97 protein-coding genes and 1 pseudogene (1 of these 98 running past the window's edge) are annotated in these 115343 nt (G+C 61.8%); 16 read left to right on the forward strand and 82 right to left on the reverse strand.

Annotated elements, in window-relative coordinates; translation table 11 throughout:
- Positions 1-730: 730 nt before the first annotated feature.
- The 50 genes and pseudogenes from ACYASU_RS10000 to ACYASU_RS10245 all read right to left on the reverse strand — a co-directional run bounded on the left by ACYASU_RS10000 (position 731) and on the right by ACYASU_RS10245 (position 56099).
- Positions 731-1462 carry an anti-sigma factor gene (locus ACYASU_RS10000; protein WP_463582702.1) on the reverse strand — a complete coding sequence of 244 codons (732 nt, stop codon included), beginning with the start codon at positions 1460-1462 and terminating at the stop codon, positions 731-733.
- A complete protein-coding gene (locus ACYASU_RS10005) occupies positions 1459-2022 on the reverse strand; it encodes a sigma-70 family RNA polymerase sigma factor (protein WP_463582703.1) in 564 nt (187 codons plus the stop codon). Before ACYASU_RS10005 ends, ACYASU_RS10000 begins: the two co-directional genes overlap by 4 nt.
- Before the next feature lie 111 nt (positions 2023-2133).
- Positions 2134-2676 (reverse strand): DUF3455 domain-containing protein, encoded by a 543-nt coding sequence (locus ACYASU_RS10010; protein ID WP_463582704.1) that lies wholly within the window; start codon positions 2674-2676, stop codon positions 2134-2136.
- 237 nt (positions 2677-2913) lie between these two features.
- On the reverse strand, positions 2914-3471 hold the full coding sequence (locus ACYASU_RS10015; protein WP_463582705.1) for a fasciclin domain-containing protein: 558 nt from the start codon (positions 3469-3471) through the stop codon (positions 2914-2916).
- 74 nt (positions 3472-3545) lie between these two features.
- Positions 3546-4259, reverse strand: coding sequence for an anti-sigma factor (locus tag ACYASU_RS10020; protein ID WP_463582706.1), 714 nt, complete (start codon positions 4257-4259; stop codon positions 3546-3548).
- Entirely contained in the window at positions 4256-4834 is a 579-nt protein-coding gene (locus ACYASU_RS10025) for a sigma-70 family RNA polymerase sigma factor (protein ID WP_463582707.1), read from the reverse strand. The genes ACYASU_RS10020 and ACYASU_RS10025 overlap by 4 nt, the downstream gene beginning before the upstream one ends.
- A 973-nt stretch (positions 4835-5807) precedes the next feature.
- On the reverse strand, positions 5808-6947 hold the full coding sequence (flhB, locus tag ACYASU_RS10030) for a flagellar biosynthesis protein FlhB (RefSeq protein ID WP_192174150.1): 1140 nt from the start codon (positions 6945-6947) through the stop codon (positions 5808-5810).
- 1 nt (position 6948) lies between these two features.
- Positions 6949-7734 (reverse strand): flagellar biosynthetic protein FliR, encoded by a 786-nt coding sequence (fliR, locus tag ACYASU_RS10035; RefSeq protein ID WP_065987305.1) that lies wholly within the window; start codon positions 7732-7734, stop codon positions 6949-6951.
- Positions 7735-7741: 7 nt separating this feature from the next.
- On the reverse strand, positions 7742-8011 hold the full coding sequence (gene fliQ / locus ACYASU_RS10040; RefSeq protein WP_065987304.1) for a flagellar biosynthesis protein FliQ: 270 nt from the start codon (positions 8009-8011) through the stop codon (positions 7742-7744).
- A 25-nt stretch (positions 8012-8036) separates the two neighbouring features.
- The gene (fliP, locus tag ACYASU_RS10045) at positions 8037-8780 is read right to left on the reverse strand and encodes a flagellar type III secretion system pore protein FliP (RefSeq protein ID WP_192174149.1); all 744 of its coding nucleotides are present in this window, start codon (positions 8778-8780) and stop codon (positions 8037-8039) included.
- Between the two features lie 119 nt (positions 8781-8899).
- Positions 8900-9391, reverse strand: a pseudogene (gene fliO / locus ACYASU_RS10050) (flagellar biosynthetic protein FliO); the annotation flags it as partial.
- Positions 9392-9850 (reverse strand): flagellar motor switch protein FliN, encoded by a 459-nt coding sequence (gene fliN, locus ACYASU_RS10055; protein WP_192174148.1) that lies wholly within the window; start codon positions 9848-9850, stop codon positions 9392-9394.
- Between the two features lie 61 nt (positions 9851-9911).
- Positions 9912-10880 carry a flagellar motor switch protein FliM gene (fliM, locus tag ACYASU_RS10060; protein WP_133775890.1) on the reverse strand — a complete coding sequence of 323 codons (969 nt, stop codon included), beginning with the start codon at positions 10878-10880 and terminating at the stop codon, positions 9912-9914.
- Positions 10881-10889: 9 nt separating this feature from the next.
- Entirely contained in the window at positions 10890-11396 is a 507-nt protein-coding gene (gene fliL / locus ACYASU_RS10065; RefSeq protein ID WP_192174147.1) for a flagellar basal body-associated protein FliL, read from the reverse strand.
- A gap of 259 nt (positions 11397-11655) precedes the next feature.
- Positions 11656-13083: a flagellar hook-length control protein FliK gene (locus ACYASU_RS10070; RefSeq protein ID WP_463582708.1), complete on the reverse strand. Its 1428-nt coding sequence runs from the start codon at positions 13081-13083 to the stop codon at positions 11656-11658.
- A gap of 115 nt (positions 13084-13198) precedes the next feature.
- The gene (locus tag ACYASU_RS10075) at positions 13199-13591 is read right to left on the reverse strand and encodes an Hpt domain-containing protein (protein ID WP_463582709.1); all 393 of its coding nucleotides are present in this window, start codon (positions 13589-13591) and stop codon (positions 13199-13201) included.
- Positions 13592-13620: 29 nt separating this feature from the next.
- Entirely contained in the window at positions 13621-15330 is a 1710-nt protein-coding gene (locus ACYASU_RS10080) for an ATP-binding SpoIIE family protein phosphatase (protein ID WP_463582710.1), read from the reverse strand.
- On the reverse strand, positions 15330-15632 hold the full coding sequence (locus ACYASU_RS10085; RefSeq protein WP_192174143.1) for an STAS domain-containing protein: 303 nt from the start codon (positions 15630-15632) through the stop codon (positions 15330-15332). The genes ACYASU_RS10080 and ACYASU_RS10085 overlap by 1 nt, the downstream gene beginning before the upstream one ends.
- A gap of 920 nt (positions 15633-16552) precedes the next feature.
- Positions 16553-17002, reverse strand: coding sequence for a flagellar export protein FliJ (gene fliJ, locus ACYASU_RS10090; protein ID WP_192174142.1), 450 nt, complete (start codon positions 17000-17002; stop codon positions 16553-16555).
- Between the two features lie 6 nt (positions 17003-17008).
- Positions 17009-18367, reverse strand: a complete 1359-nt coding sequence (gene fliI / locus ACYASU_RS10095; protein ID WP_192174141.1) for a flagellar protein export ATPase FliI — start codon at positions 18365-18367, stop codon at positions 17009-17011.
- Positions 18357-19172 (reverse strand): flagellar assembly protein FliH, encoded by an 816-nt coding sequence (gene fliH / locus ACYASU_RS10100; RefSeq protein ID WP_192174140.1) that lies wholly within the window; start codon positions 19170-19172, stop codon positions 18357-18359. Before fliH ends, fliI begins: the two co-directional genes overlap by 11 nt.
- 15 nt (positions 19173-19187) lie before the next feature.
- Positions 19188-20204, reverse strand: coding sequence for a flagellar motor switch protein FliG (fliG, locus tag ACYASU_RS10105; protein WP_065987292.1), 1017 nt, complete (start codon positions 20202-20204; stop codon positions 19188-19190).
- Positions 20197-21975 carry a flagellar basal-body MS-ring/collar protein FliF gene (gene fliF / locus ACYASU_RS10110; protein ID WP_192174139.1) on the reverse strand — a complete coding sequence of 593 codons (1779 nt, stop codon included), beginning with the start codon at positions 21973-21975 and terminating at the stop codon, positions 20197-20199. Before fliF ends, fliG begins: the two co-directional genes overlap by 8 nt.
- Positions 21976-21989: 14 nt before the next feature.
- Positions 21990-22319 carry a flagellar hook-basal body complex protein FliE gene (gene fliE, locus ACYASU_RS10115; protein WP_065987290.1) on the reverse strand — a complete coding sequence of 110 codons (330 nt, stop codon included), beginning with the start codon at positions 22317-22319 and terminating at the stop codon, positions 21990-21992.
- A gap of 317 nt (positions 22320-22636) precedes the next feature.
- Positions 22637-24043, reverse strand: coding sequence for a sigma-54-dependent transcriptional regulator (locus ACYASU_RS10120; RefSeq protein WP_463582711.1), 1407 nt, complete (start codon positions 24041-24043; stop codon positions 22637-22639).
- Entirely contained in the window at positions 24040-25293 is a 1254-nt protein-coding gene (locus ACYASU_RS10125) for a sensor histidine kinase (RefSeq protein ID WP_463582712.1), read from the reverse strand. The genes ACYASU_RS10120 and ACYASU_RS10125 overlap by 4 nt, the downstream gene beginning before the upstream one ends.
- 139 nt (positions 25294-25432) lie before the next feature.
- A complete protein-coding gene (fleQ, locus tag ACYASU_RS10130; protein WP_192174136.1) occupies positions 25433-26908 on the reverse strand; it encodes a transcriptional regulator FleQ in 1476 nt (491 codons plus the stop codon).
- Between the two features lie 169 nt (positions 26909-27077).
- Positions 27078-27374: a flagellar protein FliT gene (fliT, locus tag ACYASU_RS10135; protein ID WP_133775902.1), complete on the reverse strand. Its 297-nt coding sequence runs from the start codon at positions 27372-27374 to the stop codon at positions 27078-27080.
- 11 nt (positions 27375-27385) lie between these two features.
- Complete coding sequence (gene fliS, locus ACYASU_RS10140) at positions 27386-27781, reverse strand: flagellar export chaperone FliS (protein WP_122534871.1); 396 nt, start codon at positions 27779-27781, stop codon at positions 27386-27388.
- Positions 27782-27901: 120 nt separating this feature from the next.
- Positions 27902-29329 (reverse strand): flagellar filament capping protein FliD, encoded by a 1428-nt coding sequence (gene fliD / locus ACYASU_RS10145; protein ID WP_463582713.1) that lies wholly within the window; start codon positions 29327-29329, stop codon positions 27902-27904.
- Between the two features lie 78 nt (positions 29330-29407).
- Positions 29408-29797 (reverse strand): flagellar protein FlaG, encoded by a 390-nt coding sequence (locus tag ACYASU_RS10150; protein ID WP_192174241.1) that lies wholly within the window; start codon positions 29795-29797, stop codon positions 29408-29410.
- 73 nt (positions 29798-29870) lie between these two features.
- Positions 29871-30722 carry a flagellin domain-containing protein gene (locus ACYASU_RS10155; protein ID WP_192174134.1) on the reverse strand — a complete coding sequence of 284 codons (852 nt, stop codon included), beginning with the start codon at positions 30720-30722 and terminating at the stop codon, positions 29871-29873.
- A 298-nt stretch (positions 30723-31020) separates the two neighbouring features.
- Positions 31021-31872, reverse strand: coding sequence for a flagellin domain-containing protein (locus tag ACYASU_RS10160; protein ID WP_463582914.1), 852 nt, complete (start codon positions 31870-31872; stop codon positions 31021-31023).
- A gap of 287 nt (positions 31873-32159) precedes the next feature.
- Positions 32160-32408, reverse strand: a complete 249-nt coding sequence (locus ACYASU_RS10165; RefSeq protein WP_463582714.1) for a hypothetical protein — start codon at positions 32406-32408, stop codon at positions 32160-32162.
- Positions 32405-33700, reverse strand: coding sequence for a motility associated factor glycosyltransferase family protein (locus tag ACYASU_RS10170; RefSeq protein ID WP_463582715.1), 1296 nt, complete (start codon positions 33698-33700; stop codon positions 32405-32407). Before ACYASU_RS10170 ends, ACYASU_RS10165 begins: the two co-directional genes overlap by 4 nt.
- 101 nt (positions 33701-33801) lie before the next feature.
- Positions 33802-34734 carry a ketoacyl-ACP synthase III gene (locus ACYASU_RS10175; protein WP_282371604.1) on the reverse strand — a complete coding sequence of 311 codons (933 nt, stop codon included), beginning with the start codon at positions 34732-34734 and terminating at the stop codon, positions 33802-33804.
- Between the two features lie 507 nt (positions 34735-35241).
- A complete protein-coding gene (gene pseI / locus ACYASU_RS10180; RefSeq protein ID WP_463582716.1) occupies positions 35242-36294 on the reverse strand; it encodes a pseudaminic acid synthase in 1053 nt (350 codons plus the stop codon).
- Positions 36295-36364: 70 nt separating this feature from the next.
- A complete protein-coding gene (pseG, locus tag ACYASU_RS10185; protein WP_463582717.1) occupies positions 36365-37456 on the reverse strand; it encodes a UDP-2,4-diacetamido-2,4,6-trideoxy-beta-L-altropyranose hydrolase in 1092 nt (363 codons plus the stop codon).
- Complete coding sequence (gene pseF / locus ACYASU_RS10190) at positions 37453-38151, reverse strand: pseudaminic acid cytidylyltransferase (protein ID WP_463582718.1); 699 nt, start codon at positions 38149-38151, stop codon at positions 37453-37455. The genes pseG and pseF overlap by 4 nt, the downstream gene beginning before the upstream one ends.
- Before the next feature lie 30 nt (positions 38152-38181).
- Positions 38182-39360 (reverse strand): UDP-4-amino-4,6-dideoxy-N-acetyl-beta-L-altrosamine transaminase, encoded by a 1179-nt coding sequence (gene pseC / locus ACYASU_RS10195; RefSeq protein ID WP_463582719.1) that lies wholly within the window; start codon positions 39358-39360, stop codon positions 38182-38184.
- Entirely contained in the window at positions 39357-40358 is a 1002-nt protein-coding gene (gene pseB / locus ACYASU_RS10200; RefSeq protein WP_237251468.1) for a UDP-N-acetylglucosamine 4,6-dehydratase (inverting), read from the reverse strand. Before pseB ends, pseC begins: the two co-directional genes overlap by 4 nt.
- Positions 40359-40383: 25 nt before the next feature.
- The gene (locus ACYASU_RS10205; protein ID WP_463582720.1) at positions 40384-43278 is read right to left on the reverse strand and encodes a glycosyltransferase family 2 protein; all 2895 of its coding nucleotides are present in this window, start codon (positions 43276-43278) and stop codon (positions 40384-40386) included.
- Between the two features lie 652 nt (positions 43279-43930).
- A complete protein-coding gene (locus tag ACYASU_RS10210) occupies positions 43931-47506 on the reverse strand; it encodes a glycosyltransferase (protein WP_463582721.1) in 3576 nt (1191 codons plus the stop codon).
- 121 nt (positions 47507-47627) lie between these two features.
- Positions 47628-49217: a flagellar hook-associated protein 3 gene (locus tag ACYASU_RS10215; RefSeq protein ID WP_463582722.1), complete on the reverse strand. Its 1590-nt coding sequence runs from the start codon at positions 49215-49217 to the stop codon at positions 47628-47630.
- Between the two features lie 13 nt (positions 49218-49230).
- Positions 49231-51273, reverse strand: coding sequence for a flagellar hook-associated protein FlgK (flgK, locus tag ACYASU_RS10220; RefSeq protein ID WP_192172643.1), 2043 nt, complete (start codon positions 51271-51273; stop codon positions 49231-49233).
- A gap of 10 nt (positions 51274-51283) precedes the next feature.
- On the reverse strand, positions 51284-52576 hold the full coding sequence (gene flgJ / locus ACYASU_RS10225) for a flagellar assembly peptidoglycan hydrolase FlgJ (protein WP_282371627.1): 1293 nt from the start codon (positions 52574-52576) through the stop codon (positions 51284-51286).
- A gap of 12 nt (positions 52577-52588) precedes the next feature.
- Positions 52589-53698, reverse strand: coding sequence for a flagellar basal body P-ring protein FlgI (locus tag ACYASU_RS10230; protein WP_074893047.1), 1110 nt, complete (start codon positions 53696-53698; stop codon positions 52589-52591).
- A gap of 13 nt (positions 53699-53711) precedes the next feature.
- On the reverse strand, positions 53712-54425 hold the full coding sequence (gene flgH / locus ACYASU_RS10235) for a flagellar basal body L-ring protein FlgH (RefSeq protein ID WP_282371631.1): 714 nt from the start codon (positions 54423-54425) through the stop codon (positions 53712-53714).
- 97 nt (positions 54426-54522) lie between these two features.
- Positions 54523-55311 (reverse strand): flagellar basal-body rod protein FlgG, encoded by a 789-nt coding sequence (gene flgG, locus ACYASU_RS10240; RefSeq protein WP_065987266.1) that lies wholly within the window; start codon positions 55309-55311, stop codon positions 54523-54525.
- 47 nt (positions 55312-55358) lie between these two features.
- A complete protein-coding gene (locus tag ACYASU_RS10245) occupies positions 55359-56099 on the reverse strand; it encodes a flagellar basal body rod protein FlgF (protein WP_463582723.1) in 741 nt (246 codons plus the stop codon).
- Between the two features lie 271 nt (positions 56100-56370).
- Between ACYASU_RS10245 and ACYASU_RS10250 the strand changes: the two genes are divergently transcribed.
- Positions 56371-56550, forward strand: coding sequence for a hypothetical protein (locus ACYASU_RS10250; RefSeq protein ID WP_192172648.1), 180 nt, complete (start codon positions 56371-56373; stop codon positions 56548-56550).
- Between the two features lie 356 nt (positions 56551-56906).
- On the opposite strand, the gene ACYASU_RS10255 is transcribed toward ACYASU_RS10250, so the two are convergent.
- The 7 genes from ACYASU_RS10255 to ACYASU_RS10285 form a co-directional block, all read right to left on the reverse strand.
- Positions 56907-58643: a flagellar hook protein FlgE gene (locus ACYASU_RS10255; RefSeq protein ID WP_463582724.1), complete on the reverse strand. Its 1737-nt coding sequence runs from the start codon at positions 58641-58643 to the stop codon at positions 56907-56909.
- Between the two features lie 256 nt (positions 58644-58899).
- Positions 58900-60234 (reverse strand): flagellar hook protein FlgE, encoded by a 1335-nt coding sequence (gene flgE, locus ACYASU_RS10260; protein ID WP_192172650.1) that lies wholly within the window; start codon positions 60232-60234, stop codon positions 58900-58902.
- Between the two features lie 28 nt (positions 60235-60262).
- Positions 60263-60988, reverse strand: a complete 726-nt coding sequence (locus ACYASU_RS10265) for a flagellar hook assembly protein FlgD (RefSeq protein ID WP_463582725.1) — start codon at positions 60986-60988, stop codon at positions 60263-60265.
- Positions 60989-61003: 15 nt separating this feature from the next.
- Entirely contained in the window at positions 61004-61447 is a 444-nt protein-coding gene (gene flgC / locus ACYASU_RS10270) for a flagellar basal body rod protein FlgC (RefSeq protein WP_133775926.1), read from the reverse strand.
- 3 nt (positions 61448-61450) lie between these two features.
- Positions 61451-61858 (reverse strand): flagellar basal body rod protein FlgB, encoded by a 408-nt coding sequence (gene flgB / locus ACYASU_RS10275; protein ID WP_192172652.1) that lies wholly within the window; start codon positions 61856-61858, stop codon positions 61451-61453.
- Between the two features lie 1019 nt (positions 61859-62877).
- A complete protein-coding gene (gene cheR / locus ACYASU_RS10280) occupies positions 62878-63705 on the reverse strand; it encodes a protein-glutamate O-methyltransferase CheR (protein ID WP_192172653.1) in 828 nt (275 codons plus the stop codon).
- A gap of 44 nt (positions 63706-63749) precedes the next feature.
- Entirely contained in the window at positions 63750-64682 is a 933-nt protein-coding gene (locus tag ACYASU_RS10285; protein WP_463582726.1) for a chemotaxis protein CheV, read from the reverse strand.
- A 73-nt stretch (positions 64683-64755) separates the two neighbouring features.
- On the opposite strand from ACYASU_RS10285, the gene flgA reads away from it, so the two are divergent.
- The 9 genes from flgA (at position 64756) to ACYASU_RS10330 (ending at position 74711) form a co-directional block, all read left to right on the forward strand.
- A complete protein-coding gene (gene flgA, locus ACYASU_RS10290; RefSeq protein ID WP_192172655.1) occupies positions 64756-65517 on the forward strand; it encodes a flagellar basal body P-ring formation chaperone FlgA in 762 nt (253 codons plus the stop codon).
- 170 nt (positions 65518-65687) lie between these two features.
- Entirely contained in the window at positions 65688-66005 is a 318-nt protein-coding gene (gene flgM, locus ACYASU_RS10295; protein WP_192172656.1) for a flagellar biosynthesis anti-sigma factor FlgM, read from the forward strand.
- A 49-nt stretch (positions 66006-66054) separates the two neighbouring features.
- A complete protein-coding gene (locus ACYASU_RS10300; protein WP_074893095.1) occupies positions 66055-66522 on the forward strand; it encodes a flagella synthesis protein FlgN in 468 nt (155 codons plus the stop codon).
- Positions 66523-66604: 82 nt separating this feature from the next.
- A complete protein-coding gene (locus ACYASU_RS10305) occupies positions 66605-67345 on the forward strand; it encodes a flagellar brake protein (protein ID WP_192172657.1) in 741 nt (246 codons plus the stop codon).
- A gap of 327 nt (positions 67346-67672) precedes the next feature.
- Positions 67673-67927 carry a PAAR domain-containing protein gene (locus ACYASU_RS10310; RefSeq protein WP_463582727.1) on the forward strand — a complete coding sequence of 85 codons (255 nt, stop codon included), beginning with the start codon at positions 67673-67675 and terminating at the stop codon, positions 67925-67927.
- An 8-nt stretch (positions 67928-67935) separates the two neighbouring features.
- Positions 67936-68919, forward strand: coding sequence for a hypothetical protein (locus ACYASU_RS10315; RefSeq protein WP_463582728.1), 984 nt, complete (start codon positions 67936-67938; stop codon positions 68917-68919).
- On the forward strand, positions 68916-71702 hold the full coding sequence (locus ACYASU_RS10320; protein ID WP_463582729.1) for a type VI secretion system Vgr family protein: 2787 nt from the start codon (positions 68916-68918) through the stop codon (positions 71700-71702). The genes ACYASU_RS10315 and ACYASU_RS10320 overlap by 4 nt, the downstream gene beginning before the upstream one ends.
- Positions 71703-71704: 2 nt before the next feature.
- A complete protein-coding gene (locus ACYASU_RS10325; protein WP_463582730.1) occupies positions 71705-73669 on the forward strand; it encodes a phospholipase D-like domain-containing protein in 1965 nt (654 codons plus the stop codon).
- A 73-nt stretch (positions 73670-73742) separates the two neighbouring features.
- Positions 73743-74711, forward strand: a complete 969-nt coding sequence (locus ACYASU_RS10330) for an SEL1-like repeat protein (protein WP_463582731.1) — start codon at positions 73743-73745, stop codon at positions 74709-74711.
- Between the two features lie 327 nt (positions 74712-75038).
- Here the strand turns inward: ACYASU_RS10330 and ACYASU_RS10335 are convergent, their stop codons facing one another.
- A complete protein-coding gene (locus tag ACYASU_RS10335) occupies positions 75039-76511 on the reverse strand; it encodes an MFS transporter (RefSeq protein ID WP_463582732.1) in 1473 nt (490 codons plus the stop codon).
- A gap of 54 nt (positions 76512-76565) precedes the next feature.
- Positions 76566-77807: a glutamine synthetase family protein gene (locus ACYASU_RS10340; RefSeq protein ID WP_463582915.1), complete on the reverse strand. Its 1242-nt coding sequence runs from the start codon at positions 77805-77807 to the stop codon at positions 76566-76568.
- 353 nt (positions 77808-78160) lie between these two features.
- Here ACYASU_RS10340 and vioA point away from each other — a divergent pair, with 353 nt between their 5' ends.
- Together vioA and ACYASU_RS10350 are read left to right on the forward strand one after the other, a co-directional pair.
- Positions 78161-79279 carry a dTDP-4-amino-4,6-dideoxy-D-glucose aminotransferase VioA gene (vioA, locus tag ACYASU_RS10345; RefSeq protein ID WP_463582733.1) on the forward strand — a complete coding sequence of 373 codons (1119 nt, stop codon included), beginning with the start codon at positions 78161-78163 and terminating at the stop codon, positions 79277-79279.
- Between the two features lie 77 nt (positions 79280-79356).
- A complete protein-coding gene (locus ACYASU_RS10350; protein WP_463582734.1) occupies positions 79357-82890 on the forward strand; it encodes a glycosyltransferase in 3534 nt (1177 codons plus the stop codon).
- Positions 82891-82969: 79 nt separating this feature from the next.
- On the opposite strand, the gene ACYASU_RS10355 is transcribed toward ACYASU_RS10350, so the two are convergent.
- The 9 genes from ACYASU_RS10355 to ACYASU_RS10395 all read right to left on the reverse strand — a co-directional run bounded on the left by ACYASU_RS10355 (position 82970) and on the right by ACYASU_RS10395 (position 90526).
- Positions 82970-83989, reverse strand: coding sequence for a ketoacyl-ACP synthase III (locus ACYASU_RS10355; RefSeq protein WP_463582735.1), 1020 nt, complete (start codon positions 83987-83989; stop codon positions 82970-82972).
- Between the two features lie 7 nt (positions 83990-83996).
- Positions 83997-84638: an acetyltransferase gene (locus ACYASU_RS10360; protein WP_192172668.1), complete on the reverse strand. Its 642-nt coding sequence runs from the start codon at positions 84636-84638 to the stop codon at positions 83997-83999.
- Positions 84635-85396, reverse strand: coding sequence for an SDR family NAD(P)-dependent oxidoreductase (locus ACYASU_RS10365; protein ID WP_346628730.1), 762 nt, complete (start codon positions 85394-85396; stop codon positions 84635-84637). Before ACYASU_RS10365 ends, ACYASU_RS10360 begins: the two co-directional genes overlap by 4 nt.
- Entirely contained in the window at positions 85397-86500 is a 1104-nt protein-coding gene (locus ACYASU_RS10370) for a ketoacyl-ACP synthase III (protein ID WP_463582736.1), read from the reverse strand. It abuts the gene before it with no gap.
- On the reverse strand, positions 86497-87567 hold the full coding sequence (locus ACYASU_RS10375; protein ID WP_463582737.1) for a Rieske 2Fe-2S domain-containing protein: 1071 nt from the start codon (positions 87565-87567) through the stop codon (positions 86497-86499). Before ACYASU_RS10375 ends, ACYASU_RS10370 begins: the two co-directional genes overlap by 4 nt.
- A gap of 111 nt (positions 87568-87678) precedes the next feature.
- Positions 87679-87906: an acyl carrier protein gene (locus tag ACYASU_RS10380; protein WP_237254702.1), complete on the reverse strand. Its 228-nt coding sequence runs from the start codon at positions 87904-87906 to the stop codon at positions 87679-87681.
- Positions 87907-88262: 356 nt separating this feature from the next.
- On the reverse strand, positions 88263-88973 hold the full coding sequence (locus ACYASU_RS10385) for a class I SAM-dependent methyltransferase (RefSeq protein WP_463582738.1): 711 nt from the start codon (positions 88971-88973) through the stop codon (positions 88263-88265).
- A 129-nt stretch (positions 88974-89102) separates the two neighbouring features.
- Entirely contained in the window at positions 89103-89951 is an 849-nt protein-coding gene (locus ACYASU_RS10390; protein WP_463582739.1) for a phytanoyl-CoA dioxygenase family protein, read from the reverse strand.
- Entirely contained in the window at positions 89948-90526 is a 579-nt protein-coding gene (locus ACYASU_RS10395) for a class I SAM-dependent methyltransferase (protein WP_192172673.1), read from the reverse strand. The genes ACYASU_RS10390 and ACYASU_RS10395 overlap by 4 nt, the downstream gene beginning before the upstream one ends.
- A 354-nt stretch (positions 90527-90880) precedes the next feature.
- Between ACYASU_RS10395 and ACYASU_RS10400 the strand changes: the two genes are divergently transcribed.
- Positions 90881-94435 (forward strand): glycosyltransferase family 2 protein, encoded by a 3555-nt coding sequence (locus ACYASU_RS10400; RefSeq protein WP_463582740.1) that lies wholly within the window; start codon positions 90881-90883, stop codon positions 94433-94435.
- A 16-nt stretch (positions 94436-94451) separates the two neighbouring features.
- Here ACYASU_RS10400 and ACYASU_RS10405 read toward each other — a convergent pair whose 3' ends face one another.
- Positions 94452-95480, reverse strand: coding sequence for an AraC family transcriptional regulator (locus tag ACYASU_RS10405; RefSeq protein ID WP_463582741.1), 1029 nt, complete (start codon positions 95478-95480; stop codon positions 94452-94454).
- A 188-nt stretch (positions 95481-95668) separates the two neighbouring features.
- Here ACYASU_RS10405 and ACYASU_RS10410 point away from each other — a divergent pair, with 188 nt between their 5' ends.
- Positions 95669-96853 carry an acetyl-CoA C-acyltransferase family protein gene (locus ACYASU_RS10410; RefSeq protein ID WP_346628723.1) on the forward strand — a complete coding sequence of 395 codons (1185 nt, stop codon included), beginning with the start codon at positions 95669-95671 and terminating at the stop codon, positions 96851-96853.
- 12 nt (positions 96854-96865) lie between these two features.
- Positions 96866-97717 (forward strand): 3-hydroxybutyryl-CoA dehydrogenase, encoded by an 852-nt coding sequence (locus ACYASU_RS10415; RefSeq protein ID WP_463582742.1) that lies wholly within the window; start codon positions 96866-96868, stop codon positions 97715-97717.
- 172 nt (positions 97718-97889) lie between these two features.
- Here ACYASU_RS10415 and ACYASU_RS10420 read toward each other — a convergent pair whose 3' ends face one another.
- The 6 genes from ACYASU_RS10420 to gabT all read right to left on the reverse strand — a co-directional run bounded on the left by ACYASU_RS10420 (position 97890) and on the right by gabT (position 105400).
- Positions 97890-100271 carry an efflux RND transporter permease subunit gene (locus tag ACYASU_RS10420; protein WP_463582743.1) on the reverse strand — a complete coding sequence of 794 codons (2382 nt, stop codon included), beginning with the start codon at positions 100269-100271 and terminating at the stop codon, positions 97890-97892.
- A gap of 26 nt (positions 100272-100297) precedes the next feature.
- Positions 100298-101413, reverse strand: a complete 1116-nt coding sequence (locus ACYASU_RS10425) for a WD40/YVTN/BNR-like repeat-containing protein (protein WP_463582744.1) — start codon at positions 101411-101413, stop codon at positions 100298-100300.
- Positions 101414-101708: 295 nt separating this feature from the next.
- Entirely contained in the window at positions 101709-102668 is a 960-nt protein-coding gene (locus ACYASU_RS10430; protein ID WP_463582745.1) for an omptin family outer membrane protease, read from the reverse strand.
- A 174-nt stretch (positions 102669-102842) separates the two neighbouring features.
- Positions 102843-103331, reverse strand: a complete 489-nt coding sequence (locus ACYASU_RS10435) for an Lrp/AsnC family transcriptional regulator (protein WP_003174918.1) — start codon at positions 103329-103331, stop codon at positions 102843-102845.
- Positions 103332-103375: 44 nt separating this feature from the next.
- Positions 103376-104050 carry a 2-haloalkanoic acid dehalogenase gene (locus ACYASU_RS10440; RefSeq protein ID WP_346626630.1) on the reverse strand — a complete coding sequence of 225 codons (675 nt, stop codon included), beginning with the start codon at positions 104048-104050 and terminating at the stop codon, positions 103376-103378.
- A 51-nt stretch (positions 104051-104101) separates the two neighbouring features.
- Entirely contained in the window at positions 104102-105400 is a 1299-nt protein-coding gene (gene gabT, locus ACYASU_RS10445) for a 4-aminobutyrate--2-oxoglutarate transaminase (RefSeq protein WP_463582746.1), read from the reverse strand.
- A 214-nt stretch (positions 105401-105614) separates the two neighbouring features.
- Between gabT and ACYASU_RS10450 the strand changes: the two genes are divergently transcribed.
- The gene (locus ACYASU_RS10450) at positions 105615-106541 is read left to right on the forward strand and encodes a 2-hydroxyacid dehydrogenase (protein WP_463582747.1); all 927 of its coding nucleotides are present in this window, start codon (positions 105615-105617) and stop codon (positions 106539-106541) included.
- 693 nt (positions 106542-107234) lie between these two features.
- Here ACYASU_RS10450 and ACYASU_RS10455 read toward each other — a convergent pair.
- From ACYASU_RS10455 to ACYASU_RS10485, 7 genes are all read right to left on the reverse strand, one after another.
- Positions 107235-108317 (reverse strand): tartrate dehydrogenase, encoded by a 1083-nt coding sequence (locus ACYASU_RS10455; RefSeq protein WP_463582748.1) that lies wholly within the window; start codon positions 108315-108317, stop codon positions 107235-107237.
- A 20-nt stretch (positions 108318-108337) separates the two neighbouring features.
- Positions 108338-109798, reverse strand: a complete 1461-nt coding sequence (locus tag ACYASU_RS10460) for an NAD-dependent succinate-semialdehyde dehydrogenase (protein ID WP_463582749.1) — start codon at positions 109796-109798, stop codon at positions 108338-108340.
- A 117-nt stretch (positions 109799-109915) separates the two neighbouring features.
- Positions 109916-111085 (reverse strand): acetylornithine deacetylase, encoded by a 1170-nt coding sequence (gene argE / locus ACYASU_RS10465; RefSeq protein WP_463582750.1) that lies wholly within the window; start codon positions 111083-111085, stop codon positions 109916-109918.
- Entirely contained in the window at positions 111082-112236 is a 1155-nt protein-coding gene (locus tag ACYASU_RS10470; protein WP_369306748.1) for an NAD(P)/FAD-dependent oxidoreductase, read from the reverse strand. Before ACYASU_RS10470 ends, argE begins: the two co-directional genes overlap by 4 nt.
- A complete protein-coding gene (locus tag ACYASU_RS10475; RefSeq protein ID WP_463582751.1) occupies positions 112233-113624 on the reverse strand; it encodes an FAD/NAD(P)-dependent oxidoreductase in 1392 nt (463 codons plus the stop codon). Before ACYASU_RS10475 ends, ACYASU_RS10470 begins: the two co-directional genes overlap by 4 nt.
- On the reverse strand, positions 113606-113914 hold the full coding sequence (locus tag ACYASU_RS10480; protein ID WP_192172689.1) for a (2Fe-2S)-binding protein: 309 nt from the start codon (positions 113912-113914) through the stop codon (positions 113606-113608). The genes ACYASU_RS10475 and ACYASU_RS10480 overlap by 19 nt, the downstream gene beginning before the upstream one ends.
- A protein-coding gene (locus tag ACYASU_RS10485; protein ID WP_463582752.1) for an ABC transporter ATP-binding protein crosses the window boundary here: on the reverse strand, positions 113911-115343 show its 3' portion. It continues 409 nt past the right edge of the window; only the last 1433 of its 1842 coding nucleotides appear in the window; the start codon falls outside the window, past its right edge; it ends in the stop codon at positions 113911-113913. Before ACYASU_RS10485 ends, ACYASU_RS10480 begins: the two co-directional genes overlap by 4 nt.

Here is a 115343-nt window from a genome sequence, read left to right on the forward strand (position 1 = left end):
TCAATTTGCGATTCTGTACGGAGATCGATTTATCAGGCCGACCTGGTAAAAGCACGGCCTGCCTAACGGCAGGCCGCTACCAGCCCGCACACAAAAAATCTGACAGTCCCTCGTCCGACGGTTTTGCATCGCTGCGGTGGGGATCAAGATCAAGAGCGTCGGCCTAACGGCCTCAGTTTCGCCTTCGGCGAGTTACTTGGAAAAGCACCCCAAGTAACCAAAGGTGCTTGCTCCTGGCTAGGTCCCTCCTTCGTCGGGATACCCTCACTTCGACGACGCTCCGTGGGCCCGCGCCAAACGGACATCCATGTCCTGACGGCGCTCTCGCCGCATCCATGCGGCTCGACCCACTCCGCGTCGTCTGCGTTCGGCCTGCACCCAAGTCGCGTTTTGTGGTGTCTGGGCTTTTTGCGTAGGAAGATCAAAGGCAAAAGCTTCCCGGCTAAAGCCGGTCCCACTGACTGCACGCGGTGCCCTTGTAGGACCGGCTTCAGCCGGGAAGAGGCCGGTGTGACCACCACCCATTTCGCTGAATGCACGCGCTGCTTTTTGTAGGACCGGCTTCAGCCGGGAAGGCGTCAGATGTGACACCGCAAATCATCAAGGGCAAACGACGCTCATGTGGGAGTGAGCTTGCTCACGAAAGCGGCCTTCCAGACGCTAGATGATTGGCCGATCGTTCCCCCGCTCCGCGTGGGAATGCCGCCCTCGACGCTCCGCGTCTTCTGGTTCAGATCACTTTGACGGCCCGCCCGATGAATTGAATCGGGCCGGTCGGCTTGCCGGTCGGGGAGCCGTTGGGGTTTTCGAGGGTGAGTTCGAAGAGTTGGTTGGGTTGCAGCGGCGGCAGTTTGTTCACCGGTACGGAGAGGGTCTGGCCGGGTTTGACCAGGCCCAGGGACACGGGGCCCTGCCAGCCGTCGGCCTTGGTCCAGAACTGGAGGGCTTTGTCGGCGGGGACTGGGGTGGCGCCGAGCGGTATCAGCTGGATTTCTTCCGGGTTGCTAGCCTGGATGACCCAGCCAGGCACCTGGTTTTGCGGGGCAACGAGCACGACGAGGTAGGTCGTGGGGTTCACCGGGGCGGTTCGGGTCAGGAGCATCGAGCCCAGCAGCAGGGTCGCAACGAGTCCTGCGCCGGCCAGTCCGCGCCACAGGGGCAGGAGATCCCACCAGGAATGCGACGTCACGGCAGGCGTTTGTACGGGAACTCGGCGGTCGTGGCTGCCGACGCTGCGCTCGATCCGGTCCCACAGCCGTGGGCTTGGGGTGTGCGGTTCGGCGAGTTCGGTCAAGGCCAGCAGGCGCCCTTCCCATGCGTCCACCGCCGTACGCAAGTCGGCGTCCGTGGCGAGGCGGTTTTGGACATTGAGGCGTTGCTCGGCCGGCAGTGTACCTAACACGTACTCGCTGGCCAGTGCGTCCAGTTCATCGGCGCTGCCTTTCGACGGATAGCCTGTCATCCCATGCACTCCCGCAATGCCACCAGACTGCGTTTGATCCAGGCTTTAACCGTGCCCAGTGGCGCGCCGATTTTCTGCGCTATCTCCGAATGCGAAAAACCGTCTACGTACGCATGAAGAATGCAGTTGCGACGCGCCGGTTCCAGTTGTTCGAGGCACCCGTAAATACGCCCCGAGCGGGCACGGTATTCGAAGGTGTCGGCGTCGGTGGCTGCCTCCAGAGAGTCCTCGGCCAGTAACGCGCTTTCGCTCTGTTCGCTGACCTGAACGATGTGCGCGTTGTCACGCATGAAGTTCAGCGCCAGGTGCCGCGTCACGCTGAAGATCCAGCCACGGGCAGTGCCTCGCGCCGGGTCGAAGCTGCCGGCGCGGGTCCAGATTTTGAGGAAGGCGTCGTGCACGATGTCCTCGGCCAGCGCGTCGCTGCGGGCGATCCGCTTGGCGACGCCGAGCAGACGTGCGCTTTCTTGCGTGTAGAGCGCGTGCAACGCCTGCTGCTCACCTCGGGCGCAGGCCGCCAGGCAGGCTTCGTAGTCAAAACAGTCTTCAGGTAGGGACAAAATGTTCAACCGCCAACGAAAAGAAATACCCCGACCCAAAGGCCGGGGTTGCGTCGGTGCAGCGTAGATGACTTTGTACGTCGGCGACGCTGCCTGACGTGGGACGTTGGTCTACTTGGTGGCCCAGAAAATATAGTCCGCCTGATATTTCACGATTTCCTGCTTGCCCTTGGTCGCCGTCGAGCACTCCATCTTCGGCGCGACACCGCCTTTGGTCGCCACCCGCTGGATGTAACTGACGTTGCTCATCGCGCCCTTGCCTTCCGCAGGGTTGGCTTTCACCAGCTGATACGGAATGTCGCCCGTCCCGGCGGGTGCCACAGCGAGCTGCGTACCGGTGATCTTCGAACCGTCAGCGGCCTGCCACGTCGCCGGTGGCCCGAAGTAGGTGCCGACCTGCTTGCCGCTGCGATCATTCAATACCGCTTTCGGGCCGACGAATGTCCATTCGGTCTGGCCGGGGGCGTTGGGCTTGTCGCGGCATTCGTAGGTGATCTCGCCCACGCCTACCGTCTCCATGGCGATCTTGTGACCGTCCGGTACCTTCACCGCATCCGGCAACGCCATCTGCGCGAAAGCCGCCGGCGCCGTTGCCAGCAGGCAAGTGGCAGCCAATGAAACACCGAACGAACCCAGTAATTTTTTAGCGTTCATGCCATCTCTCCATTGGATAAACAGGTCAGCAGCCATCGCTACTACTTGTACTACCCGGGGGAAAGGGAACTGGATGCAGGGATTTGAAAATAAATCTGTGCGGCGAGTGGCGGGGATACGGGGAGGATGAGCAGAAGGGCGCTAAGTCGATCGACATGGCGCCCGCAGAAAGGCCAGGCCATGGAGCCGGCGGACGGAATGAGCGTCCGCCGGGTACTGCAACGATCAGGTCAGCGATTACGGCATCATCACCGAATCGACCACGTGGATGACGCCATTGGACTGCATCACATCAGCGATGCTGACCGCGCTTTTGCCGCCTTTCGCGTCCATCACCCAGAGCTTGCCGTCATGGGGCATGACGGTGAGGGATTCGCCCTGTACGGTTTTCAGCATCACCTTGCCGCCGTTCATTTTGGCGTCCGCCATCAATTGTTTGGCGGTATGGGTGCCAGCAACAACGTGGTACGTCAGAATTTTGGTCAGGTCAGCCTTGTTCTCCGGCTTGACCAGCGTTTCGACAGTGCCGGCCGGCAGCTTGGCGAATGCCTCGTTGGTGGGGGCGAAGACGGTGAACGGGCCTTTGCTGTTGAGGGTGTCTACGAGACCTGCAGCTTTGACCGCCGCCACCAGGGTCGTGTGGTCCTTGGAGTTGACGGCGTTCTCGACGATGGTCTTGGTCGGGTACATGGCGGCGCCACCGACCATGACGGTATCGGCGGCAAAGCCGGGGGATGCAGCAAGACAAAGGGCAGCGAACGAGACAGCGGCGATGCGTTTGGCGAGGGTCAACATGGTAGTTCTCCCGGATTCTTAGGTCCTTCGGATGAAGGTGGGAGATATACGAAGCGGGCGCCGGAACGGATGCATCAGAGTGAGGATATTTTTCCCTGGGCGACGACCGGTCCGGTCGGCAGCCCGCTCGGTGACCCGTTCAACGGCTCAAGGGTGATCGCGAGCACTGCGCCGCTGGCGAGCAGGTCAGCCAGTGGCGGCGCTACGCTCAATGTCGCGGGGGTATTGGCCGGCAGCAGGCCCAGCGACCGAGGCTTGCCATCGGCAGCGATTACCCACGCCTCGGCACTTTTACCCGGCCAGTCTGCGCGGCCCGTGTTGACGAACAGGACGCTTCGCCGGTCAGGGTTGATCGTCGCGGCAAACAGCGTATTGCCATCGCTCTGTTCGAGACGCGCCAACAAGGCCGGCCCCGGCGTCGGTCCAGGAACAGGTTGTTGAAGCGTCAGCACCGACGCCAGCAACCCGGAAGCCAGCGCCGCCGTTGTCCAGCGCCAGACCCCTAGGCTGTTCCACCAGCCTGACACCCGTGACGGCGAATGACTGGCACCCGCAAACAACCGCTGCTCAATCCTGCCCCAGGTGCCCGCGGGAGGACTGGACGCGGGCAATTGACCGAGCCACTCGGCGAACTGCTCCTGCCATTGCGCCAGCGCGCGTTGATGGCGAGGCTCCAGCGCAATCATCGCCTCCACCCGCTCACGCTCTTCGCGGCTGAGCACGCCCAGCACGTACTCGGCGATCAGCAGGTCCGGGGTCTCGTCGGGCGGCACGGGATGCTCGTTCATAGGCCGAGGCACAAGCGCAGTCGAAGCAGCCCGCGGCGAATCCAGCTTTTCATCGTCCCTAGCGCAATACCGTGGCGCTCGGCCAGTTCGGCGTAGGAGCAACCCTCGAAGAACGCCACGCGGATATAGCGTTGCTGCGCGTCTTCCAGGGTTTCAAGGCAGCGGTCCAGCTGACTGCCCTGCTGCTCGCGCTCGAGGGCGTCCGGGATGGGGTCGTCCTGGGTGGGTAATTCGGGGATGGTTTCGAGGGGATCGTGACGGCGATGGGCCCTGCGCCGGTCAATCGCCTTGTGGCGGGCCATGGTCGAGAGCCAGGTGATGGCGCTGGCCCGTTGCGGATCGAATCGAGAGGCCTTCAGCCACGCCATGATGTACACCTCCTGCAGCACCTCTTCCGCCTCGGCCCGATTGCCGGAATAGTGCAGGCAAATACCGAACAGCCTGGACGACGTCGCGTGATACATCGCTTCGAACGCCAACCGATTGCCTGTGGCGCAAGCCAGCAACAGGACATTCAACGCTTCGGCGCTGGACTGAGCGTCAGACAGTGGCGCTGCATTCGATCGAATGGTCAAGTGGCGAGGCCTTGAAAGGGACTGAGGTCACTCTAGACGCTTTCGGTTTGCGCTGTCATCAAGCTGACGTCGGCCCTCCGTACGAAGATCAAGAGCGTCTGCCTGGGGGCAGACCGTTTCGCCTTCGGCGAGTTACTTGGAAAAGCACCCCAAGTAACCAAGGGTGCCTGCTCCTGGTTGGGCCCTTCCTTCGTCAGGGTGCCCTCACTCCGACGACGCTCCGTGGGCCCGCGCCGAACGGACATCCATGTCCTGACGGCGCTCTCGCGGCATCCATGCCGCTCGACCCACTCCGCGTCGTCTGCGTTCGGCCTGCACCCAAGTCGCGTTTTGTGGTGTCTGGACTTGCTTCGTAGGAAAGATCAAAAGCAAGGCAAGGCAGATCAAGAGCAGATCGAGGGCAGATCGAGGGCAGATCAGTCGCCAAGGACTTGTGGGAGTGAGCTTGCTCACGAAGGGGTTGGTACATCCACCGAATTTCTGGTGTTTCAAATGCAGCATTCGCGAGCAAGCTCGCTCCCACAGGGAGGGCGTCTGGTCCGCAAAATCGCCAGCGCCCCGACCGGCCCCTTCCCGGCTAAAGCCGGTCCCACTAAAAAGCAGAGCGTGCAATCAGCGGGAGTGGCGATGACTGTAGGACCGGCTTCAGCCGGGAAGCTTGTGATGTGCTTTTGATCTTCATACACAAAAGGTTCAGTCACCGCCAATGGCGACTTGGGTGCAGGCTGAACGGAGGTCTCGCGGAGTGGGCCGAGCCGCATGGATGCGGCGAGAGCTGCCCCCCGCCATGGATGGCGGATGGCAGCGGGCCCACGGAGCGAGACCGGAGTGAAGGAACCCTGACGAAGGAAGGGCCCAACCAGGAGCAAGCACCCTTGGTTACTTGGGGTGCTTTTCCAAGTAACTCGCCGAAGGCGAAACAGTCTGCCCCCAGGCAGACGCTGTTGATCTTGATCTCAACAATCTAGAAGCCCTACGAATCACGCCTCAAATCCGGCGGAATCGGCAGATTATCCCTCAGCGGATCAGGCCGCTTGCCACGCCCCGCCCGATATTGCCGAATCTGATACACATACGCCAACACCTGCGCCACCGCCAGATACAACCCCGCCGGAATCTCCTGATCCAACTCCGTGCTGTAATAAATCGACCGCGCCAACGCCGGCGACTGCAACAACAAAATCTCATGCTGCGCCGCAATCTCCCGAATCTTCAGCGCCATGAAATCACTGCCCTTGGCCAACAGAATCGGCGCCCCGCCCCGCTCCGCGTCATACTTCAACGCCACCGCATAATGCGTCGGGTTCGTGATAATCACATCCGCCTCCGGAATCGCCGCCATCATCCGCCGTTGCGACATCTCCCGCTGCAACTGACGAATCCGCTGCTTGACCTCCGGCCGACCCTCACTGTCCTTGTGCTCATCACGCACCTCCTGCTTGGTCATCAGCAACTTCTTGTGCGACTCCCACAACTGCACCGGCACATCGATCGCCGCGATGATCAAAAGGCCCAGTGCCATCCACAGCGTGCTCCAGCCGACCAACTGCAAACTGTGCACCACCGCCATTTCCAGCGGCTCATGGGCGATGGACACCAGGTCGCCCTTGTCCTTCATCAGCACCACCAGCGCCACCGCCAGCACAATCAAAAACTTCGCCAGCGACTTCAGCAGCTCGATCAGCGCCTTGGGCGAGAACATCCGCTTGATCCCGGCGGCCGGGTTCATGCGGCTGAACTTGGGCGCCAGGGAGCCTGCGGCAAACAGCCAGCCGCCGAGGGAAATGGGACCGACGAACGCCGCCACGGTCAACGCCAGCAGGATCGGCTGCACCGACAGCAACGCCGCCTTGCCCGAGGCCATCAGCATGATCGCCATGCTGCGCTCATCGAGAATCGCCTCGCGGGTGATGGTGAAATTGTCGCGCATCAACTGCATCATCATTTCCGCCATGGAGCCGCCAAACGCCAGCAGCCCCGCAGCGCCCACGATCATCACCACGACCGTATTAAGCTCCTTGGAGCGGGCAATCTCGCCCTTCTCCCGGGCGTCGCGTTTGCGTTTGTCCGTGGGGTCTTCTGTCTTGTCCTGACCACTCTCGCTTTCGGCCATGTCAGCGCGCCTTGACCAGGTCTCTGAGCAACTGCAGGGCGTCGACCGCCAGCGGTTGGTATTGATTGAGAATGTCGCCGAGGGTGATCCACAGAATCACCATCCCCAGCACCAGCGTCAGCGGAAAACCGATGGAAAAGATATTCAGCTGTGGCGCCGCGCGGGTCATCACGCCCATGGCGATGTTCACCACCAGCAGCGCAGCGATGGCCGGCAGCACCAGCACCAGTGCCGCGCCAAGCACCCAGCCCAGACGCATCACCAGCAGCCAGATGTCCGAGGTACTGATGCCCTGCCCCACCGGCAAGGTGGTGAAGCTCTCGATGAGGATTTCGAACACCACGAGGTGAGCATTCATGGCCAGGAACAGCAGGGTCACCAGCATGGTGAGAAACTGCCCGATGGTCGCCACCGACACGCCGTTGACCGGGTCGACCATGGACGCGAAGCCCATGCCCATCTGAATCCCGATGATCTGTCCGGCGATCACGAAGGCCTGGAAAAACAGCTGCAACGACAGGCCCATGCCGGCGCCGATGAGGATTTGTTGCGCGATCAGCAGCAGCCCGCTGAGGTCCAGAGCATGGACGGCGGGCATGGGCGGCAGGCTAGGCGCGACGACCACCGTGATCGCCAGCGCGAAATACAGCCGCACCCGCTTGGGGACCAGCGTGGTGCCGATGATCGGCATGGTCATGAGCAGCGCGCCGATGCGGAACAGCGGCAGCATGAACGCCGCCACCCATGTGCTGATCTGGGTGTCGGTCAACGCCAGCACAGGTTCCATCGAGGGGTCAGCCGATCACTTGGGGAATGCTGGTGTACAGATTGGTGATGTACTCCATGAAGGTGCGCACCATCCACGGGCCGACCACGATCAGCGTGACCAGCATGACCAGCAGGCGCGGCAGGAAGCTCAGGGTCTGTTCGTTGATCTGCGTGGCGGCCTGGAACATCGAGACGATCAGGCCGACGATCAGGCTCGGCACCACCAGAATGGCGACCATGGTCGTGGTCAGCCACAGCGCTTCGCGAAACAGGTCGACGGCTACTTCCGGGGTCATGCTGCGCACTCCACGTCAAACAGGTTCATACACCACCAAAACTGCCGGCCAGTGTGCCGATGATCAGCGCCCAGCCATCCACCAGCACGAACAGCATGATTTTGAACGGCAGGGAAATGATCAACGGCGACAGCATCATCATGCCCATGGCCATCAGGATGCTCGCTACCACCAGATCGATGATCAGGAAGGGGATGAAAATCATGAAGCCGATCTGGAACGCCGTTTTCAGTTCGGAGGTCACGAACGCCGGCACCAGAATCGTCAGCGGCGCCGCATCCGGGGTCGGAATGTCGGTGCGCTTGGACAAACGCATGAACAGCTCGAGATCGCTGGAGCGGGTCTGCGCCAGCATGAAGTCCTTGATCGGCACTTCGGCCTTGGCCACGGCGTCCTGGGCGGTGAGTTTTTCCGCCAGGTACGGCTGCAGCGCATCGTTGTTCACCCGGTCGAACACCGGCGCCATGATGAACATGGTCAGGAACAGCGCCATGCCGGTGAGAATCTGGTTGGACGGCGTCTGTTGCAGGCCCAGGGCCTGACGCAGGATCGAGAAGACGATGATGATCCGCGTGAAACTGGTCATCAGCATGACGAACGCCGGGATGAAGCTCAGCGCGGTCATGATCAGCAGGATCTGCAGGCTGACCGAATATTCCTGCTGGCCGTTGGCGCCGGTGCCCAGCGTGATGGCCGGGATCGACAACGGATCGGCGCCGAACGCCAATGGCGCTGCAAGCAACAGCAGCAGCGTCAAAACAATGCGCATCAGTTCATGTCCTTCTGATCCGAAGTATCTGGCTTGCCCGTCGTGCCTGGCGTACCTGCTTTCTTGCCGGCGGCACCGAAAATATTCATGCCTGGGCGTTGCCCCGCCGCGCCCTTGTTGCCCAGCGCTTCAAGCAAACGCCTGGCGAACTCCGGCTGCGCGTTTTGCGCGTCAGGGACCTCGACCGGCTCATTCATCACGTGCAGCGCAGTGATGCTGCCGGGCGAGACGCCCAGCAACACCTGTTCGTTGCCGACCTGCACCAGCACCAGCCGATCACGCGTCCCCAACGCGCGGGAGCCCACCAGCTTGATCACCTGATTGCCGGCCGGCCCTGCGCGCTGCACCCGGCGCATCAGCCAGGCCAGCACGAAGATCAGCCCGATCACCAGCAGCAGCCCCAGCACCAGTTGCAGCAACTGACCGGCCATCCCGCCGTTCACCGAACCGGCGACGGGCGCGGCGACCGCAGGCGTTGCCGTCGCAGTCGTCGCAGCCGTCGTCGCCGTCGTTGCAGCAGGCGCGGCAGGCGTCGCCGGATCGGCCGCCATCACCGCCCAGGACAACGCCAGCAGCGGCAGGCTCGACAGGGTTCTGATCACGCCGCGCACTTAACGCAGCTTCTTGATACGTTCGCTCGGGCTGATCACGTCGGTCAGACGGATGCCGAACTTTTCGTTCACCACCACCACTTCGCCGTGGGCGATCAGGGTGCCGTTGACCAGCACGTCCAGCGGCTCGCCGGCCAGACGGTCCAGCTCGATCACCGAGCCCTGGTTGAGCTGCAGCAGGTTGCGGATGTTGATGTCGGTGCTGCCCACTTCCATGGAAATCGACACCGGAATATCCAGAATCACGTCCAGGTTCGGGCCGTCCAGCGAAACTGCGCCGTTGCTTTTCGCCACGCCGCCAAATTCTTCCATCGTCATGCGATTGGCGTTGTTGCCGGCGTCGGCCGCCAGCAGCGCGTCGATGTCCGCTTGCCCGTCCCCGGATTCACCCAGTGCAGCAGCCCACTCGTCGGCCAGAGCCTGGTCGTCTGCAGAAGTCATATCGTTGTCATTAGCCATGGTTGTCCTCGGGGAACATTGATTCGTTTACGCAGCACATTCGTTTTGCCGGCGACGAGCGTCAGCGGCGTTCTATGGGTTCGACGACTTGCAGGGCCAGGTTGCCCTTGTGCGAACCCAGTTTGACCTTGAAGGACGGCACGCCGTTGGCGCGCATGACCAGGTGTTCCGGGAGATCGACCGGGATCACGTCGCCCGGCTGCATGTGCAGGATGTCGCGCAGCTTGAGCTGACGCGTAGCGACCGCGACGCGCAACGGCACCGACACGTCGAGCACGTCCTGCTTAAGGGCGTTGACCCAGCGTTCGTCCTGATCGTCGACGTCCGACTGGAAACCGGCGTCGAGCATTTCGCGCACCGGCTCGATCATCGAATACGGCATGGTCACGTGAAGATCGCCGCCACCGCCGTCCAGTTCGATGTGGAAGGTGGACACCACGATCGCTTCGCTCGGGCCGACGATGTTGGCCATGGCCGGGTTCACTTCCGAGTTGATGTACTCGAAGTTGACTTCCATGATCGCCTGCCAGGCTTCCTTCAAATCAATGAACGCCTGATCCAGCACGATGCGCACCACGCGCAGCTCGGTCGGGGTGAATTCCCGTCCTTCGATCTTGGCGTGGCGACCGTCGCCGCCAAAGAAGTTGTCCACCAGCTTGAACACCAGCTTGGCGTCGAGGATGAACAGCGCGGTGCCGCGCAGGGGTTTGATCTTGACCAGGTTCAGACTGGTCGGCACGTACAGCGAGTGCACGTATTCGCCAAACTTCATCACCTGCACGCCACCCACGGCCACATCGGCCGAGCGGCGCAGCAGGTTGAACATGCTGATGCGGGTGTAACGGGCGAAACGCTCGTTGATCATTTCCAGGGTCGGCATGCGTCCGCGGACGATGCGATCCTGACTGGTCAGGTCATAACTCTTTACGCTGCCAGGCTCGGCAACACTATCGGTCTGTACCAGACCGTCGTCGACGCCATGCAGCAGCGCGTCGATCTCATCCTGGGACAGCAGGTCTTGCACGGCCATGTCGTGGTCCTACTGCAGTACGTAGTTAGTGAAAAGTACCTGTTCGATCACGCTCTTGCTCAGCTCTTTCTGGCCCACTTCCTGGACCACGGCTGCCGCCTTCTGGCGCAGCATTTCCATGCCCACCGGCGTTGCGATGGTATCGAATGGCTGACCGGAGAACATCATCACCAGGTTATTACGGATGACCGGCATGTGCGCTTTCAACGCTTCAAGGTCGGCGTGGTCACGGGCCAGCAAGGTGATGCTGACCTGCATGTAGCGCTGGCGACCGTTGACGTTGTAGTTGACGACGAAGGGCGGCGTCAGCGGTTCGAAGATCGCCTCTTTTTTGGCATTCGCCGCTTCCGCAATGGCGGCGGCGTCCGGCTTGCTTTCGGCCTTGTGCATGATGAACCAGGTCGCGCCTACCGACACACCAATGGCCAGCAGCAGCCCCACCACGATGAGGATGATGACTTTCAACTTGCCCTTTTTTGCAGGGTCCGCCACTGCTGCGTCGTCACTCTTCGCCATGCCAATAATCCGTCACTATCCAAGGGGTTCGGTGTTGCGTGACAGAGGAAGAGCAAGGGTTGTGCCAGAACGGCAGCCGCAAGCTGCAAGGGGTGAGCTAGAACCGCAGCTTCAAGCTGCAAGAGGTAAGCGGCAAGTTAAAGCAAAAGGCGGCAGAGCCCGAGAAACCGAGGTCTCCCATGCACTGCCGCCCTTGATCCTGCTTTTACTTGCCGCTTGCCGCTAATAACTTGAGGCTACTGAAAACGCCCAGGCGTTTTCAGGCGTAATAATCCACCGCGCTGGAACCCACAACGGTCAGCGGTGCGCTGGCAGCCGCCGAGGCGGCGTCCACCGGAGCACCGTCGGCGATGAGGTCGCTGCCACTGGCACCGTTGACGCGGCTGCCGCCGCCGTTGCGCTGACCATCGCCACCAGACTGCTGCTGAGCCTGTTGCTGCCAGCCCTGAGACTGGTCAGAAACGTTGACGTTGACCTGGCCCATGCCCTGCTGGACGAAGGAATCGCGCAGGCGAGACATCTGGCTTTCCAACGCTTCACGCACGCCGACGTGGGCGCTCATGAAGGTGACCTGGGTCTGCTGGTCCGCCGCCATATTGACGCGGATGTCCAGACGGCCCAGTTCAGCGGGCTCCAGCTGGATGTCCGCCTGTTTGAGGTTCTGGCTCGACAGGTACATCACACGGTTGACCACGCCTTCAGTCCATCCCCCCTGATTCATCGCCAATGGCTGATTGAGCAATGGCGTGGCAGGAGCCGACGTCGACGTGTTTTTCACTTGCGCGGCCTGGGACAAGGCCGCCAGTCGATCGGCGAAGTTGTCCACTCGCGTATCGCTGGTGGCGGCCTTCACGTCTTTCAGGCCGTCAGCCAGCAAGCCGCTGAAGGCTTTGTCGCCGCCGCCTTCGGTGGTGCTCTTGTCCACAGGCTGGTCGCCCAGCGCCGCCAGGTTGGTGGCCAGCAGTTGCGAAGGATCGGCGTTCGGGTCTTGCTTGCCCCCACCTTTGCCGTCGCCCTGCACACCGTTGTTCTGCGCCGTCTGCTGGGCCTTGTTTTCCAGGGCGACCTGCACAGCGGTCAAGCCTTCCAGCGGATCGGCGTACGGATCGAAATCGTCGCCGGCAGCGTCGGTTGCGTCGGTTGGCGCCTGCACCGCAGGCGGCGGCATCACGGGCAGCGGGCCGGCGAGAAGCGCCGGATCTACCACTGGCTGAACGGGAGGCGCGACGGCCACTGGCTCTTGCACCGGAGGCGTGACGGCCAGTGTCGGGTCCGGCACAGGGTCTACCGGCGGCGCATCCGCGAGGGTCGGGTCTTTCCCATTGTCAGTGCCGTCATCCTTGTCGTGAGCATCGCCTTTGCCCGCGCCGGCCTCATCGTCGGCCTTGCCGTTGACCGGCTTGGCAGGCAAGCCATTGCCGTTATCGGCAACGGTCTTGTCGGCGGCGGCAGACGTATGGCTGGCGGCAGGCTTGTCGTCGGCTGCCGAACTCTTGGCGCTTGCCGGCTTGGGCGCCGGATTATCCGCACCGTGAGACTTGACCGGCGCCTGTTTGGCGAAGACGTCAGAAAAGCTGGAACTGCTGTGCTTGACGGGTTCCGGCGCCTTGGTCGGGGCATTATTCCCGGCTTTCTGGGCTTTGGCCGCTGTCAAAGCCGTCAGTAATGGGTTGGTGGCGAGCGCCATGTGAATCTCCGCAAGAGCACAATTACAGAGAGACAAAGCAAATGGCGGGCCAGGTAGCGAGAGAGGCTGGATAAAACGTGAGTCCGAGGCAGAAAGCCGGAGGGCAACACCCGGCTCAGTGGTTGGCGTGGCAGAGTTGCAGTTCGTCTTCGAAAACCTTCCTGACGGCGCAGAATTCCTCTTTGATCTCGAACACCAGCCGCCTTATCCGGGCGTCATCCGCTGTCACCATGCCGCGACCCTGCTCTTCGAGTTGCAGGCACAGTTCTGACAAATGCGTGGCGCCCATGTTGCCGGTGCTGCCTTTGAAGCTGTGGGCCATCAGGCCGAGGCGTTGCAGCGAGGCGCTGGAGGAGGCAGTGAAGGAAGGGTCACGCAACAACAGGGTCATGTCGTTGACCCGATTGATGGAATCGGAAATGAACACCTGCAGCAGCGCCGGGTATTCAGCTTCCATCACGTCACGCAGCGTGCTGAGCACGTTGAAGTCCACAGGATTATTCGACACTTGTTCACTCCTTGATCAAGACGCGGGGATTATGCCAGACCCTCCCAGGCAAATTCCACGCTGGCCGTCCGGCCATCATCGGACCACCGACAGCGGTCGCTGAGCTGCCGGACCAGCGCAAGGCCGCGCCCGGACAATTGGGTGACCGCAGGCGGCAGCGCCAGCACGCGATCGGAATCGAAACCCGCACCACTGTCCTGCACCCGCACCGTCAGGCGACCGCCCTCGCCGTCCGGGACGATCTGAAAATCGATGCGGATAAAACCGTCCACCAGACGATCGAGGCGTTCGGCGCGTTGCTGGTAGTAAAGCCCAAAACCTGCGGCGTCGCGCTTCAGCGCCGAGTCGAGCCCGAGCACGCCATGCTCCAGCGCGTTGCTGTACAGCTCCGACAACACGATATACAGCTCGCTGCTCTGCATGCGCAAGCCGTGTACCTCCTGCAGCAGTTGCAACAGATACGGCAGCGGGTTGAAGCGCTTGAGCGTTGCCGCGCGGTACTCGAACGACGCGGACCAATCCAGCGGGCTGGAATCGCCGCTGTCGGTATAGATGACCGAGGGCGGGCCAAGCAGGTCAGGCTCGGTGAAGGCCACTTCGACCATGCTCACATCGTCCCGCGCCTGGCCGCGAAAGCGCGCCAGAGCCCACTGCACTTCTTCGATGAGCAGCGCCGGGTTGCGGTTGCTCACCAGCACATTCTGCAGACGCCGGGCGCCGAACAGTTCGCCGTCCTGGCCGGTGCTGTCGACCACGCCGTCGGACAGCAGAAACACCCGGTCCCCCGGCCCGAAGGGATACACCTGGGTGTTGTCGTCAAAGCTGGCGGCGCTCAAGACACCGAGGGGCACGTTCGACGAAATCAGCGGCGTGTGCGGCCGGTCATCGCCATGCAGCAGGTAACCATCCGGCAGGCCGCCGTTCCAGACCTCGACCAGCTGCTGCTTGAAGTTCAGGGACAGCAACGCGGCGCAGCAGAACATGTCGACGGGCAGGATGCGTTTGAGCTTGGCGTTCATCTCCCGCAGGGTTTCGGACAAGCCGTACCCCTTGGCGGTCATGCCGTAGAACACCTCGGCCAGCGGCATCGCGCCCACCGCCGCCGGCAACCCATGGCCGGTGAAATCCCCCAGCAGCAGGTGCATGTTGCCGGACGGCGACCACGCAGCCAAAAGCAGGTCGCCGTTGAACAGCGCGTAGGGCGATTGCAGGTAACGGATGTTGCGTGAACTCAGGCACCCGGAGTGGGCGATCTGGTCGAACACCGCCTTGGCCACGCGCTGTTCGTTGAGCAGGTATTTATGGTGGCGGGTGATCAGGTCGCGCTGGTGCAGGACGGTTTCCTGCAGCACGCGAAGGCGGTTCATGGCGTTGATCTTGGCGGCCAGCACCACTTGGTTGTAGGGCTTGGCAATGAAGTCGTCGCCGCCGGCGTCGAGGCAACGGGCAAGGTCTTCGCCTTCGGTCAGGGACGTCAGGAAGATGATCGGGACCAGCGCGTCACCCGCGAGTGTCTTGATCTGGCGCGCCGCTTCGAAGCCGTCCATGACCGGCATCATGGCGTCCATCAGCACCAGTTGCGGCCGCCGACGCTCGAACAGCCCGACGGCTTCGGCGCCGTCGCTGGCGGTCAGGACGTCATGGCCCTGGCGGCTGACGATGGCGGACAGGAGCATCCGGTCGCTGACGTTGTCATCAGCGATGAGGACCGTCAGGCGATCGGAGGCAGGCGAGATCATCAGGCGATTTTGAAGAGTTTGGAGAAGCTGGAGATGGTGAGGATTTTGTGGACGTCGGCGGTGCAGTTGACCAACTGGACTTCGGCTCTTTCGCCGCCGGCATGGTCGCGCAGCAGGAGGAGCATACCGAGCGCTGAACTGTCGAGGTAGGTCGTGTCTTTCAGGTCAACCGTATAGCGTTTGGCCTCGTGTTCTTTTTCGTAGGCGCCACGAAAGTCCTGGTGCTTCGAGAAGTCGAAGCGTCCTTTGATGGTGATGGTCAGCTCTTGGCCATCTTTGGAGCGTTCGGAGGTAACTGACATTGGCAAATTCCTTGTATGAAACAGCGCCAGACGCTTGAGTTTTAGCAGCCCTTGTGAGGCGTGGCAAATCGTTAGCTTTTACTTGGCTTTCAGGATCAAGAGGGCCCGCCTAACGGCGGACGTTTCGCCTTCGGCGAGTTACTTGGAAAAGCACCCCAAGTAACCAAGGGTGCTTGCTCTCGGTTGGGTTCCTCCTTCGTCGGAATACCCTCACTCCGACGACGCTCCGTGGGCCCGCGCCGAACGGACATCCATGTCCTGACGGCGCTCTCGCGGCATCCCTGCCGCTCGGCCCACTCCGCGTCGTCTGCGTTCGGCCCGCACCCAAGTCGCGATTGGCGGTGTTTGGGCTTTTTGTGTACGAAAATCAAAAACAGATCAAAAGCAGATCAAAAGCTTCCCGGCTAAAGCCGGTCCTACGGTCAGAGCCACAACCAATCCCACGGGATGCATGCGATGACTTAGTGGGACCGGCTTCAGCCGGGAAGACGCCGGCTTGGTCGCCATCAGTTTTGCAGTGTGTCTTCCGACGCCTTCCCGGCTAAAGCCGGTCTCACTATGTCGTCGTCCTCACCATTTTCGTTGCCGTTGCTTTTGCTCTTCCTACACAAAAAGTTCAAACACCGCAAAACGCGACTTGGGTGCAGGCCGAGCGCAGGTTTTGCGCAGTGGGCCGAGCCGCATGGATGCGGCGAGAGCGCCGTTGCGGACATGGATGTCCGTTCGGCGCGGGCCCACGGAGCAAGACCGGAGCGAGGGAATTCCGACGAAGGAGGAACCTAGCCAGGAGCAAGCACCCTTGGTTACTTGGGGTGCTTTTCCAGTAACTCGCCGAAGGCGAAACAGTCTGCCCCCAGGCAGACGCTCGTGATCTTAAGGGTCTTGATCTTGATCTTGATCTTGATCTTGATCTCAAGCTCCTAAAACTGCTCCGTCCTGGGCAACCTCTGCACCAGCTCATCCAGCAGCTTTTGCTCGCGTTTATCTTCCAGCGCACGCGCCTCATCGATATACCGCTGCACCAACTTACGCAGCCCCTCCACCCGCGCATACGCCTTCTGCCACTCGCCGCGCGCCTTGTTCAGATTATTCTCATGCCACGCCAGACTCTGACGCTGCTGCGCCACCGCCGTCTCCAACTGATTGAGAAAGCGCTGATAATTCATCAGCCACTGACCCGACACCCCATGGGCGCCCTTGTCGATCCACTGCTGCTGATAATCAGAGCGAAACTTATCCAGCTCGCCCAGCTTGGCCTCGGCCAGCCGCACCTGACCCTGAAAATGCCCCAGGCGCTGCACGGCGGCCTTCTCGACCTTCTCGGCCATCTCCACCACCGGCGCCAGACGGGCTGCGCGACTGACTGCCATGACCGATTAACCCCCAGCCTGAGGATTGAAAATCTTCGCCAACTGCTCCTCACTGCTCTGCATGCTCTCGTTCTCCTGCAAGCCCTGGCGCAAATACTTCACCAACTGTGGCTGCAGTGAAATCGCCAGGTCAGTCTCGCGATCGCCGCCGGCCACGTACGCACCGACGCTGATCAGATCGCGGCTCTGCTGATAACGCGACCACAACTGCTTGAAATACTGCGCCTGAACCATGTGCTGCGGATCGACCACGGACGGCATCACCCGGCTGATCGACGCTTCGATATCAATGGCCGGGTAATGGCCCTCTTCGGCCAGTCGCCGCGACAGCACGATGTGGCCGTCGAGCACGCCTCGGGCCGAGTCGGCGATCGGGTCCTGCTGGTCGTCGCCTTCGGACAAAACGGTGTAGAACGCCGTGATCGAGCCACCGCCCGCTTCCGCGTTACCGGCGCGTTCCACCAGCTTGGGCAGCTTGGCGAACACCGACGGCGGATAACCCTTGGTCGCAGGCGGCTCGCCGATGGCCAGGGCGATTTCCCGCTGGGCCTGGGCGAAACGGGTCAGGGAATCCATGAGCAACAGGACGTTCTTGCCCTTGTCGCGAAAATATTCGGCGATGCGCGTGCAGTACATCGCCGCGCGCAGACGCATCAACGGCGCGTCATCCGCCGGAGAGGCCACGACGACAGAGCGCTTGAGGCCCTCCTCGCCCAGGCTGTGCTCGATGAATTCCTTCACCTCGCGGCCCCGTTCGCCGATCAGCCCGACGACGATGATGTCGGCCTCGGTGAAGCGGGTCATCATCCCCAGCAGCACGCTCTTGCCCACCCCGGTACCGGCGAACAGACCCAGACGCTGACCGCGGCCGACCGTCAACAAACCGTTGATGCAGCGAATGCCCACGTCCAGCGGCTGGCTGATCGGATTGCGATTGAGCGGGTTGATGGTGGGGCCGTCCATCGGCACCCAGTCTTCGGCTTTCATCCCGCCCTTGCCGTCGAGGGGGCGACCGGCGCCGTCGAGGACGCGGCCCAGCATGGTCATGCCCATCGGCAGACGGCCGGTGTCCGGCAGCGGAACGACGCGGGCGCCCGGTGCAATGCCGGAGACGCTGCCGACCGGCATCAGGAACACCTTGCCGCCGGAGAAGCCCATGACCTCGGCTTCCACTTCGACCGGGTGATGACTGCCGTCGTTGATCACCATGCAACGGCTGCCCATGGCCGCGCGCAGGCCCTCGGCTTCGAGGGTCAGACCGACCATGCGCAGCAGTCGGCCTTCGACGATCGGCTGCGTAGGCAGGGAGATGGCGTCGGGATACGTGCTCAGACGCTTGGCGAAACTGGTGCGTTCAAGGCGCATCGACAGCACCCAGCGGGTAAGTGGTTTTCTCGGCGCTCTGAATCGCCTCTTCCAGTTCGATGGTCACATCGGGCGGCGCCGGATGAAGGGCCTGCTCGTGCAACTGGTCGAACATTTTGCCGAGGGCCTGACTGATCCGCGCCTCGACCGTGGCGTCGATGCGGCTGTGCTCGCTCTCGACACGGCAACCGCCCGGCTGGATCGTATCGTCCTCGAGAATGCGCCAGGTTTCTTCGTGACGCTCACGCATGGCTTTGACCAGCGCGAAGTCCTGCGGGTTGACCAGAATGCGCACGTTGGCCGCGCCCATCGGCAACAGTCGCAACGCTTCGCGCAGCACCGTGCCGATTTGGCTGGAGTCGGTTTTCAGTTCGCGCTGGATGACCTGCCGGACCACGTGTTCGACCAGTGACACCATGGCTTTCTCGATCTGTGCGTCCTGATCGGCGATGGGCTCGAACAGATGCCCCATCAGGGTTTCCATGCTTTCGAGCTTGGCCGCTAGGGCCACTTCCGCTTCCTGACGAACCTTGAGCTGGGTGCTGTGGAAACCCTCTTTTTCGCCGATGGCAAACCCTTCGTTGTAGGCGTCCTGGCGGATGCTTTCCAACTCTTCCAGGGTCATCGGCTGGACTTCCTCCAGCGGCACTTCTTCGCTTTCGGCGAGCTCGGCTTCTTCGATGACCGGTTCCGGCTCGGGCGTTTCCACCTGCGGGTCGAAGCTGGGCAAGGCCCAGACGTCGAGGCCTCGCAAATCCTGGGCGCGGATGAGCTCACTGGGTGCTGCTTTATCGGAGCTGGACATCAACGACACCTACGCTTAAATCATTTCCTCGCCACCTTTGCCGCCAAGAACGATCTCCCCGGCCTCCGCCATACGACGGGCAATGGTGAGAATTTCTTTCTGGGCGCCTTCCACGTCGCTGACGCGAACCGGGCCTTTGGCTTCCAGGTCGTCGCGCAGCAGTTCGGCGGCACGTTTGGACATGTTCTTGAAAATCTTTTCCTTGATGGCGTCGTCGGAGCCCTTCAGTGCCAGGACCAGCACATCTGAGGAGACTTCGCGCAGCAAGGCCTGAATCCCGCGGTCGTCGACGTCGGACAGGTTGTTGAAGACAAACATGAGGTCTTCGATCTGCGTCGACAGGTCTTCGTCCACTTCGCGGATCGAATCCATGAGCTGGCCTTCGATCGAGCTGTCGAGGAAGTTCATGATATCCGCCGCACGCTTGATACCACCCAGGGTGGTACGCGACGTGTTGGCATTGCCCGAGAACTGCTTCTCGAGGATCTGGTTCAACTCTTTCAGCGCCGCCGGCTGCACGGTGTTCAACGACGACACGCGCAGAATAATGTCCAGGCGCACCTTGTGGTCGAAATGGCTCAGCACTTCACCGGCCTGATCGGCGTCCAGGTAGGCCACGACGATGGCTTGAATCTGCGGGTGCTCGAAACGGATGACGTCGGCCACCGCGCGCGGTTCCATCCACTTCAGGCTGTCGAGACCGCTGGTGTTGCCGCCCAGCAGAATCCGGTCGATCAGGCCGTTGGCCTTGTCCTCGCCCAGTGCCTGGGTGAGCATCTTGCGGATGTAGCCGTCCGAGCCGATGCCGACACCGGTCTGATCGCCGACGACGTCGACGAACTCGCTCATCACCTGCTCGACCTGCTCGCGGTGCACATTGCGCATCTGCGCCATGGCCACGCCCACACGTTGAACCTCTTTCGGCCCCATGTGGCGCAAGACCTGCGCGGCATCGGTCTCACCCAGGGTAAGGAGCAGAATCGCGGCCTTGTCCACGCGGGTCAATTTAAGCGCAGCAGCTCTATCACTCATCAGCGTTGATCCACTCTTTGACGACCTGCGCTACACGCGCCGGGTCCTCGGCCACAAGGCTCTTGATTGCGTTGAGCTGTGCGTCATAGCCCTCGGTAGGGCTCGGCAACAGAATACTTTGCGGACCGCCCAGACTGACGCGGTCGTTTGCCAGTTCACCGTCCATCCCGATCATGCCGCCCAGCTCGGAGTCACCGTCAAGGCGCTTGCCTTGAGGATTGGTGATGCCCTTGAGCACCGGACGCAGTACACCGAACACCAGCACCAGGATGAACAGCACGCCCATGGCCTGTTTGACGATGTCCCAAAACCACGATTGCGAATAGAACGGAATGTCCGGGATCACTTCGCCGCGATCAGTGGAGAACGGCACGTTGATCACGCTGACGCTGTCACCACGGCTGGCGTCGAAGCCGACGGCGTCCTGCACCAGACGGGTGAAGCGCGCCAATTGATCGGCGGTCCACGGCACCATCGTCGTTTCGCCGTTGGCCGGGTTGACCTTGACCTGATCATCCACCACCACCGCAACCGACAGGCGATTGACCCGGCCCTGCTGCTGCTTGGTGTGGCTGATGGAACGGTCGAGCTCGAAGTTCTTGGTCGACTGGTTACGCTTGTCGGCCGGGTATGGCGCCAGCATCGGCTGACCGGTGGCCGGGTCCATGATCTGTTGACCGTTGGCGTCCAGCAGCGGTTGTCCCGGGGCGATAGCGCCCGCGGCACCGGCAGCACCGGCGGTGGCGTTCTGTGGTGCGGTCGCCGGGCCTGGCGGCTGGTTGCTCAAAGCACCCGGTACGCCACCTGAACCGCTGCCGCTGGAGCGTTGTTCGTTGACGGTCTGCTCGCTGCGCAACGCAGGCTGGTCCGGGTTGAAGCTTTCGGCAGTGGATTCGACGGCGCTGAAATCAACGTCTGCCGAGACTTCTGCCTTGTAGCGATCATTGCCCAGCACCGGCTGCAGGATGTTCTGTACACGCTGGGTCAGCATGCTTTCCATGCGACGGGTGTAATCGAATTGCTTGCCGGCCATGGACAGCTCGGAGTTCTCTGCCTGATCGGACAGCAGGTTGCCCTTCTGATCAACGACAGAAATCTGCGACTTGCTCAGCTCCGGCACGCTGGTGGCGACCAGGTTCATGATCGCCAGCACCTGACCCGGCTCCAGCGAACGACCGGCATACAGCTCAACCAGAATGGAAGCACTGGGCTTGCGATCGTCACGCACGAACACCGAGCTCTTCGGGATCGCCAGGTGAACGCGGGCGCCCTTGACGTTATTGAGGCTGGAGATGGTCCGCGCCAGTTCGCCTTCCAGGCCACGACGGTAACGAGTGGCCTCCATGAACTGGCTGGTGCCCAGGCCTTGATCCTTGTCGAGGATTTCGAAACCGACGTTGCCGTCGCTCTGGGCAATGCCGGCGCCGGCCAGCTTGATGCGGGCACGGGACAGGTCATCGGACTTCACCAGCAGCGCGCCGGAATTAGGCTCGACGGTGTAGGGAATGTCGGCCTGGGCCAACGTGTCCATCACCTGCTTGGTGTCGACACCCGACAGGCTGCCATAGAGCGGCTTGTAATCAGGCTGTTGCGACCAAAGCACGACGGCGAAACCAATCGCCACGCTGGCAGCCAGACCGACCATGAGGCCGACCTGACGCAGCATGGTCATCTCGGAGAGATTTTGCAGGAACGCCAGCCCGAACATCGGCGGCTTGCTTCCTGGCGCACCCGTTTTGGCGGGTACGTTATCGACGGCGGCTTCGGCCATGACTTAAATCGTCCTCAAACCGGCATTTGCATGATGTCTTGGTACGCCTGAACCAGCTTGTTGCGTACCTGGGTCAGCGCTTGAAACGACACGCTGGCTTTTTGCGAGGAGATCATCACGTCGGTGAGGTCCACGCCGCTCTTGCCCATCTCGAAAGCGGTCGACAACTGATTCGACGCCTGCTGGGTGTCGTTGACCTTGTTCACCGCCATGCCGAGCATGTCAGCAAAACTGCTCGCACCGGCCTGTTCTGGCGCTGCGATGGCCTTGGGCTGAGCCATGGCGTCCATTTGCATGGAGCGCATGTCCAACATCAAGCGATTAAATTCAACACCTTGGGTCATGACGTTTCTCTCAAAAGGGCCGCAGATTTTTGACACGGATTCAGCGGTTACCTAAGCATTAGCAACAAGGGTGCCAGACCAATAGCGGCGATGTGCCACGTTTGATGAAAGTGTTCGGATGAGTATTTGAACGGACACATAAACGCAGAGGCGCTTCACGCATTGACACCGCGCGATGCCCTATCAGACGCGGTCCCTGTGGGAGTGAGCTTGCTCACGAAGACGGCATCACACCCACTGAAAAATCAGCGGGTTGTCGGAGACCTGTCGTCAGCTCCAGTCAGGCAGGCATCCATTTCACCGACACGCGCGCCTGCTCAGGAGGCAAACAGAAACCTTTCGACATCCATCCCTGCATCACGCATCTGCGCCAGCTTGTAGCGCAACGTACGCGGGCTGATACCGAGACGTTCGGCGGCCTCTTTGCGACGACCGCGCTCGGCACGAAGGGTGTCGATGATCATCTGGAACTCCCGCCGACGCAGGTCTTCACCCAGGGCGCCGGCCCCTTCCCCGCCGCCGGTATCGGGCGACACTTCCATGGCGCCGGTCGCGACCGTCGACGCCTGAGGGGTTGGCGCGGCGGCGAACGTGACCGGCCCGGCAAGACAGAAGTCCTCGGCCTGAATGACACCGCCCTGCTGCAGAATCAGCGCCCGCTGCACCGCGTTGTCCAACTCTCGGACGTTGCCCGGCCAGGCGTAGCTGACCAGACACTTCTGCGCCTCGGCGGACAGACGCACCGGCCCGTGCTTCATTTTATTGACGTGCTTGGCCAGCAGACGCTCGGCCAGCGGCAGAATGTCGGCGGGACGCTGGCGCAAGGATTGCCAGGCGAGCGGGAACACCGACAGTCGATAAAACAGGTCTTCGCGGAAACGCCCGGCCGCCACTTCGCCCGCCAGATCGCGGTTAGTCGTCGCCAGCACGCGGATATCCAGTTCGATAGGCTTGCGCGCACCGACCCGCTCCACCTCCCGCTCCTGCAGCACACGCAAGAGTTTGGCCTGCAGACCCATGGGCATTTCGGAAATCTCGTCGAGCAGCAGGGTGCCGCCTTCGGCCTGCTCGAACTTGCCGGCCTGGGAAGCAATGGCACCGGTGAACGAACCCTTTTCGTGGCCGAACAGGGTAGCTTCGAGCATGTTGTCCGGGATGGCCGCACAGTTGATCGCAATGAACGGCTTGCCGGCGCGCGGCGACTGCTGATGAATGAAACGCGCCAGCACTTCTTTACCCGTGCCCGATTCGCCGGAAATCAATACCGTCGAATCGCTCTTCGCGACACGACTGGCGAGGCTGAGCAGCTGCACGCTGGCAGGCTCGACCGCGATCGGCCCCTCGCCATCGGCCGGCCCGAGGCGACCCAACGCATGGCGGGCAACCAACGCAACCAACGCCTTGGGCTCGAACGGTTTGACCAGATAATCGGCGGCGCCCTGACGCATCGCCTCCACCGCGCGGTCGACCGTGCCGTGGGCGGTCATCAACAGCACCGGCAACTGCGGGTAGCGGCTGCGCAACTGGCCGAGCAATTGGTGACCGTCCATGCCGGGCATATTGACGTCGCTGACCACCAGGCTGAACGACGAATCGGCAGCGGCGATCAGCGCCTCTTCCGCCGAGCCGACCGCCTGATAATCATGGCCGGCCAACGCCAGGGTTTCGCCCAGAGCTTCGCGCAGAGACGGGTCATCCTCAACCAGCAGCACCTTGATGGTCATGAGCGCTCACCTGCCGTTATCACCGACGGACCAGACGCCGTGTCACTACCAGCGCCAGGAACCAAAGGCAAGGACACGATGGCGCAGGTGCCACGGCCCGGACGTGAGCGGAATTCGACACGCCCCTGATGCGCCCGCGCCACGGCGGTGACAACGGCCAGACCGAGACCGGTGCCGGTGGTTTTGGTGGTGAAGAAGGGCTCGCCAATGCGGGCCAGGGCCGCAGGCTCGATGCCGCTGCCACTGTCGCTGACACACAGTCGCAACGTGTTGCCGCGGTTGTACGCATGAATCTTGAGGCGGCGACGCCCGTCAGGCTGGCCGGCACTGGCCTGGACCGCGTTTTCAATGAGGTTGAGCAGCGCGCCGACCAGCGTGTCGCGGTTGCACAGCAACTCACCCGACGGGCTGTCGCACTGCCAGCGCACGGCCACATCACGCACATGGGTCTGGGCGGCGGATTCGAGGGCGGCCACCAGCGCGGCCGGCGTCACTCGGTCGGTCAGCGGCAGTTCGCCACGGGCAAACACCAGCATGTCGCGGACCTGATGCTCGAGCTCGTGCAAACGCTCTTTAAGACGTCCGGCAAAGCGCTGATGGGTTTCGACGTTCAAGGCCTGTTCGGCCAGGTGGCTGGCGTAGATCATGGCGGCGGACAGCGGCGTACGGATCTGATGCGCCAATGACGCGACCATGCGGCCCAGGGACGACAAACGCTCATGGCGCGCCAGCTGGCTTTGCAGGTGACGGGTTTCGGTCAGGTCGTTGAGCAGCACCAATTGGCCCGGCTCGGCGTCCAGCGAACGGGTGGCAATGGACAGCCGGCGCCCGTCCTTCAGGGAGATTTCGTGGCCATCGTCCTCGCGCGGCGCAAAGCAGCGGGCGATGACGTGGCGCCAGAGCATGCCGATCAACGGCTCGCCCAGCAGATCCAGTGCGGCAGGATTGGCCTCGCGGACCATGCCGGTGCCGTCGATAACAATGACGCCGCCGGGCAGCAGATCGAGCAGATGCTGCAAGCGGTTCGCCAGACGCTCTTTCTCCGCCAATTCCTCCATGCGCTGGGCGCTGACCACGGCCAGCTCGCCCTTGAGCTCGGTGACCCGCGCTTCGAGCAGGCCGTAGGAATCGGTCAGTTGGGTCGACATCTGGCTGAACAGCGCGAAGGCCTGTTCAAGGCCTTGCCTGCTCGCCACTTCCGGGGACTGCTGCACTAACGAACCAATGGCTGAACCGGGTTCGGAAGACATCTGAGCGGCCTGGGGCATAGTTGATCTCTCGGGTAGCGAACCGTCAGTAAACGGTATGTTCCCAGAGACATAGCAATCCCCGTGCCGAAAAAAAACCGCTGAAAAATCAGCGGTTTATTTTTGACGCGTCAAACGACAGTCAGTCTTCGACCTGTTCGTCGCCTTCGCGACGGCTCATGCCGTACTTGCGCATTTTCTCCACCAGCGTGGTGCGGCGGATACGCAAACGCTCGGCGGCGCGTGCCACGATCCCGTTGGCATCGTCCAGCGCCTGCTGAATCAGGCCCTGCTCCAGACCACCGAGGTAGTCCTTCAGGTCCAGGCCTTCAGGCGGCAGCAATGCGCTGCTGGCGAAGTTCGGCGTATGGCCGTTGATGGCCACGCGCTCTTCGAGATCGCTGCGCAGGCTGTCGACCAGTTGCTCGTCTTCGTCGTCGACGTAGCGGAATTTCTTCGGCAGCTCGGAGACGCCGATGACACCGTACGGGTGCATGATCGCCATGCGTTCAACGAGGTTGGCCAGTTCACGCACGTTGCCCGGCCAACCGTGACGGCACAGGGACATGATGGCAGCGGAATTGAAGCGGATCGACCCGCGCTTCTCATGCTCCATGCGCGAAATCAGCTCGTTCATCAGCAGTGGAATGTCTTCCACACGCTCACGCAACGGCGCCATCTCGATCGGGAACACGTTCAGGCGGTAGTACAGATCCTCGCGGAAACTGCCGATGACGATCATGTCTTCAAGATTTTTATGGGTCGCGGCAATGATCCGCACGTCGACGCTCTGGGTCTTGTTGCTGCCCACGCGCTCGAAGGTGCGTTCCTGCAGGACGCGCAGCAGCTTGACCTGCATCGGCAGCGGCATGTCGCCGATCTCATCGAGAAACAGCGTCCCGCCGTTGGCCAGCTCGAAGCGCCCTGCCCGGCTGGTGATGGCGCCGGTGAAGGCGCCCTTCTCGTGGCCGAACAATTCGCTTTCGAGCAACTCGGCCGGAATCGCGCCGCAGTTGACCGGCACGAACGGCGCATCGCGGCGCTTGGAATGGTAATGCAGGTTACGCGCGACGACTTCCTTGCCGGTCCCGGATTCACCGAGGATCAGCACGCTGGCGTCGGTGTCGGCGACCTGCTGCATCATCTGGCGCACGTGCTGGATCGCACGGCTGGTGCCGACGAGGCTGCGGAAAAGATTGGGTTCGCGCTGACGCCCGCGTTCACGGGCCTGGTCGTACATCTCGCGATAGACCTGGGCGCGGTGCAGGGAGTCCAGCAGTTTGCTGTAGCTGGGCGGCATCTCGACGGTGGAGAGGACCCGGCGGCGCAGATCGTCCGCCAGTTCGGCCGAGGAATTCTCGCCCATCAGCAGGACCGGGAGAAACTCGTCCCACGCGGCCACGGTTTTGAGCAGGCCTTGAAGGCTGCCCGGGGCGTTCACGCTGCCGACCAGCACGCAAAGCACTTCTCGGGTGGATGTCAACGAACCCACGACTTGCTGCCAGTCTGTGCTGGAGCAAGACAGGTTCTCATCACCCAGAAAATTCAGGATCACCGCCATGTCACGGCGGCGCTGGCTATCGTCATCGATCAGCAGGATTTTGATTTCACGCCACATGCAATAGCAACTTCCCTAGTCAACTCGATGCCCGATCACGGGCAAGCTTGGCTTTCGTTTCGTCCGTTGAGACGCGTCAATCACCGAAATTAGTGAACTTCACTAGTTAAGTCAAAAAACCGTACACAGTCAATTTTATGGCGTACATATTTTGGCTATGGACCAAGTGTCAACCGAACAGATGGTAAACCTTTGCCGCGCTTTTCGCTCGCTGGATCTGCGACATTTCGTCGACGATCGCTTGACGTTCGCCCACAGCAACGTCAATAAGCTTGCGATAGACGCCTAGCAGCTCTTCCAGATTATTTCGCAGCTCAGGCTCATCGTTGCTTGCCTGGCTGATGACCTCATCGACACAGGCCCGGCAGGCCATATCGAGCTGGCCGATCGCCTCCCAGTCACGCTGCTCGAGGGCATCGACCAAGGCTTCACGGGTTTCTTCGATTCGCTTGAGTGCAGCGCTCATGGGGTTCTCCTTCAGAGCACGGGTTGCTGTTCGCCGATCCCGTCCCAGCCTTCCTTGACCGTGGTCAGCAAGCCGCTGACTTCATCGAGGATCTTCGGATCGGATTTGATGTTCGCTTCCGCCAGACGCTTCATCAGGTAGACATAGAGGTTGTCGACATGGGCCAGGGCTTCCGCCTGCTTTTCCATGTCCAGACCTTCACGCAGGCCGCCGATGATTTCAATCGCCTTGCCGATCAACAGCCCTTTGGCGGGGATGTCCTTGCGCTCGATGGCGCCTTTGGCCTGGGCGATACGGTCCAGGCCGGCTTCCATCAGCATCTGTACCAGACGGTGTGGCGTGGCCACGGCGGTCTGGGCGTGTGAGTTAACCTTCTGATACTGACGAAGGGCTGCCATACGGTTCATTGTCTTACCTCGCGCAACGAAGTTTCTATAGTGAGGGTATCGACACGGCCCGGGGAAACTTTAAGGCCAGATGCCAAAAACCCGGCACTGGGGGCCGGGCCTTGATCAGCTCGTCAACGGTCAGCCGCTTTGCTGGGCATTGAGCGAATCGAAGAACGAGGTAATGCTCGTCGCAGAGGCTTTCAACTGCCCCACCAACAAGTCCATCGCGTTGTATTTGGCGGTCAGTGTGGCGGTCAGCGTGGTCACGCGCAGGTCGAGCGCCGTCTGCTGGTTCTGCAGATCAGTCTGCTGTTTGTTGAGGCTGCTGGTGCGCGTGGACAAGATGCCGCCGGTCTGGGTGTACGGCGTGATGGCCGCCTTCATCCGAGACAGCAAGCCGTTGGTGCTGTCAGTGCCGCTGAAGAGCTGCTGCACGTCGCCCGCAAGTCCCTGATCCATCGCGGCGGAAAACTTCTTGGCATCAAGGCTGAGCGTACCGTCGGACTGACCGGTGGTAATACCCAATTGAGAGAGCACGGAAATACCGCCGGGTGCCCCTGACGTTACCAACTGATCACGAATCGCTGAAAGGATCGAGCGCGGCAACGCATCGCCGGTCAGTGCGGCCGGGGTCACTGTAGCACCGGTGGTTTTATCCGGGGTGTCGCTGATGGTGGCCTTGGTGACACTGGCCACGGCTTTGACAACGGTGTTGTAGGCATCGATGAAGGTTTGCAGCGAGGCTTTCAGGCCATCGTTGTTGCCGGTCACCGCAACAGTCGAAGCACCCGGCGCCAACAGGGTCATGGACAAGCCACCGAGGCTCTTGTCCACGGTATTGCTGGCGCTGGTGATGGTCAGGCCGTTGACGGTCAGACTGGCGTCGACCGCTTGCGCGTCGATGTAGCCCGCACTGGTCTTGCTGGCCGGATCGAGCTTGGCGCCAGCGACGATATTGAATTCGCTGGACGTCGTGCTGGAGGCCGTGATGTCCGTGCCTTTGCCCGTCACCGTGGAGCTGAATACCAGGCGTGAGCCATTGTCATCGGTGATGATGTTGGCGCTGATGTTCGACGTCGCGGTTTGCGCATTGATCTGCTTGGCGACCGACGCCAGCGTGGCACCGGTCGGAATGGTGATCTTGGTATCAATGCCATTTTGAGTGAGGGTCAAATCGCCACTCGGAATAGCACTGGTGGTCCCGCCGGCAAAAGAAGCACTGGCGACACTCGAAGCCGTTGCAAGGTTTTTGACGGTGATGCTGTAGGTACCGGGTACGGCCGAGTTGTCGGACGTGACGGATAGCTTGGTCGCATCGGAAGCTTTTGCCGCATAACCGGCGAACGCAGGGGTGTCGGTCTTGCCGAGGTTGGTCAGCGCGGTCTGAAAGGCGGTCATCGCACTCGTCAACGTGCCAATGCCGGAGATTTTGGTGGTGACCAGCTTGGTCTGCGTGGTGATCTGAGTTTGCTTGGCCAGCTTGTCGGAGTTGACCAGCGCAGTGACGATGTCACCGATTGCCAGGCCCGAGCCGAGGCCGGTGGAGGGGGTAATAGGACTAGCCATGTGAGTCTCCTTTCAGTTGTAGTCGGCATTTTGACGAGCCCGCAATGCCACAGGCACAGCGTTCACCTTTCATGCCATTTAAACTTTCGCGTCGAATAACAGGCTGTTTGCATTCTTCAGGCTGTCGGCGAGCTTCAAGGCTTCGGCAGACGGCAATTGCCGCACCACTTCACCGGTTTCCGTGGCGATCACTTTCACCACCACCTTCCCCGATTTATCGTCGATGGAAAATTCCAGGTTGCGATGAACCGACTGAAAGAACTTTTCCATTTGTTTGACGGCTGCTTCCAGTTCTTCGGTTTTCTTTTCCGGGTCTGAGTCTTTACTTGTCGACGTGCCTGACTGCGATGAAGCCGCCGGAGCAGGAACGACTTGAGGCGCCACGGCTGGCTTGTCAGCAACCACAGGCACCGCGGGCAACGACTGGACCATCGAATAAGACACGTTCAGCCTGCTACTTATGTCCATGTCCACTCACCTCTTGAAAGTAAAAAGCGGGAGAGCACGCAAGCATACTCCCCCGCCAAAACTCTAGCCGTTATTACTGAAGCAGTTTCAGAACAGCGGATGGCAGCTGGTTAGCCTGGGCCAGAACAGAGGTGGAAGCTTGTTGCAGAGTCTGTTGTTTGGTCAGGTTAGCGGTTTCAGCGGCGAAGTCGGTGTCTTGAACGCGGCCCAGTGCTGCGGTGGCGTTTTCGTTAACGTTTTGCAGGTTGGAGATGGTGCTGGTCAGACGGTTTTGCGCGGCACCGAGGCTCGAACGGGTGCTGTTGATTGTTGCCAGAGCCGCGTCGATTGCCGAGATAGCGGCGTCGACGTTGGTGTGAGCAGTAGCGTTATCCGCGCCGCTGATCGAAGTAGAGCCGCTTGCAACGCCCAGAGCCGAAGCAGTGAAGCTGCCAGTCAGAACCAGGTCGATGTGGTTCGAAGTACCGGTGTTGGAACCGACTTGCAGGGTTACGGTGCTAGCCGAACCGTCCAGCAGGTTCTTGCCGTTCAGGTTGGTCGAACCGGCGATACGGGTCAGTTCGTCCGACATTTGGGCGTATTCGGAGTCCAGTGCGCCACGGTCAGCAGTACCGTTCGTGTCGTTTCGGGACTGAACAGCCAGTTCACGCATACGCTGCAGAATGTTGGTCGATTCTTGCAGAGCGCCTTCAGCGGTCTGAGCGATCGAGATACCGTCGTTGGCGTTCTTGATGGCAACAGTCTGGCCGCGGATTTGCGAAGTTTCGCGGGTTGCGATCTGCAGGCCGGCTGCGTCGTCTTTAGCGCTGTTGATTTTCAGACCGGAAGACAGACGAGTCATCGAAGTCGACAGTGCATCGGAAGCTTTGGACAGGTTCTTCTGAACAGCCAGGGAAGCTACGTTGGTGTTTACGCCTAAAGCCATGATGAATTCCTCGTGAGTTGTTTGCTGCGGCTATCCGGCCCTGGCAAGCGCCGGGTGTGGCCTAGAGAACCTACGTAATGTTTATCGTCGCGGTTGCCAGGAGCTTGAGGGCTTTTTCAAATTTATTTGCCACCAGAGCGCCACCCCCGCAGTTTGTTGTCCGGGGATACACAGCGTTTCGGCGCAACCCCTGGAAGCTTTAACCTCACCCGGCGATTTGTTAACCAGTTCTCAAAAAGACGGGCGCTCCCTGCGGCGCGCCCGTGCTTTGGTTGGCCTTATCTATAGAGGCGGTTGTTTATTGGAGAAGCTTCAAAACGGCGGACGGCAGCTGGTTCGCCTGGGCCAGCACTGCCATGGAGGCTTGCTGCAGGGTTTGTTGCTTGGTTAGCTCCGCGGTTTCGGCGGCGAAGTCAACATCCTGAATCCTGCCACGAGCAGATTGAGTGTTTTCACTCATGCTCTGCAGGTTGGCGACCGTCGAGGTCAGTCTGTTCTGCGACGCCCCCAAGGCCGCCCGGGTAGACGTAACAGACATCAGAGCTTTATCGATTGCTAGCATCGCTGCGTCAGCATTCGTATGGGCGTCGGCAGTGGTCGCTCCTGATAACGCCAACGTGGGGGAATCCACTCCCATTGAAACAGCATCGAACTTAGCGCTTAAATCCAGAGTAATTCGAGATGCGGCGCTCGTGTCGGTACCAATCTGCAGATCCATGCCCCCCGCAGAACCGTCAAGAAGCCGCCGACCATTGAGCTTCGTATCTTCGGAAGTTCGGGTGAGCTCGGCGCTCATCAAAACAAACTCATCATGCATGGCGGCGCGCTGAGCAGTACCGTTATTGTCATCACGAGCTTGAATCGCCAGCTCTTTCATCCTGGTGAGAATATTTGCTGTCTCGTTGAGCGCTCCTTCCGCTGTCTGCGCCATTGATACTCCATTGTTAGCGTTTCTCAACGCGACGCTTTGCCCTCTTATCTCATTGGTCATCATCGTCGCGAGCTGCAGCCCGGCTGCATCATCCTTCGCGCTGTTGATCCGCAACCCCGATGACAACCGTGTCATAGAGATACTCAGCGCATCGCTCGCACGATTGAGTTTGGTTTGAATAGCAAGCGACGCAATATTGGTATTTACGGTTAAAGCCATTTTGAATTCCTCGTTGATAGAAACGGAGGGTTCTCTAATATCGGGGAAGTCCATTTCTCCCGGAGAACCTACAGTCCCGGTATCGACGATTTGCATAGTGGCTTTAACAACAAACATGGCGCGCGGGATGCGCCATCACGACAGTTGAAGGGTAATAAATTGGCTAACGCATTAATTGAAATAGATATTAAAAAAACATAAAAAAACGGCCGCTGCGGGCCGCTTAATTCAGATCAAACTGAAACTACTGTAGGAGTTTTCACTAACTTCCCGACAATAGGAAAGTGTCAGACTTCAAGAAACTCGACTTCCAGCCAATCCGCCACCCCCAACCAATCCTGCCGCTCCTGGCACGCCAGAATCGCACTCAACACGCTCCCCCATTCAGCCTGTCTCTCCGCAGAAACCCCATCCATCAGCGGCAGCGATCGATCAATCAACTCGACCATTTTCAAGGCCCCTTCGATATCCCGGCCAAGACGGAACAGCTTCGCGCAGTCGCGGGCTTCTTCTACAACGTGTTCAGGCAGGGTCATGGCGCGGTCCAGTCCGGGTCGAAGTCGGCGCCGGCGATCAAAGCACCGTCGCGGCTGGTATTGAGGAACGTGACCTCGGGGTGGCGGGCGATGAAGCGTTCGAGTTCGATGAGGTAGCTGCGGAAATTGAGCTGCGTCTTGACCTTGTTGCCCCGGCCGTCACGCACCCAGTGTTTGGCGATGCTCAGGGCAGGCCCCAGATCGCCGTCCTGCCAGCCGGTGTGGGTCTTGCCGCCGGGAAAGGCGAAGTCGGCGCCGAAGAGGGTGATCCGCGCGGCGCCCATTTTGACCGCGAGATCGACGGCCGGATGAATGACGCTGCCCCCCACATGCAAGGTGGCCTTGGGAATCTGCTCGCGCAGGTGGGCATACAGCGGGCTGGTGGAATAGCCGACGTAGCGCGGGCCTTGCCATGCCTCCAGCATTGCGGCGTCCTGGCCCGGCACATAGACCAGCGCGATATGTGCAGAACCCTCGGCGGGGAGATGTCGCGGGGTGATGCGGTGGTCGATGCTCACCACCACATCCGGGGTGATGCCCTGGTTGCGCAGCGGCACGTAGGCCGTGTCGACGCAAATGATCAGGGGCCGGTTGGCGCTGTTTGACGTGCTCAAGAGGCGCGGCATGTGCTGTTGCAGACTCGGCCCCGTGGCGATGACGAACACGTCGCACCCGGATTGAGTGTCAAACAACTCGGCGACATCGGTGTCCTGTTGCAGCAGCGCCCTGCCCTGCTCCAGCAGGCGCGCGTTGTCGGGGGTGTCGGCGGCGAACGCGTGATTGTTGAAGTCGACATGCACCTCGCTGACCAGCCGATCGCGGATCCGTGCGCTGCTGTCGTCGGCCAGCACCAGTTCGGCCGGCAGCGCGAAGAATGGCAGGAGGATTTCGCTCTGGGCATCAGCGTACGCGAGGTTCACGCGGGGGTCGGACAGCCAGTCATCCTGTTCCAGCAGTTGCAGCACCAGGGCGAACAGCGCGCCATTGAGGATGTGGACGTGCAGCGTTTGCAGGGAAGCGTCGGCCAACAATACCCGCTGCAGATCGCCGAGGGCGGTGCCGTAAAGGTGAACGACGGGGCTGTTGGCCGGGAGGCTTTGTGCCTGAGTGTGCGCTTCGGCGAGGCGATCATGGCGGCTGGTGAGCTGGATGCCGCCAATGCTGAGGGTCGATTGTCGGCCTTCGATCAACTGCGCAGGAATGGATTCGATGTGTTCGGCGCTCAACCGCTGCGCCACTTCAGGCCAGCGCTGTTGGATCACGGCGAGATTGCGCTGGAAAAACTCGCTCATGACGGCAATCCTTTTCCTATTGGAAGTGCAGAACGCAAAACGGCGACCTGAGAAATCAGCGTCGCCGTTGTGCAGGCTGGGATCAGCCTGGTGACGCGATGTCAGGGACGATAAAGGATCGCCGAGCCCCACGACAAGCCCACGCCGAAACCACTGACCGCGATGCGCTTCCAGGTGGCGTTCATGACGTGTTTTTCCAGCAGCAGCGGAATGCTGGACGACACGGTGTTGCCGGTCTCGAGCATGTCCTTGACGAATTTCTCCGGCGACTTGCCGTCCTCGAACCGACGGGCGACCGCATCGACGATGGCCGCGCTGCCCTGGTGGATGCAGAACGCATCGACGTCGGAGGATTGCAGGCCGGAGTCTTCGAGCAATTCGTTGAGGTGCGCCGGCACTTTGACCAGCGCGAAGTTGAACACCTGACGCCCGTTCATGTAGAACGCGCCGTCGGTGGTCTTGAGGAACTCCGCCCCCGAGCCGTCGGTGCCGAACTTGGATTTGCCCAGCTGCCACGGGGCGTCGTCGCTCATCCAGGTCGCGGTGGCGGCGTCGCCGAAGAGCATGGTGGTGTTGCGGTCTTCCGGGTCGACGATCTTCGAATACGGGTCGGCGGTGACCAGCAGGCCGTTTTTCAACCCGGTCGCTTCCATGAAGCCTTTGAGCGCATAGATGCCGTAGACGTAGCCCGAGCAACCCAGGGAAATGTCGAACGCGGCGACGTGGGTCGGCAGGCCGAGTTTGTGTTGAACGATGGCGGCCGTGTGGGGCAAGCCCTCTTCGTCGCCGTTCTGGGTGACGACGATCAGTGCATCGATGGCGTCCCGCGACAGACCGGGGTTGTTGGCGAACAGCTGGTTGACCGCTTCGACGCACAGGTCCGAGGTTTCCTGTGTGTCGTCTTTGCGCGGCAGAAAAGCAGAACCGATCTTGCCAAGGATGAAGTCTTCATCCTTTCCGAATTTGGCACCCTGGGCGTAATTGTCGACGCCGGCTGTGGGCACATAACTCGCTATGCTCTTGATGCCAATCATCATGGCTTCCCAATAAAAAACTGCTGAACATCACCCGGCGCGGTTAGGCGGGGCGTTGAAAATCCGGGGCTTGCGGCCTGAAAAAAGGGCAACGTACAGGTCATGGCCATACCAGAATCGCTCTGGAATCAGCCCGACGACGTCACGGCCCGCCAACACGATACAGTGAAGATGCCCGTTATGACCCACAGGTCACCAAAAGTTTTACAAGCTTTTAGCTGACCGACAGGTACGGCGCAACATCAGATCGCCGGTCAGACAGGCAATTGACATGAAGATGTCACGGGATTGTGGCGGGTGGTTTCAGTGTCATCGGCATTGCGTCAGACGCTAATTCATCGGACGACACGTGACATTGTGGGAGTGAGCTTGCTCACGAAGGCGGCATTCCAAGCGCTGAAAATGCGGCGAATGTACCGGCCCCTTCGCGAGCAAGCTCGCTCCCACCGATTTTGCGTGCGCTGAAGATAATGGTCCCTCTCACAAGCTTAGTCGGTCGCGCGAGTGCTAACCCACCCCATCCCAACTCAGCGCCGAGCCCCGTTTCAGCGCGTGGCGGGCCTTGCGCCCGAGGACGGCGTCGATGTGTTTGGGCGCCAGGCCAAGGCCGGGGCGGATGGCGCGGATGTTGTCCGGGGTGAAAGCCTCGCCCTCGGCGATGTCCCGCACCACATACAACGAGCGGCGGTATTGCAGCGATTTCTGTTCGGCTTCAGTGGCGCCGTATTGCACGTGGCCCATGCCTTGCCAGGCGCGCTCGGTTTCAATGACCAGGCTGGCCATTTCTGCTGGCTCCAGCGAGAAACTGGCGTCGACCCCGCCGTCGGCGCGTTCGAGGGTGAAGTGCTTTTCGATGACCGTCGCGCCCATGGCCACCGCCGCCACCGACACGCCAACGCCCATGGTGTGATCGGACAAGCCGACCTGGCAGCCAAACAGCCCGGCCATATGCGGAATTGTGCGCACGTGGCTGTTGGCCGGTGTCGCCGGGTAGGTGCTGGTGCATTTCAGCAGCACCAGATCCTTGCAGCCCGCCGCACGCGCAGCGCGCACGCTTTCGTCCAGCTCGGCGATGCTGGCCATGCCGGTGGAAATGATCATCGGTTTGCCGGTGGCCGCCACTTTGCGAATCAGCGGGATGTCGGTGTTCTCAAAGCTGGCGATCTTGTAGGCCGGCACGTCGAGGCTTTCGAGAAAATCCACGGCGGTCTCGTCGAAAGGCGTCGAAAATGCCAGCAGCCCCAGTTCTTTCGCACGGGCGAAGATCGGCGCATGCCATTCCCAGGGCGTATGCGCCTGCTCGTAGAGCGCATACAGCGAGGTCCCGGCCCACAAGCTGTTGGGGTCTTTGATGAAGAATTCGCCCTCGGCGATGTCCAGGGTCATGGTGTCGGCGGTGTAGGTTTGCAGCTTGAGGGCGTGGGCACCCGCCTTGGCGGCCGCCTCGACGATGCGCAACGCCTGATCCAGCGACTGATTATGGTTGCCGCTCATCTCGGCAATGATGAACGGCGGCGCGTCGGGGCCGATGGTTCGGGAACCGATCTTGAAAGAATTCATCGTTGCTCACTCGCTGCACTGACATCGGCCGGCACTAGGCCAAACGATAAAAATAAGAACGGGCAGTGGCTCATGCGCCCTGCCCCTTTGCCGCGTTATCGGCAACCGTCGCCAATGCATCAGCGATGCGCCGGGCACCTCGGCCATCCACCAACAACCTCGATTGATCGGCAAACGACTGGCGTAACGGGGCGTCATCGCAAAGCCGCTCGATGGCGTCGTGCAAACGCCCGGGCTCAAGCTGCACATGGGGCCCGAGATACTCATGCACACCCGCCTCGGCCAGCAATTGCGCATTGAGCTGCTGATTGTTCGCCACCGAAATACAGATCGTCGGCAAGCCCAGCGCCGCACGCTCCCAAGTGGTGCCGCCGCCGGCGCCGATAAACAGATCGGCCGCCTGCATCAGCGCGAAAAAATCACCGGTCAGCGTGTGCAGACGCCACTCAGGTCGAGAGACCGCCAGCTCGCTCATCGCCTGCCAGTGGGGGTTGTGCAAACCGGCGACGAAATCCACCTGCAGATCGTCGAACCCCTGAAGCGCCAGCATCGTGGCGTACACCTGCCCGGCCGCATCGAAGCCGCCAAAATTGACCAGCACCCGCTCTACCCGAGGCTTGATCGCGATGGGCTCGCACTGAAACTCCTCGCGCAGCAACGCAAATCTCGGCCCCAGAAAGGTCTGGCTCTCAGGACCAACCCAAGCGGCATAGGGCTGATCCAGCGCCTGAGCGCTGTAATTCTGGTCCAGCAACACTTCGACCGCATGGGGCCGATTGGCCAGATCGTCGATCGCCATGACCCGATGGGCGAGACCGCGCGCCGCCGTTTCCCAGCGTGCATCCAGCCCGTAATGGTCGACGATCAGCCAGTCAAAGGGCGGCTCATCTTCAATCTCTTCGGCCAAGGCAGACAGGTCCGCCTGCCACGGCAACGCCGCTTCGATGTCCGAGTCTTCTTCAGCGCCATAGCGTGCGGGCAGCACATGGGTGACATAGCCCTGATCCGCCAGCCGCTGGAGTAAATGGCCCGGCAATTCGCGGCAGGCAAAATGCACATCGGCCCCATCTGCACGTAGCGTGTTCGCCAGCGTCAGGCAGCGGGCAATGTGGCCGCTGCCGATGGTCACCGAGGCGTCGGCGCGGATCAGCACGCGCATCATTGCAGTTCCCCGCCGGCCTTGAGCGCGGCGTACAGGTATTCGGCGCGCAGCCAGTCTTCCGGGCTATCGATGTCCTGCACCAGATGCCGGGGCAGGATCACCGGCAGGCTCAGTTCGGAAAACACCGTGTCGCCGCGCCGCCAGGCATCGCTGCGGCCCCAGTAGAACTGGCCGGCGTCCTGATAGGCGACGGGTAGATCCTGGGAGCGGACGCTGCGAAATTCCGGGTGCATCGCGCCCAGGCAGCCGTCGCTGTCGATCAACAGCGCACGCTGCACCGGGAAGCCGAAGCTGCACACCGAGAACGCATAGGATTTTTCGGCTGCTGCTTCGAGCGCTTCCAGGCCCTGACGCAGATAACGCGCCTGCAACAGCGGCGCGGTGGCGTAGAGGCAGCAGGCGTAATCAAAGGAACAACTGAGGGCGCCGAGGGCATGCTGGATTACCGCCGCCGTGCCGGTGAAGGCATCGGCCAGGTCCGCCGGACGCATGAACGGCACCTCGGCACCGAAGTGGCGGGCGACGTCGGCGATTTCTTCGTCGTCGGTGCTGACGACGACCTGATCGAACACCCCACTCGCCAGCGCGGCGCGAATGGAATGGGCGATCATCGGCTCGCCGTTGAACAGCTTGATGTTCTTGCGCGGGATGCGCTGGCTGCCGCCCCGTGCGGGGATGATGGCGACGGCGCTCATGCTCGTGGGCCTGTCATGGGTTCGCTCGCATCAGTCGCTGGCCCGCGCCGTTTCGCCAAGCAGCCGGCCAAGCTGCTCAACCACGTAATTCTGTTGCGCGTCGGTCATCGTCGGGTACAACGGCAGGCTGATGGCCTGGGCGTAATAGGCTTCGGCTGCGGGAAAATCACCCGGTTTGTAGCCCAGGTCGCGGTAATAGGGCTGCAGATGAACCGGGATGTAATGCACGTTCACGCCAATGCCGGCCGCGCGCAGCCCTTCAAACACCTGACGATGGCTCACCGAAAGCATGTCGGTCTGCACGCGGACGACATACAGGTGCCACGCCGACTCGGCCTCGGCCTGAAGGGTCGGCAAGGTCAGCGGCAGGTCGGCGAGAAGCGTCTGATAGCGCGCCACCAGCTCTCGCCGACGGGCCAGAAAACCGTCCAGTTTGTTCAGCTGCGAAAGCCCGAGCGCGGCCTGCATGTCGGTCATGCGGTAATTGAAGCCCAGTTCGACTTGCTGGTAATACCAGGGGCCGTGACTCGGCTCGTCCATCTGCGCCGGGTCACGGGTCATGCCGTGGCTGCGCAGGCGGCGCAGATGTTCGGCCAGCTCGGGCCGATTGGTCAGCACCATGCCACCTTCGCCGGTGGTCACGATCTTCACCGGATGAAAGCTGAACACCGTCATGTCAGCGAACTCGCCGCAACCCACCGGACGCCCGGCGTAGTGCGCCCCGACCGCGTGGGAGGCGTCTTCGATCACCACAAACCCATAACGCCGGGCCAGTTCGCCGATGGCGCGCATGTCGCAGCTCTGGCCGGAAAACGCCACCGCCACCAACACTTTGGGCAGCGTGCCGGTTGATTCGGCGGCTTCAAGTTTTCGCGCCAGAGCATCGGTGTCGAGGTTCCAGGTCAGCGGGTCGATGTCGACAAAATCCACGTCGGCGCCGCAATAGCGCCCGCAGTTGGCCGAGGCCAGAAAGGTATTCGGGCTGGTCCACAGCCAGTCGCCCTGCCCCAGTCCGGCCGCCAGACAGGCAATGTGCAGCGCCGCCGTGGCGTTGCACACCGCCACCGCGAAACCGGCTTCACAGCGCTCGGCCATGGCGGCTTCGAAGCGCTCGAGGGTTGGGCCCTGGGTCAGCCAGTCGGACTTGAGCACCTCGACGACGGCATCGATATCAGCCTGATCAACGCTCTGCCTGCCGTACGGAATCATGGCTGGACGTCAGCGTGGAGCTCGCCGATCTGGCGGATCGACAGAAAGTCCGGGTTGGTGTCGGAGCGGTATTCGAATTCGTCATGGACCGCCCTGCCCTGTGCGCCGGTGGCGTCGACGGCAAAATCGGTGTCGACATTGTTGAAGCGGATCGACGGCACGATGGTGTAGTGATCGTCGAATTCCAGGGTCATGCGCGCGTCGTCCTGGGGCACCATCAGCTCATGCAGTTTCTCGCCGGGACGAATGCCGACGATCTTGTGCGGCAGGTCGGGGGCCATGGCCTGGGCCAGATCGACGATGCGCACCGACGGAATCTTTGGCACGAACACTTCGCCGCCGTGCATGCGCTCGAAGCTCTGCATGACGAAATCCACACCGTGGTCGAGGGTGATCCAGAACCGCGTCATGCGCGGGTCGGTGATCGGCAATTCAGCCGCGCCGCCGGCCAGCAGCTTATTGAAGAACGGCACGATGGAGCCCCGGGAGCCGGCGACGTTGCCGTAGCGCACCACGGAAAACCGCGTCTGCTCCTCGCCACCGATGTTGTTGGCGGCGACGAACAGTTTGTCCGACAGCAACTTGGTGGCGCCGTACAGGTTGATCGGGCTGGCGGCCTTGTCGGTCGACAGCGCGACGACCTTCTTCACGCCGTTGGCGATGGCCGCGGAGATGATGTTTTCCGCGCCATTGACGTTGGTGCGGATGAATTCGGTCGGGTTGTATTCCGCCGCCGGCACGTGCTTGAGCGCCGCCGCGTGGACCACGTAATCGATGCCGCGCATGCCCTGCTGCAAGCGGTCGGCATCGCGCACGTCACCAAGGAAATAGCGCATGCACGGGGCGTTGAATTCCTGCTGCATTTCGTATTGCTTGAGTTCATCGCGGGAGAACACCACCACGCGCCGAGGCTGATAACGCGCCAGCAGCGAGCGGATGAACATGCGACCGAACGAACCGGTCGCGCCTGAGATGAACACTGATTTGCCGTTGAACATGACGTAGTCCTTTAACCCGGAGGCCTTAAGCGAGCAGCTCGGCCCAACTGGAACCGTCGGCCTGAGCGAGGGTGAAGCCCTTGCCGGTCAGTTGCAGATTCTTGTTGTACGCCAGGTCGTGGGCGAACGCACCGGACCATTTGTCCTGCAGCGCCGCGAGTGTCTGTGGCGCGTCGGGCAACGAGCCCGAATGGACGAACTGCACGTGAGGCGTCCACACCGTCAGGTACCCGGCCTGGGCCACTTTCAGGCAAAGATCCACGTCGGCAAAGGCGTCGGCAAAATGACCTTGATCCAGGCCGCCGACGTCGTCGAACAGCGCCTTGCGCACCATCAGGCAAGCGTCGGACACCGCCGAGTAATTCTGGTCCAGCAGCAAACGGCTCATGTAACCGGCAGCGTCTTTTGCTTCGCCGACGAACGCTGAACCGACGCCGCCGTTCATGCCGAGGATCAACCCTGCCTGACTGACCGTGCCGTTGCGTTCAATCAGCTTGGCGCCGACCACGCCGACTTCCGGGCGCATCGCCTGATTGAGCAAGGCGTCGATCCAGTTCGGGCTGATGACTTCACCGTGGGCCGAGAGCAGCGCCAGGTATTCGCCCGTGGCCTGCGCGCCCACGCCGTTGATCAGCGTGGCGTGGTTCAGCGGTTGATCGAAACGAATCACCCGCACGCGGCCTTTTTCCTGGCGGCCCAGCCATTCGCTCAGCTCCGCCGACACGCTGTGATCGTCCGCAATCAGCACTTCGTAATTCGCGTAGCGCGTGCGCAGCAGCACACTGGCCAGGCAGCGCTGCAGCACCGGCAGGTCGTCGATGCCGTGCAGGATGATCGACACCAGCGGGCGCTGGATGTGGCGGTAATCGATGCGCCAGGCGCCGGTTGCCGCCGGACTGATCTGGGCCTTGAAGCCGCGATTGTTCAGGTGCCGGGTCAGGGCCAGACGCTGCTGGGGGTTTTCTTCCAGCGGTTGCGCGTCGGTGACCAGCAGCGGCTCGTCCAGATGGGCCAGCCAGCCCATGCCGCCCTGCTCGATGATGCGCAGCAGCAGTTCGAATTCGGCAGCCTGGGCGAAGTCGGCGGAATAACCGCCGGCCTCGACCAGCACGTCGCGGCGGACCAGCCAGTGGCGGGACATCAGCGTCGGGTTGCTCAGCAGCAGGTCGAGGTTGAAGCCCGGGCGCATGACATGGGTCAGCGCACCGCTGGCCTCACGTTGAACTTCATCGGCGAACACGGCGCGGCACTCAGGGGCGGCCTGCAGCTCCAGCGAGGCGCGCAACAGGCCGCCGGCGGTGAAGGCATCACCGACTTCCGCCAGCATCAGCCAGTGGCAGGTGGATTGGCGGGCGATCTGGTTGACCTTGTCGACCCAGTTGCTCTTGCTGACCTTGACGAAATGCAGGGTGTTTTGCGGGCTGGTCGCTGCCGGTGGTTCGCCGCTGGTGAACACCACGACCTTGAACGTCTTGCAGTGGCCTTCGACCAGGCTGTCCAGGGTGACCTGGAGTTTGGTCATGTCATCGTTGAGGTCCAGCAACAGAATGCCGAACTGCGGCCCGCCGCCGAGGCTGTCGATGCGGCTGAGGATGGCCTGTGCATCGACCGGGCTCGGCTGGCGTGCGTCCAGCCATTGCAACAGCTGGCCCGACGGCATGTCGGCCAGGCGTTCACGATGGTCCTCGCGATGGACCGAGTTCAGGCGCTCGAGCCAGCGCGACATTTGCGCGGCTTCTTCGGGGTCGCCCTGCCGCGCCATCAGACCGGCCAGCGGCTCGACGATGTGCGGGTTGAAGATGTTCAGGGCCATCGCTTCCCACATCCGGTTGGCGATGGTTTCGGGGTTGTCGTTGGCGTGGGTGCGCAGCAGCACTTCCTGCTGAACCCAGGTGCCTTCGAGCTGTTCCATTTGCAGCTTGCCGGCTGGCAGCGCGTGGATCAGGAATTCGATCTCGGTCAGCACATCGAAAAAGGTCTGGTTGTAAAACGGCATCTCAACGAACTGCCGGGGCCCGAACTGACGATCCACGGGTCTGAAGACATCGTTCCAGCGGGACAACACGATGCTGGTCAGGCCCAGGGAATGTTGATCTTCGAGACAGACCTGCAGGGCGGTGTAGGCCTTTTTGACCTGCTCGATGCCGTCGGCTGCATTCAGGTCGCGGTCGGCCGTGGTCAGGGCTGCCAGAAAACCGGCGAATTCGTGGCGTTCGAGGACAGCTGACGGATCGCTGTCACTCAGCTTTTTCAGCATGTGGGTCGGGCGGTCGGAGAGCCGGTGGTGGAGTTCGCGGACCACGTAGGGGATCGGCAGGATTCGCGCCTTGGCGGCCGAGAGCAGGAAGTAGGCGTGGCCGAACTCTTGCAGTTCGCCGCTGATGCCCTGGGGCAACGCGGCAAACCACTGCTGCAGCAACGCCGTGCGGGTGACGGCGTAGAACGGCGGAATGTAGTGGTCCATGAAGCTCAGGACGCGCTCACCGCTGGTGTCGGCGGCGAAGTCTTCCTGGCCCTTTTTGTCGCGGCGGAAGTATTCAACCTTGTCGCCGTGGGCCTGGTACATCAGGCAATAGCCGTGGCACAGGCCGTAGTCCGCGTTGGCGGCGAGGAATTCCACCGACTGGGCCAGGGCGTCATGCATCAGAAAATCTTCGTCGCCCACGAACGCCATGAACGGCGTGGCTACCTGGGTCACGCCGTGGGCGATCCTGCTCTGGACCCCGGTCTCGGCGAACTGAGGCACATGGCGGTAATCCACCTGCGGGAACAGCGCGGCGATGTCTGCGGCTGACTGCTGCGAAGCATCGAGCACCAGCACGTGAGCCGACGAAGAACTGTAGTACTGCAATGTCCGGCGCAGGAGTGCGGGCCGGTCATGGGTGAGGACCACAAGCGTCAGTTGGGCATCGAGCGGCATGGTGTTTCCCGGAGATGAATGAGGGTGCATTACGTTTTCCCTGTGATGCGGCCAGGCGTCAAAAAGATGATCAATGGCGATATCGGGGAGACGAAGCAGGAAGCACGCCAACTCTGGATGGCGGGACTGCGCGCAATGGGCAGGAGGGGTTTTAGCCGGGAAGGAGGCTGGCGATGATGCGGCGGACACCGGTCATGTGGGAGTGAGCTTGCTCACGAAGGCGGCATCTCTACCGACGGATATTCAGCGGATGTGCCGGCTTATTCGCGAGCAAGCTCGCTCCCACACGTTCTTCATCTGCCGGAAGCTCGGCGACGTCAGTAGGACCGGCTTTAGCCGGGAAGGCGGCATACGTCATGCCGCAAAAGTGAGGGTGCAGGTGCGGGCCTCTTCCCGGCTGAAGCCGGTCCTACATTCACACCGCGTACCGTCAGTAGGACCGGCTTTAGCCGGGAAGGCGGCAGGCGTCACACCGCGAAATTGAGGATGCACATTCAGGCCCCTTCCCGGCTGAAGCCGGTCCTACATTCACACCGCGTACCGTCAGTAGGACCGGCTTTAGCCGGGAAGGCGGCATACGTCATGCCGCAAAAGTGAGGGTGTGCATGCGGGCCCCTTCCCGGCTGAAGCCGGTCCCACTAAAACACCGTGCTTAATCCGCCAGCCACCCGTTGACCCAGTGCTGGAGGTTGTCGCCGCGCAGGACGTAGTCGCGCATGACCACTTCTTTCAGCTCATCGCCCATGCGGTAGCTGGCGTCCGGGTCGGCCAGGTGCATGCGGATCGCTTCGAGCCATTCGGCGGTGCTGTTGGTCATCACGCGGGTGCACGGCAGGTAGCCGTCGTACGCACGGGTGTCGGTGCAGATCACCGGGTAGCCGCAGGCGCCGTATTCCAGCAGGCGCAGGTTGCTTTTGCAGTCGTTGAAGATGTGGTGTTCCAGCGGCGCCAGCGCGAGGTCCAGGTTTAGGGCCGCCAATTTGGCCGGATAGGCCAGCAAGCCCACTGACGGATGAAACTCGTGCACGTACGGGCGCAGCGACTCGGGGCACATGCCGAAGAACACCCAGTCGACCTGATCGGCCAGCTCGCGCACGACCTCGGCGATGATCTCCAGATCGCCGGCATGGCTGGTCCCGCCACCCCAGCCGACACGGGGCTTCTTCGAGGTACGGCGCTGGCTGCGCAGACCGGTCCAGAGCTGTGAAGCCAGCATGTTCGGGACCACGCGGATGTCGTGGTGCATCCCCGACAGCGCATCGGCCAGCGTCACCGTCGACACCACCACCCGATCACACAGGCTGGTGCCCAGACGCACCATCGCTTCCATGTTCGACGGCATGCTGCGCAGATGGCCGTTCTTTTTCGGCACGCTGATCACGTAGTCGTCCAGCTCGTAAATGCGCCGGGCGTTGGAGTACGCCTTGAGGCTGGCGACCTGATCGATGGAATTCTGACTGTAGCGGCACTGCACGACGATCACGTCCGGCGACTGACGCTCCAGCTCGATGATCGACGGCAGGTCGTAACTCATCCGCCCTTCGATTCGGCCATCGGCTTCCAGCTCCAGAAACGGCTGGGACACGCGGTAATGACCCACCGCCGTGCTGTTGACCGGGATCGCCAGCACATTCGGCAAACGCCGCGATGAATAAGGGTTCCAGCCTTTTTTAAGGCCCGGTTCCAGGCTATAGAACGAACCGGTCAGGCGCAGGTTCGGGTTGTAGGCCGGGTCGCGGGCGAGGATCGGCAGCCAGCGTTTGTAGAAGGCGTGTTGATCGTCGACTTGGGATTGTTTTTCGCGCACCTGTTCCGCTGGCGTCGAGGCGCCGATCGCCAGCACGGCACGGGGTGCCCAGACCACCAAATGGCCGGACTCGCGCACGCGCAGGCAGAAATCCACTTCACTCAGGCTGCCGGTGAATTCATTGCTGTTCAGGCCACCGAGCTGCTCGAACAAGGCCCGGCGCACCAGCAGGCAGTGGCCGCCCACCGCGCTCAGATCCTGGGCCGCTTGCAACCGCAGCAGATGACCGGGCGCGTGCAGTGGCTCGCCAAAAAACGCAGGGCCGGCCGGGCCGTGGTAACCCAGAATCAGCCCGGCCTGCAGGATGTAGCCTTCGGGGGTGAACAGCTTGGCGCCGACCACGCCGACTTCTTCCCGCCGGCCGTGATTGACCAGTTCGCCCAGCCACGCGGAATCGGCCACCACCGCGTAAATGCTGAGCATCAGCAGGTGCTCGCCGCGGGCGTGGGCAGCGGCGAAGTTGCGCACGTCGGCGCCGTTGCCCTGCCCTTCGTAATGCAGCACGCGCAGTGTATCGCCGCCGATCTGCTGCATGTCCGCCAGCCAGGATCGCGCTTCCGGGTTTTGACTGGCGCAGTCGACGATCAGTACTTCGAACGGCGCGTAAGCGGGCTTCGACAGCAGCGATTCGATGCAGCGCTGCAACGCCGCCAACTGGTCCTGATGGACGATGATGATCGACACCAGCGGACGCGCGTCGCTCAGGTAATCAATGTGATTGACCCACTGCCCTTCCACCTCGCGCAGCTGATGGGCGATGCCCATGCGCTGCAGATGCGCATCAAGCACCGGAGCGTTTTGCGCCATGACCTCATCGAGCGCGAGCCACGCCTGGAACGGAAACTGCGACTCCACGAGGATTTCCGAAACGTGCTGAACCACCACGCCATGGGCTTCGGTCAGGCGCCAGATGGCGTCGTGGGGCGCCAGTTCGCCGTAGGTGGAATCGAAACCGCCAATCCCGGCCAGCGCGGCGATCTGAAACGCCAGCACCCGGCCAACGTAGGGGTAACTGCGCAGCAGGTCGAGGTTGAAGTCAGGCCGGAACACCGGCTCGGCCGACTCGCCTTCGTGCAGCGCGCCTTCGTCGCCGTACAGGCACAGCACGTCCGGCGAGTGGGCAACGCGTTCGGCGAGGATCAGCAGCGCGCAATCGGTGAGCCGATCCCCCGCCCGCAGCAGGTAGCACCAGTCGCCGCGCTCAAGCTGAGGCAACAGGTCATTGAGTTGCGCCAGCCAGTCGGGCTGCAGCGGCAAGGTGAACACACGGCCTTCGAGCACCGGCGCGTCACAAGCGCTGGACAGCACCAGGGTCAGTTCGGCGGCGTACAACTGCGCGTCGAGACTGGCCAGGGTCAGCGCCACACCGGCGGCACTGGCGTGTTCGTCGAGCACCACCGCCACCATCTTCGGCTGCGACGGCCATGTCGCGACGTTATCCGCCACGCGCAGGCGATCGGCGCCAAACAGGGTGCGGAAGCTCAACCATTGCTGGTACAGCTCGGCAAAACTTTCGCTGTCGGTGCCGACTCGCCACGGCAAGGCGGCCTGTCGGTCACCGAGCATGCGGCTAAGGGGCAGTTCTTGCCAGACACGGGGTTGCTCCAGCGCCTGAGTCAGCGGCACGAAGCGCACCCAGCCGTATTCGGGGGCGTCTTCGCCGGTGCGGGCCTTGAGCATCTTGCCCAGCCATTGGCGCTCGTCGGTGATCAGATCCCTGACCCACTGCTGACGGCTGAAGCGCTCCGGGTGCAGGCGCTCGGCGCTGAGCACGTCGTTGAGCATGACCATGTTGCCGCGCTTGAGCAGACAGACGTAGAGCACGAAATCCACCAGCGCGGTGAAGCCGTCGCCCACTTCACGGAGCGCCGGCAGAATCACCTGCACGTCGCTGCGGCGCATCAATGAGCTGCTCAAGCCGCCGAGGAAGTTGGTCGGCGAAATATCGAATACGGAGAGCAGATCGGCGCCGTAGAACACCGAGCTGGATTCGGCCAGCGGCGCGTTCTCGATGCGCACCGGCAGCTGAATGTCCTGGGGGTCGCAGAAATAACGCTGGGCCAGCACCAGGCTGACGTCATCATGCTCGACGAGCACGCTGGCCTGACGCGCGACAGCCGCTGGAAACAGCCGGTCATCGTCGCAGAAAAACTTGATGAACTCGCCCCGGGCTTCGCGCAGGCACACCAGCAGGTTGCCGACGAACCCCTGTCGCTTGGGGTTGCGCACATAACGCAGCGGGACCGGGCTTGAGTCGAGGTATTTTTCGACCGTGCGCTGGATCTCGTCGGTCGCGCTGTCGTCGCAGACCACCACTTCAAGGGGCCTATAGGTCTGGGCCAGGGCGTCCTGAAGAGCTCGCTGGAAAAAGCGCGGGTTGTAGGCGGGAATGACGAGGCTGACGAGAGGAGCTGAATTCACGGGCGGGACTCACGAGCGGCGCCGTTCCCCGGAGAAAGGATCGGCATTAACCGCTGACAATACGGTTGACGCTCAACGGTGGCGACACCGGTTGATCAGGTGCCGCCCGCCGCTGGGCCGATTACAACTTGCTGAACAGGTTCAGCGCAGACAGCTGGGTAAACACCAGCTGCGACGCCTGCAGCATGGTTTTCTGCAGGGTCAGACGGGCGATCGCATCGACCGGATCGGACGCGGTAATCGTGCCCGATTCGGTGGTGCCGTTGTCGATCATGGTTTGGTTGGTCACGCTCTGATCGGTCGCGGTCTTGGCCCGGGCACCGCCTTCGCTGGTGGCATTGATGATCTGCTCGGCCGCACTTTTCAGGTTACCGATGGTGGAGGTCATCGTGGCCTGCAGTTTCTGCTGGGCAATCGGGTCGCCATCGACCTTGCCGTTGAGCGCGGTAATGACCTTGGACAAGGTGTTCAGCACGTTCTGGCTTTGCTGGGTCGAAGACTGCGCGGTGAACTGGTCACCTGCCGCCATCGCCGGCGGCGTGCCGCTGAAGGTGAAGGTCACACCGGAGGCCGTTGCCGTGTTGCCGCTCAGCGTACCGGTGGACACCGGTTTGCTGGTCGCTGCGTCATAGGGCGCCGCGTACAGATTGAAGGTGGTGGCATCGGTGAAACGCACGACAGCGCCGCCCGACGGGAAGGTTTTGTCGAACGCGGCCTGGTCGGTCACCACCGAGCTGGTGATCACGTCGGTGGAGGTGTTGGCCGGCAGCCGCGAGGTGCTCACGGTACTGGGGGAGACAGCCAGCTGGAAGGTGTGGTCCTTGACGGCCGCGTCGGCGGCGCTGGTGCTTGCGTACTGATCTTTGGTCAAGTTGATGTTCAGGTTCAGTTCCAGGCCCCGGAAGGTGATGGCCTGGTTCGCCGAATTGGTGGACGCAAACTTGCCGGCAGCCGACGCCTCACCCGTCACATCCTGGTTGTTTTTGTCCAGGATGGTATAGGCCGTGCTGCTGGTGAAGGAGATCTTGTAGGGCTGGCCGGCGGTGAAACTGGTGTCGTAGGTGGCGGCATTGCTGACGCTGCCGCCGGACAACGAGATCACGCCGTCATCCGCGCCAGCGACCAGGGTCGTTGAGGTGCGCGTGGTGTTGGTCGCTTGTTCGAATGCATCCCAGCCGGTGGTGTTGCTGGCCATGGAGATGCCGGTGCCAACGGCCAGCAGGTTGCGCGTCTGGTCGCCCTGATAGCTGTAGGTGCCGTCGGAGCTGACGGCGTATGGCGCGGTGGTGCCCTTGGACCCGGAGAACAGGTAGGTGCCGTCGGCGTCCTGGCTGTTCATCAGGCCGAGAATCTGCCCCTGCAACTCCTTGAGCTCGGAGGCGTTGGCCTGGCGGTCCTTGTCGGTGAACGAGGTGTTCGCCGCCCCCAGTACCAGCTCTTGCGCGCGCTGAATCGCCGAGGTGATCGACGTCAATGCCGTCTCGGTCTGCACGACGGTGGTATTGATCGTGTCGATGTTGGATTTGTACTGATTGAGCATCGTGCCCTGCTGCTGCAACTGCAGCACACGGCCCGCGCCGACCGGATCATCGCCGGCAGTGTTGAGCTTGACCTGGCTGGCCACTTCGTCACCGGTTTTGGTGACGTTGGCGTAACTGCGCGAGTAGTTAGAGGCGCTGGTTTCGTAAAACTGGGTCGTTGAGATACGCATGGATTACGATTCCTTAAAGACTGTTGATCAGCGTGCTGAAGATGGCTTGGGCCGCTTTGATGATCTGCGACGAAGCGGTGTAGTACTGCTGATACTTGACCAGGTTGGCGGCTTCTTCATCCAGCGAAACACCGGAAACGCTGTCGCGCGCACTCTTGGCCTGGGTAAGGACGGCGGTGGTGGCCGTCGAATCATTCTTGCCCTGCGCCGCCTTGCTGCCGACGGTGGTAATCATGTTGGCGTTGGCGCCGCTCAGGCTCATGCCCGTGCCATTGCCGGCTGCGCTGTCGAGGGTCTGTTTGGTCTGCAGGGTACCGACCGAGGTCGCGTTGCGGTTGTCCAGAGACCCGGCGCCGGTCATGGCGATGCTGTAGGTGTCGCCACTGTTGGCCGAGCCGGCGAGGGTCATGCCAAACTTGAACGACTGCGCGGCGCCCGACGAGTCGGTGTAACCCACTTCCAGACTGATGTCGTTGGACTGGCCTTGAACAATCGACCCCTTGATTGCATTGCCGGACTTGTCTTTGACCGCCGCGCCCTGCGCATCGACCAGCGTATAGGCTTGAGCACCATTGGTGACATCGCCCATGAGCAAACGCATCGGCGTCGAGGCGGTGAGCGCGTTTCGCAGATCGGCCGTCGCGGTCGGGTTGTAGATGTCGGCCTGGGTCGACAAGACAGGCTGGGTGAACGTGCCCGAGCCTTTGCTCACGATGGAGCTGCCGGTCAGCGGACTGGCCGAGGCGATGGCTTTCGGGTCGGTCATCACCACCTTGATACCGTCGGCACCGGTCTTGGTCGGGCTGATCTTGAAGCTGTCACCCTCGGTGGAGGTGCCATTGAATTTCAGCGAGAAGCCGTCGATGACCGGCGCAGTGGTGGCGCTGGTGTTGTACGAACCCATGTCCCTGCCGTCCGGCAGCCGCTTGACGCTGTACTGGCCGCTGGCATCGGTGAAGGTCACCTGATAATCGTTGGTCTGCAGCGCGCCGCTGTTGGCAATGGACACCGCGAAGTTGCCCGAGGACTGATCGTTGGTCGTGTTGGCAAGGCTGCGCTGGCTGGTCAGGCTCGGGTCATTGACGCTGATAAACAGGTTGCTGCCGAAGTTGCCGTTGGCGTCCACACCCTGGTTGAGCTGGCTGTTGATCTGGTCGGAAGCGACCACCGCCAGACGGCCCAGCTCGCTGGCGGCCGGCTGCAGCACGTCGCTGCGATAACGCAGCAACCCGCCAAGCGAGCCACCGGTTACCACACTGGAGACATCAACTTCGTTGTTCTGATATTTCAGTTTCAGCGCATACACGCTGGGGTCGCTGTCACTGGGCACGGCGCTCAGGGTATTGGCGGTGGTGCCGGTGACCAGCGGCTGGCCGGTGCCGATGTAAACGTCATAGCTGCCGTTGTTTTCAACGACCTTGGCGCCGACCAGTTCATTGAGCTGACGTACCGCCTCGGTGCGCGAATCGAGCAGCGTGTTGGGCTGACCGCCGGAAGCCTGGGTCTCGGTGATCTGCTTGTTGAGGACGGCAATGGACGACGCCAGTGCATTCACCTGCCCTGTTGCCGTGGTCAGCTGGGTATTGATGCTGGCGTTCTGGTCCTTCATCTGCGCCGAGATGGTGTTGAACTGACCGGCCAGCGCCGATGCACTGGTCAGAAATGTCGTGCGCGCAGCCGTGTCGGTCGGCCCGGACGCCAGGGCGCTCAGGTCAGTGAAAAACTTCGCCAGCACCGTGCTCACGCCGGTCGAGCTGTCGGACAGCATCGAGTCGAGCTTGCTGGCCTGGCTCAGGTACGCGGTGGCGTCGGCGTTGAGCGATGTGCTGGTCTGCAACTGGTTATCGAGGTAGCCGTTGTAGATGCGGCGCACGTCGGACAACGTCGTACCGGTGCCGATGAAACCGACGCCGATGTTCTGCTGAGCCCCGGCGGCGGTCATCACTTGCTGACGCGAGTAGCCCTGCGTGTCGACGTTGGCAGTGTTGTTGCCGATCGTCGTCAATGCTGCGCTGCTGGCGGTGAGTCCCGAAAGCCCGATTGAGATCAGTGACATGGTTCAAACCTTATAAAGTCGTGGAAGAGCCCGAGGCGGATGCGTAGGTCTGGTAACTCTTCATCTGTTTCGCTATCTGAGAAATCTTGCTGGCATAGGACGGGTCGGTTGCGTAGCCGGCCTTCTGCAGCTCTTTCACAAACTGTTCCGGGTTATCGGCGGATTTCAGGGTTTCTTGATAGCGATTGTTGTTCTGCAGGAAGCTCACCAGGTCGTGGAAGCTGCTGGCGTACGAGTCGTAGGCGCGGAAGTCCGCGGTCTCCTTGACCATCTGGCCGTCACGGAACTCGCTGGTGATCGCGCGGGCTTCCGGTCCTTTCCAGCCGCCCTGGGCCTTGATGCCGAACAGGTTGTGGCTGCTGCCGCCGTCGGACTGACGCATGATCGATTTGCCCCAGCCGGTTTCCAGCGCGGCTTGTGCGACGAGCACGCTTGGATCGACGCCGATACGCGCGGCAGCGTCCTTGGCCAGCGGCATCATCGTGGCGACGAAGTCATCACGGTTGGCGAATGCACTCTTGCCCGGCGCCAGCGGTGTCTGCACGCGACTGCGCACATAAGCGTCAGCGTCGGCGGCGTACTGAGGCCCGACGGTCCAGTCGCCATTGCTCTGAGACCCTGCGCTTTTCGCGGCGGCCACGGCATTGGAAACGGCGATGCGGTTCTTCAGTGTGGTAGCGCTGGTGCTCGCGTCCTGGCCGGCGGCGGTGGCGGTGTTCGGGACGATGCCGGCCATGATGCGGTCGCTGAGTTTGCTCGGCAGCGACAGGCGACGGGAATTCAGCGCTGCCACGTCGCTGTGCGCGGTGCCGTCGGTTGCGGCGGGCGCAGTCACCGAACGGGTGGCCCACAGCGGACGCTGAGCGATGTGCGTGGCCAGACCGGTCTGGGCAGGCGCGTCGGCTTTGCCGTCGACCTTTGCCGTGGTCTTGTTGTTGCCGGACACAAGCCCGGTGGCCGGCGCGACTTCAGCGCCCTTGTTTTTCGACAGCTGACGCATGAGCACGTCCTGCAGACCAATGCCGCCACCCTCGCGAGACATGCTCACCGACAGCTGCTGGTCATACATGTCCTGATACTGCCGCGTCGCCGCGGTGTTCATCGGGTTGTCCTTGGCCAGCACTTCGTTGGCCGAACGCATGGCCTTGAGCATCTGGCTGACGAACAGCGACTCGAATTCCTGCGCGACTTTCTTGAGGTTGCCCTCGCTGTCGCGATCACCGGTTTTCATGGCCGTCAGACGATTGAGGTCGGTGTACGCCCCTGAATCACCTGAAGAAACGCCGCCGCTTGGAATGCTCATTCAGTTTGCCTCTTAAATCACGATCAGGTCGGCTTGCAACGCGCCGGCCTGTTTCAGTGCTTCGAGAATCGCCATCAAGTCGCCCGGCGCTGCGCCCACCTGGTTAACCGCGCGGACAATCTCATCCAGCGTGGTGCCCGGACCGAACTTGAACATCGGGTGCATTTCCTGCTGGGCGTTGATCTTCGAACGCGGGACCACGGCGGTCTGGCCGTTGGAGAACGCGCCCGGCTGGCTGACGATCGGGTCTTCGGTGATGGTCACGGTCAGGCTGCCGTGGGTCACGGCTGCCGGCGACACCTTGACGTTCTGGCCGATAACGATAGTGCCGGTCCGCGAGTTGATGATGACTTTGGCGGACGTCTGGCCCGGATCGATTTCCAGGTTTTCCAGCACCGACAGGTAATCAACACGCTGGTTGGGGTCCAGCGGCGCGGTGACTCGCACGGAGCCGCCGTCCAGCGCCTGAGCGACGCCAGGGCCGAGCATGTCGTTGATCTTGTCGACGATGCGCTTCGCGGTGGTGAAGTCGTTGCGATTGAGGTTCAGGGTCAGGGAGTTGCCCTGGTTGAAGCCACTTGGCACGGCACGTTCAACCGATGCACCACCTGGAATGCGACCGGAAGACGGCACGTTGACGGTGATCTTCGAACCGTCGCGGCCTTCGGCATCAAAACCGCCGACCACCAGGTTGCCCTGGGCCACGGCATAGACATTGCCGTCGATACCCTTCATCGGGGTCATCAACAGGGCACCGCCGCGCAGGCTCTTCGAGTTACCAATGGACGATACGGTGATGTCGATCTGCTGACCCGGTTTGGCGAACGGCGGCAGGTCGGCGTATACGGCCACGGCCGCGACGTTTTTCAGCTGCACGGTGCCGGAGCCCGCCGGCACCTTGATGCCGAACTGCGAGAGCATGTTGTTGAAGGTCTGCAGGGTGAACGGCGTCTGGGTGGTCTGGTCACCCGTGCCGTTGAGTCCCACCACCAGACCGTAACCGATCAACTGGTTGGTCCGTACGCCGGAAATGCTGGCGATGTCCTTCAGGCGCTCGGCGTGGGCGCCCAGTGCGGTGGTGAACAGCAGCGCTGCCGCTATCAGTTGCTTGAACGTGATCATGGCTATCCCGCTATCAGAAAGGGAACAACGGGCTGAGGAAGAATCGGTCGAACCAGCCTGGCTGACTGGAATCGGCAAACGCGCCTGTACCGGAATAAGTGATGCGCGCATCGGCGATGCGAGTCGACGACACGGTGTTGTCAGTGGCAATGTCGTCGGCGCGAATCAGGCCGGCGATGCGCACCAGTTCGTCACCGGTGTTCAGGGTCATCCACTTCTCGCCGCGCACCAACAGAATGCCGTTGGGCATGACGTCAGCGACGGTCACGGTGATCGAGCCGGTCAAGCTGTTGCTCTGCGCCGCCTTGCCGTCACCCTTGGTGGCGCGGTCCCCGGTGTATCCGGCGTCCAGGCTGAGGTTGCCGCCACCGACCGGGTTGTTGGTGCTGACGCCTGCGCCAAACAGCGAGGTCAGGCCAAGGCTGGTTTTGCTGGTCTTGCTGATCCCTGAGCTGGCAGCCTTGCTGGCAGCCATCTTCTCGGAAAGCGTGATGGTGATGATGTCGCCGACCCGATAGGCCTTGCGGTCGCCGTACATGTTCTGCTCGAAACCGGCCTGATAAATCGAACCGTTGCTGGCCGCTGAAGGCAGCGGCGTGCGCGGCAACACCGGCGCGTAATAAGGGTCATTGGGTTTGGCCGCAGGCGCAACGCAGCCGGTCAGCAGCGCGATACCGCACACAGGAGCTGCCAACAGGGAAAGCCGCAATACAGAGAGCCGTTTCATGACACTTAAAACCTCGCGGTGTAGCAGGCGTTTTTCAGGCGCCCCTTGGAATTGATCAGGTGTTTCGCAGCAGGACATCAGGCGTTTCAAACAGGGCTTACAGGTTCTGGGTCACGTACTGGAGCATCGAGTCAGCGGTCGAGATCACTTTGGAGTTCATCTCGTAGGCACGCTGGGTGGTGATCATGTTCACCAGCTCTTCAACGGTGCTGACGTTGGAGTTTTCCAGGGTGTTCTGCTTGACCACGCCCAGACCGTTGAGGCCCGGCGTACCGACCTGAGGTGCGCCACTGGAAGCGGTTTCCAGGTACAGGTTGCCGCCCTGGGATTGCAGGCCGGCCGGGTTGATGAAGTCCGCGGTCTGCACGTTACCGATGATCTGTGGCGTGGCGGTGTTGGCCGAGGTGGTGATCGACACGGTGCCGTCTTCGCCGACGGTGAAGGTCTGCGAGTCTTGCGGAACGACGATCGCAGGCTCCAGCGCGTAACCGTTTGCGGTCACGATCTGGCCGTTGCTGTCCAGGTGGAACGTACCGTCGCGGGTGTAGGCCAGGGTGCCGTCAGGCTGACGGATCTGGAAGAAGCCGCGACCGTTGACCGCCATGTCCAGCGGCTGGTTGGTGGTCTGCAGGCTGCCGGCGGTGAAGTTTTTCTGGGTGCCGACGATGCGCACACCGGTACCCAGTTGCAGGCCCGATGGCAGCTCGCTGTCCTGAGTGGACTGGGCGCCTGGCTGACGCTTGATCTGGTAAAGCAGGTCCTGGAATTCCGCACGGTCGCTTTTGAAACCGGTGGTCGAAACGTTGGCCAGGTTGTTGGAAATGGTCGTCAGGTTGGTGTCCTGGGCGGCCAGACCGGTTTTAGCAACATAGAGTGCCGGAAGCATGTTTGAATCTCCTCGAGCGCCTGTTTATCGGCGCAAGCTGTCAGTCATTAGCCCATTTGCAAGACGCGAGCCATCGACTCGTCATCCTGCTCGGCGGTCTTCATCATCTTGATGTGCAGTTCGAATTGGCGGGACAGCGCCAGCACCGCGGTCATCTCGTCGACGGCGTTGACGTTGCTGGCCTGCAGAAACCCGGATTCGACCTGCACGTCAGCATCGGCCTGGGCCGGTCTGCCGCTTTTGGTGTGCATCAGACCGTCGGGGCCTTTTTCCATGGTGGTCTGGTCGCCCTTGACCAGCTTGATGCGGTCGATCTGCGCCATGACCTGCGGGCTCTCGCCCAGCGAGCGAACGCTGATGGTGCCGTCGGCGCCGATCTCGATCTGCTGCTGCGGAGGCACGGCAATCGGCCCGCTGTTGCCCATGACCGGCAAACCATTGCCATCACGCAACACGCCGAGGGCGTCGATGTTCATGCTGGAGGTGCGGGTGTAGGCTTCGCCGCCGTCGGGCGTCTGCACCGCCATCCAGCCGTTGCCTTTGACGGCGACGTCCAGATCGCGACCGGTGTCGACCATCGCACCCTGGCTGAAGTCTGTGCCGGGACGTTCGCTCATGGCGTACGCTCGGGACGGGTTAACTTCGCCGAACACCGGCATTGAGCGCGCCTGTTCGAGGTCGCGCTGAAACCCGTTGGTCGAAACGTTCGCCAGGTTGTTGGCATGGGCCTTTTGGGCGATGGCGTTTTCCGACGCTCCGCTCATGGCCACGTATAGCAACTTGTCCACAGTCTTCCTCCTCCGACAGACGCTTGCCGCCTGTAGCTGTACTGAACAGGTCATAGCAATAATCGAACCAGTTTTTCAGCGATGATACAAAGCGTTGATTCTTCAATGATTCCGGCGGCATTTGGCGGACCGGGATCCGGTTTGGGCCGCCGCGCGACAGCGGACTGCCGGTTTCCTGCAAATCGAAGGCAGAGAGCGCCAGAAAACTCTCCATGGGGTGCGAAACTTGCAGCGTTTTATGAATTGGCTTGAGTCGCTACGGAAAACTGTCATGGGTCTGCGCATCGCCCTGCTCTTTACATTGATTGCCTGCTCGTTTGCCGTGTGGGCGGCGCCGGCGCCCTACTTCCTCTGGCAAGGCGCCCACCGCACCGTCTGCGCCCAGACCAGCCCGGGCAAAGGCTGGACCCGGATCAGCGCCGCGTATGTAAAGTCGGATTGTTCGATTTGAGTTATTTCGTTCCGCCTGTGACGGATTGATCGCCTGACACGCCGCCTTCCCGGCTAAAGCCGGTCCTGCAATGGTCTCGGCGCAAGCGGATATCCCTGCTCGACGCAAGACCTGTAGGAGTGAGCTTGCTCGCGAAGGCGGTTTGCCTGTGATGAATCAACCGTCTGACACGCCGCCTTCCCGGCTGAAGCCGGTCCTGCAATGATCTCGGCACATCCGGATATTCCTGCTCGACGCAAGACCTGTAGGAGCGAGCTTGCTCGCGAAGGCGGTTTAGCTGTGATGAATCAACCGTCTGACACGCCGCCTTCCCGGCTAAAGCCGGTCCCACCTTCGCGTTCACGCTAAATCCCGCATCAAGTCGCGCGTATCAGGGTCTGCATCAGTTCCGCCTCCGTCGAGAGGGTTTTCGAGTTGGCTTGATAGGCCGTCTGCGCCTGGATCAGCTCCACCAGCTCGTTGGTCAACGTGACGTTGGAGCCTTCCAGCGAATGGCCGATGACACTGCCCAAGGTGCCGACACCCGGCGTGTCGTAATTGGCGACGCCGGAGGCCAGGGTTTCGACCCAGCGGGTGTCGCTCACCGGCTGCAGCCCCTGATTGTTGGCGAAGCTGGCGAGCATGACCTGGCCGACATTGCGGTGCAGACCATTGCTGAACCCGATCATCAGCATGCCGCTCTTGTCGATCGTCAGCTGGGTGGCCTGCCCTGCCGTGTGCCCGTCGATGACGATGTTGCTGCTGCCCGTGGCGGCGTTGTGCTGACTGATCTTGTTGAAGTCCATGACAATCCCGTCGGCATTTCCTACCGCGCCGTTCGCACCCCAACGCCCGCCCGGTTTGTTGCCGTCCAGCGGTTTGGCCGGCACCCAGCCTTCGAGGGTCAGGGTGTTGTTGGCAGCGGTCAGCCACTGGCTGCCGATCAGCGATTGCAGCGAGCCACCGGAGTCGAACAGCATGCTTGCCGTCGTCGGTGCCGTACTGCTCGGGTCCTGCGGGTTACGCCCGTCGATCAGCGTGTGCATCTTCCAGCTGTTGCTGCCGTCTTTGACAAAATACTGGGTCATCTCGTGACGCATGCCGAGGCTGTCGAACACGCCGTAGGTGGACGCCTTGGTGTAGGTGGTGATGTCCGCCGGATTGAAGGTCGGGACGGGCCGCGGCATGAGCGGATCGGCCGGGTCGAGCACGGGCAGGCCACCGTCCAGCAGCGGCAGTGAGATCGGGCCGGGCGCAGGCGCGGGGCTTACGGTCCAGCTGCCGTTGACGTTGATCGCCGGACGCCACTTCTGCAGGGACAACTCGGTGTCGGAAATCATCTTCACCGCCGCCGTCGAACCTGTGACCGACAGCCTCCCCGCCGCAGACACCTGCAAACCGATTTCCAGCGGCGCGGTGCTGGTGGGGTCCAGCGGATTGACGCCGTCGATGAGAATGTAAGACGTCCAGTTGTCGTCTTCAGTCTTGACGAAGTACTGCTTGAGTTCGTGATCCTGTGGCGGAACGCCGGCGTCCTGAATCAGCCGCCCCGTTACCCGCGTGTAGGTGGTCGGGTCGCCAGGGTCGAAACGCGGGATGGCGCCGAGTGACGGCGACGCCGCGTTGAGGTTCAGGGTCTGCTCCATCTTGCCGGTGGCCTTGGGTGACATGTCGGCAGTGTCGATCTTCAGGTCCGTGCGAACGCCGCTGATCACCTCCCCCGCGTCTGTCACCCCATAGCCCTGCAAGCGGCTGCCGTGGGAGTCCACGACGAAATTCTGTGCATCCTTGATGAAGGCCCCTGACCGGCCGTAACTGATGGAACCGGCGTCACTCATGACAAAGAAACCGTTGCCCTGAATGCGCATATCAAGCGCCCTGCCCTCGCTGGTGATGACGCCGCCGGGCGCAAAGTTCTGCGAAACGTTGGCCACCTGCACCCCATCACCCGAGGCCGTCCGGCTGCCGCCGAGCATGGATGAGGAATAGACCGCCGAGAACTCGGCGCGTGAGGATTTGAAACCGGACGTGTGGACGTTGGCAATGTTGTTGCCGGCCACTTCCATGCGCTTGTGCGCCGCGTGCAACCCTGAAACCGCTGTGTTGAATGACATGAACACTCCCTGCGCCGTTGTTCAACGACACGCTCGTCAATGCATCGAGATCGCGGGCAAAGGAATGCAATCGAACGGACCGCTTGAGTGGCGTCGCTCAATGGCATTTATTTGTCAGCGAACTTGATTTTCGCAAAGACGAAAGTAGGAAGTTTCCAGTTCTAGAGTGGGACGGCTCTCGATATTTCAGTCAAACCAAAGGCATAAAAAAAGCCCCTCAGAGAGGGGCTTCAGCGAGCGTATCCAGGGACCTTTATCAGGTCATCTGAATGATCGTCTGCATGATGGTGCTTTGCGTCGAAATGGTCTTGGCGTTCGCCTGGTAGTTGCTTTGCGCCTTGATCAGGTTGACCAGTTCACCGGTCAGGTCGACGTTGGATTCTTCCAGCGCCTGCCCGGTCAAGTAACCCAGCGTACCCGACTGTGGAGCGCCCGTGACCGGGATGCCCGACGAGGCCGATTCGCGCCAGTTGGTGCCGCCCGCGGGTGCCAGCCCCTGAACGTTGGCGAAGTTGGTCAACGACACCTGACCGATCACCTTGGACTGACCGTTGGTGTAAGTCGCGAACATGTTGCCGGTGGCGTCGATGTTCATCGCTGTGATCTGGCCGGTGGCGTAACCGTCCTGGGTCTTGGTGATTGCACCCGAGACCGCGTTGGTCTGGGTGGTCGCCAGCATATTGAGCTTGATCCCGCCCGCGTTGGCGGACGCGCCGTTGCTTGACCAGGTGGTGGTGCTGCCGACGGTGGTCTTGGCGGCCGGTACCCAGTTGTTGATCGAGAAGACGCCGTCAGTACCTACGCTCACGTTTGGCGAATTGGTGGTATCAGGGGCGCCGGTGCCGCTGGTGATCAAGCCACCCGACGAATCGAAGGTCACTGCGGTCGCGTCAGCAGTAGTGGAGTTTGGATCGCTGATGCTGCGGCCATCGACCAGGCTGTACATCGTCCAGGTATTGGTGCCCGTCTTCGAAAAATACTGGTCGAGGGTGTGTTCGTTACCCTGACTGTCGTACAGCGGCGTGCTGTAGGTGGTGGTGTAGCTGTTGGTGTCGGACGGCGAGAACGTCGCAACCGTCGGAACCGTCGACGAGGAGTTCAGGTTGGAAGCGACAGTGATCAAGCTGGTGCTTTTCGGCGCCAGGTTCGACGAATCGACACGCAGGTTGCTCAGCACGCCGGTGGAGACATTGCCCTGACCGTCAACGCTGTAGCCCTGCAGGTTATTGCCCGCTTCGTTGATGATGTAGCCGGCGGAGTCGGTGTGAAATGCGCCGGCACGGGTGTACAGCTTTTCGCCGTTGTTGCTCAGCATGAAGAAGCCGTTGCCGTTGATCGCCAGGTCCAGGCTGCGGCCGGTACCGGTGTTCAGCGTGCCTTGGGTGAACTGCTGCGAAACCGCGGCGGTGGTGACGCCGCTGCCGGTGTTGGTGCCGCCGGAGGTGCCGCGAATCGATTGGGCGTACTGGTCAGCAAATTCCGCACGGGAAGATTTGAAACCGGTGGTCGCGACGTTGGCAATGTTGTTGCCGGTGACGTCGAGACTTTTGTTTGCGGCGTAGAGCCCACTAAGACCAACATTGAAAGACATGATTAACTCCTGCGCCGTCTAGTCGGCTCTAAATTCCGATTTGCTTGATTTTTGACAGTGCCACCTGGGTGCCGCCGGCAAGGTTCAACGTCATGTCAGAGCCCGTTGTGCCCATGGTCACGCTGCTCACTGTCGCCGGCAGATAGGTGCTCAGATTAGTAGCGGTGCCGTCCAGCTTGCCGTTGGCGACGAAGCTGTAATTGCCCGCTGCCACCGCTGCGCCGCTGTCGTCCAGGCCATCCCAGCTAAAGGATGTGGTGCCAGCGGCCTGAGTGCCGAGGTCGATGGTGCGCACGACGTTGGTACCGGTGCTGTCGTAGATCTTCACCGTGGTGTCGGCGCTGGACGATGGCAGCACCACCGAACCGGTCATGGCCTTGCTGGTGTCGACGTAGGTCGAACCTGCGTCCACGGTCACCGAACGGCCGACCAGCGACGAGGCCTGCAACGCCTGGGACGACTGATACATGGTGCTGATCGAGTCGACCGAGGTGCTCAGGTTCTGCATGGTTTCCAGGCTGCTGAACTGAGCCAGCTGGGCCACGAACTCGCTGTTGTCCTGAGGATCGAGCGGGTTCTGGTTCTGCATTTGCGTGACCAGCAATTGCAGGAATGAATCCTTACCCAGCGAACTTGAGCCGGTGAGGCTGCTGGTGTCGGTGCTGGATTTGGTGCTGGTGCCTGTGGTTCCGGGGGTCGTGCTTTGCAGCCCTTTGAGGAACGTCGAGGTAGCGTCTGTGCTTGAGACCGTCATGGATTTCGCCCTTTATCACTGACCCAGGGTCAGGACCTTCTGCATCATTGTTTTCGCGGTGTTCATGATTTCCGCGTTGGTCTGGAACGAACGGCTGGCCGAGATCATGTCGGCCATCTCGTTGACGACGTTGACGTTCGGGTAATACACGTAGCCGTTCTTGTCGGCTGACGGGTGATTTGGCTCGTAACGTGCTTCGAGGTTGGAGGCGTCTTCGACGATGCCGGAAACCTGTACGCCGGTGCCGGCCTGGCCCTGGTCTTCGAACAGCGAGGCGCTGCCGCCGGATTCCTGGCCCTGGAAGACCGTGGCGAACACCGGATGGCGGGCGCGGTAGGTCTTGTCCATGCTGGAGGACACGGTTTCGGCGTTGGCGATGTTACTGGCCACGGTGTTGAGGCGGGTGTTCTGGGCACTCATGCCGCTACCGGCAATATTGAAAACACTGGATAGGGACATGGATTACTCTCCGCGCAGGGCTGCAACCAGCCCTTTGAATTTGCTGTTGAGCAAGGTGAAGCTGGCCTGAAAACCGATGGCGTTTTCGGCGTAGTTGGCGTTTTCGACCTGAGAGTCGACGGTGTTCTGATCGAGCGACGGCTGCGACGGAGTGCGGTAGAGCAGGCTGGCTTCGCCATCGCTCATGCCTTCAGCTTCGATGTGACGGCTGTTGGTCATGTCGAGGGCGAAGTGGCCGTTGTTGCTTTTGTCGCTTTGGGCGGCCAGGACTTTGGAGAAGTCGAGGTCACGCGCCTTGTAGTTGGGGGTGTCGGCGTTGGTGATGTTGTTGGCCAGCACTTCAGCACGCTGGGCGCGGAAGTTGAGCGCTTTTTCGTGGATGCCGAGGGCGTTTTCAAAACTGATGCTCATGTCGGGACCTTTGAGGGCTGACCAGATGTACGTGCAGGAGTTATAGCAAGGTGCGTGCCACTTGCTGGAAGTGCCGTTTTTCGCGGGCTGCAGGGGTGTTGGTGCAGGGGGATGACAGAAAAGCGGCAAGGGATTTCCGCTCGATGGGAGGAAAGCGGCAAGAGCAGTGCCGTTTTTTTGCCGTATCGTGCTTCCGCGTGGAAGATCAAGATCAAGGGCGTCTGCCTGGGGGCAGACGTTTCGCCTTCGGCGAGTTACTTGGAAAAGCACCCCAAGTAACCAAGGGTGCTTGCTCCTGGTTAGGTCCCTCCTCCGTCGGGATACCCTCACTCCGACGACGCTCCGTGGGCCCGCGCCGAACGGACATCCATGTCCTAGCGGCGCTTTCGCGGCATCCATGCCGCTCGGCCCACTCCGCGTCGTCTGCGTTCGGCCTGCACCCAAGTCGCGATTGGCGGTGTCTGGACTTTTTGTGTACGAAGATCAAAAGCAAAAGCAGATCAATGGCTTCCCGTCTGAAGCCAGTCCTACGGACTGCATGCGCTGCTGTTAGTGGGACCGGCTTTAGCCGGGAAGAGGCCAGTGCAGGCGCTTGCTATTTTGCTGATCAGACACCCTACCTGTGGGAGCGAGCTTGCTCGCGAATGCCGTTGCCGTTGCCGTTGCCGTTGCCGTGCTTTTGATCTTCATACGCGAACGGTCCGGTCACCGCCGAACGCGACTTGGGTGCAGGCTGAACGCAGGTCTCGCGGAGTGGGCCGAGCCGCATGGATGCGGCGAGAGCGCCGTCAGGGCATGGATGCCCGTTCGGCGCGGGCCCACGGAGCGAGACCGGAGTGAAGGAACCCTGACGAAGGAAGGGCCCAACCAGGAGCACAAAGCCCTTGGTTACTTGGGGCTTTATCAAGTAACTCGCCGGAGGCGAAATATCTGCCGTGAGGCAGATGCCCTACCAGCGCCAACACTAAACAAAATACCCCGCCTAAGCGGGGTTCTCATCACATCAAAAGCGCAGCCAATCACTTGGCCTGATAAATAATCCCGGGGCTGCACTGCACCATCTGATAGTGATCGGGCAACCCGTTCAACGCCTCCGACGCCCCCAGGAACAAATACCCCCCCGGCTTCAAGGTCGAATGAATACGCAGCAAAATATCCTTCTTCACCTCCGCCGAAAAATAAATCAGCACGTTGCGACAGAACACGATATCGAACTTGCCCAACGCCGCATAACTGTCCAACAGATTGAACGAACGAAACTCCACACGGCTCTTGATCGGCGCCTTCACCGTCCAGCGCCCTGGCGTCTTCTGATCGAAGAAACGCTGCAGACGGTCCGGCGACAACCCTCGGCCGATGGCCAGGCTGTCGTACTCACCCGTCTTGCAATTGTTCAACATCAGACCCGACAAATCCGTCGCCACAATCTGCGCGCCCGACTTCAACTGCCCCGGGTTGCTGCGCTCGAACTCATCGATCGTCATCGACAGCGAATACGGTTCCTGACCCGACGAGCACGCCGCCGACCAGATGCGCAAACGCTGGTTGGGGCTGGCCTTGATCGCCTCGGGCAAGACCTTGTTCTTCATCACCTCGAAGGGGTACGTGTCGCGAAACCACAACGTCTCGTTGGTGGTCATCGCATCCACCACCTGCTCACGCAAACCACTGCGCGGCTGAGTCTGGATCCGCTGGATCAGCTCGCCCAACGATTTGATGGACTGCTGCTCCATCAACTTGTTGAGGCGGCTGGAAACCAGGTACTGCTTATTTTCACCCAGCAAAATGCCACAGGCTTTTTCCAGGAATACCCGGAACTGATCAAAATCCAAATTACCTGTAGACATGCCGCCTCTCAAATCATGTGAACAGCAAGGAGGAAAACCCCTCCTCAGCTGATATCTGCCGCCTTGATACGATCTACCACCCTCGCCGCCAGATCGTCTGGCCGGAACTTGGCCAGGAAATCATCCGCGCCGACCTTCTTGACCATCGCCTGGTTGAACACGCCGGACAACGACGTATGCAACACGATGTGCAACTTCTGCATGCGCGGGTCGCTGCGAATCTCCGCAGTGAGGGTATAGCCATCCATCTCCGGCATTTCAATGTCGGAAATCATCATCAGGAATTCTTCTTCCGGCTTCTTGCCTTCATCCACCAGTTTGCGCAGGAAATCGAGTGCCTGACGACCGTCATTCAACGCCGTGACTTCCACGCCGACGGTTTGCAGGCAACGCGTCACCTGTTTGCGCGCCACCGAGGAGTCATCGACCGTCAGCACGCGCAGCGACAGCGCCTTGTGCTGAACCTCCGCCGAGACCACGCCGACCGAGATGTTCTCGGAGACCGGCGCCACTTCGGCGAGGATCTTCTCGACATCGATGATTTCCACCAGCTGGTTGTCCAGACGCGTCACTGCCGTGAGGTAGTGGTCGCGACCGGTGCCCTTGGGTGGCGGATGAATGTCTTCCCAGTTCATGTTGACGATGCGTTCCACCGCATGCACCAGGAAGCCCTGAATCTTGGTGTTGTACTCTGTGATGATCACGAATGAATTGGTAATGTCAGCCAGCGGCTTGCCACCGGTCGCCAACGCCAGATCGAGGATCGGGATAGTCCCGCCACGAATATTTGCCACACCGCGCACAATCGGACTGGATTTGGGCATATGGGTAAGTTTCGGGCATTGAAGCACCTCTTTTACCTTGAACACGTTGATCCCATACAACTGCTTGCCGTCCAACCGGAACAACAACAGTTCAAGGCGGTTCTGCCCGACCAGTTGAGTGCGCTGGTTTACTGAATCCATCACACCAGCCATGCACCACACCTCCCAAAACGACCAATTGCGCTACCGGAACGGTAAGCGGCACGGGCCTTGCTATTTACTCATCATGAACACACAAACGACAGTATCCCGACGCCCGGCACCCGCAACCCGCAGCTTTGTCTGCGTGCTGGTCGCGCTGTGTCTGTTGTGTGCCGCCAGCCTGAGCCGGGCGGACAACATGACCCTGCCTGAAACACTTATCGGCGTGACCCAGGGCTTTCTTGAATTCACAGTTGAAGACTACATGGCGACCAACCAAACCGCCGGCCGCTACGAAATTGAAGTCAAGCAGTTGGACCCGCGTCTGCGCATGCCGCTGTGCGACAAGGATTTGACAGCCTCACTGGAAAGCCCGGCCCAGCCCATCGGCCGCGTCACCGTGAAGATACGCTGCGAAGGCACGTCCCCGTGGACGGTGTTTGTGCCGGCCCAGGTACACCTTTACCGCAATGTGGTCACGGCCGTGCGGCCCATGAAGCGCGACGCAATCGTGAGTGAAAACGATGTGGCGCTGCGCGAACGCGACGTCAGCCTGCTGGGGCAAGGCTTCCTGGATTCAGTCGATCAGGCAGTCGGGCAAAAAGTTGTCCGACCAACGGTCATCGACCAGATCCTGACGCCCGTCCACCTCGATCAGCCGCAAATGGTCCATAAGGGCGACCAGGTGGTGATCAGTGCGCGCAGCGGTTCAATGAGCGTGCGCATGCCGGGCGAAGCCTTGTCCGACGGCGGTTTCAACGAGCAAATACGCGTGAAGAACCTCAACTCCCAACGGGTGATCAAGGCCAATATCGTTGCGCCCGGGCAAGTCGAGGTCGCTATGTAACTGACATGTGAAGGTAAGACCTCTGGCGCTGCGCTTGCGCTTTTCCTACACTCGGAACCCCTGTGCTCCGTGCGAAGTCCATTCGAGACTGTTTTCGCACGGGCCCTAAAGTTATTCCGGGTCTGGCCGAAACCAAGGCAAGCGTCCTAGAACCCAGAGGTTTTTCAATCATGGTCATCGACTTCAATCGTTTGAACAGCTCCACTACCGTTGGCGGTACAACACGTACTGCCAGCACCAAGGAAGCCAGCAAAACCGAAGCTACGGCAGCGGTCAGCGGCACCTCGAGCGTGCCCGGTAGCGGTGAGGCAGTACATTTGAGCAGCGAAGCTCAACAGTTGCAGAAGATCAGTGATTCGTTGCGTGATCAGCCTGTCGTCAACAGCGCCCGTGTGGCTGAGTTGAAGCAGGCGGTCGCCGACGGCAGCTATAAGGTCGACAGCAATCGTGTTGCAAGCAAACTGCTTAACTTCGAAGCCCAGCGCTAGCCCCAGGTCTGCGCAGGGGCTTCTGGACGCTTAAACACCAGGGCATGCGATGCAAGACACTACATTGCTTCAACTGATCACGGACGACATTGCGCCAACCCGGCATCTGCTGGATATCCTGAAGGCTGAGTCAGTGGCGCTTCACGGGCGCAATATGGTCGAGATGGAACACATCCTGGCGCAGAAACAGGCGCTGGTGATCGTGCTCGAGCAGCATGGACGCCGACGTACCCAGCTGATGACCAGCCTGGGTCTGCCCGCCAATCGAGCGGGACTCGAAGAAGTGGCGAAACATTCGTCAGTGGGTGAAGCCTTGTTGACCGCAGGCGATGAACTCAGCGCGCTGATGAGTGAATGCCAGGCGGCCAACGAACAGAACGGCAGCCTCATCCAGCTCCAGCAACTCACCACGGCACAGCAGTTGAGGATTCTCAACGGCGGCGACACGCCCACGCTGTACGACAGTCGCGGTTCGACGTCGGGCAAGGCCAGGCCGCGTCCGCTCAGCCAGGCGTAAGTTCTTGTATCAAGGTGCGCACTGTGGTGGCAATATGCCGCACGCTGCACGCTGCCGTTATTTGCCTGGAGATGGATAGACCGTGAATGCCTCAAGCGCGGACGATGTTCCGCAGCCCCCGAAGGTACTGACCACCCCGTTGGAAATCGCCGCCAATCTGCGGCTGCTGATGGAAAGTCATGACCCGTTGATCATCACGTTTCACGAACGCACCCAGCGTTTTCAGAGTTACGTGATCGACGTCGACCGTGACACCAACCAGGTCATTTTCGACGAGATGATCCCCCGAGATGGCGAGCGTTTCCTTGCCAGCGGTGAGCCCTTCCGGGTCGAAGGTTTTCACGACGGTGTGCGCATCGCCTGGGAAAGCAAAGCCCAGCTGACCGTAATCGAAGAGCCGCGCAGCTATCGCGGCCCTCTCCCTGAAGAAGTCGTCTATCACCAGCGCCGTAACGCGTTTCGCGCGGCCCTGAAGCTGGCTTCCCTGATTGATGTCGAGATTGGCGGCGACCGGCTCAAATTCCCGTTGCGCGGCAAACTGCTGGATGTCTCCGCTACCGGGTGCAAGCTGCGCTTTGAGGGCGATATCTCCGAGCGCATGCAACTGGGCCAGGTCTATGAGCGCTTCATCGCCTCCCTGCCCTTCGGCAACATGACCACGCCGGTCGAACTGCGCTATCTGCACTTCGAAGAAAGGATCAACACCACGTTCGCCGGTGTGCGCTTCCACAACATGAGTGGATTGGTGCAGCGTCAGGTCGAGCGTTTCGTGTATCAGCTGCAGCGCGAAGCGCGACGCTTCGACAAAGACGACGATTTCTGATCGTTTGTGATGACCGGCTGGCGCGTTTCAGGGCGTGCTGGCCGGTTGCCGACATCCGCTGCTATCACCCGCCCCAGAACGCGCACACCAAATAGCGCTTCCTGATCCAATCCCGCAACGCCCCCCCGCCCCGCTCCAACCCACGCCTGTTCGATCAAAATGCGAACCTCATCACGCCCGCGTGTAGGACTCTTCACCGCGCCAAAGTAGGACGCGTCTTGAAATAACCTGTACCACTTTCAAGCCCCTGACCCTGTGTTAATTTCGCGGCTCAAACGCAGCGGAGCATGGACGCTCGCTGCGGCCACATCTCAGGGAAGTTTTGTCATGCGCCCCATCATCGTTCTCAACGACCCCACCCTCAAAGGCGGTCGAGTCATTCAAGGCTCGCCCTCCACGTTCCTGCACGGTCTCGAAGTCGCCCGCCACGGCGACGGCGTGCTCTGCTTTCACGGCCCCTGTGCAATCGCCGAAGGGGATGAAACCTGCCTCGTCGATGACCGACCCATTGCCCGCGACGGGGATCGCCTGCTGTGCGGCGACGCCCTCATCGCGACCCACGATGACTGCTGCATCCTGTAGGGGTCGTCATGAAATATTCCTTTTTGAAACGGCTGCTCGGCAAACCTGTGCAGCTGCCACCCCCTGCCGTCCCGCGGCAGTACGTGGCACCACCGCGCAGCATGTACGACCGGATTTCCGAAAAGCGCCTGGCACAGGAAGCCGCCCAGCGCCTGCTGGACCGGGCCAAACCCCGAGGTGATTTCTGCTCGCAGAGCGTCAGCGTCGAGGACGTCTGGCTTCGATTGCCCGGGCACTCCCTGGACCAGCAGTTACCTGTCCAGGACATCCCCAGGCACGCGAACGCGCTGAGCCACGATTCAAGGCTGATGGCTGCCGATGGCTCGCGCCGACTGTTACGGCGGATCGAGATCGACGCGATTCCTCTGCCCTCGATCGACCCGCTCGCCCGCGCCATGGAACTGCTGCAGGCGACCCTGACCCAGTGCCCGCTGCTCGACCGAGTTGCGGACTGGACGCAGGTTGAAGTGCATCTGTTCCCGCCGGCCCATGTCGATCCACTCGTCTGGTTCGAAACCGTGGTGAGTGTGTGGCCCCAGGCGTGGCTGCCCGGCGGCGGTTTCCGTATCGCCGGCCAGGCGCCGGGGCCGTGGCTTGCCGAATTGCTGTCCAGCAACCTGAGCATGCCCAATCATCTGTGCCTGAGCATCGACAGCTGGGCCACTCTGCCGGCCAACGCACACGCTGCGGCTCCGGCGCCCCTGGGTGAGGTGGTATCCCTCGTTTCACTCAAGCGGGACGCGCGGACCGACACCCCGAATACCGCCCCCGAGCAGACCTTCAATCAGCAGTTTCAGGCCCCGTCGCTGTGCGGCCAGGTCGGGACCGTCGCTGCCGAATGGACGCGGATGGCCCTCGACTGCCTGGCGGCCCAAGCCTCCACCGGCCAGGCCCAATGGGTGCTGGACCTTACCGACAGCGGTTCAAGCAGCGGATCGATCATCGCTGCCCCCCACGCCGTGCCCACTGCCCCGACAGGAAGTCCGACATGACCTTCGCACCCCCCTCCCCCTTCAACTTCGCCGGTATCCGCCAGGAAGGACGCCTGCTCGAACTCAAGACGCCACTGACCGAGCCGCTGCTGGCCGTGCGCGTCCATAGGGTCGAGCGAATCGGCCGAATCCCGCGTTACTGCGTGGACGTCGTCAGCGAGTCGACACGCCTCGACCCCCATCAATTGATCGGCGAGCCGGTTCGCCTCGCCATCAAGGGCGCCGACGGCAGCCACAGTTACAAACACGGTTTCGTGGGCAGCGCGCGCTACCTCGGCAGCGACGGCAGTTTGCAGGACTGGCAGCTCGAATTCGCGCCGTGGTTCAGCCTGCTGGAATACCGTCAGGATTGCCGCATCTGGCAAGACATGACGTTGATCGACATCTTCACCGACGTATTCCGAGGGCATCCCCAGGCGCAAGGCCGCTATGAATTCAACTTGCGCCACGAGCATCCGCCGCAGTCCTACGTCACCCAGTTCAACGAAAGCGACGCCCACTTTGTGCAGCGCTGGTGCGAGCAGGCCGGCATCTATTGGTACGTCGTCCATGAGGCTGACCAGCACCGGATTGTGTTCGTCGACAGCGTCCTTGACCTGCCGCCGCTGGAGCCGGAAGCGCTGCCTTTTCACACCCAGACGGCCGCGCTGGATCACGACAGCATCGTGGAATGGAGTCAGGCCGACACGCTGCTGAATGGCCACGTTCTGTGGAGCAGCAACAATTACCGCGCTCACCGCCAGCCCATGTCTGTCCGCTCCATGGGCCTTAATCCACCGGGGGCGGCGAAGACGCTCGAGCGTTATGAATACCGAGGCCAGTACGCGTGGCACAGCGAAGACGACGGCAACTGGCAGACACGGGTGCAAATCGAGCAGGTGGAATCAGCCGCGTGGCGCATCACCGGCCATGGCGGCGTCCGGCACATGCTCCCGGGTCACGGGTTCGAGCTGCGCGGGCATCCGCTGTATGAGGACGGGCCCGCTAAACGCCGTACGTTTCTGCTGATCGCCGTCGAGTTTTTCGCGCAAAGCAATTTACCCGTTGCACTGACACGCCGTGAACGCCCCGGCAGCCTGCAATCGCGCCTGAAAGAGCTGGGCGCCGACAAGCCGTCCGAGAAAGGCGAAGGATTTTATTGCAACGCGTTCGAGGCCCAACGTCTGGACGTCCCGTACCGCAGTGCCTTCGAACACCAAAAGCCTGCTAACCCCGGGCCGCAGACCGCCGTGGTCGTGGCGCCCAACGGCGGGCCATTGCAGACCGACGCGCTGAATCGGGTGTGCGTGCGCTTTCACTGGGACCGCCTCCAATCACCGGCAAAAGCACCCAGTTGCTGGCTGCGCATGCTGCAAAACAGCAGCGGCGCCGGTTGGGGCAGTGTCTACGTGCCGCGGGCAGGTGAAGAAGTGGTGGTCACCTTTCTCGACAACGACATCGACCGCCCGCTGATCCTCGGCCAGGTCTACGGCGGCGACAAACCGGCGTGGCATTCCACGGGCCGGATGAGCGGCTACAAAAGCCAGGAAATCGACGGGCTCGGTTACAACCAATGGGTCATGGACGACACCACGGCGCAGTTGCGCACGCAGATCCATAGCAGTCATGGCCACAGCCAACTGAACCTCGGCTGCCTGGTCGATCAACAGGGCAATGACCGCGGCGCGTGGCGCGGTGACGGGTTTGAATTGCGCACCGATGCCTCCGGCGCCATTCGCGCGCCGCAGGGTTTGTACCTCAGCACCTGGCGGCGCACCAAGGCACAAAGCGGGCATCTGGACACCAGCGAGGCCGGCCAGCAGTTAAGCGACGCCTTGCAGCGCGTGACGACGCTGTCCGACCAGGCCGCTCAGCACAATGCCCTTGCGCTGGAGGAAGGCCTCGAAAACCTGAACCGGCTGCATCAGGCCGCCACGCATTCCCACCGTCAGGGCAATGCGACCTCTCAGGGCTATGACGCACCGCTGATCGTCGCTTCCGCGCCCGCCGACATCGCCGCTGTCACGCCGGAGAACATCCAGCTGCACAGCGGCCGCCACACCAGCCTCTCCAGCGGTGAAGACATCAACCTCGCCAGTGCACGCTCGCTGCTGGTCAGTGTGGGTCGCAGCATCAGCCTGTTTGCCCGCGACGCCGGGGCGAAGCTGTTCGCCGCGAAGGGCAAGGTTGAGATTCAGGCCCAGGACGACGCCATCGAACTGACCGCCAAAGACAGCGTACGCATCACCTCCACGGCGCGAACCATCGAGATCGCTGCCCAGGAGGAAATTCTGCTGACCTGCGGCGGTGCCTTTATCCGCCTCAAGAACGGCGATATCCAGATCCACGCCCCCGGCACCATAGACATCAAGGCGGCGAAGAAAACCATCGGCAACGCCAGCCAGATGGACCGCGAGCAGACGCCGTGGCCGCAGAGCACGGCGGGCCAGACGCTGACCCTGCTGGCCGGGCAAAGCAGCGCCGCCAGTCACCAGCCGTGGACCGGCATGCCTTACACGGTGTTCGCCGACGGGGTCGAGATTGAAAAGGGTGTGATGTCGAGCGACGGGAAAATCAGCGTTGAGCACCGGGTATCCCGCTCGCGCTACCGCGTCGAACTGGCCAACGGCGCCAGCTATGACATCCCGGTCAGCGGTGATTACCTCGGCGATCAGGACAACGGCGCACGCGCCAACCGCGGCCTGCATCGCCATCAACACAGCCTGACGCCCGGTTCGGGCGAAGCACCCAGTCAGTACCGCGAAGACTACGACCGCCTCAACCATCCAGACACGGAAGCCTGAAGATGAACACACCCAGCATCACCTGCCCCATCGCCACCCGCCAGACCTCATCGGCCGTCATGAATCAGCGCTGGATGGTCGAGTGCAGCGAGTATTCGCCCAAGCCTGCGACCTTCGAGCCGCTGGTGAATGGCGAACGAGCATTCGGCGCCGTCCACGACGCGATCATGGCGGCAAAACATTCGGTCGAGATCATTTGCTGGGGGTTTCAGCCTTCGATGCAGTTCAAGCGCGGCGGTGGTCAGGCGCAGTGCATCGGCGAATTGCTGGTCAATAAAGCCTCCCTTGGCGTGAAGGTGCGCGTGCTGTGCTGGTCCGACAGCGCGCACCTGACTGCGATGTTCGCGGAGAACATGACACCAGGACGCAACGTGGCCTCTATTGCATCGCACGCCGGCGACTGGCGATCCACGTGGCAGCAAGCGTATGACTGGGAATGGTACCGCCGCGCCTCAACCCCTGGCACCGGTGCCAGTTCGCTGGTGGAGAGGGTGTTCCCCGGACTGAAGGGCTTCCGATTAACCAAGTTACTGGCACAAGAACTGTTCAAGGCGGGCGCGCGGCCTTTCGAAAACATCGAGTTTGCGGTCCGCGACCTGGGGCTGGCCGACCGAGCGGAGATTGCCTATCAAATATGGACCCGCTCCCGAGAGCAAGGCGCGACAGAACTTGAGGCCGCCAGCAAGGCGGCGGCGATGTCGGTGATCCCCACCCATCACCAGAAAATGGTGCTGGTGGACTACGACCACGCCGACCGTGCAGTCGGTTTCGTCATGGGCCACAACATGCTCGACCCCTATTGGGACCGCGACGACCACGCCCATGCTCGTGCGAATGATGTGTCCGGCCGCAACGGTTCTACGCCGCGCCAGGACATATCCAGCCGTGTCACCGGCCCGGTGCTCCAGGACCTGAACGCCAACTTCACCCAGGCCTGGCTGAAGGCGACCGGCATTGACCTGCAGACCGCCCGTGAGCCGCTCGCCGCTAATCTGAAGCCGCGCAAAGGCTTTGGGCCGCCGATGATGGCGCAAGTGCTGCGCACCCAGACCGAGGCCGGCAAGCGCGACATCCGGACCATGTACCTGCAGGCGGTCAAGAACGCGACCCAGTTCATCTACATCGAGAACCAGTACTTCCGCTGGAAGCCGTTCGCCGACGCCGTTGTCGACATCGCCCGCCGCCATGCCGAAGGCGGCCGCGACCCTGGCGAACACGGCTACCTGCATTTGTTCGTCGTCACCAACTCCTCCGACGAGGGCATGGCCGACGGCGCCCTCGGCACGTTTCGCATGCTTCGGCAACTGGGCCGCAGTGAAGTCATGCCCTCTGTGGCGCGTCTCGAACACGATGATTATTGGCAGGCGAAGCTCGATGCGCTGCGCGAGGAGCACTTTGCTGCGTTACGCAAACTGACGGCCTATTACGACCGGGCGGATGCAATGGGCAAGCTTGATGGCCCCATCGAACGGTTGGAAATCGAACGTGATGAACTGGTCAGGCAATACAAAGAGCTGGCGGGGAAAATTTACCAGGAGAGAAAAGCGCCTATTACTCCGACAGAAGTCCCGGGATTGAAAGTTCATATCTGCACACTCGTCGCCCCCGACTCCCCGCCGGATAACTGGCTGGAAGTGTATATCCATAGCAAGTTGATGATTGTTGATGACGTGTTTACCACGCTGGGCTCGGCGAATATCAATGAGCGGAGTATGAGTTCTGATAGCGAGTTGAATATATGTGTCGAGGATCCGGCGGTGGCGAAACCGTTGAGGAGGCAGTTGTGGGGTTTGCATACAGGAGAAGAGGAAGTAGGCAGCATTTCGGATGCATATGAAGACTGGTCAACAATATTGAGAGAAAACAAACGGAAACGATATCCAACCTTGATTGGCAACGCACAGCGACCGAAGTGCTCACTTGTGGAATTCCTTCGAACCAGCCCAAGCCGTACCAATCTGGACTGATATGAAATTTAAGTATGCCATCATCTTAGCATCGACGTTGATGCTGACTGCCTGTGACTCAGGAGATAAACCCGTGACAAATTTCATTCCTCAGAAAGCCGATTATGATGTTGCCTACAAACGTCTGGAATTTGCGTGTGTGCACGAAAGCGAACGTATGCCAAGCGTACCTCCAGACGCAGAACCTTTATATCGATATGGATTACATCTGACACAACTTAAGGGTCCAAAAGATTTCGACAAGGCCGCTCGCTATTTTCGAATCGCCGCTGCAATTGGGGATTATCGCGCTGCGACCAATTTGCAAAAATTACTTTCGCAAGGGATGACTGCCGCAGAGCATCCCGCTCGGGAGACCATAAATTTAGTAGAGGAATTTATGGCCCAAGGCATCCCAGGCGCTTTCTACGACATGGGACATTATTTGGAACTTGGGTACGGCTTAAGGCAAGACGTGGAAGCTGCACGCTACTATTTCAGGCGCGCAGCAGACATGGGTAACCCCAGCGCCCAATATTACGTCGCTGATATGCTCGCTCGGATCGGCAATGTAGGAGATGTAGCGCACTCTATGATGCGATGTGCTATGGAGCAGGGACACGCTGAAGCAGCGGCAGATGTGGGCACTTCCGAACAGATACGACATAACTACACAGACGCTGCGTTTGCTTATCAAGCGGCTGTAAAAGCTGGGGATTCCGCCAGCGCAACGGTTTTAGCAAAAGCATTTAGTAAAGATCAGCAGATCAATGCTCCGGACAGTTTCGCGCTAGGAATGGATTCAGAAAGAGCGCGACGCTATAGAATAATCGCTGGCTTCATACGCAGGTACGAACACACAGGCGGCAAAGTCCCCGACATTGACCTAATCGTCCCCCTCCCCCCAGCCAAACTTCCCGATTGGGACGAAACATTCGAATGGAAACGCAAGCGCGACGCAGCCGCACCTCCCTCCCCACCCAGCGAAGAATTGATCGCGCGAATGTGCGAGGAGAAAAACCTTGATCCAGCAACAGGTTGGCCGTTGAGCGGATTGAAGTAATAGCACTCGGCGCAGATTGTCGGCTACATGTACTAGCGCGCTTGCCCGCGAATGGGGCCAGCCAGACAAAATCCATTTCGCAGACAGATCGCCCTCGCGAGCAAGCTCACTCCTACAGTGGCTTGTGTCGGCCAAAGTTTGAGGGTGAGACGCGGAACCTGTGGGAGTGAGCTTGCTCACGAATGCCACGGGTCAGGCAAATTCCCCATCACTGACACACCGCCTTCGCGAGCAAGGTGAAGCGCCACCCCGGTCGCCCCCACAGAGTTCTACGGCGCAGCGGAAAAAGTGGATCGCAGCAAGATCAAAAAGATCGACAAGCCCCTATCACAAAGGCCGATCAACCCCAACATCCCGACGCACCTCAACCGCTTCCTCCGGCCCAGCCGCGTCAGGTTCGGCAGCCACTTCCTCATCCATAATCGCCACCGGCCGCACAACGCCCTCACCCGACGCCACAACACGCTCCACCATCTCTGGCTGCACTTCAGATTCAGCCGCCATATCCGGCGCCACATCCGACGAAACCTCAGGCTCAACGTCCTGCATCTGATCCTGCACCACCTGCTCATCCACCCGAGGGTCAAGGGCAACCACCAGCGGGGAGCTGGACATGCTGTCGGGCATCGCGATGTGGTGCAGCGGGGCGTCTTCGACTTGGTGCAGGTTGGTGACGGCTTTCGGACGAATACGCAGCACCAGCACCAGCGCCACGAAGCAGACGAAGGCGTAGAGCATGTTGCTGCCGAACATCTTCATCAGCACGCCGGACACCAGGGGGCCGACGCTGGCGCCGACGCCGTACGTCATCAGCAGCATGGCGGTCAGGGACACGCGGCGTTCGCCTTCGACGTGGTCGTTGGAGAAGGCCACGGCCAGCGGATACAGCGAAAACTGCAGCAGGGACGCCAGGAATCCCACCGCCAGCAGCAGTTCCATGGGCACACTCGGGAGGACCGCCAGCGGCAGGGATGCCAGCACGAGCAAGCCGGCCACGCCGCGAATCAGCCAGGCGCGGTCGTAGCGGTCCGAGAGTTTGCCCAGCGGGCCTTGCACGATAAGGCCCGCGCCGATGCAGCTGGCCATGAACAGACCGACATGCTCGGTCGACAGCCCCTGTTGCGCGGCATAGAGCGGCGCCAGACCGTAGAACGAGCCGATGATCATGCCCGCGCTCAACACGGTGGTCAGGGATTGCGGCACCCGGCGCATGAAGAACAGCGGCTCCAGCGGTGCCGGGTGCATCGGTGCCGGGTGAATGCTGCGGGTCATTGCCACGGGCACGAGGCAGAGCGCAAAACACATCGCCACGAGCATCAGCAGTTCAGGCCCTAGCTGCGGGTGGATGACCAGAATCAGCTGGCCGAGCACCAGCCCCAGGTACGACGCGATCATGTACAGGCTGAACACCGTGCCGCGCTGCTTGGGCGAGGCCTGCTCGTTGAGCCAGCTCTCGATGACCATGTACTGGCACATCATGCCCAGGCCGACGATCATCCGCAGGAAGATCCACGCTGGCAGGTAGTCGAAGAGCCCGTGGCCCAAGACCGCCGCGCCGACGATCCCGGCGCAGGTGGCGTACGCACGAATGTGCCCGATCCGGCCGATCAGCCGGTGGCCGATCTTGCCGCCCAGGGCCAGACCGACGTAATTCGCGGCCATCAACGCACCCACCCACAGGCCATCGACCTGATCGGCGGCCAGACGCAAGGCAAGGTAGGTGCTGAGCAGGCCCGAGCCGATCAACATCATCAGCGAGGCAAAATACAGCGCTCGAAAGGACTTCCAGATTTGGCGCATAGCTTTCCAAAAGACGGAAACCCTCGATTTCAGAGGATTTCCGAACAGCGATTCTTAAGCCTGAGCGGCCAGAACGCGGCGCTCCCAGGGGGTGATTTCGTTGAAGAAGCTGGTCAGTTCCAGGGTCTTCGACGCGACGTAGCCTTCGATGAATTCGGCACCAAACAGTTCCTTGGCCAACGTGCTGCGAGTCAGACGTTCCAGGGCAGCGTGCAGGGTACATGGCAACGACAGATTATCGGGCACAACGAACTCGCCTTGGATCGGCGGTGACGGTTCCAGCGCGTGCTCGATGCCATAAAGCCCCGCAGCCAGACTGGCCGCAATGGCCAGATACGGGTTGGCGTCGGCGCCTGGCAGACGGTTTTCGACCCGACGGGCGACCGGTGCGCTGGCCGGAATACGCAGCCCCGCCGAGCGATTATCGTGGGACCAGCAGGCGTTGTTCGGCGAGGCGAACGGATGGCACAGACGCTGATAGGAGTTGACGTTGGGCGCAAACAACGCGGTGAAATCAGCCATCGCCGCCTGCTGCCCGCCGATGAAGTGATGGAACAGCTCAGTGGCCTCTCCCTGATCGTCGCTGAAGATGTTCTGGCCGGTGGCGGTCGCGACCACGCTCTGGTGAATGTGCATGGAACTGCCGGGGGTGTGCGCCAGCGGTTTGGCCATGCACACCACGATCAGGCCGTGCTTGAGCGCGACTTCCTTGAGCATGTGCTTGAACAGAAATGTCTGGTCGGCCAGCAGCAGCGGATCGCCGTGCAGCAGATTGATCTCGAACTGGCTGACGCCCATCTCGTGCATGACGGTGTCGCGGGGCAGGCCCAGCGCGGCCATGCAGGCGTAGACCTCTTTGAAGAACGGTCGCAGGCCGTTGTTGGAACTGATGCTGAACGCCGACTGGCCATCTTCGCGACGGCCGTCCAGACCGACCGGCGGCTGGAAGGGCTGGCTCGGATCCGGGTTGGCAGCGAAGACGAAGAACTCAAGCTCGGTGGCCACCACCGGTGACCAGCCATGCCGGGCGTAGCGGGCGATCACCGATTTGAGCTGGCCGCGGGTGGACAGCGGCGACGGCTGGCCGTCGAGCTCGTCGGCGTCGCAGATTGCGAGGGCGCGAGGCTCGTCGCTCCACGGCAGACGGTGGATCTGCTGCGGGTCGGCAATCAGGGCCAGGTCGCCGTCGTCGCTGCCGTAGAATTTCGACGGCGGGTAGCCGCCCATGATGCATTGCAGCAGTACGCCCCGCGCCAGCTGCAACCGACGGCCTTCCTGAAAGCCCTCGCCGGTCATCACCTTCCCTCGTGGCACGCCGTTCAGATCCGGCGTGACGCATTCAATTTCATCAATGCCCATCAGTCGCTGCGCGAGTGAACGGTGGTCATCGCTGCTCATGACTCAAATCCTTTTTATGGGGCAGGCCGCAGGGCGGCAAGGCGTACAAAATAAGCGTCAGGCGTTCGGAATATCAAGCGCATCTTTGCCGCACGGCGGGTTGGCCGGCTTCTTGCTTTTTCGGTGCCATAGCGCCGCAAACGCCATTTCGATGACGGCGAGCGTTCGACGACGCCAGCCATCACAGCGCGGGCGTTCCGCCGTGCGTCAACGCGCACAGACCGCAGCGCGTCAGAGAGCACAGGAAGCTTATGAGTAAAACGATCCCGGTCACCCAGCCGCTGCTGCCCCCGCTGGAAGAGTTCATGCCGTATCTGCAGCAGATATGGGACAGCAAGCGCCTGACCAACGCCGGGCCCTTCCATGAAAAGCTGGAGAAAGACCTGGCCGCGTACCTGGGCGTCGACCACTTGTGCCTGTTTTCCAACGGCACGCTGGCGCTGCTCACGGCGTTGCAGGCGTTGCGTGTGACCGGCGAAGTCATCACCACGCCCTACTCGTTCGTTGCCACTGCCCACTCGCTGCTGTGGAACGGGCTCAAACCGGTGTTCGTCGACATCGCGCCGGGCACCTTCAACCTCGACCCAGACCGCATCGAAGAGGCCATCACCCCGGCGACCACGGCCATCATGCCGGTGCATTGCTATGGCATGCCGTGTGACGTCGACCGCATCCAGCAAATCGCCGACCGCTATGGCCTGAAAGTGATCTACGACGCCGCCCACGCCTTCGGTGTGCAGCACCAGGGGCAGAGCCTGCTGCGCAACGGCGACCTGTCGGTGCTCAGTTTCCACGCCACCAAAGTCTTCAACACCTTCGAGGGCGGCGCGATTGTCTGCCCGGACGCGAAAACCAAAAAACGCATCGATTACCTGAAGAACTTCGGTTTCGCCGATGAAGTGACCGTCGTTGCCCCCGGCATCAACGGCAAGATGAGCGAGATCAACGCCGCGTTCGGCCTGTTGCAGCTCAACTACATCGATGGCGCGCTGGAACGCAGAAAGCAGATTGATTCGATGTACCGCGAAGCACTGACGCAGATACCCGGCATCGATTTGCTCTGGAGTCCCGGTGAGCACCACAACTATTCGTACTTCCCGGTGCTGGTGGGCGACGCCTTCCCCATCAGCCGAGACGCCTTGTTCGAGCGCTTTCGCGAGCAGGACATTCTGGTCCGGCGCTATTTCTACCCGTTGATCTCGTCCTTCCCGATGTACCGCAGCCTGGAATCCGCCAAACCGGACCGCCTGCAGGTGGCGAGCGATGTGTCGAATCGGGTTCTGTGCCTGCCGATCTTCGATAGCCTCACCCCGGATGAATTCGCCCGCGTTATCGCGATCATGCAGACGGTGCTGGCCGAGCACCGCTGAGCCGCGCCCACATTCACATCGCCGGTCCGCCCCCATGAGCGTGAACCGGCGCCCGTCATCCGTCGCAAGGTAACCCGATGAGCGCTTCACGCCTGGTCAGCATCGTCATTCCCGCCTACAAACCCACGTACTTCGAGTTGGCGCTGCGCAGTGCCTTCGCCCAGGATTACGACCAACTGGAAATCGTGATCTGCGACGACTGTCGTGACGGCGGCATTCGCGCGTTGGTGGATCAACTGACCCCTGACAGCCCGTTTCCCGTTCGTTATTTCTACAACGAAGATTCGCTGGGCGAGGCGCTGAACGTAGCGCGCGGGGTCAGGGAAGCGCAGGGCGAGTACATCAAATTCCTCTACGATGACGACCTGCTGGAGCCCGAGTGTGTGAGCGCGCTGGTCGACGTGCTGCACGGTCACCCGGACATCACCCTGGCGGCGGCCACCCGTCGACTGATCAACGAGAACGGCGACGTTCTGCGTGATAACGTCCTGACGTTTTTCCCGTTCCAGGAAGACGTGGTCATACACGGGCCGGAGCTGGTGGCGCTGCTCTCGGAGCTGCCGTTGACCTTCATGGGTGAACCCAGCTCGGTCATGTGCCGGCGCGACAGCGTGTTGGCGTATGGTCAGGACATCATGTCGCTCAAAGGTCTGCCTATTCACTGGCTTGGCGATATGAGCCTGTACGTCAAGCTGCTCCGAGAAGGCAATCTGGCCCTGCTCGGCCGACCGCTGTCGCGCTTCCGCATGACCGACACCCAGAGCAGCAGCATCGCCAGGGCCACGCCGCAGATCGCCAAAGAAGGTCACGCCAACTATTACCGCATCACCAAAGAGCTGGGATGGCTGCGCGAGCTGGCTGACAACGGCGACGTAAAGGTCGCCCCCCTGCGTGACCGGGAGAACTTCGCGCCCTTTAACCTGCGAGCCTGGTTTCTGCAGAAATCCTCGTCGGAGATCCGCCAGGACCAGATTCTGGAGTGGGCCTGGCAGCGACGCCCCGCCGGGCCGCAGAAGCCGCACATCGTGCAGTACTTCCAGCAGCACAATGGCGCGCCGACCTTCGCGGTCATCATTTGCGACCTTCACAATCGCCAGCAGGCGCTGATCAAGACCCTGGTCAGCGTCGAAGCCGCCACCCGCGGCTGGATGCCCCCGAGCGTATTCGTGCTCTACGACGGCAGCCGTGACACGCCGCAACCCGTGGCGGACAGTCCCGCCATTTATCTGCCGGTGACGGGGCACAACCCCGCGCCGCAGCTCAACCGACTGATGGACGAACAGGGTTTCGACTGGTTCCTGATGCTCGACGCAGGCGCGACCGTGAGCGTGGCCGGATTGTTCAAGGCAGCGGTGAAGATCAGCGAAGGGCCGACTACCCGGGCCCTGTTCGCCGATGAAATCGCCCAGCCCCAGGACGACACGTCGGAAGTCATGCTGCGCCCGGACTTCAGCCTCGACTATCTGCTCAGTTGCCCCGCCGTCACCAGCAAGCACTGGATGTTCAACCGCTATTCGGTCATCGATGCCGGCCGATTCGACCCGCACTACCCTCAGGCCCTTGAGCTGGACCTGATCCTTCGCCTGATCGAGCACGATGGCATGGGCGGCCTCGAACACATTGCCGAGCCCCTGGTCACCTATCGCCCTGACGCACGCGAGTCGAACCCCGATGAAACGCGAACGCTGCAGCGCCACTTGCTCGCCCGGGGCTATGAAAACGGCCAGGTGATCGAGACGCGGCCCCGGCAATACCAGATCAAGTACGGCCACGCTGGCCGGCCCAAGGTCTCGATCATCATCGCCACCCGGGATCAGATCCTGCTCCTGCAGCGGTGCGTCGAGAGCATTCTGGAAAAAACCACGTACCCGAATTACGAGATCCTCATCGTCGACAACGACAGTCAGACGCCTGAGGCCGTTGACTGGCTGAACGGCGTCGCGGCCATGGGGCTGGAGCAGGTGCGCGTGCTGCGTCATCCCGGCGAATTCGACCGCTCTGCCCTCTACAACAGCGCCGCACGCCAGGCGACCGGCGAGTACTTGTTGCTGCTCGACAACAGTACCGCCGTGTTGCACGGCGACTGGCTCGACAACCTGCTCAATCATGCGCAGCGGCCGGAAGTCGGCATCGTCGGCGCAAAACTGCTGGCGCCGGACAACACGATCCGCCACGCGGGCTTGGTCCTTGGCCTGCACGACCCGGTCACCCCGGTGTTCCGCGGCCAGAGCGGCGCCAGCGAAGGCTACATGCAGCGGCTGACGGTGGATCAGAATTACAGCGCGGTCAGCGATGCGTGCCTGATGATCAGTCGGGCATTGTTTGATGCGGCGGACGGGCTGGACGAGGGCGCGCTGAACAATCGTCATCGCGGCGTCGACCTGTGCCTGCGCGTGAAGGAGTCCGGGCGGTTGATTGTCTGGACGCCCCACGTGGTACTGCTTCACGAGGCCGCGCAGATCCCGGAAACCGTCGCGCGCGAAGCGCCGGACGACGAGACCAGCGCTGCGCTGTACCGCAAATGGCTGAAGTACATCACCCATGACCCTGCGTACAACGACAATTTTTCAGCCCGCGCCCAGGGCCTGCAGCTGGAAACCAACACCGCACTGACCTGGCGGCCGCTGAGCTGGCGCCCCGTGCCGATCGTGCTGTCCCACCTGAACGACCTCTGCCCGGCGAGCCAACGCCTGAACGGTGCGCTGGACACCCTCGCTGACGCGCTGCTGATCGAGCATGTGTCCGTGCCAGACGTCCTGACCCTCGGCGAGTTCACCCGCCTGCGCCCGGACGCGTTGATCCTCCAATGCCCCTTGAGCGAAGCGTCCCTCGCCGACATCCGCACGATCAAGGCTCACAGCCAGGCGCTGCGAATCTGCGACATGGATCAATACCCGCCGTCAGCCGAACGGTTGCCGGGCGCGCCCTCAGCGCAACAGGTGCGTGCCGGTCTCGAGGCCAGCCTTGCGCTGATGGACAAGGTGGTGGTGTCCAGCACAGGGCTGGCCGACGAACTGAGCGCATTGCATCCGCACATTGACGTCATCGAAACCCGGCTGAGCGAGCACTGGCGGCGGGTGCAGTGCCATTCGCTGCCCCACGACAAGCCACGGATCGGCTGGGTCGGCACTGCTTGGGAGGTGAACGATCTGGCGTTGATTGCGGACGTGATCAAGGCCTTCGCCGACCGGGTCGAGTGGATCATCATGGGCCCGTGCCCGCAGGCCTTGCGCCCTTATGTTCATGAATGGCGCAGCCCGGTGGAAGGTGTCTTGTACCCCGGCGTGCTGGCGTGTCTCGACCTGGACGTCGCCCTGATTCCCGCCGGCCACGACGTGTTCGGCGAACACAGAAGCTGCCGCCTGGCACTGGAATTCGGCGCCTGTGGCTATCCGGTCATCGCCACCGACGTGCAGGGCCTGCGCAACAATCTGCCGCTGACGCGGGTACACAACACGACTGCCGACTGGACCGACGCGATCGACCAGCACCTCAACGATCTGGACGAATCAAAACGACTCGGGCAGGCGTTGAAGCAGCGCGTGATGAGTGACTGGATTATGGATGAGGCGTATCTGCGGCGCTGGCGTCAGGTGTTGCTGGACCGCTGAATAAAAAAGGGCTCCTTCGTGGAGCCCTTTTTTGTACCGGTGAACAGGCACTTTACGCGCTTGAGGGTGACCCCTTCGCTCACCAGCGAATCACGCAGCCACCCCACGAATACCCCACGCCGAACCCCACCGCCGTGATCACGCTGCCGGGTTGCACCTGGCCTTTCTTGAGGGACTCTTTCAGCGCAATCGGAATGCTGCACGACACCGTGTTGCCGCAGTGTTTGAATTCGGTGATGAATTTCTCCGGCGCCAGCTTCAGTCGACGACGCAGCGCTTCGAGCATGAATTGGTTGGCCTGGTGAAAGACGAACAGGTCGGAAGACTCGACCGTGAACTGCTCGTCGAACAGTGAGGCGAACAAGGCCGGGACCCGGGTCATGGAGAATTCGAAGATCGCCGGGCCGTTCATGTACAGGTCCGCGTCCGAACGGACATTGCCGCTGTCGTCTTCGTACTCGACGGGCATGTGTTCTGCATCGAACGGCCGGCGGGCAGCGCCCATTGGCACAATCAGGTTGTTCGCTCCGGCGCCGTCGCTGCCGTAGCGAAAACGATCGAGGCAAGGTCCCTCCTCGTCCGACGCTTTGATGAGCGTGGCGGCCGCCGCATCGCCAAACAGCGTGCGCACGCTCTTGTCCCGGGGGTTGATGTAGCGGCTGTAGGTTTCGGCGGTGATCAGCAGCACGTTCTTGCACTGGCCGGATTCGATGAAGCCCTTGGCAATGCCCAGCCCGTAGATAAACCCCGAACAACCCTGATTGAAATCGAACGCAGCGCAGTGCTGGGACAGTTGCAGGCGATGCTGCAGGATGCAGGCGGTGGCCGGGAGCATGTGATCGGGGCTTTGGGTGCAGTAGATCAGGCAGTCGATTTGCTCTCGCGCCGTGGCGCTGTTGGCGAAAAGTTTTTCGCAGGCGCGAAACGCCAGGTCCGAGGCGGTCTCGTCGTCGGCAATGATGTGCCGCTGGCTGATCCCGGTCTTCTGGAAAATCTTGTCGACGTCCCACTCCGGAAACGCTTCGGCCAGCATCTGGTTGTCGAGCACGCCCTCGGGCAATTCGTATTCGATTTCGGCGATTCGAGCGTAGGTAGGCATGTCGTTCTTATCCTGAGATGCACTTGGCCGGTACACCGAAAACCACGCTGCCGGGTTTGACCGCCCGCAGCACCACGCTGCCGGCGCCGACCACAGCCCCTTTGCCGACGCGCACCTTGGGCAGCACGGAGGCGCGCGAACCGAGGAACACTTCGTCTTCCAGCACCGCGCCGCCGGTCAGATCACAGTGCCCGCTGAGGGTCGAGAACTGGCCGATGACGGTGTCATGGCCGACGGTGCACAGCGAGTTGATCGTGACGAAATCGCCAACGACCAGATCAACCGACAGCACCGAAAACGGACAGACCAGCACGCCCTGCCCGATCGTCACGTTCTCGCCAACGATGGCCGTCGGGTGAATCAGCGTGAAGAACGCCGCGCCCTTGGCCAGCAGCTTTTCCACCACGTATTTCTTGTCGGCGGGCTTGCCGATGGCGCAGAGCAGCAGCTCATCGTCGGCCGGTTCGTAGGCGTCGATGGTCGAGAGAATGTCGGCGTAATGATTGAAGCGATTGAGCGACAGGCTGCCGTCATCAATGAAGCCGCCGATGACGTAATCCGGGTTGTGCTCGACCCAGTCCTTGAGCCAGGAATGGACCTCCCGGCCCAGCCCGCCTGCGCCGACGATAATGAGTTTTTTGGTGTTCATTCGGCCAGGTAACCTCCATCGACAACCAGCGACGTACCCGTGACCCAGCGCGCGGCCGGTGACAGCAGATAATTGACGGCGTAGGCCACGTCCAGCGGATGACCGAGCCCCAGCGGATGTTTGCGTTCGATGGCGGCCATGGCGTCTTCGCCGACCAGGCCTTCGAGTTTCTCCGCCATTTCGGTTTTGATCACGCCGGGCGCAATGGCGTTGACGCGAATGCCTTCCCGCGCCAGCTCAAGGGCGGCGGCGCGAACCATGGATTCAACCGCGCCCTTGCTCGCGCAGTAACCGATCAACGCGGGTTGGGCGACCTGAGCCATGACCGACGACAGCATGACGATGCTCGACGGGTTGCGGCACACGCCTTTTTGCCTGAACGCCTTGATCAGGGAAAAACCGGACGTGACGTTGGTGGCGAAAATGGTTTCCCAGTGATCCAGGCCCATGGCCCGAATCGGCAGCGGCAATTGCACGCCTGCCGCATGCACCAGACCGTCGAATGGCGAGCCGTTGCGCGACAGGGCTTTCAGCCAGGCGGAGACGTCGCCGCCACCCAGAAAATCAAAGACTTCGACCGAATGCCCTTCGCCGTGCAACTGGCTCAGGGTTTCTTCCAGGCGTTGAGCGTCACGGGCCACGGCGACGATTCGTGCGCCCTGTCGGCTCAGCCAGATCGCCACTTCACGGCCGATCCCGGAAGACGCGCCGGTGACCAGGATGGACATGCCGTCCAGGGAAAAAGGATTGCTCTGCACTTACGCCTCGCTACTGTCTGTGCCGACCAGCGTCAGCGGGCTGATCCACGTGTTGTCGAGATCGACGATGCAGCCGGCCCACGAATAACCCACGCCGAAACCGGCGAGCAGGTGCTGGCCGTGCAGGGTCGAGCCGCTGTCGGCCGTGGCCGCATTCGCGCCAAGACCCAACGCCAGGGGAATCGACGCGCTGCTGGTGTTGCCGACGTTCTGCAGATTGAGCACGACCTTTTCCGCCGGCAACTTGGTCTTCTTCGACAGGTGCTCGAGCATGAAGCGGTTGGCCTGATGGAACACATATTTGTCGATGGAGCGTTGCTGTTCCTCGGCGTGCTTCTCCAGGGTGCGCACCAGCCCCGGCACGCGGGCCAGGGTGAAGGCAAAGATCTCGGTGCCGTTCATGTACAGGTCGAACGGGCCACGCACATCGTCTTCACTGGTGGAGCCATCGGCCCCCTTGCGGTCACGAAACCCGCCGCCGGGCACGATGAGGTTCTTCTCACCACGGCCGTCGGTGCCGAGCACGAAAGGCGCGCCGGCAACGGTCTCATCGTAATCGAGCAATGTGGCGGAACCGGCATCGCCAAACAGCGCGGCCACCGAGCGATCGCCCGGGGCCACCAGTTTGCTGATGGTGTCGCCGACCAGCAGCAACACGCGTTGGCTACCGCCACCGGCGATCATCGCCGACGCCATCCACAGTCCATACACGTAACCCGAGCAGCCCATGTTCACATCGAGCGCGGCGGTGGTGACCGGCAAACCGAGGCGCCGTTGCAAGGTGCAGGCGGTGGCCGGGAGCACGTAGTCCGGGGTCTGGGTGATGAAGATCAGCGTGTCGATGGACGTTTTGTCGATGGCCAGATCCGCCAACAGACGCTCGGCCGCCTCGACACACAGGTCCGACGTGCATTCGTCCTGCACCACATGCCGGCGCTCGATGCCGGTGCTGGCCATGATCTTGGCGATGCTCTCGTCGCCGAAGCGCCCGGTCAGGTCCGCGACGTCCGACACGGCCTTGGGCAGCGCACAGGCGATGCCCCTGATTTTGACTTTGGCAATGCTGCGCACTGCGTCAGCGCTACTGCCCGTGACGCTACTCATACCCGTTCCTCGCCAACCGTTGTGACGGCACCGGCCTGTCGTGCCCACTCCGCGCAGGACGCCCGAAAATGCAGAAGCTTTGCTTCCAGCGAGCTGTAATACCGCGGAGCATTCCAGGACCAGGTGTCGCCAGGAATTCGTTTGCAAATGTTGTGATCTTCTTCGAACACGGCCCGGTTGTTCTCGGCCGTGGACGTCATGAACGTGGACACGATCTCGTCGTATCGCTCGGACGCGGCACGCAGCGGGTACAGCTGGCTGGTGAACCAGGTCCGGTCGGTTTGTGCAGAAGGAAAGAAATTCTGCATCGACCACGAATAACCGTAGGTCGAGGACAGCATCGAAAACGGATACAGAAAGAGGCTCACGTACCCCGCGTAGGCGTCCCTCGGGGTGAAAAAGCGCGACAGGCTTTCCAGCCGTCGGGCGACTTTCTCGTTCTCCACCGGGGCGTACCAGATGGAGTTTTCGCCGTAGAAAACGTTCTCGCCGACGCCCAGTTTCAGGGTCGCCAAGGTGTCTCGGTGCACGAGGGGGATGTGGTACGGCTCAAGGGCGTTTTCCAGGGAAATCGGCCAGTCGGCTTCGAAGGCGTACCGATTGAAATCCGAGGGCTTGTTCAAATCCGGCGTGGTCTGCTCAAGCAGGGTGAAGATGTCCTGACCCAACTGGTCAGGCAGCGATGCCCCGGGTTCGATGGCAAAAAACACCAGCTCGCCGCAAGTCGCCAGCTTGAAGAAATTCAGGCTGGCGCTGCCGATGTCACAACCGACGAAACGCTTGGCGTCAGGGATGCGCAGCTGACCGTCCGCGTAATTCCAGCCGTGGTAGGGGCAGAGAATCCGTTGATGGCCTGCGTCTTCGGTGAAAAACCGCGTCCCCCGGTGGGGGCAGCGGTTGTCGAAGGCGATCAGATTGCCCGCGTCGTTGAACACCACGACTTCGAAATCCAGCACATTGAAGCGCACAAAATCCTTGTCGTCGGCCACTTGCGACTTCAGGCAAAGCGGATGCCAGTAGGCTTTCACCAGGTCCGGCGCGATCCGTTGTGAGGCTGTGCACGTCATGAGTCTGTCCAGAAAACGGGGTCACGCGTGAGAGCGCTACAGCCAGGGCCGCGTGGCTGCCCTGATGTTCAAGCGCTTTCGGTAATGGAGCGCCTTATCCGGAAACCGGGTTTATTCCGAAACCAGCGTGATGACGTCCCGGACGGTTTCGCACTTGTTCAGGCGCGAAGCCGAAATGGTTTTCTCCAGGCGCTCGTCGACCAGGGCCATAAAGGTCACCAGGGCAATCGAATCCCAGTCCAGCGGCTGGTCGACCTTGAGGGTGCCCTCATCGGCTTCCATCGCTTCTTCGATCAACGCGACGACTTGCTCTTCCAGTGCCACTGCTTGCTCTACCATCTCTCGCCACTCCACGGACCATGATCGGACGCCTTCGCCGATGCGTAGCGGGACTGAAGCAAGTTCCGAACCAGAACCCGAAAAACAGGCGCCAGGCCACGGATCATATGGGGTACAGGGGTTTCCGGGAAAGTTGGAAGAATCGAGGGGAGACAAAAAAACGGCGCGCTCGAGAGGCGACCAGGCCGTTGTATCTGGATTGACTGCAGCCAACGACGCAGGTCAGGCGTTCTGTGATCAATTGTGGGAGCGAGCTTGGTCGCGAAAACGCCGGTACACCCAGTCAATCTCCAGCGGCGGAATGCTGTCTTTGCGGGCCACTATGGTGGCCCGCGCAGGATCAGCGCCCATCGTCATCACGCTGCAGTTCTTTCCTCACCGATCTTCGCGCCGCGCATGTGGAACACCAGCATCGTGCCTTCGATGTGATACAGCTCCAGACTGCTGGCCAGGTCTTCCAGGTAGCGGGTCAGCTCGGGAAACTGCGGATTACCGTAGTCATGCCAGACGATGCAGCTGCTGTCGCCACCGAGCATCTTCAGCGAGTTTTCGGTGTCACGCTTGACGTATTTGTACTCGTGGTTGGCATCGACAAAGATGAAATCGAACTTGCCCGCATAGGGCGACGGATCAAAGGTCATGGAGTCTTGCAGGATCTGCCTGACCATGGCCTTTTTCGGCGACTGGTTGTACTTGCGGCTCGACAGCACGGCCTTTTCGGCGAGCAACTTGTCATCGCCCTGAAACACGACGCCGTCGGTGTCCGGCAGGTCCAGCGTGTAAATCCGTGGCTCGCTGTCGCCGTTGTCCGGCAGATCTTCCAGCACCAATCGGGTGGTGCGCCCGTCGAAGGTGCCGAACTCGAACACGAAGTCCGGGTTGATGGCGCGAACCAGCTTGAGCAGCATCACCGATTCAAATGACGTCAGGCTGCCGGCGCCATCGGCGGGGGGCATGAAGAATTTGACCTCTTCTTCCCGGCCGTCCTCAATGCTCAGCACGCGGTAGGGCCGAATGTGCATCAGCGCTGAAGGGGCATATGTGCGGGTCGCGAGACAGGTATCCATTTTTCTCTCCTCAAATCGGTTGTCAGACGCTGGGGCGCTCAGTGTGGTCAGGTTGCGCCAGCGCGGTCAGTGTTCAGGGGGCGGTATCGACGGATACCTGCAACGCGCGGACAGGTCAGGCGTGTTGAATCATTCTGTTGTGTTACCGGCAATGTGTGCGGCGTCGGCTTTCAACTGCGTCAGCTCTTTTTCGTATTTAACGATCTTGAGAATGCGTGAATTGACGAAGTGACGCGTGATGTTTTTGGGCGAGAAAAAGACATCGGTCTGCCACTCACCGCATATCAGCTCTTGCCCGGTGGGGTCGTCGGCCGGCTGAAGAATCATGTCGGCCATGATCCGGTCGACACCCGAAACGTTCGGCCCTGACTCATGCCACAGTCGACTGTCCATGATCACGAAGTCGCCGGGCGCCAGCTCCGGCGTGACGGTCGGCCATTGCACATCGAAACTGGCCGGATCGATTTCACCGGCATCGCCGAGGAGCCCCAGGGCGTGGGAACCCACATGAAAGGTCATACCGCCGTTGTCTTTGTTCACCGCACTGATTGCTACGAAAACGCTGCACTTGTTCAGGTGACCGGCGTGGTAACAACTGTCCTGGTGCAGGAACACTTTGTTGGCACTCAGCGCGTCTTTAATGACAAAGCGGTGGTTATACAACGCAATGTGCTCGCCCATCAGCGGCTTCAAGGCAGTGGCGAAAACCGACTCGCGGTACATGTGAGCCAGGCCTTCAGGTAACTGTTCGTTGAGGGAAACAGGGTTGGCGCGATTGACGTCTCGCCCCTTCTCCAGCACCGCGCCGTAGAAGCTTTGCCACTCGTTCTGCCATGCATCGACCACGTCCCGGGGCACGGCGTTGCGCACCACAAAAACGCCCGTCTTGCGAAACACATCAACGTCGAATGCCTCGGACGAGAGCCGGGGAATCAGCGCGTCGAGGGATTTCACGCTGTCGTGCACGGCGGCGTTCATATGAAACGGAACGTCAGTTCGCTGTCTTTGGTTTCCTTGAACTTGTTACACCGGGCAAGGACGTTATAGCGAATCGGGAACAGTTCACGGTCCGGGGATTCGAGAATATCGATCTCGACGATATCGAAGTCGCGCAGCAGCGCATTCCAGCCATGTTCGGTAATGCGCCAGCAGTCCGGGCTCGGACCGTGTATGCGCCAGTTCAATGGGGCGGAAATCAGCAGATAACCCTCATGTTTGAGGATGCGGCGAATCTCCTTGATGGTGTCGAACGGGTTCAGCGTGTGCTCGATGACTTCCATGCAAACGACGCAGTCATAGGCGCTGTCGGCAATGAATTCGTTCTTGCGGGTGATATCGCCAACAAGGGTCGGCCCGTAAGTGTCGACGATGTCGAAGGTATCAACGGCGAACTGGGTGAAACTTTCCCGAACCAGCGAACGCTCCTGGGGCCCGACTTCCAACAACCGTCCGGTCTCTTCGTGGAGCAACTCGGCGGTCTTCTTGACGAAGTGCTGCAAGTGATCGCGGGCCAGCTGGAACGTGTCGTTATCGAATTTCGAAGGTGTTGCCATGGTATGTCCCGCTGTCTGCCTGGAGCAGTGATTGGAAGGTGATCGGCGTGAAGCAAAGCCGCCTGTCTTTCGAGTATCGGCATGAATACGACGATCATTAATCTACTCAAGCACGCTTTCCAGCAGGCCTCAAGACCTATCACGCAAGCACAACTGGCCACCCTCGCAGGGCCACTAATTGGCCAGCAGGTGCAGGTTTCACGGCAAAACCTGATGCCCATCCGTTGGCCGGGATATTGCTTCATCGGATGTTCATGCCCGAGGCGTCATTTTCATGACGGGTCGCTTGCGCCCCCCGTTCTGCTGTCAATGCGCCGATGTTCGAGGCACGTTTTTCAACTACCGGATACCCCCATGGATTCTCAACGACTGGTCAGTGTCGTCATCGCCGTCTGCCGTACCGATTTTTTTGAAACCGCGCTGAGCAGCGTGATCGGGCAGACCCACGATGCCATTGAAATCGTGATCTGCGACGACGCCACGGACGGTCTGGCAGAAACCGTAACGGACCTGTACCGGGCGTCGTGCCGCTGGCCGATTCGCTACCTGCGCAACGAATTTCCCGAGGGCGCAGACGCCTGTTTCAACCGCGCCGTTGCCGAAGCTTCCGGGCAGTACATCAAGTTCATGGCGGGTGACGCCGTACTGGCGCCGGACTGCATTCAGCAGATGGTCGCGGCGCTGGAGGTCAATCCCCAGGCCTCACTGGCGACTGCGCACCGCCAGTGGTTGAACGCCGAGGGCGTGGCGCTGCAAGAGAATCTGGCGACCCGCTTTCGCGTTACCGAGCCCACGGTTTTCCACGGGCCTGACGTGGTTGCGCTGCTGGGGGAGTTCACCTGCAATTTCATCGGTGAGCTGAGCAGCGTGCTGTGTCGCCGCGATGACCTGCTGGCGTTGGGCGCCGACCTGTTTTCCCTCAACGGTGAATCCGTCGGCCCGCTGGGGCACTTGGCGCTGTACGCCAATTTGCTGCACGACGCCGAGCTGATCATGCTGCCGGCCACGCTGACGGGCACGCGTATCGCGCCGCAACAGCTGACCGAACAGGGCATTGAAATCGTCGGCACGGACAGTGATCACCTGCCCCTGTTTCATCGGCTGATCCGAGAAGCCGGCTGGGCCAGCACGTCGCTGGACAACGGCTGGGTCGGCGCCCGCCCGTTGTCGGCAACCCAGGGGTTTACCGATTTCAACCTGCTGGCGCAGTTGTCCGCGCCGTTGCCGCAACGGTTGAACCCGCAGCAGGTCGAGGCCTGGCTCGGTCATCGCGTGCCGACGGCCGACCAGCAAACGCAGATCGACCAGCACCTGGCCGACGTCGGCGCGCCTTCGCTGTTGGTGGTGATCAAGGATGTCGGCAACGCCCCGGAAAAGATTCAGCGCAGCCTCGACAGCCTGGCCCTCCACGGCGCCCTGCACGCTGCCATGAACGTGGTGGTGTTGACCGACGCGACCGAGCGGCCGGCCACCTTGGTCAGCCTTAGGGTGACCACCCTTGCCATCGGCGCTATGAACACTGCCGCGCTGCTCAATCAGGTGGTCGAAAACCACCGTTTTGACTGGCTGATCGTGATCGACGCCGGTACGCAATTCACGGCGTTTGGCCTGGCTGCCAGCGCGCTGAAGCTGCTCGAATCCCCTGACGCCTGCGCCGCCTTCGCCGATGAAATGCACCGGCGGCCTCGGGGTGGCTTGAGTTCAGCCATGCGCCCGGACTTCAACCTCGACTACCTGCTGAGCTACCCGCTGCTGACCGCAGGTCATTGGCTGTTCCGGCGGCAGACCCTGGTGGACCTCGGCGGCTTCGATGAGCGCTTCGCCGATGCCGCTGAATTCGACCTGATCTTGCGGTTGTATGAGCGTGAAGGCGCCGGGCAGATCGTTCACATCAGTGAGCCGCTGCTGGTCTGTGACCTGCCGGAAGCGGTGGATAATCCTGACGAAATCGCCACATTGCAGCGCCATCTGCAGGTGCGAGGTTATCCGCGCGCGGTCATCGAACACACCCTGCCCCGCCGCTACCACGTGCGCTACGGCCACAGCGATCAACCCTTGGTGTCGATCATCGTCCCGACTAAGGATCAGCTGCCGTTTCTGCAGCGCTGCGTCGAAACCCTGCTGCACACCACGCGCTACCTGAATTACGAACTGCTCATCGTCGACAACAACAGCGAAACCCCCGAAGCCCTCGAATGGCTGGCGCGCATCGACGCCCTGGGCTCGGCGCAGGTGCGCGTGCTGCGTTACCCGCACCCGTTCAACTATTCGCGCATCAACAACGTCGCTGCGGCCCAGGCCAAGGGCGATTACCTGGTGCTGCTGAACAACGACACCGCCATCGTCCATACGCGTTGGCTGGACGAATTGCTCAATCATGCGTTGCGCCCTGAAGTCGGCGTGGTCGGCGCCAAGCTGCTGTTCCCCAACGGACGCATGCAGCATGCTGGCGTGCGCCTGGGCATGGACGGCCCGGCCGGTCACCAGCACATCGGTGAGCCCGGGCACATTCAGGGTTACATGCAGCGCGTGCAGGTGGATCAGGACTTGAGCGCGGTGACGGCGGCGTGCCTGATGGTCCGCCGCTCGATTTACGAGGAAGTCGGCGGGCTGGACGAAGAGGCCTTCGTCGTGTCCTACAACGACGTCGATCTGTGCATGAAAGTCGGCGCCCTCGGCTACCTGAACGTCTGGACGCCCCATTCGGTGCTGATCCACGAGGGCAGCGTCAGCCAGACCCACGTCGACACCGCCACGCAGCAGGCCAAGCGCAAGCGCTTCGTCGGCGAGCAACTGGCGATGTACCGCAAATGGCTGCCGACCCTGGCGAACGACAGCGCCTTCAACCCCAATCTTTCGTTCGACCTGCAATCGGTCGAACTCGAACTCAACATGCCGTTGGTCTGGCGGCCGATGGCCTGGCGCCGCGATCCGGTGGTGCTGGCCTACCCCGCCGGCCTCTGGGCCTCGCCCCATGAGCGGGTGATCGCACCGTTCGAGACGCTGCAAGCCGCCGGTGTTGTGGACGGCATGCTCAGCAGCCAGGCGCTGTCGATTCCCCAGGAGGGTCGCTTCAAGCCTAACGTCGTGGTGTTTCAGGCCCGGCTCGACGCCGACCACCTGCAAACCATCGCCCGCGCCCAGCTGTTGCCGGATGCCTTCGTGGTGCTCGACATCAATGACCTGCAACTGGGTTCCCGGACGCCAGGCGAAGACCCGTTCGCCTTCGATGCCGAGTGCGTTGACCTGCTGCAGAAGAGCCTGCATCAGGCCCATCGCGTGATCGCTTCGACCCAAGTGCTCGCCGATATCGCCCGCGAATTCCACGCGGACGTGCGGCTGCTACCTTCGCGCCTGTCGCCTCAGGTCTGGGGCAACCTCGTCTCGCGCCGTGGCGTGGGTCGCAAGCCGAGGGTCGGTCTGGTCAGTGATCGCTGGCAGCCACAGGATCTGCACATGATCCTCGCCGTGGTCGAGGCTCTGGCAGGAGAGGTGGAGTGGATCGTGATGGGCGATGACCAGGGCGTGCTGCGCAGTCATGCCCATGAATCCCACGAGCGGCCGCCCGCCGAGCAATACGCCACAGCCGTCGCCGACCTGAACCTCGATCTGGCCCTGCTCCCCGCCGTGGATAACCTGTTCGGCGCCTGCAAGAACAACATCACCCTGCTGCAACTCGGCGCCTGCGGTGTGCCGGTGATCTGCAGCGACGTTCGCGCCTACGCCGGCGACTTGCCGGTCACGCGGGTACCGAACACGCTGGAGGCCTGGGTCAACCTGATTCGTGCCCACACGATGGACCTGACCAGCGCCGCGCTACTCGGCGACGACTTGCGCGAGCAGGTGCTTGGCGACGGGATGTTCGACGACGCGGCTGTTCAGGCCTGGCGCGAGGCGTGGCTGCCCTGACACCGGCGGCGGCTCATCAGTCGGCCGTCATTGAGTTGCTGGCGGCTTGCTTCCTGCGGTAGCCGCCCGGACTTTCCCCCGTCCATTTCTTGAACGCCCGGTGAAACGCGCTGGGCTCCTGAAACCCCACCAAGGACGCGATCTCCACCACGCTCAGCTCGGTGTCGCGCAGCTTCTGCTGGGCGATGCCGCGGCGGACGTCGTCCTTGATCCCTTGAAACGCGCAGCCCTCGCGCTCCAGCCGACGGCGGAAGGTGGTGGCACTGAGTTTCAGTTCATCGGCCATTTCCAGCAGCGTCGGCCAGTGGCCGTAATGGCTGTTGCGCAGGCGCTGATAAACCTGCGCCGCCAGCCCGCGCTGGTTGCGGTAGCGAATGACCAGCCACTGCGGCGCGGTGCGTAAAAATGATTTCAGCGACGGCAACGACTGCACCACCGGCAGACGCAGGTAGTGGCTGGAGAACTCGATTTCGGTGCGTTGCTCGCCAAAACTCAGGTTGAAACCCCACAGCAGTGAGTCGTCGCTGAGGCGCTGACGGCGCTGGCGAAACTGCGCGCGGTCGATGCTGATGCGGCGCCCGCCTAGCCAGCACAGCAGGCTGATCATCAACAGCAGAAACGTCTCTTCACCGAAGCGCTGCCGGACCGGGTCGTCTGTCGTGGTGTCCACCGCGAGCACGGCGCGCGAGCCGCGAACGATGAGGCTGCCGCGAAAGTCGCGCAGGAACAGGCCGAAATTGCTCAGGCACTGGCGCAGGGCCTTTTCCAGAGTGGGTTCCTGAATCAGCCCCCGGCAAATCAGGGCGAAGCTGCCCAGGGGCATGCCGTGGGAGTCGAGGCCGAAAAACTCGTCGCCCAGCTCCTTGATCTGAATCAGCCACAACGCCGCAAATGCGCTGGCCGAGACCCGCGCCGTGGGGTCGTCGAGCAGCGCCATGTCGATCTCCGCCGCCTCAAGAACCGACTGCAAACGCAGTGGCTGGTCGCGCAGCGCGTGGACGATCAACTGGACGAAGTAGATCGACACTGAATCCTTTTCCCGCATGACCGCCTTTCCCTTCTTGAATGGTGCACCACGGATCAGGCGCTGATGGTAAAGAACGCCAGCCCATCTGGACAGTTTCGGCATAGGCCCGCCCCGAACGCCGATCTAGACTTGCCCGCAGTCAGCACCGGCCGAAACGCCATTTCGCCGTGCCGCCCCCATAATTCCAATACGTGTCAGGAGTCCCCATGAGCACACCCGAAGTTTTCGTCGTCAGCGCACTGCGTACCGCCATCGGTGGATTCGGCGGTTCCCTCAAGGACGTCTCGCCCATCGAACTGGGCACTCAGGTCAGCCGCGCCGCACTGGCCAAATCCGGGATTGCACCGGAACACATTGGCCATGTGGTCATGGGCCACGTGATCCCCACCGAAGTACGCGATGCCTATCTTTCCCGGGTCATCGCCCTCGAAGCCGGCCTGACCAAAGAAACCCCCGCCATGAACGTCAACCGCCTGTGCGGTTCGGGGTTACAGGCCATCGTTTCGGCGGCGCAGTCGCTGATGCTCGGCGACGCCCAGGCCGTGCTGGCCGGTGGCGCCGAATCCATGAGCCGTGGCGCGTACATCATGCCTCAGGCCCGCTGGGGTGCGCGCATGGGTAATGTGCAGGCGTACGACTACATGCTCGGCGCATTGCACGATCCGTTCGCCAATATTCACATGGGCATCACCGCCGAGAACATCGCCGAACATTACGGCATCACCCGCGCCGATCAGGACGCCCTGGCGCTGACCAGTCAGCAGCGCGCCGCCCACGCCATCGCCGAGGGCCGTTTCGAGGGCCAGATCGTGCCGATCGAGATCGCCACGCGCAAAGGCACCGTGACCTTTGCCCAGGACGAACATGTGCGTGGCGACGTGACGGCCGAGCAACTGGAGAAGATGAAGACCGCGTTCAAGAAGGACGGCACCGTCACCGCCGGCAACGCGTCCGGCCTCAACGACGGCGCGGCGGCGCTGGTCATGGCCAATGGCGACATGGTCCGCGCGCACGGCCTCAAGCCGATGGCGCGTCTGGTGGCGTATGCCCATGCCGGGGTTGATCCGGCGATGATGGGGTTGGGGCCGATTCCGGCCAGCCGCAAAGTACTGGAGCGCGCCGGCCTGACCGTGGCGGATCTGGACGTCATCGAATCCAACGAAGCCTTCGCCGCCCAGGCCTGCGCTGTTGCCCGTGAGCTAGGCTTTGATCCTGCGAAGGTTAACCCGAACGGCTCGGGCATCTCCCTCGGCCACCCGGTGGGCGCGACGGGGGCGATCATCGCCACCAAAGCGATCCACGAGCTGCACCGGATTCAGGGCCGCTATGCGCTGGTGACCATGTGCATCGGCGGCGGTCAGGGCATCGCCGTCATTTTCGAACGCGTGTAAGGAGGCTTGTCGATGAGCATGCAACACATCGCCGTGATCGGCGCCGGCACCATGGGCAACGGCATCGCGCAGGTCTGCGCGGTGGCCGGTTTCGACGTGACCCTGCTGGACATTTCCGACACGGCACTGGAGCGCGGCATGGCGACCGTGCGCAAGAACCTCGAGCGGCAGGTGAGCAAGCAGACGGTCGCGGCCGATGTTGCCGAAGCGGCGCTGGGGCGCATCAGCGTCACCACGGACTATGGCCAGTTGAATGGCGCGCAACTGGTGATCGAAGCGGCCACCGAGAACCTGGAACTGAAGCTGCGCCTGCTCAAGCAGATCGCCAGCCATGTCGACCGCGAGTGTGTGATCGCGTCGAACACCTCGTCGCTGTCCATTACGCAACTGGCGGCCAGCGTCGAGCACCCCGAGCGGTTCATCGGCCTGCACTTCTTCAACCCGGTTCCGATGATGAACCTGATCGAGGTCATTCGCGGTCTGCAGACGGCGGACACCACCCACATCGCGGCGATCAAGCTGGCCGAGCGGTTGAACAAGACCGCGATCACCGCCGGCAACCGCCCGGGGTTTGTGGTCAACCGGATTCTGGTGCCGATGATCAACGAGGCGATTCTGGTGTTGCAGGAAGGCCTGGCCACTGCTCAGGACATCGACGACGGCATGCGTCTGGGCTGCAACCAGCCCATCGGCCCGCTGGCGCTGGCTGACCTGATCGGTTTGGACACCCTGCTGGCGATCGTCGAAGCGTTCAACGAAGGCTTCAACGACAGCAAATACCGCCCCGCGCCGCTGCTCAAGGAAATGGTCGCGGCAGGGTATCTGGGACGCAAGACCGGGCGTGGTTTTTTTGTTTATAACTGAATGAATCCGGATGTGGGACAGCGTGTTTCTGGTAGGACTGGCTTTAGCCGGGAAAGCGTCGGTGGTCACACCGCTAAATTGATGGCGGTCAATCCGGCCTCTTCCCGGCTGAAGCCGGTCCTACATAACGCGTTCGCCAGCAAACGCGCTCCGACGACCTAAATGTCGCCACTCAATGTGAAAACAGCGAATTCCCGACCTTGCCCGCCATCTTCTCCGGTTTGATCAGGAACCGCGCCAGCGCCGGCAACAGCCACAGGGCGCCGAACATGTTCCACAGCAGCATGAAGGTCAGCATCAGGCCCATGTCGGCCTGGAACTTGATGGCCGAGAATATCCAGGTGCACACGCCAATCGCCAGACACAGGCCAGTGAACAACACCGCTTTGCCGGTGGATTTCAGCGTCTGGTAATAGGCTTCCTGCAATGGCAATCCCGCCCGCAGGAAACTCTCCAGTCGGCTATAGATGTAAATCCCGTAATCGACCCCGATCCCCACCCCGAGCGCCACCACCGGCAGCGTTGCGACTTTCACGCCGATGCCCATGAACGCCATCAGCGCGTTACCCAGCACCGACGTCAGCACCAGCGGCAGGACGATGCACAGCGTCGCCGCCCATGAACGGAAGGTGATCATGCACATCACCGCCACGCACACGTACACCAGAATCAGAATGGTCAGCTCGGCCTGCTTGATGACTTCGTTGGTGGCCGCCTCGATCCCGGCGTTACCCGCCGCCAGCAGAAACTCCAGGCCGTCCTTGTTGTTCTGCTGCGCGAACTCCTGCACCGCATGCACGGCGCGATCCAGGGTTTCGGCCTTGTGGTCGTTGAGGAAAATCAGCAACGGCGCCAGGGAGCAGGTGTTGTTGTACAAACCGTCAGCGCGGGAAATCGAGCTGTTGAGCACGTCCTTGTTGCGCGACAGCGACTCCCATTTCAGGTTGCCCTCGTTCATCCCCTTGATGACCTGCTTGGAGACGGTCACCAAGGAAATCGCCGACTGCACCCCTGGCGTGTTCTCCATCTTCCACGACAGCTCATTCATCGCCGACAGCGTCTGGTACGCCGAACAGCCTTCAGGCGGCGTCTTGACCATCACCACCAGCACGTCGGAGCTGGTCGAGTAATTGTTGATGATGAAGCTGTTGTCCTGGTTGTAGCGCGAGTCCGGCCGCAGTTCCGGCGCGCCTTGATCGAGGTCGCCAATCTTCAGGTTATGGCCGTACCAAAGGCCGCCCACCAGCGCGACCAGTGCCAATGCCACCGACACGCGGGCGACTTTCGGCGCGGCGAAGTTCGACAGCAGACGCCAGAACGGATGCTCACGCACGGCATCCTCTTTGCTGCGCACCACGGCTTTTTTGCTGATGCCAACGTAGGAAATCGCCACCGGCAGGAGGATCAGGTTGGTGAACACGATCACCGCCACGCCAATGGAGGCGCCGATGGCCAGCTCGCGGATCACGCCGATGTCGATGATCAGCAACGTGATAAAACCCACAGCGTCGGCAAGAATCGCGATCATCCCCGGCAGGAACAACTGGCGGAAGGTGCGTCGTGCTGCGGTGAGCGCACTGTCGGCATCACTGGATTGCAGGGCGATGCCGTTGATCTTCTGCACGCCGTGGGAAATACCAATGGCGAAGATCAGAAACGGCACCAGCATCGAGTAGGGATCAAGCCCGAAACCCACCACATGCATCAGGCCCAGCTGCCAGATCACGGCGATCAACGTGGTGCTCAAGACCGCGATGGTGCTGCGGGCGCAGCGGGTGAACCACATCAGCAGGACCAGGGTGATCAGGAAGGCGATGCCAAAGAACATCACCACCATGATCAGGCCGTCGATGAGGTCGCCGACCTTCTTGGCAAAACCGACGATGTGAATCTCGACATTGGGGTTCTGCGCTTCGTACTTGTCGCGAATCTTCTCTTCAAGCTGGTGGGAGAACTGACGGTAATCCAGCGGCAGCAGCTTGCTCTGGTCGTTGGGGTCCGGGTAGAACTCCTGCAACGGCACATCGACGATGCTCGACTTGAAGTTGTTGGAGACCAGACGCCCAACCTGCCCGGACTTGAGGACGTTATTACGCAGCTTGTCGAGGCTCTGTTGCGAGCCGTCGTAGCTCTGCGGAATCACCTCGCCGCCGGCAAAGCCCTCCTCCGTCACTTCGGTCCAGCGCACGCTGGGGCTCCACAACGACTTGAGCCCGGAGCGGTCGACGCCGGAAATGTAGAACACCTCGTCGTTGATCTGCCGCAGGGTCTCCATGTAATCCTTGGAAAAGATGTCGCCCTGCTTGGCCTCCACCGAAATGCGCACGGTGTTGCCCAGGTTCGCCAGGTCGTTGCGATGCTCCATCATGTTCTGAACAAACGGATGCCCCAGCGGAATCATTTTTTCGAAGCTGGTGGACGGGCGCACCAGGGTCGCTTGCCAGAACAGAAAGATGCTGACCAGCAGGCAGATGCCGATCACCGTCTTGCGGTTGTTGAAAATCAACTGCTCCAGGCGCGTCGGCTTGTCGTGGTGTTGTTGAAGGTTGCTCATGGAAACGTGTCCTCGCCTGCTTGTTCTTATTGTTGAGCGCTGTCAGCGCCCGTCGGCGAGGTGACGCGAACGCCGCCCTGTCCCACCAGAACCAGATTGCCTTTGTCGTCCTCGGCTACGCCGGACAACGAAAGCCGGTCGGGGCGATTGGCAACCGTGAAGCTTTCGCCATCGTCCGTGCTGCGCATGACGCTGCCGCCGTTGCCGACCAGCACGATAGAGTTGTCCGGCATCAGTGAGGCGTTGGCGATGCTGAACTCCAGCGGGCCGCGCTCACCCTGTAGCGGGACGGGCTCCCAGGTGGTGCCAAAATCGGTCGAACGAAACAGATTGCCGCGCAGGCCGTAAACCAGCAGCGTGTTGGATTCCGCCGTGCCTACCGCGCCGAACAACGAGCCCTGATAGGGGCCTTCGAGCTTTTCCCAGGTCTGGCCGTCGTCCGGGGAGCGGAACATGCTGCCCTGTTCCCCGACCACGAACAGACCGGCGTCCTTCACGTACGCAATGCCGTTGAGGTGGAACTGGTCTTCGTTGTCCAGCCGGTCGCCGATGTCTTCCCAGTGCTGGCCGCCATCGGTGGTTTCCAGCACCGCGCCATAGGCACCCACGGCAATCCCGGTGGTCAGGTCCTTGAACCAGACATCCAGCAACGGCGCTTCGCGCTTGAGGTCTTCGAACTGCTTGGTCCAGGTGGCGCCGGCATCGCTGCTGGCCAGGATCTGTGCATCGTGGCCCACGGCCCAGCCGTGTTGCTCATCGACGAAATAAACTGCGGTAAGCATCTGGCGCGTCGGCACTTTGGCCTGGGTCCAGGTTTTGCCCTGATCGTCGGAATAGAGAATGTGACCACGATCCCCCACCGCCACCATGCGCTTGCCGGCATGGGTTACGTCCAGCAGCAGGCTACGGGAGGCTTTCGCGGATTCGAGGGCGTAGACGGCGGAATCGCCAGCGTTGGCAGGTGCGTCAGCGGGCGTGCCATTAACGGGCGTGCCATCAGCGGCCAGGGCTGCGCCGCAGAAGTTCGAGGAGAGAAGCAGGGACAGAGCAGCGTGGAGAGGCAGGCTCTTGAAAAGCATCCGGGCGCTGAAATGGCCCCGAATGACCGCAAACCGAGTGCGCCGAATGACGGGCTCACGCATGAAGCTACCCCTTTCTTTATTTTTATTGGGTGCTTCAGAAGGCCGTTTCCACCGCGCAGACGCTCTAGCCTGCACGCGACGTGGCCGTACCGAAGCGACCCCATCCTAGTCAGCTTTGGAAACGTATGACAATCGACATGACGTTATCTTTTGTTAAGCAGCGAGCGCTGATTGGCGTGTTATCACTGGGAGTGATTGAGTTAATTCACCGTGTGTAGCATCGCTGGGCCGTGGAGCTCCCATTCAGGCGTCAACCGTGCCGGGCCGCTCGGCACAGCACGGTTGTCGGCTTGGCTCAGAAAGCGTAAGTGAGCGCCAGCGTGGACATCGTCGTCCTGGCGGACTGACTGCCCGCGTCACCTGCGATACGGAAGCGATCGCCGCTGTGGGTGTCCTTGATCAGCGTGCTGCCTTTCGCCTCGGCGTACACCTGATGATCCACACCCGCCCTCACCGAAAGCTGCGGACTCACACGGTAACTGAGCGCAACCGCCAGACTTTGCATGCGGCCGTCGTTTCCGTAGTCACCGTCGTAGGTCACGCCGGTGACATGATGCCGATCGTGATCCCGCGCCCGAACCCACTGGCTGTATTTGAACCTGCCTTCCAGCGTCCAGTTGCGGAAATGGTAGAGACCGACCAGCCCCACATAAGGCGTGTCGTAGGTCTGCTGATAGGAAATGCCTTTCTCACCTGCCGGGAATTCTCCGGACTCGTCGCGGAACCCCTCGCCCGATGAATAGGTGTAGCGCCCGCCCCTCGCCTGCCAGCCGAACTGATTACGCTGATAACCAAGCATCACACCCAGGGCCACATCATCACGCTTGAGCGCCCACGCGGTGGCGGCGAAATCGGCCTGCCAGGCTTTGCTGACCTGAGTGTCCGGATGATCGGAATAGTGGCTCCAGTCGCCGCGATCTTCCTCCAGCCAGTCGTAATCCTTCAGATGCCCATCGCCCTTCGCCACCCGCGTCCAGCCGTTCAGATCAAGGGACAGCCAGTTTATCGGCTGGTACTTCACGCCCAGATGCAGCGTCGGCACCTGCTTCATGCTCCAGTTCAACTGGCTGATCTTCTGCCCGCTTTCAACGTCGTACACCTTTTCTCGCGCCTGCCCATTCAACAGCCCGACACCCAGACTCACCCCAACCGCCCCCAGCTGGAACTGCTCCTCGCGGGTTGTCTGCGCCTCGGCCAACGCCTCGGAGTTAAACGCAGCCAGCCCTACCCATAACAGCGTATTCCTGCCCTTCATCACCCACTCCGCACTCTTCTTATTGAGATTTTTGCCCAGCGCCGCACGCCGCTGGACAAGGAGCGAAAGGATGAAGCGCCGCGAAGGAAATCTCTGCCGGGCGGTTCTGAAGGAACTGCGTGAAAGCTAAACGTTGGCGTTGGGAAATTGCCTACAAAGCCATCGAAGGTCTGTTCAGTGACGCAACAATTTGCGCAATGGCACCCCATCCTTGAGCACCGGCGACTTGATGACGATGTAGCTGAAGTACTTCGAGATCCCGATGTTTTTGTCGAGCAGGCTTTCCACCACCTCCTGATAGTGCTGGATGCTGCGGGTCATGAAGCGCACCAGGTAGTCGTAGCCGCCGCTGATCAGGTGGCATTCCAGCACTTCGTCCACTAGACGGATGTTGGATTCGAACTTGGCGAAGTCTTCGCGCTTGTGGTCGCTGAGGGTGATTTCGGTGAAAACGGTGACCGAATCGGTGATCTTGGCCAGGTTCAGATGCGCTTTGTAGCTGGAGATATAACCGGCCGACTCCAGCCGTTTGACCCGCTGCAGGCAGGGGCTGGCAGAGAGGCCGACGGCATCGGCGAGGCTGACATTGGTCATGCGGCCGTCCTTTTGCAGTTCGACCAGGATGCTGATGTCGATCCGATCCAGTTTTACGAGCCCTTCCATCACGTACCTCTTGACTGCCGTTGTAAGACAATCTTCTAGCAAAATCAGCGCCGTAAAGACAGCTGATGCTGCGCCACCAGGTCGGCCATGCTGTTGATGCAATATTCCGCCGCGCAGGGCGAAGGCTGACGCGCCCGGTGGCGGCCGATCAGGCAGCGGTCCAGCGCGGCGAAGGGCTCGACCGACGGTCGCGTTACATGCAGGACCGGTTGCACCTGATCGCCCTGATCCGTGAGCCATTGCGGACCTTCGGCCAGGGAAATGAAATCTTCCGGTGCAATTCCCAGTCGCTCGCACAGCACGCCGCGATCCTCGGCATCGCGATCACCGCGCACCAGCAGTCGATAGAACTTGCGCAGGTAGAGCATCGCCCCCGGCGCGTCTTCGAACAGCGACCAGTTGCCCGCTGAACGGGCAAAGCTCATGCCCTCCTCCCAACTGGCGTGCAGGCCCCATTTTTCCGCCAGTTGGCGATGGGCGAAGCACAACACGCCACTGAAACCCAGCTCGGCGAAGCGCGGATACAGGCTCGCAACCACCGCGCTGAATTCGGCCAGCACGTCATCCCTGGCCGGCTGCCCGCCGCGGCTGTCGAGCAGCGGTTGCAGCGCGGCCCAGACACCCGAATCGCGATCCACCAGCACTTCATCGCAATCGATCAGTAACGCTCGGTACTCTGTCAGTCCAAATCCTGTCAGCCCCAAATCTGTCAGCCCCATGTGGATCGAACCTCCCGGATGCATCTGGCCCGTTACGGGCAAGGCGCTGCTTCAATTCGAGTTCAAGACCCGTGCCAAGGCGGCGTCGAGGATCTGCACGGCTTCGTCGACCTGGGCTTCTGTCGTCACCAGCGGCGCGAGGAAGCGCAACACGTTGCGGTAAACGCCGCATTTGATGACCAGCAAACCACCGGCACGGGCTTCGTCGATCACCCGTGAATTGAGGTCGGCGTCCGGTGTGCGCGCGGCGTCATCCTTGATCAGCTCGATCGCCAGCATGAAACCGGTGCCGCGCACGTCGCCGATGCGCGGGTAACGCGCCTGCAAACCGATCAGGCCACGGCGCAGGCGCTCGCCCAAAAGCTGGCTGCGCGCGAGCAGTTGTTCTTCCTCAAATGCATCGATCACCGCCAGTGCCGCCGCGCACGCCAGGGCGTTGCCGCCGTATGTGCCACCGAGGCCGCCGGGCAGTGGCGCGTCCATGATGTGCGCCTTGCCGACCACGCCCGATAACGGCAGGCCACCGGCGAGGCTCTTGGCGACGGTGACCAGATCAGGCTGGATGCCGGCGTGCTGGTAGCCGAACCAGGTGCCGGTGCGGCCGAAACCGGTCTGGATTTCGTCGAGGATCAGCACGATGCCGTGCTTGTCGGCCAAGGCGCGCAGGGCCTGGAGAAACTCGGGCGGCGCGGTGAGGAAACCGCCATCGCCCTGCACCGGTTCGATCAGAATCGCAGCCACGCGGTCCGGTGCCACTTGGGTGGCGAGCAATTCGTTCAGCGCGGTGATTGCGTCCACACTGCTAACGCCGCGATACGCGTTCGGGTACGGCGTATGAAACACCTCCGGCGCAAACGGCCCGAAGTTCTGCTTGTAGGGTTGGCTCATGCCGGTGAGCGTGGTGCCGAGCAAGGTGCGTCCATGGAAGCCGCCGCGAAAGGCAATGACCGCTGAACGGTTGGTATGGGCACGGGCGATCTTCACCGCGTTTTCCACCGCTTCGGCGCCGGAGGTGAAGAACGCGGCCTTGTAGGCTTCCTGCCCGCCGATCATTGCGCACAGGCGCTGGGCCAGGTCGAGGTAAGGCGTGTAGGCCGCCACCTGGAAGCAGGCGTGGGAGACTTTTTGCAGTTGAGCCTGCACGGCCGCGACCACTTTCGGGTGGTTGTGGCCGATGTTGAGCACGCCGATGCCGCCGACGAAATCCAGGTAGCGCTTGCCATCCACGTCCCACATTTCGGTGCCCTGGGCGCGGTCGATCACCAGCGGGTGCGCGGTCACCAGGCCACGGGGCACAAATTGCTCGCGCTGACGGAGCAAAAGAGGGGTTTCGTCGACTTTGCTGTTCATGGCATTTCCCATCGTGAGTCCGGCAACCTGGAGGCGGTTGCGATGCTGTTCAGGTTACGGCGTGCGGGCAACGCACTTAGCCGAACTTGGCCCGTGAGAAATTCGGATCAACTGTTTTGGCCCCGCCTTTCAACAGATCCTGCGCCGGGCTTGGGGGATGATGTGGGCTGGCTCCCTACACTTCCCTCCAACGTCCTTTCAGCAGGAAACGCCCATGGCCTTGCTCTACAAAGCCGACCCCGCGCGCGCGCCACACTGGCAGACGCTGTTCGCCGAACACGCACCGGACATCGAATGGCGCGCCTGGCCGGACATCGGCAATCCCGAAGAAGTCGAGTACCTGGCCGCCTGGCAGGCGCCGGATGATCTGACGCAGTTGCTGCCCAATCTGAAGGTGCTGTTTGCGCTGTCGGCCGGGGTCGATCAGCTGGATCTGTCGCGGTTGCCGGCGGACCTGCCCGTAGTGCGGCTGCTGGATCCGGGCATTACGCGGGGGATGTGTGAATACGCGACGTGGGCGGTGTTGAGTCTGCACCGGGACATGCTGCGGTACCGCGAGCAGCAGGCGGCGCGGCGTTGGCAGGCGCATCTGTTGCAGCCGGCAGAAAATCGGCGCGTGGGGGTGATGGGGTTGGGCACCCAGGCGCAGCAGATTCTGGCGACGCTGGCGCCGTTCGGCTTTGCCTTGTCGGGCTGGGCGCGCAGTGTTCATGAGATTGAGGGGGTGGACTGTTTTGCGGGTCAGGCGCAGTTGTCGGCGTTTTTGGGGCAGTGCGATATTTTGCTGTGTGTGTTGCCGTTGACGGAGCAGACGGAGGGGATTCTGGACCGGAATCTGTTTGCGTTGCTGCCGCGGGGTGCGGGGCTGATCAATATGGGCCGCGGCGGGCATCTGGTGGAGGGGGATTTGCTGGAGGCGCTGGAAAGTGGTCAGTTGGGCGGCGCTATTCTGGATGTGTTGCAGGTGGAGCCGGCGGCGGCTGATCATCCGTTTTGGGGGCACCCGCAGGTGGTGTTGACGCCTCATGTGGCGGCGATGACGCAGCCGGCGAGTGCGTTTGGGGTGTTGCTGGAGAATATTCGGCGGTTTGAGCGGGGGGAGAGGATGGTCGGTCAGATAGATCGAAATCGGGGGTATTGAGCTTCGCAGATCGTTCACACGCTCCGCGTGGTAACGCCAGATCAAAGGCGTCTGCCTGGGGGCAGACTGTTTCGCCTTCGGCGAGTTACTTGGAAAAGTCGAAAGTCGCACCATCCCCAAGTAACCAAGGATGCTTGCTCTCGGTTTGGCCCTTCCTTCGTCAGGGTTCCTTCACTCCGGTCTCGCTCCGTGGGCCCGCGCCAAACTCGCGATTGGTGTCGTCTGGGCTATTTGCGCATGAAGATCAAAAGCAGGTCAAAGGCTTCCCGGCTGAAGCCGGTCCTACGGGGATCGCCACCGGTCCCACTGACACCGCGCATGCTTTTTTAGTGGGACCGGCTTTAGCCGGGAAGAGGCCCGCTCAATCGATATTAATTTCGCGGTGTGGCAGCTGACGCCTTCCCGGCTAAAGCCGGTCCCACTGAGATCAAAAACCTGTCACCGTTGAGCCAGAGACGTGCAGATCGTTCCCACGCTCTGCGTGGTAATGCAGCCCCGGACGCTCTGCGTCCCTGTGGGACCGGCTTTAGCCGGGAAGGCGTCGGCGGCCATACCGGAAAAATGATATTGCACACACCGGCCTCTTCCCGGCTGAAGCCGGTCCTACTATTGGAATGCGTACCCTTACGCCTTCCCGGCTAAAGCCGGTCCCACATACGTCAAAAGCCAGTCCCACTGAAACACCGCCACCCCCTAAACCAACCTCCCGGCAATCGCCGCCCCCACGTCTTGCGTGGAGCCCTTCCCTCCCAGGTCCGGGGTGATCGGGCCTTCGGCAATCACTTGTTCAATCGCCTGCAAGATCCCGTCGTGGGCCGCGCGGTAGCGTTCGTCGCCGTTGCCGAGGAAGTCGAGCATCAGCGCGCCGGACCAGATCATCGCGATGGGGTTGGCGATGTTCTGCCCATAGATATCAGGAGCCGAGCCATGCACCGGTTCGAACAATGACGGAAACCGCCGTTCCGGGTCGAGGTTGGCAGACGGGGCTATGCCGATGGTGCCGGCGCATGCCGGGCCGAGGTCCGACAGGATGTCGCCGAACAGGTTCGACGCCACGACCACGTCAAACCGGTCTGGTTGCAACACGAACCGCGCGCACAGAATGTCGATGTGCTGTTTGTCCCAGCTGACCTCAGGGTAATTCGCCGCCATCAACGCCGTGCGTTCGTCCCAGTACGGCATGCTGATGGAGATGCCGTTGGATTTGGTCGCGGCCGTGAGGCGTTTGCGCGGGCGGGTCTGGGCGAGTTCGAAGGCGAACTTGAGGATGCGGTCGACACCTCGGCGGGTGAACACCGATTCCTGCAGGACGAATTCGTGTTCGGTGCCTTCGAACATCTTGCCGCCCACCGACGAATATTCGCCCTCGGTGTTTTCCCGGATCACCACGAAGTCGATGTCGCCCGGTTTGCGTCCGGCCAGCGGACAGGGCACGCCGGGGAACAGGCGCACCGGGCGGATGTTCACGTATTGGTCGAACTCCCGGCGAAACTTGAGCAGCGAACCCCACAGGGAAATGTGGTCCGGCACCTTGTCGGGCCAGCCCACGGCGCCGAAGTAGATCGCGTCATAGCCCTTGAGCTGTTCGAACCAGTCGTCGGGCATCATCTGCCCGTGCTGGAGGTAGTAGTCGCAGTGGGCCCAGTCGAGTACATCAATGCTCAGGTTCAGTTGCCATTTTTTCGCCGCCTGTTCCAGTACCCGCAGCCCTTCCGGCAGGACTTCCTTGCCGATGCCGTCGCCCGCAATCGCGGCGATTCTGAATGCCTTGCTCATGGTGCGCCCCTTGCAATGAATCAGTTCAAGCCGCCGATGTGGAAGGCTTGGACTTCAAGGTACTCGTCCAGGCCGTACTTGCTGCCCTCGCGACCGAGGCCCGATTGTTTGATGCCGCCGAAGGGCGCGACTTCCATCGAGATGATCCCGGTGTTGAGGCCGACCATGCCGAACTCCAGCGCCTCGCCGAAGCGCCACGAGCGCTTCAGGTCCTGGGTGAAATAGTAGGCGCCCAAACCGAACGGCGTGGCGTTGGCCAACGCCAATGCCTCGGCCTCATCAGTAAAGCGCATCAACGGCGCCACCGGGCCGAAGGTTTCCTCGTTGGCCAGCAACATGCCGGCGTGGGCGTCAGCCAGAACGGTGGGTTGCACGAACGGGCTGTCGCCGGATGGAATCCCGCCGCAGAGGAGTGTGGCGCCCTGGCTCAGGGCATCGTCGATGTGCCGCGCCACCTTGGCGACCGCCGCCGGGTTGATCAGCGGGCCGATGGTCACGCCGTCTTCCAGGCCGTTGCCGACCTTGAGCTTAGCCACCTCCTCCACCAGCCGCGCGGCGAAGCGGTCGTAGATCCCAGCCTGCACCAGAATGCGGTTGGCACACACGCAGGTTTGCCCGGCGTTGCGGAACTTGCTGATCATCACCCCGGCCACGGCCTGTTCCAGGTCGGCGTCATCGAACACCACAAACGGCGCGTTGCCACCCAGTTCCAGGCTCAGGCGCTTGATGTGTTCGGCGCTCTGGCGCATCAGCAGGCGGCCGACGGCGGTGGAGCCGGTGAAGGAAATCTTGCGCACCGCCGGGTTGCCGGTGAGTTCTTCACCGATGCCGGCGGGCATTCCGGTGATGACGTTGAACACGCCGGCCGGGATGCCGACGCGCTCGGCCAGCACCGCCAGGGCGAGGGCCGACAGCGGCGTGAGGTCCGACGGTTTGACGATGATCGGGCAGCCGGCGGCCAGGGCCGGCGCGCATTTGCGGGTGATCATCGCGTTGGGGAAATTCCACGGGGTGATCGCGGCGCAGACGCCCACCGGTTGCTTGAGGGTCAGCAGGCGACGGTCGCCAGTGGGCGCCGGCATGGTTTCGCCGTAGACCCGGCGCGCTTCTTCGGCGAACCACTTGACGAAGCCGGCGCCGTAGCGGATTTCGCCCTTGGCCTCGTTCAGCGGCTTGCCCTGCTCGCAGGTCATGATCAGCGCGAGGTCATCGAGATTGTCGATCATCGCCTGAAACCAGCGCTCCAGCAGCCCCGCGCGTTCTGCCGCCGGGCGCGCGCGCCAGGCAGGCCAGGCACGTTCGGCGGCTTCGATGGCGCGCCGGGTGTCGACCGCGTCCATGGCCGGGACCTGCGCCAGCAGTTCGCCGCTGGCGGGATCGCGGACGTCCAGGGTGGCGCCACTGTCAGCAGCGATCCACTCGCCGTTGACGTAGGCGCGTTCAGCCAGCAGGCCGGGGTCTTGCAAGCGATTCTTGAGCATGGTCGAGTCCTGATCCGAGACAGATTCCAGTCTAGGGATCTGGCTCGAACGAGGATGCCGAAAGCGTCTTCAAACCAGCGCGCCGTGCTGAAATTCACGTCAGGACGGCAGGCTCTGCTACGCCTTCAACGAGCCCAGTAACCCTTGCAGAAAGCGCTCGCCGGCGTCCATCTGGCTGACCTCGATAAACTCGTCGGGCTTGTGCGCCTGCTCAATGGAACCTGGGCCGCACACCACCACCGGCACGTCCAAACGCTGCTTGAACAGACCGCCTTCGGTGCCGAACGAAACTTTGGTCATGCCGGTGTCCGGCGCAGCGAACTGCTTGAGAAAGCTCACCGCTTCGACCGTCGGATGGGTGTCGAGACCGGGGTAGACGTTGATGGTTTCGATCTCGATGGCCGCCACGCTGGAGAGCTTCTGCGCCTCGCGCACGATCACTTCCGCGCGCTCGCGCATCTGCTCGATGAACTGCTCCAGGTTGTCCGCCGGCAGGTTGCGCACCTCGAAATCCAGGGTGCACAGGTTCGGCACGATGTTCAGCGCCTTGCCGCCGCTGATCTGGCCGACGTGCACGGTGCTGTAAGGCACGTCGTAGTCGCTGTCCTGAGCGCCGTGCTGTTGCAGATGCTGCTGGCTCTCCCGCAGGGAGGCGATGAAGTCGCAAGCCACGTGAATGGCGTTGACCGAGCGCGGTGCCAGGGACGAATGCGCCTCCTGACCCCGGCAATAGGTCCGGTAGGAACCCTTGCCCTTGTGGCCCAGCACGAACTGCATGTTGGTCGGCTCGCCGATCACGCAGAGGAATGGCCGCACCGGCGCCAGGTGCAGCACGTCGAGCAAGCGCCGCACGCCGACGCAACCGATCTCCTCGTCATGGGACAAGGCCAGTTGCAGCGGGCGGTTGAGGGGGCGTGTGAGTGAGTGCTCTGCCGCGTCGAGCATGGCGTCGATGGCCAGGGCGATGAAGCCCTTCATGTCGCAGCTGCCACGGCCATAGATGCGCCCGCCCTGCACGGTGGCGGCGAAGGCCGGAAAGGTCCACGCCTGCCCCGCCGCCGGCACCACGTCGGTGTGCCCGGAGAGCAACACGCCAGGCTGGTCTTTAGGACCGGTGCTGGCAAACAGGTTGGCCTTCTTGCCACTCTCGTCTTTGACGATCAGCGACTCGATGCCCTTGGTCAGCAGCAGGTCGCGGACGTAGTCGATCAGGGCCATGTTGGACTCCGACGACACGGTTTCGAAAGCCATCAGCCGTTTCAGAATCTCGAGAACGCGGGGTTTCATGAGGCGTGGCTCCGTTGCACGGCGGGAAGGGCAAAACGCGTGATGGAGAATGCCTCGATTGGGGTCGTGGTGCGACCGGTATCGAGCAGTTCGGCCATCACATCACCGACGCCTGGGCCGAGCTGGAAGCCGTGGCCGCAAAAGCCGAAGGCGTAGAACAGGCCGTCGACGGTGCCGCTGGGGCCCATGATCGGCAGCGAGTCCGGCAGGTAGCCTTCAATGCCGCTCCACACGCGGATGATGTTCAAATTGCCCACGCCCGGCAGCAGCCGGCGCATCTGCTCGGCCTGATTGAGGATGCTGCGCGGCTCGACAGCGGCGCGACGGTTGAGCATGTCCGGTTTGCTGCGAAAGCCACCGCCGATAACGATATTGCCCCGTGGAATCTGGCGGAAATAAATCACCTCTTCGGCGATCTTGGTGTACACGCCGATCACCGTCGGCAAGGCGTAGGGCACCGGTTCCGTGACCGCCATCTGCGGGCCGTGGGTGTCCAGCGGCACCGGTTCGCCGAACTGCGCCGAAAGTTTCTGGCCCCAGGCGCCAGCCGTGATCAACAGCTGCGCGGCGTGAAACTGACGGCCGTCGGTGGTGGTGACGTGAAAATCACCGCCGACCTTCTCGACCTCGGCCACTTCCGTGCGCTCTTCAATCTGCGCCCCCAGGCGCCGCGCGGCGCGGGCAAAGGCCGGCGCGGCAAGGCGCGGGTTGGCGTGGCCGTCGTGGGGGGCGTACGAGCCGCCTTTGACGTCCGCGCCGAGAAAGCCAAAACGCTGATGCAGCTCTGCGCCCCGGTAGATTTTCAGGTCCAGTTGCTCGGCCTCCGGGGCGGCGGCATACGCTTCCAGCTCGGCGATTTCGTCTTCGCGATAACACACGCGCATGTGCCCGCTGGGGATGAATTCCAGATCATCGTCGATCAGTTCCGGCAGGCGTTTCCACAGTGCGTACGAGCGGTTGGCCAGCGCCAGTTGCCCGAGGAACCGCCCTTGCCGGCGCACGTTGCCGAAGTTGACGCCGCTGGCGTACTGGCCGATCTGGTCGCGCTCCAGCAGGATCACCGACTGCCCGCGCTGACGCAGAAAGAACGCCGTCGCTGAGCCCATCACGCCGCCACCGACGATCACCACATCTGCTTTTTGCACGCTCATGGCGACACCTCCTCAATGAGCATCGACAAGGGTTTGACCGGCGCCTGCCCGCGCTGGCGACCGACTTCCTGCACCTGCACGCCGGCTTCCGCGGCGATCACTTCAGCCCCCGCCTGGGAGCAATAACGGCCCTGGCAGCGGCCCATGCCGACCCGGCTGAAAGCCTTGGCGCGGTTGACTTCACAGGCGCCCTTCTCATTAACCGTGCGGCGCAATTCGCCGGCCGTGATCATCTCGCAGCGGCAGACGATGGCGCTGTCGGGCAAGGCCTTCGCTTGTTCGCTGGGCCATGGAAACGCTTCGGCCAGGCCCAGACGAAACTGGTCCATCACCGTGAGCGCCTGTTGCTGTTCATCGCGCAGCCCGGCGCTGAACGGTTGCTTGAGGTCTTCGAGCAGTGCCAGTGCCACTCGGCGCCCGGCGTGCTCGGCAGCATCGGCGCCGCGAATTTTCGCCCCGTCGCCCGCGGCATAGACGCCGTTCACCGAGGTCCGACCGGCCTCGTCCGTCGCCAGCCACCATTGGCTGGAGGCTTCATCGAAGGCCATGGCGCAACCGGCCAGATCACCCAGCTGGGTTTCCGGACGCAGGTGATACCCCAGCGCCACGGCATCGGCCTGCACGGTCACGGCCTTGCCGCTGCCCGTCGTAAAACGCACGCCCGCCACGCCATTGGCGGCATCGCCCAGCACCTCTAACGGCTTGACGCCGAGATGCACCGGTACTTTGGCTTGATACAACTGCGCGAGCAGTTTCATGCCGGTCCACAGCAGACCCGGCCGCGCCAACAGTTTGGGCAGGGCTTTGAGGCGCAGGCTGAAGGGCGAGGTATCGAGGACCGCGGCCACAGTCGCGCCGGCTTTGACGTACTGGCTGGCGACCAGGTACAGCAAGGGCCCGCTGCCCATGAACACCACGCGATGGCCGATGGAAACGGCCTGATTCTTCAACGCGATCTGCGCCCCGCCCAGGCTGTAGGTGCCCGCGAGCTGCCAGCCTTCGATGGGCATCAAGCGGTCGGTGGCGCCGGTGCAGAGGATCAGCGCGTCGTAGTCCAGCGTGGTGTGGCGGCCCTGATTGGCGCAGCACAACTGCCCCGGCGTGAGGTTCCACACGAGGGTATCCGGGCGGTAATCGATGGCGCTACGGATGCGGTCGAAGGTCTGGTGCAGGTCCTTGGCCTTGTCGGCTTCGCTGCCATACAAGGTGGAGTAATCGCGGGTGAATCCGTCCGGCTGGCGGCGGTAGATCTGCCCGCCGTCGCGGCGGTTTTCGTCCACCAGAATCGGTTTGATGCCGGCCGCCAGCAGGGTTTCGGCGCAGCGCACGCCGGCCGGGCCCGCGCCGACGATGACGACGCGATGGGTGCTCAGCTGTGCAGTGGCCATGTCGCCTCCGGTTGTGTGGTGACGATGTCCAGCCCGTCGCGGACTTCGTTGGAGCAGGCGCGCAGGCGTTCGCCGCCACGGGTCCAGACCCAGCAATCCTGGCACGCGCCCATCAGGCAGAAACCGGCGCGGCGGCCGCTGTCGAATTCCGACTGGCGCAGCGCGGTGCCCTGGGTCAGCAACGCCACCATCAGCGTGTCGCCCTGCAATGCGTCGACCGGCGCGCCATCCACGGTCAGCTTGACCGTCGGCCGGCCCTGTTCGGCCAGCCTCACAAAACGCCCTTTCATGCATACGCTCCAAAGCTTGTGGGGGTGACGCCGCGCTGGGTCGCCAGCAGATCGGCGGCGTCGCGGTGGCACAGAATTTCACTGCCGTTGTCCAGCGTGCGGCGGTTCGGCGCGGTGCGGTTGCACAGGCCGTCGATGCGCATCGGGCAGCGATTGAGGAAGGTGCACAGCTCCGGCAGGTTGGCCCGCTCGCCGATCGGCGGCAGCTCGCCGCTGGTGGCGCCGCAGGTTTCCAGCCAGCCCTGGCGAAGTTCCGGCACCGAGTGAATCAACAGGTCGGTGTACGGATGGTACGGCGCTTCGGCAAAGGATTCGCGGCGGCCGGCGTGGACTTTGTGGCCGCTGTACATCACCACGATGTCGTCGCACAGCGCGCGCACGGTGGAGATGTCGTGGCTAATGAACAGGTAGGACACGCCCAGTTGCTGGCGCAGGTCGCGCAGCAGTTCGAGGATCGCCGCGCCGACCACGGTGTCGAGGGCCGAGGTGACTTCATCGCAGAGAATCAGGTCGGGCTTGGCCGCCAATGCCCGGGCCAGATTGACCCGCTGCTTCTGCCCGCCCGACAGCTCATTGGGACGGCGGTCGGCCATGTCCCGCGGCAGGCGCACCAGGTCGAGCAGCTCGCCGATGCGCGCCTGCAAGGCCGTGCCCTTGAGGCCGAAATACATTTTCAGCGGGCGGCTGAGGATGGTCGCCACGCTGTGCATCGGGTTGAGCGCGGTATCGGCGTTCTGGAAAACCATCTGAATCCGACGAAACTGCTCCGGCGTGCGATCGGACAGGCTGCCGCCCAACGGCTGACCGTCGAAGGTCAGGCCGCCGAGTGCCGGAGTCAACAGCCCCGCCACTACCCGCGCCAGGGTGGATTTGCCCGAGCCCGATTCACCGATCACGCCGATGGCCTGGCCACGTCGTACGGTCAGGTCGATGTCTTCCAGCACGCGGATCGCCGGCATGCCGTGCAGGTTCTTGTTGCCGTAGCCGGCGGTCAGGCCAGTGATGGTCAGCAGCGGGCTTTCTTCAGCAACGCCACACGGCGGACGAATGCGCGTGTCGGGCCGCGCAGCCGCCAGCAGGCTGCGGGTGTAATCGTGGGCCGGTGCCTTGAGCAGCGGCGCAGTTGCGCTTTGTTCGAGAATCTGCCCGCCGTTGAGCACGACAATCTGGTCGGCCATTTGCGCCACCACGGCCAGGTCGTGGGACACGTAGACCGCCGTGGCGCCGCGTTCCCGCACCACGCGCTTGAACGCCCGCAGCACATCGATCTGGGTGGTGACGTCCAGCGCGGTGGTCGGCTCGTCGAGCACCACCAGCAGCGGGTCGCTGATCAGGGCCATGGCGGCCATCACCCGTTGCAGTTGCCCGCCGGAAACCTGGTGCGGGTAGCGACGGCCAATGCGTTCCGGGTTTGGCAGGGCCAGGTCGC

The organism is Pseudomonas sp. HP_12, from assembly GCF_055283955.1.

Excerpts from the sequence above, each read along its gene's own strand:
- ACYASU_RS10175 (WP_282371604.1), bottom strand. The coding sequence starts at position 34,734 with ATGATTGGCATCAAGAGCATAGCGAGTTATGTGCCCACAGCCGGCGTC.
- ACYASU_RS10415 (WP_463582742.1), top strand. The coding sequence starts at position 96,866 with ATGAGCATGCAACACATCGCCGTGATCGGCGCCGGCACCATGGGCAAC.
- flgJ (WP_282371627.1), bottom strand. The coding sequence starts at position 52,576 with ATGAGCATTCCAAGCGGCGGCGTTTCTTCAGGTGATTCAGGGGCGTAC.
- flgA (WP_192172655.1), top strand. The coding sequence starts at position 64,756 with ATGAACACACAAACGACAGTATCCCGACGCCCGGCACCCGCAACCCGC.
- pseG (WP_463582717.1), bottom strand. The coding sequence starts at position 37,456 with ATGATGCGCGTGCTGATCCGCGCCGACGCCTCGGTGACCATCGGCAGC.
- ACYASU_RS10250 (WP_192172648.1), top strand. The coding sequence starts at position 56,371 with ATGGGTCTGCGCATCGCCCTGCTCTTTACATTGATTGCCTGCTCGTTT.
- pseC (WP_463582719.1), bottom strand. The coding sequence starts at position 39,360 with ATGATTCCGTACGGCAGGCAGAGCGTTGATCAGGCTGATATCGATGCC.
- ACYASU_RS10320 (WP_463582729.1), top strand. The coding sequence starts at position 68,916 with ATGACCTTCGCACCCCCCTCCCCCTTCAACTTCGCCGGTATCCGCCAG.
- flhB (WP_192174150.1), bottom strand. The coding sequence starts at position 6,947 with ATGGCCGAAAGCGAGAGTGGTCAGGACAAGACAGAAGACCCCACGGAC.
- ACYASU_RS10370 (WP_463582736.1), bottom strand. The coding sequence starts at position 86,500 with ATGAGTAGCGTCACGGGCAGTAGCGCTGACGCAGTGCGCAGCATTGCC.
- fliF (WP_192174139.1), bottom strand. The coding sequence starts at position 21,975 with ATGGCCGAAGCCGCCGTCGATAACGTACCCGCCAAAACGGGTGCGCCA.
- ACYASU_RS10205 (WP_463582720.1), bottom strand. The coding sequence starts at position 43,278 with ATGCCGCTCGATGCCCAACTGACGCTTGTGGTCCTCACCCATGACCGG.
- ACYASU_RS10390 (WP_463582739.1), bottom strand. The coding sequence starts at position 89,951 with ATGAACGCCGCCGTGCACGACAGCGTGAAATCCCTCGACGCGCTGATT.
- flgE (WP_192172650.1), bottom strand. The coding sequence starts at position 60,234 with ATGTCTTTCAATGTTGGTCTTAGTGGGCTCTACGCCGCAAACAAAAGT.
- ACYASU_RS10070 (WP_463582708.1), bottom strand. The coding sequence starts at position 13,083 with ATGGCGCTCGCCACCAACCCATTACTGACGGCTTTGACAGCGGCCAAA.
- fliE (WP_065987290.1), bottom strand. The coding sequence starts at position 22,319 with ATGACCCAAGGTGTTGAATTTAATCGCTTGATGTTGGACATGCGCTCC.
- fliJ (WP_192174142.1), bottom strand. The coding sequence starts at position 17,002 with ATGGCAGTCAGTCGCGCAGCCCGTCTGGCGCCGGTGGTGGAGATGGCC.
- ACYASU_RS10285 (WP_463582726.1), bottom strand. The coding sequence starts at position 64,682 with ATGGCTGGTGTGATGGATTCAGTAAACCAGCGCACTCAACTGGTCGGG.
- flgC (WP_133775926.1), bottom strand. The coding sequence starts at position 61,447 with ATGTCCCTATCCAGTGTTTTCAATATTGCCGGTAGCGGCATGAGTGCC.
- ACYASU_RS10315 (WP_463582728.1), top strand. The coding sequence starts at position 67,936 with ATGAAATATTCCTTTTTGAAACGGCTGCTCGGCAAACCTGTGCAGCTG.
- fliP (WP_192174149.1), bottom strand. The coding sequence starts at position 8,780 with ATGCGCATTGTTTTGACGCTGCTGCTGTTGCTTGCAGCGCCATTGGCG.
- pseF (WP_463582718.1), bottom strand. The coding sequence starts at position 38,151 with ATGAGCGCCGTCGCCATCATCCCCGCACGGGGCGGCAGCCAGCGCATC.
- ACYASU_RS10335 (WP_463582732.1), bottom strand. The coding sequence starts at position 76,511 with ATGCGCCAAATCTGGAAGTCCTTTCGAGCGCTGTATTTTGCCTCGCTG.
- ACYASU_RS10325 (WP_463582730.1), top strand. The coding sequence starts at position 71,705 with ATGAACACACCCAGCATCACCTGCCCCATCGCCACCCGCCAGACCTCA.
- ACYASU_RS10080 (WP_463582710.1), bottom strand. The coding sequence starts at position 15,330 with ATGATCTCGCCTGCCTCCGATCGCCTGACGGTCCTCATCGCTGATGAC.
- fliD (WP_463582713.1), bottom strand. The coding sequence starts at position 29,329 with ATGGCTAGTCCTATTACCCCCTCCACCGGCCTCGGCTCGGGCCTGGCA.
- ACYASU_RS10385 (WP_463582738.1), bottom strand. The coding sequence starts at position 88,973 with ATGGATACCTGTCTCGCGACCCGCACATATGCCCCTTCAGCGCTGATG.
- ACYASU_RS10460 (WP_463582749.1), bottom strand. The coding sequence starts at position 109,798 with ATGCTCAAGAATCGCTTGCAAGACCCCGGCCTGCTGGCTGAACGCGCC.
- flgH (WP_282371631.1), bottom strand. The coding sequence starts at position 54,425 with ATGAAACGGCTCTCTGTATTGCGGCTTTCCCTGTTGGCAGCTCCTGTG.
- argE (WP_463582750.1), bottom strand. The coding sequence starts at position 111,085 with ATGAAACCCCGCGTTCTCGAGATTCTGAAACGGCTGATGGCTTTCGAA.
- fliQ (WP_065987304.1), bottom strand. The coding sequence starts at position 8,011 with ATGACCCCGGAAGTAGCCGTCGACCTGTTTCGCGAAGCGCTGTGGCTG.
- ACYASU_RS10170 (WP_463582715.1), bottom strand. The coding sequence starts at position 33,700 with ATGAGCGAGTTTTTCCAGCGCAATCTCGCCGTGATCCAACAGCGCTGG.
- ACYASU_RS10470 (WP_369306748.1), bottom strand. The coding sequence starts at position 112,236 with ATGAGCGTGCAAAAAGCAGATGTGGTGATCGTCGGTGGCGGCGTGATG.
- ACYASU_RS10395 (WP_192172673.1), bottom strand. The coding sequence starts at position 90,526 with ATGGCAACACCTTCGAAATTCGATAACGACACGTTCCAGCTGGCCCGC.
- ACYASU_RS10400 (WP_463582740.1), top strand. The coding sequence starts at position 90,881 with ATGGATTCTCAACGACTGGTCAGTGTCGTCATCGCCGTCTGCCGTACC.
- ACYASU_RS10360 (WP_192172668.1), bottom strand. The coding sequence starts at position 84,638 with ATGAACACCAAAAAACTCATTATCGTCGGCGCAGGCGGGCTGGGCCGG.
- fliS (WP_122534871.1), bottom strand. The coding sequence starts at position 27,781 with ATGAACCGTATGGCAGCCCTTCGTCAGTATCAGAAGGTTAACTCACAC.
- ACYASU_RS10350 (WP_463582734.1), top strand. The coding sequence starts at position 79,357 with ATGAGCGCTTCACGCCTGGTCAGCATCGTCATTCCCGCCTACAAACCC.
- cheR (WP_192172653.1), bottom strand. The coding sequence starts at position 63,705 with ATGTCTACAGGTAATTTGGATTTTGATCAGTTCCGGGTATTCCTGGAA.
- fliT (WP_133775902.1), bottom strand. The coding sequence starts at position 27,374 with ATGAGCGCTGCACTCAAGCGAATCGAAGAAACCCGTGAAGCCTTGGTC.
- ACYASU_RS10310 (WP_463582727.1), top strand. The coding sequence starts at position 67,673 with ATGCGCCCCATCATCGTTCTCAACGACCCCACCCTCAAAGGCGGTCGA.
- ACYASU_RS10230 (WP_074893047.1), bottom strand. The coding sequence starts at position 53,698 with ATGATCACGTTCAAGCAACTGATAGCGGCAGCGCTGCTGTTCACCACC.
- ACYASU_RS10405 (WP_463582741.1), bottom strand. The coding sequence starts at position 95,480 with ATGCGGGAAAAGGATTCAGTGTCGATCTACTTCGTCCAGTTGATCGTC.
- ACYASU_RS10410 (WP_346628723.1), top strand. The coding sequence starts at position 95,669 with ATGAGCACACCCGAAGTTTTCGTCGTCAGCGCACTGCGTACCGCCATC.
- ACYASU_RS10425 (WP_463582744.1), bottom strand. The coding sequence starts at position 101,413 with ATGCGTGAGCCCGTCATTCGGCGCACTCGGTTTGCGGTCATTCGGGGC.
- ACYASU_RS10015 (WP_463582705.1), bottom strand. The coding sequence starts at position 3,471 with ATGTTGACCCTCGCCAAACGCATCGCCGCTGTCTCGTTCGCTGCCCTT.
- ACYASU_RS10085 (WP_192174143.1), bottom strand. The coding sequence starts at position 15,632 with ATGTCAGTTACCTCCGAACGCTCCAAAGATGGCCAAGAGCTGACCATC.
- ACYASU_RS10300 (WP_074893095.1), top strand. The coding sequence starts at position 66,055 with ATGCAAGACACTACATTGCTTCAACTGATCACGGACGACATTGCGCCA.
- fliM (WP_133775890.1), bottom strand. The coding sequence starts at position 10,880 with ATGGCCGTGCAAGACCTGCTGTCCCAGGATGAGATCGACGCGCTGCTG.
- fliN (WP_192174148.1), bottom strand. The coding sequence starts at position 9,850 with ATGGCTAATGACAACGATATGACTTCTGCAGACGACCAGGCTCTGGCC.
- ACYASU_RS10430 (WP_463582745.1), bottom strand. The coding sequence starts at position 102,668 with ATGAAGGGCAGGAATACGCTGTTATGGGTAGGGCTGGCTGCGTTTAAC.
- ACYASU_RS10340 (WP_463582915.1), bottom strand. The coding sequence starts at position 77,807 with ATGACCGGCGAGGGCTTTCAGGAAGGCCGTCGGTTGCAGCTGGCGCGG.
- ACYASU_RS10450 (WP_463582747.1), top strand. The coding sequence starts at position 105,615 with ATGGCCTTGCTCTACAAAGCCGACCCCGCGCGCGCGCCACACTGGCAG.
- ACYASU_RS10150 (WP_192174241.1), bottom strand. The coding sequence starts at position 29,797 with ATGGACATAAGTAGCAGGCTGAACGTGTCTTATTCGATGGTCCAGTCG.
- ACYASU_RS10420 (WP_463582743.1), bottom strand. The coding sequence starts at position 100,271 with ATGAGCAACCTTCAACAACACCACGACAAGCCGACGCGCCTGGAGCAG.
- ACYASU_RS10375 (WP_463582737.1), bottom strand. The coding sequence starts at position 87,567 with ATGACGTGCACAGCCTCACAACGGATCGCGCCGGACCTGGTGAAAGCC.
- ACYASU_RS10380 (WP_237254702.1), bottom strand. The coding sequence starts at position 87,906 with ATGGTAGAGCAAGCAGTGGCACTGGAAGAGCAAGTCGTCGCGTTGATC.
- fliG (WP_065987292.1), bottom strand. The coding sequence starts at position 20,204 with ATGAGTGATAGAGCTGCTGCGCTTAAATTGACCCGCGTGGACAAGGCC.
- ACYASU_RS10355 (WP_463582735.1), bottom strand. The coding sequence starts at position 83,989 with ATGCCTACCTACGCTCGAATCGCCGAAATCGAATACGAATTGCCCGAG.
- gabT (WP_463582746.1), bottom strand. The coding sequence starts at position 105,400 with ATGAACAGCAAAGTCGACGAAACCCCTCTTTTGCTCCGTCAGCGCGAG.
- fliR (WP_065987305.1), bottom strand. The coding sequence starts at position 7,734 with ATGGAACCTGTGCTGGCGTTGACCGACACCCAGATCAGCACATGGGTG.
- ACYASU_RS10215 (WP_463582722.1), bottom strand. The coding sequence starts at position 49,217 with ATGCGTATCTCAACGACCCAGTTTTACGAAACCAGCGCCTCTAACTAC.
- ACYASU_RS10265 (WP_463582725.1), bottom strand. The coding sequence starts at position 60,988 with ATGACGGTCTCAAGCACAGACGCTACCTCGACGTTCCTCAAAGGGCTG.
- ACYASU_RS10475 (WP_463582751.1), bottom strand. The coding sequence starts at position 113,624 with ATGGCCACTGCACAGCTGAGCACCCATCGCGTCGTCATCGTCGGCGCG.
- fliI (WP_192174141.1), bottom strand. The coding sequence starts at position 18,367 with ATGCGCCTTGAACGCACCAGTTTCGCCAAGCGTCTGAGCACGTATCCC.
- flgM (WP_192172656.1), top strand. The coding sequence starts at position 65,688 with ATGGTCATCGACTTCAATCGTTTGAACAGCTCCACTACCGTTGGCGGT.
- ACYASU_RS10155 (WP_192174134.1), bottom strand. The coding sequence starts at position 30,722 with ATGGCTTTAGGCGTAAACACCAACGTAGCTTCCCTGGCTGTTCAGAAG.
- flgG (WP_065987266.1), bottom strand. The coding sequence starts at position 55,311 with ATGCTTCCGGCACTCTATGTTGCTAAAACCGGTCTGGCCGCCCAGGAC.
- ACYASU_RS10435 (WP_003174918.1), bottom strand. The coding sequence starts at position 103,331 with ATGGAAGGGCTCGTAAAACTGGATCGGATCGACATCAGCATCCTGGTC.
- ACYASU_RS10165 (WP_463582714.1), bottom strand. The coding sequence starts at position 32,408 with ATGACCCTGCCTGAACACGTTGTAGAAGAAGCCCGCGACTGCGCGAAG.
- pseB (WP_237251468.1), bottom strand. The coding sequence starts at position 40,358 with ATGTTCAACGGCAAATCAGTGTTCATCTCAGGCGCGACCGGTTCGTTC.
- ACYASU_RS10010 (WP_463582704.1), bottom strand. The coding sequence starts at position 2,676 with ATGAACGCTAAAAAATTACTGGGTTCGTTCGGTGTTTCATTGGCTGCC.
- ACYASU_RS10000 (WP_463582702.1), bottom strand. The coding sequence starts at position 1,462 with ATGACAGGCTATCCGTCGAAAGGCAGCGCCGATGAACTGGACGCACTG.
- ACYASU_RS10480 (WP_192172689.1), bottom strand. The coding sequence starts at position 113,914 with ATGAAAGGGCGTTTTGTGAGGCTGGCCGAACAGGGCCGGCCGACGGTC.
- fliL (WP_192174147.1), bottom strand. The coding sequence starts at position 11,396 with ATGGCGAAGAGTGACGACGCAGCAGTGGCGGACCCTGCAAAAAAGGGC.
- ACYASU_RS10125 (WP_463582712.1), bottom strand. The coding sequence starts at position 25,293 with ATGTCTTCCGAACCCGGTTCAGCCATTGGTTCGTTAGTGCAGCAGTCC.
- ACYASU_RS10255 (WP_463582724.1), bottom strand. The coding sequence starts at position 58,643 with ATGTCATTCAACACAGCGGTTTCAGGGTTGCACGCGGCGCACAAGCGC.
- ACYASU_RS10440 (WP_346626630.1), bottom strand. The coding sequence starts at position 104,050 with ATGGGGCTGACAGATTTGGGGCTGACAGGATTTGGACTGACAGAGTAC.
- flgK (WP_192172643.1), bottom strand. The coding sequence starts at position 51,273 with ATGTCACTGATCTCAATCGGGCTTTCGGGACTCACCGCCAGCAGCGCA.
- ACYASU_RS10120 (WP_463582711.1), bottom strand. The coding sequence starts at position 24,043 with ATGACCATCAAGGTGCTGCTGGTTGAGGATGACCCGTCTCTGCGCGAA.
- ACYASU_RS10455 (WP_463582748.1), bottom strand. The coding sequence starts at position 108,317 with ATGAGCAAGGCATTCAGAATCGCCGCGATTGCGGGCGACGGCATCGGC.
- pseI (WP_463582716.1), bottom strand. The coding sequence starts at position 36,294 with ATGAATTCTTTCAAGATCGGTTCCCGAACCATCGGCCCCGACGCGCCG.
- ACYASU_RS10160 (WP_463582914.1), bottom strand. The coding sequence starts at position 31,872 with ATGGCTTTAACCGTAAATACCAATATTGCGTCGCTTGCTATTCAAACC.
- fliH (WP_192174140.1), bottom strand. The coding sequence starts at position 19,172 with ATGTCCAGCTCCGATAAAGCAGCACCCAGTGAGCTCATCCGCGCCCAG.
- vioA (WP_463582733.1), top strand. The coding sequence starts at position 78,161 with ATGAGTAAAACGATCCCGGTCACCCAGCCGCTGCTGCCCCCGCTGGAA.
- fleQ (WP_192174136.1), bottom strand. The coding sequence starts at position 26,908 with ATGTGGCGTGAAATCAAAATCCTGCTGATCGATGACGATAGCCAGCGC.
- flgB (WP_192172652.1), bottom strand. The coding sequence starts at position 61,858 with ATGAGCATCAGTTTTGAAAACGCCCTCGGCATCCACGAAAAAGCGCTC.
- ACYASU_RS10020 (WP_463582706.1), bottom strand. The coding sequence starts at position 4,259 with ATGAACGAGCATCCCGTGCCGCCCGACGAGACCCCGGACCTGCTGATC.